At 45.7% G+C, this 115,343-nt stretch carries 100 protein-coding genes, 1 tRNA gene, 9 rRNA genes and 3 riboswitches (1 of these 113 running past the window's edge); of the genes, 13 read left to right on the top strand and 97 right to left on the bottom strand.

Translation table 11 applies throughout. The features are described 5' to 3' along the window. The 5 genes from MKZ09_RS00550 to MKZ09_RS00530 all read left to right on the top strand — a co-directional run. Positions 1 to 321, top strand: the 3' portion of a protein-coding gene (locus MKZ09_RS00550; protein ID WP_076208432.1) for a hypothetical protein. Its footprint begins 510 nt before the window's first position; 321 of the gene's 831 nt are visible here — the last part of the coding sequence; its start codon lies off the left edge, out of view; its stop codon occupies positions 319 to 321. Positions 322 to 538: 217 nt separating this feature from the next. Beyond that, positions 539 to 677, top strand: a riboswitch (cyclic di-AMP (ydaO/yuaA leader). A 57-nt stretch (positions 678 to 734) separates the two neighbouring features. After that, a complete protein-coding gene (locus MKZ09_RS00545; RefSeq protein WP_052097401.1) occupies positions 735 to 1,163 on the top strand; it encodes a C40 family peptidase in 429 nt (142 codons plus the stop codon). A 362-nt stretch (positions 1,164 to 1,525) separates the two neighbouring features. Next, a riboswitch (cyclic di-AMP (ydaO/yuaA leader) is annotated at positions 1,526 to 1,668 on the top strand. A 5-nt stretch (positions 1,669 to 1,673) separates the two neighbouring features. Continuing rightward, a complete protein-coding gene (locus MKZ09_RS00540) occupies positions 1,674 to 2,165 on the top strand; it encodes a C40 family peptidase (RefSeq protein ID WP_036679958.1) in 492 nt (163 codons plus the stop codon). 189 nt (positions 2,166 to 2,354) lie between these two features. Further along, entirely contained in the window at positions 2,355 to 2,840 is a 486-nt protein-coding gene (locus tag MKZ09_RS00535) for a GNAT family N-acetyltransferase (protein WP_076138618.1), read from the top strand. A 127-nt stretch (positions 2,841 to 2,967) separates the two neighbouring features. Further along, positions 2,968 to 3,324, top strand: coding sequence for a c-type cytochrome (locus tag MKZ09_RS00530; protein ID WP_036679962.1), 357 nt, complete (start codon positions 2,968 to 2,970; stop codon positions 3,322 to 3,324). An 81-nt stretch (positions 3,325 to 3,405) separates the two neighbouring features. Here the strand turns inward: MKZ09_RS00530 and MKZ09_RS00525 are convergent, their stop codons facing one another. Both MKZ09_RS00525 and MKZ09_RS00520 read right to left on the bottom strand, forming a co-directional pair. Beyond that, on the bottom strand, positions 3,406 to 3,693 hold the full coding sequence (locus MKZ09_RS00525) for a 4a-hydroxytetrahydrobiopterin dehydratase (RefSeq protein WP_076130383.1): 288 nt from the start codon (positions 3,691 to 3,693) through the stop codon (positions 3,406 to 3,408). Positions 3,694 to 3,921: 228 nt separating this feature from the next. After that, positions 3,922 to 4,215: a hypothetical protein gene (locus tag MKZ09_RS00520; RefSeq protein WP_036679966.1), complete on the bottom strand. Its 294-nt coding sequence runs from the start codon at positions 4,213 to 4,215 to the stop codon at positions 3,922 to 3,924. Positions 4,216 to 4,421: 206 nt separating this feature from the next. Between MKZ09_RS00520 and motA the strand changes: the two genes are divergently transcribed. Both motA and motB read left to right on the top strand, forming a co-directional pair. Beyond that, positions 4,422 to 5,222: a flagellar motor stator protein MotA gene (gene motA / locus MKZ09_RS00515; protein WP_036679967.1), complete on the top strand. Its 801-nt coding sequence runs from the start codon at positions 4,422 to 4,424 to the stop codon at positions 5,220 to 5,222. Continuing rightward, entirely contained in the window at positions 5,206 to 6,021 is an 816-nt protein-coding gene (gene motB, locus MKZ09_RS00510; protein WP_076130384.1) for a flagellar motor protein MotB, read from the top strand. The genes motA and motB overlap by 17 nt, the downstream gene beginning before the upstream one ends. Before the next feature lie 112 nt (positions 6,022 to 6,133). On the opposite strand, the gene rluF is transcribed toward motB, so the two are convergent. Further along, complete coding sequence (gene rluF / locus MKZ09_RS00505) at positions 6,134 to 6,835, bottom strand: 23S rRNA pseudouridine(2604) synthase RluF (protein WP_036679985.1); 702 nt, start codon at positions 6,833 to 6,835, stop codon at positions 6,134 to 6,136. Further along, positions 6,825 to 9,152 carry a sensor histidine kinase gene (locus MKZ09_RS00500; protein ID WP_036679971.1) on the bottom strand — a complete coding sequence of 776 codons (2,328 nt, stop codon included), beginning with the start codon at positions 9,150 to 9,152 and terminating at the stop codon, positions 6,825 to 6,827. Before MKZ09_RS00500 ends, rluF begins: the two co-directional genes overlap by 11 nt. A 304-nt stretch (positions 9,153 to 9,456) precedes the next feature. Between MKZ09_RS00500 and tadA the strand changes: the two genes are divergently transcribed. Both tadA and MKZ09_RS00490 read left to right on the top strand, forming a co-directional pair. Continuing rightward, positions 9,457 to 9,978, top strand: coding sequence for a tRNA adenosine(34) deaminase TadA (gene tadA / locus MKZ09_RS00495; protein ID WP_076142536.1), 522 nt, complete (start codon positions 9,457 to 9,459; stop codon positions 9,976 to 9,978). Then, a complete protein-coding gene (locus MKZ09_RS00490) occupies positions 9,979 to 10,548 on the top strand; it encodes a GNAT family N-acetyltransferase (protein WP_036679973.1) in 570 nt (189 codons plus the stop codon). 105 nt (positions 10,549 to 10,653) lie between these two features. On the opposite strand, the gene MKZ09_RS00485 is transcribed toward MKZ09_RS00490, so the two are convergent. The 48 genes from MKZ09_RS00485 to pth all read right to left on the bottom strand — a co-directional run bounded on the left by MKZ09_RS00485 (position 10,654) and on the right by pth (position 62,571). After that, a complete protein-coding gene (locus tag MKZ09_RS00485) occupies positions 10,654 to 11,745 on the bottom strand; it encodes a hypothetical protein (RefSeq protein ID WP_076138622.1) in 1,092 nt (363 codons plus the stop codon). A gap of 105 nt (positions 11,746 to 11,850) precedes the next feature. Then, positions 11,851 to 12,003, bottom strand: a complete 153-nt coding sequence (locus tag MKZ09_RS00480) for a small acid-soluble spore protein P (RefSeq protein WP_076138623.1) — start codon at positions 12,001 to 12,003, stop codon at positions 11,851 to 11,853. 11 nt (positions 12,004 to 12,014) lie between these two features. After that, positions 12,015 to 12,356 (bottom strand): hypothetical protein, encoded by a 342-nt coding sequence (locus tag MKZ09_RS00475; protein WP_036679977.1) that lies wholly within the window; start codon positions 12,354 to 12,356, stop codon positions 12,015 to 12,017. 145 nt (positions 12,357 to 12,501) lie between these two features. Beyond that, a tRNA-Ser gene (locus MKZ09_RS00470) sits at positions 12,502 to 12,590 on the bottom strand. A 67-nt stretch (positions 12,591 to 12,657) separates the two neighbouring features. Beyond that, positions 12,658 to 13,944 (bottom strand): serine--tRNA ligase, encoded by a 1,287-nt coding sequence (gene serS, locus MKZ09_RS00465; RefSeq protein WP_038568043.1) that lies wholly within the window; start codon positions 13,942 to 13,944, stop codon positions 12,658 to 12,660. 74 nt (positions 13,945 to 14,018) lie between these two features. Beyond that, entirely contained in the window at positions 14,019 to 14,615 is a 597-nt protein-coding gene (gene pdxT / locus MKZ09_RS00460; RefSeq protein ID WP_076130391.1) for a pyridoxal 5'-phosphate synthase glutaminase subunit PdxT, read from the bottom strand. An 18-nt stretch (positions 14,616 to 14,633) separates the two neighbouring features. Next, positions 14,634 to 15,515 carry a pyridoxal 5'-phosphate synthase lyase subunit PdxS gene (pdxS, locus tag MKZ09_RS00455; protein ID WP_036679980.1) on the bottom strand — a complete coding sequence of 294 codons (882 nt, stop codon included), beginning with the start codon at positions 15,513 to 15,515 and terminating at the stop codon, positions 14,634 to 14,636. Between the two features lie 112 nt (positions 15,516 to 15,627). Continuing rightward, entirely contained in the window at positions 15,628 to 17,022 is a 1,395-nt protein-coding gene (locus tag MKZ09_RS00450; protein ID WP_036679981.1) for a D-alanyl-D-alanine carboxypeptidase family protein, read from the bottom strand. A gap of 125 nt (positions 17,023 to 17,147) precedes the next feature. After that, positions 17,148 to 18,605: an IMP dehydrogenase gene (guaB, locus tag MKZ09_RS00445; protein WP_036679982.1), complete on the bottom strand. Its 1,458-nt coding sequence runs from the start codon at positions 18,603 to 18,605 to the stop codon at positions 17,148 to 17,150. A 432-nt stretch (positions 18,606 to 19,037) separates the two neighbouring features. Further along, positions 19,038 to 19,154, bottom strand: a 5S ribosomal RNA gene (gene rrf / locus MKZ09_RS00440). A 129-nt stretch (positions 19,155 to 19,283) separates the two neighbouring features. Further along, positions 19,284 to 22,209, bottom strand: a 23S ribosomal RNA gene (locus MKZ09_RS00435). Between the two features lie 232 nt (positions 22,210 to 22,441). After that, positions 22,442 to 23,999: ribosomal RNA gene (locus tag MKZ09_RS00430) — 16S ribosomal RNA — on the bottom strand. The 16S, 23S and 5S rRNA genes sit together here, the layout of an rRNA operon. Positions 24,000 to 24,404: 405 nt before the next feature. Continuing rightward, positions 24,405 to 25,922 (bottom strand): lysine--tRNA ligase, encoded by a 1,518-nt coding sequence (gene lysS / locus MKZ09_RS00425; protein ID WP_038573979.1) that lies wholly within the window; start codon positions 25,920 to 25,922, stop codon positions 24,405 to 24,407. Between the two features lie 248 nt (positions 25,923 to 26,170). Further along, a complete protein-coding gene (gene greA, locus MKZ09_RS00420) occupies positions 26,171 to 26,650 on the bottom strand; it encodes a transcription elongation factor GreA (RefSeq protein WP_036678719.1) in 480 nt (159 codons plus the stop codon). 201 nt (positions 26,651 to 26,851) lie between these two features. Beyond that, positions 26,852 to 27,868, bottom strand: coding sequence for a tRNA dihydrouridine synthase DusB (gene dusB, locus MKZ09_RS00415; protein ID WP_076130084.1), 1,017 nt, complete (start codon positions 27,866 to 27,868; stop codon positions 26,852 to 26,854). A 33-nt stretch (positions 27,869 to 27,901) separates the two neighbouring features. Then, a complete protein-coding gene (locus tag MKZ09_RS00410) occupies positions 27,902 to 28,111 on the bottom strand; it encodes a helix-turn-helix domain-containing protein (protein WP_076099929.1) in 210 nt (69 codons plus the stop codon). Next, positions 28,063 to 28,614, bottom strand: coding sequence for a 2-amino-4-hydroxy-6-hydroxymethyldihydropteridine diphosphokinase (gene folK, locus MKZ09_RS00405; RefSeq protein WP_036678725.1), 552 nt, complete (start codon positions 28,612 to 28,614; stop codon positions 28,063 to 28,065). The genes MKZ09_RS00410 and folK overlap by 49 nt, the downstream gene beginning before the upstream one ends. An 11-nt stretch (positions 28,615 to 28,625) precedes the next feature. After that, positions 28,626 to 28,988 (bottom strand): dihydroneopterin aldolase, encoded by a 363-nt coding sequence (folB, locus tag MKZ09_RS00400; RefSeq protein ID WP_076138480.1) that lies wholly within the window; start codon positions 28,986 to 28,988, stop codon positions 28,626 to 28,628. A gap of 30 nt (positions 28,989 to 29,018) precedes the next feature. Further along, on the bottom strand, positions 29,019 to 29,876 hold the full coding sequence (folP, locus tag MKZ09_RS00395) for a dihydropteroate synthase (RefSeq protein ID WP_076138481.1): 858 nt from the start codon (positions 29,874 to 29,876) through the stop codon (positions 29,019 to 29,021). Next, a complete protein-coding gene (gene pabC, locus MKZ09_RS00390) occupies positions 29,873 to 30,754 on the bottom strand; it encodes an aminodeoxychorismate lyase (RefSeq protein ID WP_076208083.1) in 882 nt (293 codons plus the stop codon). Before pabC ends, folP begins: the two co-directional genes overlap by 4 nt. Beyond that, the gene (pabA, locus tag MKZ09_RS00385) at positions 30,751 to 31,332 is read right to left on the bottom strand and encodes an aminodeoxychorismate/anthranilate synthase component II (protein WP_076208081.1); all 582 of its coding nucleotides are present in this window, start codon (positions 31,330 to 31,332) and stop codon (positions 30,751 to 30,753) included. The genes pabC and pabA overlap by 4 nt, the downstream gene beginning before the upstream one ends. Next, positions 31,329 to 32,942 carry an anthranilate synthase component I family protein gene (locus MKZ09_RS00380; RefSeq protein ID WP_076208079.1) on the bottom strand — a complete coding sequence of 538 codons (1,614 nt, stop codon included), beginning with the start codon at positions 32,940 to 32,942 and terminating at the stop codon, positions 31,329 to 31,331. The genes pabA and MKZ09_RS00380 overlap by 4 nt, the downstream gene beginning before the upstream one ends. A 337-nt stretch (positions 32,943 to 33,279) precedes the next feature. Beyond that, the gene (cysK, locus tag MKZ09_RS00375; RefSeq protein ID WP_036678737.1) at positions 33,280 to 34,218 is read right to left on the bottom strand and encodes a cysteine synthase A; all 939 of its coding nucleotides are present in this window, start codon (positions 34,216 to 34,218) and stop codon (positions 33,280 to 33,282) included. 141 nt (positions 34,219 to 34,359) lie between these two features. Further along, positions 34,360 to 35,304 (bottom strand): peptidylprolyl isomerase, encoded by a 945-nt coding sequence (locus MKZ09_RS00370; protein WP_081394403.1) that lies wholly within the window; start codon positions 35,302 to 35,304, stop codon positions 34,360 to 34,362. Positions 35,305 to 35,313: 9 nt separating this feature from the next. Further along, on the bottom strand, positions 35,314 to 36,198 hold the full coding sequence (hslO, locus tag MKZ09_RS00365; RefSeq protein ID WP_036678742.1) for an Hsp33 family molecular chaperone HslO: 885 nt from the start codon (positions 36,196 to 36,198) through the stop codon (positions 35,314 to 35,316). Positions 36,199 to 36,245: 47 nt separating this feature from the next. After that, positions 36,246 to 37,013, bottom strand: coding sequence for a type III pantothenate kinase (locus MKZ09_RS00360; RefSeq protein WP_036678745.1), 768 nt, complete (start codon positions 37,011 to 37,013; stop codon positions 36,246 to 36,248). Further along, positions 37,010 to 37,885, bottom strand: a complete 876-nt coding sequence (gene nadC, locus MKZ09_RS00355) for a carboxylating nicotinate-nucleotide diphosphorylase (RefSeq protein WP_076138485.1) — start codon at positions 37,883 to 37,885, stop codon at positions 37,010 to 37,012. The genes MKZ09_RS00360 and nadC overlap by 4 nt, the downstream gene beginning before the upstream one ends. After that, positions 37,875 to 39,491, bottom strand: a complete 1,617-nt coding sequence (gene nadB, locus MKZ09_RS00350) for an L-aspartate oxidase (protein WP_076130078.1) — start codon at positions 39,489 to 39,491, stop codon at positions 37,875 to 37,877. The genes nadC and nadB overlap by 11 nt, the downstream gene beginning before the upstream one ends. A 39-nt stretch (positions 39,492 to 39,530) precedes the next feature. Beyond that, the gene (nadA, locus tag MKZ09_RS00345) at positions 39,531 to 40,469 is read right to left on the bottom strand and encodes a quinolinate synthase NadA (RefSeq protein ID WP_036678753.1); all 939 of its coding nucleotides are present in this window, start codon (positions 40,467 to 40,469) and stop codon (positions 39,531 to 39,533) included. A 259-nt stretch (positions 40,470 to 40,728) separates the two neighbouring features. Then, positions 40,729 to 42,783: an ATP-dependent zinc metalloprotease FtsH gene (gene ftsH / locus MKZ09_RS00340; RefSeq protein WP_076208075.1), complete on the bottom strand. Its 2,055-nt coding sequence runs from the start codon at positions 42,781 to 42,783 to the stop codon at positions 40,729 to 40,731. Positions 42,784 to 42,892: 109 nt separating this feature from the next. Beyond that, positions 42,893 to 43,432: a hypoxanthine phosphoribosyltransferase gene (gene hpt / locus MKZ09_RS00335; RefSeq protein ID WP_036678757.1), complete on the bottom strand. Its 540-nt coding sequence runs from the start codon at positions 43,430 to 43,432 to the stop codon at positions 42,893 to 42,895. A gap of 46 nt (positions 43,433 to 43,478) precedes the next feature. Beyond that, on the bottom strand, positions 43,479 to 44,921 hold the full coding sequence (gene tilS / locus MKZ09_RS00330) for a tRNA lysidine(34) synthetase TilS (RefSeq protein ID WP_076138487.1): 1,443 nt from the start codon (positions 44,919 to 44,921) through the stop codon (positions 43,479 to 43,481). A gap of 34 nt (positions 44,922 to 44,955) precedes the next feature. Then, positions 44,956 to 45,894 carry a serine/threonine protein kinase gene (locus MKZ09_RS00325; RefSeq protein ID WP_036678862.1) on the bottom strand — a complete coding sequence of 313 codons (939 nt, stop codon included), beginning with the start codon at positions 45,892 to 45,894 and terminating at the stop codon, positions 44,956 to 44,958. Then, positions 45,884 to 46,630: a VWA domain-containing protein gene (locus MKZ09_RS00320; RefSeq protein ID WP_038568031.1), complete on the bottom strand. Its 747-nt coding sequence runs from the start codon at positions 46,628 to 46,630 to the stop codon at positions 45,884 to 45,886. Before MKZ09_RS00320 ends, MKZ09_RS00325 begins: the two co-directional genes overlap by 11 nt. Positions 46,631 to 47,165: 535 nt before the next feature. Beyond that, on the bottom strand, positions 47,166 to 49,673 hold the full coding sequence (gene spoIIE / locus MKZ09_RS00315) for a stage II sporulation protein E (protein ID WP_076208073.1): 2,508 nt from the start codon (positions 49,671 to 49,673) through the stop codon (positions 47,166 to 47,168). Positions 49,674 to 50,016: 343 nt separating this feature from the next. Beyond that, entirely contained in the window at positions 50,017 to 50,517 is a 501-nt protein-coding gene (locus tag MKZ09_RS00310; RefSeq protein WP_036678766.1) for a S1 domain-containing RNA-binding protein, read from the bottom strand. Positions 50,518 to 50,641: 124 nt separating this feature from the next. Next, positions 50,642 to 50,977: an FtsB family cell division protein gene (locus tag MKZ09_RS00305; RefSeq protein WP_076130075.1), complete on the bottom strand. Its 336-nt coding sequence runs from the start codon at positions 50,975 to 50,977 to the stop codon at positions 50,642 to 50,644. Between the two features lie 24 nt (positions 50,978 to 51,001). Further along, positions 51,002 to 51,565 (bottom strand): spore cortex biosynthesis protein YabQ, encoded by a 564-nt coding sequence (yabQ, locus tag MKZ09_RS00300; protein ID WP_076138489.1) that lies wholly within the window; start codon positions 51,563 to 51,565, stop codon positions 51,002 to 51,004. Then, a complete protein-coding gene (gene yabP, locus MKZ09_RS00295; RefSeq protein ID WP_036678773.1) occupies positions 51,562 to 51,846 on the bottom strand; it encodes a sporulation protein YabP in 285 nt (94 codons plus the stop codon). Before yabP ends, yabQ begins: the two co-directional genes overlap by 4 nt. A gap of 158 nt (positions 51,847 to 52,004) precedes the next feature. Next, a complete protein-coding gene (locus tag MKZ09_RS00290) occupies positions 52,005 to 52,283 on the bottom strand; it encodes an RNA-binding S4 domain-containing protein (protein WP_076130073.1) in 279 nt (92 codons plus the stop codon). Beyond that, positions 52,283 to 52,555 (bottom strand): HU family DNA-binding protein, encoded by a 273-nt coding sequence (locus MKZ09_RS00285; RefSeq protein ID WP_036678778.1) that lies wholly within the window; start codon positions 52,553 to 52,555, stop codon positions 52,283 to 52,285. The genes MKZ09_RS00290 and MKZ09_RS00285 overlap by 1 nt, the downstream gene beginning before the upstream one ends. 286 nt (positions 52,556 to 52,841) lie before the next feature. Further along, complete coding sequence (gene mazG / locus MKZ09_RS00280; RefSeq protein ID WP_076208071.1) at positions 52,842 to 54,344, bottom strand: nucleoside triphosphate pyrophosphohydrolase; 1,503 nt, start codon at positions 54,342 to 54,344, stop codon at positions 52,842 to 52,844. 27 nt (positions 54,345 to 54,371) lie between these two features. Continuing rightward, a complete protein-coding gene (locus MKZ09_RS00275) occupies positions 54,372 to 56,054 on the bottom strand; it encodes a putative polysaccharide biosynthesis protein (RefSeq protein WP_076208069.1) in 1,683 nt (560 codons plus the stop codon). 148 nt (positions 56,055 to 56,202) lie between these two features. Next, on the bottom strand, positions 56,203 to 56,745 hold the full coding sequence (gene spoVT, locus MKZ09_RS00270) for a stage V sporulation protein T (RefSeq protein ID WP_036678783.1): 543 nt from the start codon (positions 56,743 to 56,745) through the stop codon (positions 56,203 to 56,205). 255 nt (positions 56,746 to 57,000) lie between these two features. Further along, positions 57,001 to 58,053: a peptidylprolyl isomerase gene (locus MKZ09_RS00265; RefSeq protein WP_076138492.1), complete on the bottom strand. Its 1,053-nt coding sequence runs from the start codon at positions 58,051 to 58,053 to the stop codon at positions 57,001 to 57,003. Next, entirely contained in the window at positions 58,040 to 61,564 is a 3,525-nt protein-coding gene (gene mfd, locus MKZ09_RS00260) for a transcription-repair coupling factor (protein ID WP_076208085.1), read from the bottom strand. Before mfd ends, MKZ09_RS00265 begins: the two co-directional genes overlap by 14 nt. Positions 61,565 to 61,695: 131 nt before the next feature. Continuing rightward, positions 61,696 to 61,926, bottom strand: a complete 231-nt coding sequence (locus tag MKZ09_RS00255) for an anti-sigma-F factor Fin family protein (RefSeq protein WP_076138494.1) — start codon at positions 61,924 to 61,926, stop codon at positions 61,696 to 61,698. A gap of 84 nt (positions 61,927 to 62,010) precedes the next feature. Then, on the bottom strand, positions 62,011 to 62,571 hold the full coding sequence (gene pth, locus MKZ09_RS00250) for an aminoacyl-tRNA hydrolase (RefSeq protein ID WP_076138504.1): 561 nt from the start codon (positions 62,569 to 62,571) through the stop codon (positions 62,011 to 62,013). Positions 62,572 to 62,696: 125 nt separating this feature from the next. On the opposite strand from pth, the gene MKZ09_RS00245 reads away from it, so the two are divergent. Beyond that, positions 62,697 to 62,897 (top strand): hypothetical protein, encoded by a 201-nt coding sequence (locus tag MKZ09_RS00245; RefSeq protein WP_036678792.1) that lies wholly within the window; start codon positions 62,697 to 62,699, stop codon positions 62,895 to 62,897. An 88-nt stretch (positions 62,898 to 62,985) separates the two neighbouring features. On the opposite strand, the gene MKZ09_RS00240 is transcribed toward MKZ09_RS00245, so the two are convergent. The 13 genes from MKZ09_RS00240 to MKZ09_RS00180 form a co-directional block, all read right to left on the bottom strand. Further along, a complete protein-coding gene (locus MKZ09_RS00240; protein WP_036678796.1) occupies positions 62,986 to 63,939 on the bottom strand; it encodes a ribose-phosphate diphosphokinase in 954 nt (317 codons plus the stop codon). 87 nt (positions 63,940 to 64,026) lie between these two features. Continuing rightward, positions 64,027 to 65,427: a bifunctional UDP-N-acetylglucosamine diphosphorylase/glucosamine-1-phosphate N-acetyltransferase GlmU gene (glmU, locus tag MKZ09_RS00235; protein WP_076208067.1), complete on the bottom strand. Its 1,401-nt coding sequence runs from the start codon at positions 65,425 to 65,427 to the stop codon at positions 64,027 to 64,029. 272 nt (positions 65,428 to 65,699) lie between these two features. Beyond that, the gene (gene spoVG / locus MKZ09_RS00230; RefSeq protein ID WP_020425826.1) at positions 65,700 to 65,987 is read right to left on the bottom strand and encodes a septation regulator SpoVG; all 288 of its coding nucleotides are present in this window, start codon (positions 65,985 to 65,987) and stop codon (positions 65,700 to 65,702) included. A gap of 209 nt (positions 65,988 to 66,196) precedes the next feature. Then, positions 66,197 to 67,024 (bottom strand): pur operon repressor, encoded by an 828-nt coding sequence (gene purR / locus MKZ09_RS00225; RefSeq protein ID WP_036678807.1) that lies wholly within the window; start codon positions 67,022 to 67,024, stop codon positions 66,197 to 66,199. 75 nt (positions 67,025 to 67,099) lie between these two features. Then, positions 67,100 to 67,954 carry a 4-(cytidine 5'-diphospho)-2-C-methyl-D-erythritol kinase gene (gene ispE, locus MKZ09_RS00220; RefSeq protein ID WP_076138497.1) on the bottom strand — a complete coding sequence of 285 codons (855 nt, stop codon included), beginning with the start codon at positions 67,952 to 67,954 and terminating at the stop codon, positions 67,100 to 67,102. Between the two features lie 140 nt (positions 67,955 to 68,094). Beyond that, positions 68,095 to 68,271, bottom strand: a complete 177-nt coding sequence (locus MKZ09_RS00215; RefSeq protein WP_036678812.1) for a small, acid-soluble spore protein, alpha/beta type — start codon at positions 68,269 to 68,271, stop codon at positions 68,095 to 68,097. Positions 68,272 to 68,414: 143 nt separating this feature from the next. Further along, positions 68,415 to 68,690 carry a biofilm formation stimulator Veg gene (veg, locus tag MKZ09_RS00210; protein ID WP_019914493.1) on the bottom strand — a complete coding sequence of 92 codons (276 nt, stop codon included), beginning with the start codon at positions 68,688 to 68,690 and terminating at the stop codon, positions 68,415 to 68,417. A 276-nt stretch (positions 68,691 to 68,966) separates the two neighbouring features. Beyond that, positions 68,967 to 69,869 (bottom strand): sporulation peptidase YabG, encoded by a 903-nt coding sequence (yabG, locus tag MKZ09_RS00205; protein WP_036678813.1) that lies wholly within the window; start codon positions 69,867 to 69,869, stop codon positions 68,967 to 68,969. Positions 69,870 to 70,034: 165 nt separating this feature from the next. Next, a complete protein-coding gene (gene rsmA / locus MKZ09_RS00200) occupies positions 70,035 to 70,919 on the bottom strand; it encodes a 16S rRNA (adenine(1518)-N(6)/adenine(1519)-N(6))-dimethyltransferase RsmA (protein WP_076138498.1) in 885 nt (294 codons plus the stop codon). Then, positions 70,916 to 71,467: a ribonuclease M5 gene (gene rnmV / locus MKZ09_RS00195; protein ID WP_036678817.1), complete on the bottom strand. Its 552-nt coding sequence runs from the start codon at positions 71,465 to 71,467 to the stop codon at positions 70,916 to 70,918. The genes rsmA and rnmV overlap by 4 nt, the downstream gene beginning before the upstream one ends. Positions 71,468 to 71,643: 176 nt before the next feature. Further along, a complete protein-coding gene (locus MKZ09_RS00190) occupies positions 71,644 to 72,810 on the bottom strand; it encodes a 3D domain-containing protein (protein WP_076105834.1) in 1,167 nt (388 codons plus the stop codon). Positions 72,811 to 73,095: 285 nt separating this feature from the next. After that, a riboswitch (cyclic di-AMP (ydaO/yuaA leader) is annotated at positions 73,096 to 73,325 on the bottom strand. 198 nt (positions 73,326 to 73,523) lie between these two features. Continuing rightward, positions 73,524 to 74,294 (bottom strand): TatD family hydrolase, encoded by a 771-nt coding sequence (locus MKZ09_RS00185; protein ID WP_036678823.1) that lies wholly within the window; start codon positions 74,292 to 74,294, stop codon positions 73,524 to 73,526. Positions 74,295 to 74,345: 51 nt separating this feature from the next. Then, a complete protein-coding gene (locus tag MKZ09_RS00180) occupies positions 74,346 to 75,629 on the bottom strand; it encodes an HD domain-containing protein (protein WP_076138499.1) in 1,284 nt (427 codons plus the stop codon). Positions 75,630 to 75,924: 295 nt separating this feature from the next. On the opposite strand from MKZ09_RS00180, the gene MKZ09_RS00175 reads away from it, so the two are divergent. Continuing rightward, positions 75,925 to 76,179, top strand: coding sequence for an AbrB/MazE/SpoVT family DNA-binding domain-containing protein (locus tag MKZ09_RS00175; RefSeq protein WP_036678829.1), 255 nt, complete (start codon positions 75,925 to 75,927; stop codon positions 76,177 to 76,179). A 419-nt stretch (positions 76,180 to 76,598) separates the two neighbouring features. Here MKZ09_RS00175 and rsmI read toward each other — a convergent pair whose 3' ends face one another. The 10 genes from rsmI to MKZ09_RS00125 form a co-directional block, all read right to left on the bottom strand. Next, entirely contained in the window at positions 76,599 to 77,510 is a 912-nt protein-coding gene (gene rsmI, locus MKZ09_RS00170) for a 16S rRNA (cytidine(1402)-2'-O)-methyltransferase (protein WP_036678832.1), read from the bottom strand. Continuing rightward, positions 77,507 to 78,280, bottom strand: a complete 774-nt coding sequence (locus MKZ09_RS00165) for a tRNA1(Val) (adenine(37)-N6)-methyltransferase (RefSeq protein ID WP_076208065.1) — start codon at positions 78,278 to 78,280, stop codon at positions 77,507 to 77,509. Before MKZ09_RS00165 ends, rsmI begins: the two co-directional genes overlap by 4 nt. A 109-nt stretch (positions 78,281 to 78,389) precedes the next feature. Then, positions 78,390 to 78,755 carry a DNA replication initiation control protein YabA gene (gene yabA, locus MKZ09_RS00160; RefSeq protein WP_036678835.1) on the bottom strand — a complete coding sequence of 122 codons (366 nt, stop codon included), beginning with the start codon at positions 78,753 to 78,755 and terminating at the stop codon, positions 78,390 to 78,392. Positions 78,756 to 78,785: 30 nt separating this feature from the next. Next, on the bottom strand, positions 78,786 to 79,586 hold the full coding sequence (locus MKZ09_RS00155) for a PSP1 domain-containing protein (protein ID WP_036678838.1): 801 nt from the start codon (positions 79,584 to 79,586) through the stop codon (positions 78,786 to 78,788). Between the two features lie 139 nt (positions 79,587 to 79,725). Beyond that, a complete protein-coding gene (gene holB / locus MKZ09_RS00150; RefSeq protein ID WP_076099912.1) occupies positions 79,726 to 80,700 on the bottom strand; it encodes a DNA polymerase III subunit delta' in 975 nt (324 codons plus the stop codon). Positions 80,701 to 80,717: 17 nt separating this feature from the next. Then, positions 80,718 to 81,161: a YaaR family protein gene (locus tag MKZ09_RS00145; RefSeq protein ID WP_036678842.1), complete on the bottom strand. Its 444-nt coding sequence runs from the start codon at positions 81,159 to 81,161 to the stop codon at positions 80,718 to 80,720. Positions 81,162 to 81,213: 52 nt separating this feature from the next. Next, positions 81,214 to 81,543 (bottom strand): cyclic-di-AMP receptor, encoded by a 330-nt coding sequence (locus MKZ09_RS00140; protein WP_036678844.1) that lies wholly within the window; start codon positions 81,541 to 81,543, stop codon positions 81,214 to 81,216. Between the two features lie 126 nt (positions 81,544 to 81,669). Beyond that, positions 81,670 to 82,311, bottom strand: a complete 642-nt coding sequence (gene tmk / locus MKZ09_RS00135) for a dTMP kinase (protein ID WP_036678846.1) — start codon at positions 82,309 to 82,311, stop codon at positions 81,670 to 81,672. After that, positions 82,312 to 83,832 (bottom strand): aminotransferase class I/II-fold pyridoxal phosphate-dependent enzyme, encoded by a 1,521-nt coding sequence (locus tag MKZ09_RS00130; protein WP_076208063.1) that lies wholly within the window; start codon positions 83,830 to 83,832, stop codon positions 82,312 to 82,314. 208 nt (positions 83,833 to 84,040) lie between these two features. After that, entirely contained in the window at positions 84,041 to 84,226 is a 186-nt protein-coding gene (locus MKZ09_RS00125; RefSeq protein ID WP_036678851.1) for a sigma factor G inhibitor Gin, read from the bottom strand. 209 nt (positions 84,227 to 84,435) lie between these two features. Between MKZ09_RS00125 and MKZ09_RS00120 the strand changes: the two genes are divergently transcribed. After that, complete coding sequence (locus MKZ09_RS00120) at positions 84,436 to 84,960, top strand: hypothetical protein (protein ID WP_076130063.1); 525 nt, start codon at positions 84,436 to 84,438, stop codon at positions 84,958 to 84,960. 64 nt (positions 84,961 to 85,024) lie between these two features. On the opposite strand, the gene MKZ09_RS00115 is transcribed toward MKZ09_RS00120, so the two are convergent. The 16 genes from MKZ09_RS00115 to gyrA form a co-directional block, all read right to left on the bottom strand. Continuing rightward, entirely contained in the window at positions 85,025 to 85,438 is a 414-nt protein-coding gene (locus MKZ09_RS00115; protein WP_036678856.1) for a hypothetical protein, read from the bottom strand. Between the two features lie 257 nt (positions 85,439 to 85,695). Beyond that, a 5S ribosomal RNA gene (gene rrf / locus MKZ09_RS00110) occupies positions 85,696 to 85,812 on the bottom strand. A 129-nt stretch (positions 85,813 to 85,941) separates the two neighbouring features. Next, positions 85,942 to 88,867, bottom strand: a 23S ribosomal RNA gene (locus tag MKZ09_RS00105). A 232-nt stretch (positions 88,868 to 89,099) separates the two neighbouring features. After that, positions 89,100 to 90,657 (bottom strand): 16S ribosomal RNA (locus MKZ09_RS00100). Positions 90,658 to 91,083: 426 nt separating this feature from the next. Then, positions 91,084 to 92,235, bottom strand: a complete 1,152-nt coding sequence (locus MKZ09_RS00095) for an amidohydrolase family protein (protein ID WP_076139071.1) — start codon at positions 92,233 to 92,235, stop codon at positions 91,084 to 91,086. Between the two features lie 2 nt (positions 92,236 to 92,237). Continuing rightward, a complete protein-coding gene (locus MKZ09_RS00090) occupies positions 92,238 to 93,296 on the bottom strand; it encodes a pyridoxal-phosphate-dependent aminotransferase family protein (RefSeq protein ID WP_076139070.1) in 1,059 nt (352 codons plus the stop codon). A 21-nt stretch (positions 93,297 to 93,317) separates the two neighbouring features. Continuing rightward, the gene (locus MKZ09_RS00085) at positions 93,318 to 94,067 is read right to left on the bottom strand and encodes an ABC transporter ATP-binding protein (protein WP_076139069.1); all 750 of its coding nucleotides are present in this window, start codon (positions 94,065 to 94,067) and stop codon (positions 93,318 to 93,320) included. Then, positions 94,058 to 94,822 (bottom strand): ABC transporter ATP-binding protein, encoded by a 765-nt coding sequence (locus tag MKZ09_RS00080; protein WP_076139068.1) that lies wholly within the window; start codon positions 94,820 to 94,822, stop codon positions 94,058 to 94,060. Before MKZ09_RS00080 ends, MKZ09_RS00085 begins: the two co-directional genes overlap by 10 nt. Continuing rightward, the gene (locus tag MKZ09_RS00075; protein ID WP_111502126.1) at positions 94,822 to 95,688 is read right to left on the bottom strand and encodes an ABC transporter permease; all 867 of its coding nucleotides are present in this window, start codon (positions 95,686 to 95,688) and stop codon (positions 94,822 to 94,824) included. The genes MKZ09_RS00080 and MKZ09_RS00075 overlap by 1 nt, the downstream gene beginning before the upstream one ends. Continuing rightward, entirely contained in the window at positions 95,685 to 96,674 is a 990-nt protein-coding gene (locus tag MKZ09_RS00070) for an ABC transporter permease (protein ID WP_076139066.1), read from the bottom strand. Before MKZ09_RS00070 ends, MKZ09_RS00075 begins: the two co-directional genes overlap by 4 nt. Further along, positions 96,671 to 98,287 (bottom strand): ABC transporter substrate-binding protein, encoded by a 1,617-nt coding sequence (locus MKZ09_RS00065; protein ID WP_076139065.1) that lies wholly within the window; start codon positions 98,285 to 98,287, stop codon positions 96,671 to 96,673. Before MKZ09_RS00065 ends, MKZ09_RS00070 begins: the two co-directional genes overlap by 4 nt. 154 nt (positions 98,288 to 98,441) lie before the next feature. Next, positions 98,442 to 98,558: ribosomal RNA gene (rrf, locus tag MKZ09_RS00060) — 5S ribosomal RNA — on the bottom strand. Between the two features lie 129 nt (positions 98,559 to 98,687). Then, positions 98,688 to 101,613 (bottom strand): 23S ribosomal RNA (locus MKZ09_RS00055). 232 nt (positions 101,614 to 101,845) lie between these two features. After that, positions 101,846 to 103,403 (bottom strand): 16S ribosomal RNA (locus MKZ09_RS00050). A gap of 380 nt (positions 103,404 to 103,783) precedes the next feature. Next, positions 103,784 to 104,881, bottom strand: coding sequence for an HD-GYP domain-containing protein (locus MKZ09_RS00045; protein WP_076202279.1), 1,098 nt, complete (start codon positions 104,879 to 104,881; stop codon positions 103,784 to 103,786). Positions 104,882 to 105,137: 256 nt separating this feature from the next. Beyond that, positions 105,138 to 107,702, bottom strand: coding sequence for a DNA gyrase subunit A (gyrA, locus tag MKZ09_RS00040; RefSeq protein ID WP_036677722.1), 2,565 nt, complete (start codon positions 107,700 to 107,702; stop codon positions 105,138 to 105,140). A 356-nt stretch (positions 107,703 to 108,058) separates the two neighbouring features. Here gyrA and MKZ09_RS00035 point away from each other — a divergent pair, with 356 nt between their 5' ends. Next, positions 108,059 to 108,934, top strand: coding sequence for a YheC/YheD family protein (locus MKZ09_RS00035; protein WP_076202276.1), 876 nt, complete (start codon positions 108,059 to 108,061; stop codon positions 108,932 to 108,934). Between the two features lie 80 nt (positions 108,935 to 109,014). On the opposite strand, the gene gyrB is transcribed toward MKZ09_RS00035, so the two are convergent. From gyrB to dnaA, 6 genes are all read right to left on the bottom strand, one after another. Next, complete coding sequence (gyrB, locus tag MKZ09_RS00030; protein ID WP_036677726.1) at positions 109,015 to 110,925, bottom strand: DNA topoisomerase (ATP-hydrolyzing) subunit B; 1,911 nt, start codon at positions 110,923 to 110,925, stop codon at positions 109,015 to 109,017. Between the two features lie 47 nt (positions 110,926 to 110,972). Next, positions 110,973 to 111,221 carry an extracellular matrix regulator RemB gene (gene remB / locus MKZ09_RS00025; RefSeq protein ID WP_036677731.1) on the bottom strand — a complete coding sequence of 83 codons (249 nt, stop codon included), beginning with the start codon at positions 111,219 to 111,221 and terminating at the stop codon, positions 110,973 to 110,975. Between the two features lie 17 nt (positions 111,222 to 111,238). Continuing rightward, complete coding sequence (recF, locus tag MKZ09_RS00020; RefSeq protein WP_036677733.1) at positions 111,239 to 112,357, bottom strand: DNA replication/repair protein RecF; 1,119 nt, start codon at positions 112,355 to 112,357, stop codon at positions 111,239 to 111,241. A 23-nt stretch (positions 112,358 to 112,380) separates the two neighbouring features. Then, a complete protein-coding gene (yaaA, locus tag MKZ09_RS00015; protein ID WP_036677736.1) occupies positions 112,381 to 112,608 on the bottom strand; it encodes a S4 domain-containing protein YaaA in 228 nt (75 codons plus the stop codon). 48 nt (positions 112,609 to 112,656) lie between these two features. Continuing rightward, complete coding sequence (gene dnaN / locus MKZ09_RS00010) at positions 112,657 to 113,799, bottom strand: DNA polymerase III subunit beta (protein WP_076202273.1); 1,143 nt, start codon at positions 113,797 to 113,799, stop codon at positions 112,657 to 112,659. Between the two features lie 197 nt (positions 113,800 to 113,996). Next, positions 113,997 to 115,343, bottom strand: a complete 1,347-nt coding sequence (gene dnaA, locus MKZ09_RS00005) for a chromosomal replication initiator protein DnaA (RefSeq protein ID WP_036677741.1) — start codon at positions 115,341 to 115,343, stop codon at positions 113,997 to 113,999.

Here is a 115,343-nt window from a genome sequence, read left to right as displayed (position 1 = left end):
TACGTATTGGCATGGCTTATATATATTTTTATCGTGCGCCTGTTTCTTCTATATATGCAGTTTGGTTACACCGGCGGTACAGGAATGTTCTCCTCACTGTTCATCTGCTTGCGGTCACTGATTCCTGCTATAGGTGTTTCCATTGTACTTGGTGCGGGAGGCTTGCTCTTACTGCTAGTGTGCGGACTGACGGGTCTGTTCTGTCCCGGCCTACCGGCACTTATAATACGGCAAATCTCACCACTACCTTCTACGCTCTTAAAAATGTGGGGAATCTCTGCACAATATCATCTATGGCGTAGCAAAGCATTTCCACAATAAATCAACCTTATTTGACATAATAAAAAGGTCCCAATTCCTGTATTCAGGAGCTGGGACTTTTTCTCATTACGGATAACTTAAGAGTATTTGCAAAATCGTAAAAGCTCTGTTACAATAAGTCCTGTGCTATTAGTAACAATTTTGTAATCAATTGAAACGATTCCTACATAACTAAATGTATTTATCGTAAGTGTAACTGTCGAAACGTCATTCTCTGGTGCTTAACACGCCTAATTCCTTTGCACCGGGAAGTGGGGGAACCATATTTTGGGTGAATTGATCTCGCTTTACAGGGATCATAGGGAATCTTCTACCGAACCCTTAAGCTAACCTCGCAGGCCTTGGAAGGAGTACATCTTTTGAAAAGACATAATTTAAGAAAAAAATGCGTCGCTGCGGCGCTAGGACTTGTAATGGCGTTATCTATTGGTGGAGGAAGCGCCTTTGCCGACTCTAAAATGGACTCTGTAATCTCAAAGACTATTGGAGTTGCCTATAAAACCGGAGGTACAAGCACTGCCGGATTTGATTGCTCTGGATTTACAAAGTATGTATTCAAGAATGTGGGTCTTACTTTACCTCGTACATCAAAAGCTCAATATAGCGTTGGAACTGCTGTATCCAAAAGCAATCTGCGTTCTGGTGATCTAGTGTTCTTTAACACACTTGGCAATGGAGTATCCCATGTCGGCATTTATGTTGGAAACGGAAAATTCGCACAATCGTCCTCTTCGCGTGGAGTGACCATCACTTCACTCAGTCAGGCCTACTGGGCCAATCGTTATGTTGGCGCTAAAAGAGTAATGAGTACTTCAGCTTATCAAGCTGTAGCCTTCGATTGAAACCTTCCTCACAACTATAACCTCATAATTACAACTATATGAACCTGAATCTGATTATGCCCGTAATCAAATTCGGGTTTTTCTTTTTTCCATAATATATTTTTACACTATTAGAGCCCAATTGAAACACGTTTATTTGATAAAAATTGCAATTATATTAAAAATTAGGTCATTATTAACGCTTACATATGCCTTTCTACCGTAAAAATTCCAATTTTTCTGCATTAATATGTTAAAAACGATTGCCAAGCGGCTTTCTGTTTGTTACAATTAGCGCAGTGAGATTTTAGTAACATTTTTGTAATCATTAAGTTGTTATTTACAAAGGTTTTGTCATGTATTGATTACAAGCTAATCCTAATCAACAGTATGAGCCGAGTTTCCTAACTATTAGGAAAACGGGGGAACCAACTTTGGGTGAATTGACCTCCATTATATAGAGGGGTCATAGGGGACCTTCAACCGAACCCTTAAGCTAACCTCGTAGGCATTTGGAAGGGGTATACACTTTTGAAGAAGAAGTTAGCAGCAGCAGTACTAAGCTTTTCCATCATCCTCACCATCGGAGCAGGAAGCGCTTTCGCAGATTCCAAAATGGATAAAGTGATTGACAAGGCCATCGGTACTAAATACGTATCCGGCGGTATATCCACTAACGGATTTGATTGCTCCGGATTTACAATGTATGTGTTTGATAAGATTGGCATTAACCTTCCACACCAATCAGGTTCCCAATATCAAATGGGCACAGCAATCTCCCGTGATGATATAAGAGCCGGAGATCTTGTATTCTTCAATACAAGTGGCAAAGGTGTCTCCCATGTCGGCATTTATGTCGGTGAAGGTAAGTTCGCACACGCTTCTACCTCACGCGGTGTTACGATTAGCTCTCTGAGTGATAGCTACTACGTGAAACGCTACGTTGGTGCCAAGCGCATTATGAGCACAGACGCTTACCAATCGGTTGCTGCTGAATCGGAAGACAATGATGATGTGCAATAAGTAACGTACATAGGCTCTTTTCCAAGGTAACTCTTGGAGGAGAGCTTGTTTTTTTGTCTTATTACTTATTTACCCCTCTCATAATTTGTAAAACATTTCTCTCATATAAAGTTTCTGAGTCGAACCTCCCCCATTTTGTATATAATTAGTAATATAGCAATGTCCTCGTGAAAGGAGATCGATGACTTTATGATAAATCCCTCGGTAACTTTTCATGTAGTTCCTATGGAGGCAATTCACGGAGAAGCTATTTGTAAGTGGAGCTATACGCCTCCATATAATATTTATGGCTGGATGCCGTGGGAGCAGATGCAGGCTCTTGGCATCGAGTTTGGTGATCCGCAGCTCCGGGAGGAACAATATATCTCCATATTAAATGAACAAGAGGTATTGTGCGGATTCGCACAGTTGTTCCCGATGGAAGGAGTCGTTCGTTTAGGAGTTGGGATGCGCCCCGATCTATGCGGCCATGGTTTAGGCAAACTATTCGTGGATGCCATCGTCCAGACAGCCTTGAATCGTTATCCTGATCGTGAGATAGATCTAGAAGTCCTGACCTGGAACCAACGCGCCATACGAACTTATCAAAAATGTGGATTTACGATTACAGATACGTATGAACGCCGCACACCTACAGGAGATAAACCTTTTTATTGCATGGTCTATGACAAATGATATTAAATACCATATATTTCATAAGAATGATTGTATTCTCGTTCATTTTTTTGTCACAAACCCTATGATAACGCTTCACCATAAGCTATAATGTAGGGAGCAGCTTACATAGAAGGGACGAATTGGGATGCAGAAATGGATCATGAGCGGTTTGTTTTTTGCCGCCTGTGCCTTTGCGGTAGTACTCATGTTTACACTTCCGGGTAAAGAAGAGGTAGCGGAAGAAAATAAGCCCACGATGCCGGTAGTTCAACTGGACGCAGCAAAGGCAGAAGCAACCGTGAAAGCCAGCTGTATCACCTGTCACGGCGATCAGCTTCAAGGTGGAGTTGGACCAAGTCTTCAGAATGAAGGCGGCCAGCATGACGCTGAGGAAATCTACAGCATCGTCACTAAAGGACGTGGTCAAATGCCTTCCTTTAAGGAGAAGCTAGCGCCTGAAGAGATCGCCAACGTCGCACTCTGGCTCTCAGAGAAAAAGTAACCCATCAAGCAACTAAAAACGCCCGTGTATGAGATAGCTGACTATCTATGCACGGGCGTTTATTTTATGATTTTGGCTAAACTAGTGATTTTTTTCAAAGGCTTCATTAAATTCATGCGCCGCTCGAAGATCTAGAGCCGTAATCCCATCTTCTTCATTAGATTCAAGTCGCAGGGTAACTGTTTTATAATCAATCGTAATATGTGGATGATGATCGAAGGCTTCTGAAATCGTGGCTACTTCATCAACGAAAGCAATGCCCTTCATATATTGGCTGAACATATATTTTCGCACCATAACATTATTATCCAGCTTCCAGCCCTCCAGCTTAGTGATCTCCTCACGCAGTTCCTCTTCCGTAAATAACAATTCGTTTCCTCCCTTACAAAAAGTTGCAGTAAAGTGCGCAGTTCCCTTTACTTGACTTAGGCGTTAAACAAAACATCCCTTAGCTTCTGAGGTCCAAGGGATGTGCCAGGATAAAGGCGATATTTTCGATTTAATGTATTCACAAATCCCAGCGATTATAACTCGGCTTTATCAATTTTAACACGGGCTACTAACTACGGGCAAATTACGTCCCGACGTCTCCTCAACCTAAATCAAAACCACTGAAGCCAAATCCTCTTCGCCAACTAAAATATTAATGCGGTGCGTGTCCTTATCGTAAATAATTACGCCGCTCCCCACTTCAATCATAGGTTCATTACCCAACGCGAAGAAAAGATCCTCAGCCAATGCTTCCCATACCTCCAGCTTTGATTCTTGGGGTAGTTCCTGCCACTCGTCCGGATCCATCTCGAAAAATAAATATCCATCGGAAATTCGTCCGACGGCTTCGGTCAAATCCGTTAGAATTTCACCGTAATCTCTACCATGCTTTACACCCACGTATATCACTCCGTTTTCTTCACAGATGAATAATTACTTACCTTATCCATTATAGCCGAAAAAATGACTTCACAAAAAACCGAATGATGTCGATAAATAAGAATATACGTTAATTCGGTTTCGCACAGAGTGCCCTGCCGCTGTTTCAAGGATGATATACGCGGCATTGTCGGAACACATCTTAAATCTCACGGACGAGGTGCAAAATGGAAATTTCAACAATAATTGGTTTAATTTTTGGTTTGGTTGCTGTAATCTGGGGCATGATCCTCAAGCACGCTCCACTTCATGCTTTGGCCACACCTGCTGCTTACGTTATTATCTTGGTGGGTACGGCAGCTTCTATTTTCATGGCTTTTCCTTTCAACGAGGTCAAAAAGATTCCAAGTCTGTTCAAAATGATTTTTATCAAAAAGAAATTAATCAGTAAACCCGAATTAATCACTATGTTCATGGAATGGGCTTCTATCACACGGCGTGAAGGTCTGTTGGCTCTAGAATCAAAGGTCGATGAAATAGAAGATAACTTCCTCAGGAATGGCATGCGGATGATCATTGATGGAAATGATCAGGATTTTGTCCGCGATGTCCTCATGGAGGATATCCACGCCACAGAGGATAGACATAAAGCAGGAGCGCTCATTTTCTCACAGGCAGGTATGTATGCTCCTACCCTTGGGGTGCTCGGGGCGGTTATCGGCCTCATCGCCGCTCTGGCTGATATGAGTGATATGAACAAATTGGCTGCGGCAATCGGGGCTGCCTTCATCGCCACTTTGCTAGGTATCTTTACAGGTTACGTATTATGGCATCCTATTGCCAATAAGCTGAAACGTCTCTCCAAACAAGAAATCGAAGTTCGAATGATGATGGTCGAAGGTCTTTTGTCCATACAGTCCGGTGTATCTACTATTGCCATCAATCAGAAGCTTGCTGTATTCCTAACACCTTCGCAACGCGTTAAGTTAAATGAGAAGGACGGTGGATCAGGTGAGCAAAAAGACTAGACACGAAGAGCATGAAGAACATGCCGATGAATCGTGGCTGTTACCTTATTCCGACCTCATGACTCTTCTGGTGGCTCTGTTCATCGTTATGTATTCTATGAGCGCAACGGATGCCAAGAAATTTGAAGAGATGAGTCAGGCCTTCAGTTCCGCACTTAATGGCGGTACAGGTATTCTTGAAGAGCGGGCAGCAATGCCTAGTAAGACTCAAGAAGATCTGGGGAAAAATGATAAGATGGGTAGCTCTACTTCCAAGAAAGCTGAAGAAGCAGAAATGGCAAAGCTACGACAAAAGGAACAAGAGGATTTAGAGAAGCTTAAGAAACAATTCGATCAATATATTAAGAGCAACGGTCTAACGGATCTGCTCAGTACGAAGCTTAATCAATCTCAGCTAATGATTACGATCAGTGATAACGCATTGTTCGCCTCTGGCCAAGCCATTGTTAAGGATGATTCGCGGCAATTAGCTAAATCCATCTCAACGATGCTGCAACAATTCCCGGATTATGATGTAGTAGTGCAAGGGCACACCGACGATATTCCGATTTCTAATAGCAACTATTCATCCAACTGGGATCTGAGTGCGGATCGGGCACTTCAGTTCATGAAGATTTTGCTGCAGAACACGAATCTAAATCCGCGCAAATTTAGTGCGATTGGATACGGCGAGTATCATCCTATTTCGGATAATGACACAGCTACCGGCCGAAGCAAGAATCGCCGGGTAGAGGTTTCCATTATTCGCAAATATCAAGAATCCAAAGAGTTTACAGGGATTGTTCCCTCTGCTGAATAAGTGATTTCATAAGGTAATAAAAAGAGCTGTCCAAAGGTCTTAGACCCTGGACAGCTCTTTTTTGTTGCGAGTACTACATTCTATATGGACCTGTAACATTGTAATAACATTCCTACAGTAACTCGTAGTTCAGCGTAGCTCCAAGCTCTTTCTTCTCATCAGCAGACAGCTCCCGCCATTCTCCCGTTTGCAATGCCCCCAGGCGAATATTCATAATCCGAATGCGTTGCAGCTTTCGAACCTCATAGCCAAAAGCGCTGCACATACGACGAATCTGACGATTTTTGCCCTCTGTCAAAATAATACGGAAGACACGCTCCGTAATACGCGTGACCTCACAGGGCAGTGTCTTCTCACCTAATATTTTCACACCGCTGGACATGCCGGTAATAAACGAAGGCGTAATGGGTCTGTCCACGGTAACCACATATTCTTTTTCATGCCGGCCTTCCGCCCGTAAAATTTTATTAACGATGTCGCCATCATTAGTAAGCAAGATTAATCCTTCCGAATCCTTATCGAGACGACCAATCGGGAATATACGTTCATGATGACCTACAAAATCGACAATATTCCCCTTGATATGCTGTTCTGTGGTTGATGTAATCCCTACCGGCTTGTTTAGAGCAATGTAGACCGTCTGGCTTGAGGTTTCAAGCGCTATACCATCTATTCGCACATCATCGCCCGGAACAGCCTGACTGCCCAGCACAGCAGGCTCTCCGTTGATCGTAACTCTGCCGGCATCCACAAGCTTGTCTGCTTCTCGGCGTGAACAGTACCCTGTCTCACTGATGAATTTATTAATTCTCACGTTGTTCTTCACTCCGTTCATCCTTAATGTTAAGCCAAGGTGTACCCCCTCCAGCTGCAGGCAGCTTAATCATAACGGTTGTCCCCCGGCCAACTTCACTTTGTATTTCCAAATGACCCTTATGAGCCTGAATAATACGCTGGCTAATCATTAACCCAAGACCAGTCCCCGATTCCTTATTCGTGAAGAACGGTTCACCCAGCTTAGGCAGCACGTCCTCTGGAATCCCTTCACCCTGATCTTTGATTACTATAAAGACGCAATCCACAGAGTTCCACAGTTCCATTGAAATGACGCCACCCTCAGGCATAGCCTCAATTGCATTTTTAACAATATTAATGAATACCTGCTTCAGCTGGTTCTCTTCACAATGTACAGTAGCAGGTTGTTCAGAGAATTTCGTACTAAATTGAATATCATGTAGATGAGCCAGACTATCCAATAGAGAAACTACATCACCTAATATGTAGCGAAGATCTTTTTCCTGAAAATGAACGGCTTGCGGCTTAGCCAGGATTAAGAATTCACTGACGATAAGATTAATCCGCTCCAGCTCGGATAACATCAGCTCTACATGAAGCGGAACCAAGAGCTCCTTCTCCTGTTGAAGCTGTAAAAATCCTTTTAATGTGGTAAGAGGGTTACGAATCTCATGAGCTACTCCTGCGGCCAATTGGCCGACCGTAGTTAGTTTCTCAGAGCGTCTAAGCAGCTCCTCCATTCGATTGCGTTCCGTCATATCACGAGAAACGTGAATAAAGGAATGGGGATAACCCTCTTCATCTCGAATTATCGAGGTACTAACGCTAACCTCAACTAATGATCCGTCCCGTTTAAGTCTCACTGTCTCAATCGGCGGCAGAACTGCACCATTTCTTAACGCGTCCAGCCGCTCTTCCTCTTGCTTAAGCGCTGTCGCGGGTACAAGATATGGCATATTACCGATCACTTCTGTTGCACTCCATCCATACAGCTCCTCAAAGGCCCTGTTAGTGCTAGTGATTCGTCCCTCCATATCCAACGTATGAATCGCATCAGACGTCCCGTTAATTACGGATTCCAAATGCTCCTTAACCGCCCGGTTCTCTTCCAGCGTCTGCTTAAGACGATTGGTGCGTTGCATAAGATGAGAAGTCATAGCGTTAATCCGCAAGGCTAATTGACCTAACTCATCACGAGAGGTTACCTTTAATGGAGGTTCGAACTTACCTCGCGCTACATCATTGACTTTGGCAAGTATAGCCTGAATTGGACGAGTAACAAAACCTGAAAGTATGTAACTACATAGCAAAAATAATGCCAGCAACAACAGAGACGTAGTCAAATAATTGGCTAATTGTTCATGAACTACGGATGAAATCACAGAATAATCCAAAACTACACCGATTACGTAGGGCTCCATTTTAGGATTCTGAATAGGGATGAAGCTTTTAAGCACTCTTTTCCCATGTACCCTCGTCTCCAGTGTAACTGGCTTCTGCTTCTGCTGAGCTAATAGAATGGCCGCTTTATCTTGCTCCACATTACCATAAGTATAGGTACCGAACTTAATTGGGCGGTTGCCAAGTTTCTTTTTAAATGCATCGCTTCCATCGCCCGCCATACTCGCTAAACCAAATGTTGTTGGATTAAATCCTGTAAGCTCTAAAATCCCTGGATTAACTTCTTTGGTTCGCTCTACAATTTGATCGGGATTGGTGATTTTGACATATTCACTAGCCGCAGTATTGAGAATAACAGGATTAATGATGTAATTGCTTGCTTCATCATGATAATAACCCCACTTCTCAATGAAATCGGGATTGTAGGTTGAATATTCAAATGGGCCTGACCAAAAATGATCCAATGCCTGACCTTGTCCCACAGTGACTTCCTGATTATCAAATAACTCCAAAAGGGCAAGGTACCAGTACCCCCAACCTTGAGTGGACATTCCAATATCAATAGGATTTGATGCCTTTGTCACCACGATATCATTATCAGTCTTTACCAGAATTGAAATATTAGACACGCCCAACTTGGAAGTTAGGGCCTTAAGTTGAGCATTGGTTATATTCTTATAATCCGGACCCAATTCCTTAGAGGCAAAGATGGCAGCCATTCTTAAGTTATGCGCAATTTGATATTCTACATAGTTAGAGCTATAGTTACTTTGTTCTACAGAAACAGCCATTTGCATAGCGGTGATCTGCATATTATTTACGTTTTCATTTCTTAGATTATTCTGAGCGGCATAAAGGTTAAATGTCAGGTTTAATGCTAAAATTAGCAGTACCGCTCCAAAAATAATAGCAGATAGTTTTGTCTTTATGGACAAACTGTTATTCACCTCTTATCCACTGGTAAATCCTTGCGGAGCCTATAATAAACATCATACCTTTTGCCCCCTCATTTGAAAAGGACATTTAAAACAAGCCTATTAATTCACGAAATATTGAAATTCAAAAGGTGTTTCTCTACAATATATAAGAAACCATCCACATCTTATGCACATATAAACAAATTATTAAAGCCCGATGTGTACAAAAATGTGTATAAGTAGGCTGTTATCCACAGAGTTATACACATTTTGTTAAGAACGAATATTTGTTCGTTGTACAATGGTTACAGAAGAAGGGAAGATGATCTTGAATATTAAAGCCAATGAATCGCCAGAAGATATACAAGCGGTTCATGAATATTGGATGAGGCAGGCGATCGCAGAAGCACGTAAAGCTGAGGCATTAGGTGAGGTTCCTATTGGCGCTGTCATTGTTCGACATGGTGAAATTATAGGACGTGGATACAATTTACGAGAAACGACAATGGATTCGACAGCCCATGCAGAGATGGTAGCCATTCGTGAGGCCAGCAATGTCATGAATTCTTGGCGTCTGCTGGATTGCCAGCTGTACGTCACCCTAGAACCTTGTCCGATGTGTGCAGGAGCAATAGTGCAGTCCAGAGTGCCTCTCACGGTATATGGAACGCCTGACCCTAAAGCTGGATGTGCCGGGACCCTCATGAACTTGCTTGAAGAACCGCGATTTAATCATAGAACTGAGGTAATACAGGGTGTTTTACAAGAAGAATGTGCAGATCTACTCACCTCCTTCTTTCGCCGTTTACGTAAAAAGCCAATAAAACAAAAGGAGGACTCCTAAATGACCCTTACTCTATATCATACCTCTCAAGGCATCTATATTTCTCCACTTGAGCTTAAGGATGCACAGAGCCTGCTGGAGCTTCGTTTAAATAACCGGGTAACCCATGAACCGTTTGAGCCAAAACGTGATGAGCACTTCTTTACCCTGGAGAGTCAACAACAGATCATCAATCAGCGTATTGAGGACGCCCTACAGGACAGAGCTTATATGTTCGGCATTTATCTGCTGGATGGACAGCTAATCGGTCAGATCACATTGTCCAACGTCTCACGAGGTATAGCACAATATGCTGATTTAGGATATTTAATGGATCATCGGATGCAAGGACAAGGTTATATGACAGCAGCAGTCGGATTAGTCCTTGGCTATGCGTTCCGGGCCTTAGGTCTACATAGAGTTCAAGCAGCTATTTTATTGCATAATGAAGCTTCCCGAAGAGTCCTGGAGAAGAGTGGGTTCAAACCTGAAGGGATCGCCCGTCAGTATCTTAAAATAAATGGACAGTGGCAGGATCACCAAACCTACGCAATCTTAACCGAAGATGTGCTGACTGAGGAACGGAAATAAGATTCTGCATTGTCGCAGGAATGAGTGCTACTTTTTTTCCTAAAAAAAGACCCGCATGGGCGTATAATATACGCATCATGCGGGTCTTAATCCTGCGAACTGGGATTAATAAGTTCCCATACCACCGAATTCTTCTCCAAGTTGATCCATTGTAATTACATCATCACCTTGAGGGATACCAATCTTGAATACCGGCTTCTCGTTGATCTTACTGTATTGGCCCGTTCCATTTACTGAGAAGGCTACTTTTGTGCCATCTTCCGGATCATTTACTTTAACATCCATCAATAAATCCTGATACACAGCGTATCCATCTTTATTGATCGCAGTATTATAGTGGAACTGGTTGATGGTAAGGTACTTATCAAGATCAGCTAAGCCCTTATCCAATTCAGTTCTAGCTTCACCTGATGTCAGTTCTTCTTTAGCCTTAGCTAGATCTGCATCTTTAATCTGCAGCATATCCTTGTATTCTTCCTTGCTTACGATATCAATGATTTTAGGCAGGGCATTATTCACCAAGATAGTGATTGCTTCTTTAACATTATCGTTAGTCACTTGGAACTGAACGACTTGTTTAGCTTCCACGCCTTCTGGTAAATTAGCATCTTTGGGATCAATCTCGTTAAAATATTTTTCTTCGTCATATTCAGCTAGGACAGCGTCCACCACTTCATTAGACAGCTTCTGCATTTTCTGAGTATCCATCGTACTTGGGTTAAATTCTGCACCCTCCTGCTCTGCCAACGCCTTCAGATCAACCTCTACAAACTTATTGAGGATCGTCTCAGGAATCGGTACGAAAGGAATAGATGGAATCTTAACATACAACTTCTCGGCAGTCATTACCATAGGAACATTAAAGCTCATGCTCATATCGCCCTTCAGATTCAGAACCATAGTTAGTTCTGTCTGCATTGGCTCTGCTTGATATACCCCATCAACGGTAATATCAGCATTCTTAAGCATACTAAGTACCTGTGTAGTCATTGCAGCAGATTCAGCGTCAGAAGTCTCGATCGTAAGATCGTTGATCGTGAATTTACTCTTCATCTCATAAGATGACATTGTAGTCGCTTTAGTAGCGGCTGATTTTAAGGCCTCTTTTGGCGCCTCCTGTTTACTTGCACATCCCGGCAGAATTACTGCTGCTGTAAGCAGCAATGCAGCGGCCGACAAACCCCACTTTTTGTTCATTATTGTTCTCCTCTCCCATTGTAAAAGAAATCTCTCCCCCTCCTATGATAAACCATTTGTAAAAATCAAGAAACACTTCTTTAAAATTCTTAACGTTTTTATTTGTTAACCTTGTGGATTATGGTGGTCAACATGGTTCGCTTGTTTCACCTTTTTAGAACCTGAAAGCGGTTCTGGACCTGAAGGTGTATGGTCTTTTCTCCGCTCACCACTTGTTGGCTCTGCCCCAGGAACAGGGATACTTTTTGGTTTCGACATTTTCATTCCTCCTAAGGATTGGTCAAGTTCTGAAGAGCCTGAGCACATTCATGAATTTGCCGTGAGTATTGCTGTGCCAGCTGCTGTACGGCATCACTACGCTCATCAATATGGAGACCGCTCTGTTCCACATCCAGCAGATCCACTGCCACTTCTCTGCTATCTACATACTTGCAGCGAAAATCCAATGAATAGCCTTGATGACCTGCCGCATTAAAATGAATCAGCAAGCTATTCGGATCCCCATTATCCGCCAGCACACTGAAACTATCCCCATCATCCATCAACGCCGGCAAACGCTCCTGCCAGGCTGAGACAAGCTTATGCTGATCAACTTCTAATGATCTATCCATGATTATGATCAACCTCCTTCTCTAATACATTGCGGAGAAATGAAGCTTTTTATTCTCAATAGAACTTGGTCTACCAAACAAAACAAAAAACCGTCCCCCAGAGGGAACGGTTTCTATCTAATTATTCTTTAAGTTCATAAAGGAATGGCGGAGAGGATGGGATTCGAACCCATGTGGGCTTGCACCCTAACGGTTTTCAAGACCGCCCCGTTATGACCGCTTCGGTACCTCTCCAAATGCATTTAAATTTCACATGCATTAGGATTGTACCATACTATGCAAAGAAAAAGCAACTATATCTTTAAATAGTTTTTGGTTGTATCGATTTTACATTGCGCATATAAGGTTGTAGGCATTCTGGAATCAGAACACTGCCATCCTCTTGCTGATAATTCTCAAGAATTGCAGCAACTGTACGTCCAACCGCCAAAGCAGAGCCGTTCAGCGTATGAACAAATTCAGGCTTCGATTTTGGATCCTTACGGAAACGAATATTTGCCCGGCGTGCTTGAAAATCTTCTGTATTTGAGCAAGAGGAGATCTCACGGTACATCCCACTCTCAGGCAACCACACTTCCAAATCGTACGTTTTAGCGGATGTGAAGCCCATATCAGCCGTACATAACCCAAGTACACGATAAGGCAGTCCTAACAGCTGCAGCACACTTTCAGCATCTGCTGTCATTTTTTCTAATTCCTCATAAGAGGATTCAGGGGTGGTGAGCTTCACCAACTCTACCTTGTTGAATTGATGCTGGCGAATCAAACCGCGAGTATCACGGCCCGCCGAGCCCGCCTCAGAACGGAAACAAGAGCTGTAAGCTACATGGTATTTAGGCAGGTCAGCTGCCGTCAAAATCTCTTCGCGATAGTAGTTCGTTACCGGTACTTCAGCTGTAGGAATCAAATAGTATTCGGTATCCCGCAGCTTGAACAGATCCTCTTCGAATTTAGGCAGTTGTCCTGTACCATACAAGCTGTCTTTGTTCACAATGTAAGGCGGCAGCATTTCCTCATAGTTATGCTCACCACTGTGAAGATCCATCATAAAGTTAATCAGCGCCCGTTCTAGACGTGCTCCAAGTCCTTTATAGAAAACAAACCGGGATCCTGTAACCTTTGCTGCAGCTTCAAAATCAATAATATCAAGCTGCTGCGCAAGCTCCCAATGTGATTTCGGAGTGAATCCGAATTCTTTGGGCTCCGACCAGCGGCGTAATTCAACGTTATCATCCTCAGATTTCCCTACTGGAACTGAATCATGAGGAATATTAGGGATATTCATAGTAAGATCAGCAATCTGAGCTTCCAGTTCACGTACTTCATCATCAAGCTCTTTAATTCGGTCAGATACTGTACGCATTTCTGTAATTAGATCATCTGCTGGCTCACCGTTCTTTTTCTTTTTCGCTACTTCACCTGAAACTGTATTACGACGGTTCTTAAGACCTTCGGTTTCTTGCAGTAATTCACGTCGACGCAAATCAAGTTGTGGAAAATCAGCAATTAAATCCAGTGATTTGCCCCGTTTTTCTAAAGCCTCTTCCACTCTTGCGTAATCACTACGTAGTATTTTTACATCTAACACAAAGTTTCCCTCCTGAAAACAGCCTAAACTCTTTCAAAATGCTGATTACAGCTTTGAAAGAGTCAGAATGTTCTTTATATGCGATTTTGTTGTTGGACTTCCCTATTCGCCTCTACCATATCGGCAAAATATTGGTGCAGTCTGAAATCATCGGTCAGTTCTGGATGAAAAGAAGACACCAGCAAGTTCCCTTCGCGCGCGGTTACAATCTCATCATTATAGACTGTAAGCACATCAACTCCCGGTCCTACCTCGTTGATAAGCGGTGCACGTATAAATACAGCACGAACCGGCTCATCAATGCCTTTAACCTCCAGATCACATTCAAAGCTTTCCCGTTGGCGGCCGAATGCATTCCGGGCTACGGTAATATCCATCAGCTCCAAATGCCCCGGTTCACCACCGGCAATTTTTTTGGCCAGCACGATCATACCCGCACATGTGCCAAAAATAGGCTTACCCTGATCAGAAAAATCACGGATGGCTTCTATGAAACCATATTTCCGCATTAGCTTTCCAATCGTTGTACTTTCTCCGCCGGGGATAATCAGGCCTTCAACTTCTTCTAGCTGCTCCACACGCTTGATAGGCACGCCTTCTGCACCGGTCTTCTCTATACTAACAATATGCTCCGTAACAGCGCCTTGAAGCGCCAATACTCCTATCTTCATCCTACAACCTTCTCTCTATTAACGGCCACGCTCCGACATACGTTCAGCCGGGGTGAGAGTTGCAATATCAATCCCCTTCATTGGTGCACCAAGGTTCTTGGATACTTCAGCAATCAGTTTGTAATCAGTATAGTGTGTAGTGGCTTCAACAATCGCACGCGCAAATTTCTCAGGATTGTCCGATTTAAAAATACCCGAGCCTACGAATACACCATCAGCACCCAAATGCATCATAAGAGCAGCATCGGCAGGAGTAGCTACACCCCCAGCCGCAAAGTTAACAACCGGCAGTTTGCCAAGCTCATGCACTTCGAGCAACAGCTCGTAGGAAACTCCCAGGTTCTTTGCTTCATTATATAGCTCGTCCTTGGACAAATTCGTTACTTTACGGATTTGACTGTTGATAAAGCGCATGTGACGCACAGCCTCAACAATGTTGCCTGTTCCTGGTTCACCTTTTGTACGGATCATGGAGGCACCTTCGTTAATACGTCTCAATGCTTCTCCCAGATCCTTCGCTCCACATACAAAAGGAACGGTGAACTCATGTTTATCAATATGGAATACTTCATCAGCAGGAGTAAGAACTTCACTCTCATCCAAGTAATCAACACCCAAAGATTCTAGAACTTTCGCTTCTACATAATGGCCGATACGAGCCTTAGCCATAACAGGGATACTTACCACTTTGAGAACCTCTTCTACAATTGTAGGATCGGCCATCCGTGCTACACCGCCAGCTGCGCGAATGTCAGAAGGTACGCGTTCCAGAGCCATAACAGCAACTGCACCAGCAGCCTCAGCAATTTTTGCTTGCTCTGCATTCATGACGTCCATAATGACGCCGCCTTTTTGCATTTCTGCCATGCCTCTTTTAACTCGCGATGTACCTGTTTCCATGTCCTAACCCCCCGAATGATCTATCTTAATCTAACTTGTAATTTTACCCCAATGAAGGGAAATCTACAACCCATTTACTCGGATTTACTGCTGATTTCGGCACCAAACTGCATTAGAACAAGTTCTTGATCCCTGAAAATAAATCACCGAAGAAATCGCCAATCGCTCTAAGGAACAACTTGAACCAGCCAGCTTTCTCAGCTTCCTCTACAGTGATCAGATTAACTGTTTTCTCCTGTGCTGCTTGCATGCCTTCAGCCTTGTAGGAATAAGTAACTTTACCTACTTTAGAGGATTGGGCTATAGGAGCAACCAAAGTTGCAGGGTCATTTGTTACAACAGTTGTAGTAACTTCAGGAGAAACCGTTCCCTTAGGAACAATGAAAGAAACTCCTTCATCAGTAACTATAGAAACATCTTTATTCTTGCCTTTCAGTACCGGAACTGTTTCCGTGCCAGCAATAACAGCCTTCGGAGCTACAACCTGTTTGATTTCAAAGTTGTTAAACCCGTAGTCGAGCACTTTTTTAGTTTCTGTGAATCGATGTGCCTCTGAATTAGCACCCATAACAACACTGATTAGACGCATTCCATCACGCACAGCAGTACCTGTAAAGCAGTTACCTGCATTTGTGGTATGGCCAGTCTTCAGTCCATCTAGACCTGGATAAGCATATGCCTTAAAGTTGGGGATACTTTTGTTAGCTTCCAGCATCCAGTTGTAGTTAATGATCGGCGCTGTATCCCGATCACGGAATTTATAAGACTGAATCGTTGTAAATTCAGTGAAGTCCGGGTGGTCAGTAACTATAAATTTGGCAAGAGTAGCTGCATCTCTAGCTGACATTACAGTCTCTTTATCAAGATCAGGACGGAATTTCTTCGGCATGTCTGCCCGATCAAGTCCAGTTGAGTTAATAAAATAGGTATTTTTCATGCCCATCTTCTGTGCAGTCTGATTCATTAGTTCTACGAATTGTTCTTCTGAACCCGATACCAATTCTGCCAAAGCAACTGTGGCATCATTCGCTGATCCTACGGCCATCGCTATGTATAGCTCTTTAACCGTATGTTCATCTCCAGCTGCCAGAAAAATTCGTGATCCGACCTGTTTGGAAGCATTCTCTTGAATGATAACTTTCTGATCCCAAGAGATGTCTCCTTTTTTCACGGCATCAGATACAAGATATTCAGTCATCATCTTGGTCATACTCGCAGGTGGGAGTGGTGTATCTGGATTTAGAGCCATAAGTACTTGGCCTGTAGTTGGTTCTATTAGAATAGCAGAACTCAATTCCAAGTTAAGAGATTCCACAGAAGGGATCTTAACTGCGTTGGTCTTGGGTGCAGTTTCAGTAGTAGTTGCGGCACCTTCGGTTGTAACCGGAGTTTTGCCCGCTTCAGCCAATGCTGGAATTACTGGGTTCATTAACATATTTAAAAGCAGACCTACAGTCGCTGTCTTAATTACAATTTGCTTACCATTAAATTTTCGTTTGTGCTTCAATGATTACGACTCTCCTTTAAATCTCATATCAATAGCTTGTTCTATTCTAACACAGGGGTACCCGCAAAAAAAGACAGACAGGACGAAATAGTCCTGTCTGTCCAAAAAATAATACGGTTAGTCCATTATACGGAATAGTTTGGAGCTTCTTTTGTAATTTGCACATCATGCGGGTGGCTCTCACGAAGTCCAGCACTTGTGATACGAATGAAAGAAGTATCGTTACGCAGTTCTTCCAATGACTTCGTACCGCAATAGCCCATACCTGAGCGCAATCCGCCGATCAATTGATGAACAGTGTCAGAAAGAGGCCCTTTAAAAGCAATACGTCCCTCAATTCCTTCAGGAACGAGCTTTTTATCATCATCTTGGAAATAACGGTCTTTACTGCCTTGTTTCATGGCACTCATGCTGCCCATACCACGATATACTTTAAATTTACGGCCTTGATAAAGCTCGGATTCCCCTGGGCTTTCTTCAGTACCTGCAAACATACTTCCCATCATTACAGCATGAGCACCCGCTGCGATAGCCTTAGTAATCTCCCCAGAATACTTAATACCGCCATCAGCGATAATAGGAATTCCGTACTCACGAGCAACTGTCGCACAATCATAAATGGCTGTAACCTGAGGTACGCCGATACCAGCGATAACACGTGTTGTACAGATCGATCCTGGTCCAATACCTACTTTAACTACAGATGCACCAGCTTCAATAAGTTCACGGGTTGCTTCACCTGTAGCCACGTTACCAGCAACAATCGTAAGATCAGGATACAACTCACGAATTTGGCGAACCGCTTCAATAATATTAATGTGGTGACCATGTGCAGAATCGACGACGATCAGATCCACACCAGCTTTTACTAATGCTGCAGTACGTTCGAAGGTGTCTTTAGAGATACCGACAGCTGCTCCAACAAGTAGACGGCCATGTGCATCTTTGGCTCCGTTAGGGAATTGAATAGCTTTTTCAATATCCTTAATGGTGATGAGACCCTTAAGAATATTATTCTCGTCCACAAGGGGAAGCTTCTCGATCTTATGACGTTGCAGGATACCTTCTGCTTCCTGAAGGGTTGTACCAACAGCAGCTGTTACAAGATTCTCATGTGTCATAACTTCTTTAATCTGAATATTGAAATCATGAATAAAGCGTAAGTCTCTATTAGTCAGAATACCGACAAGTTTATTGTCACTGTCTACAATCGGCACTCCGGAAATGCGATATTTACCCATTAAAAGCTCTGCATCAGATACCATGTGTTCTGCCGTAAGTGAGAATGGATTCGTAATAACTCCGCTCTCGGAACGCTTCACACGATCTACTTCTTCCGCTTGCTGCTCTACAGGCATATTCTTGTGTATAATCCCGATGCCACCCTCACGAGCAATTGCAATGGCCATGGCTGCTTCTGTGACTGTGTCCATACCTGCACTCATAAGTGGAATATTCAACTTCACATTCTTACTTAGAACTGTGGTCAAATCCACTTCTTTAGGCAGTACCTCAGATTTACGCGGAACCAGCAGCACATCATCAAAAGTTAGACCTTCTTTACCAAACTTATCTTTCCACACCTGGGTCATTCCTCCTCGGTTGTTTTAAATTATACCCGCCTACAAACTTTATGAAAGAAGAACCTTTGACTCCAGTCCATTCACGACAGACAATTCTGTACATCTGGGGGCTGAACAAGTGTAGATCTTCAATTAAGGTTTGAGATGCTTATCCAAAAATATATTATTGCCATCTTAGCAAAGGGCATTTGGACTGTCAAGAACATTACATCATCAGAGTAGGTATTCAAAAAACGGCCGCCGAGTAAGCGAATTATTGGACGTTAGTCCGTGCTGAGAGGACAATTTAGTGTGTTAAAAATTTATATTACACCTCTGTTCACCTTTTAAGCCACGCTTATCTCCATCTTAGTATCTCAAAATATAGCCCAATGAATTCTCTATTTACATAACAAAAAGACCACTGTCGATTACTCAACAGTGGTCTTGCGTGCTTGGCAACGTCCTACTCTCCCAGGACCCTTCGGTCCAAGTACCATCGGCGCTGGAGGGCTTAACGGTCGTGTTCGGGATGGGTACGCGTGGAACCCCTCCGCTATCGCCACCAAACATGCGTCTGTGAAACAGACGCTGCCGCGTGAAATTCGGTTCATCACCAGAAGTGACAATGAATTTCTAAGCGTGTTACAGGCTTAATCGCCTGAAAACTGAATCCGAAACAAATCTGCATTCTACGTATAGGATAAGCCCTCGACCGATTAGTATTGGTCAGCTCCATGCATTACTGCACTTCCACCTCCAACCTATCTACCTCGTCGTCTTCAAGGGGTCTTACTAATTGGGAAATCTCATCTTGAGGGGGGCTTCACGCTTAGATGCTTTCAGCGCTTATCCCGTCCGTACGTAGCTACCCAGCCATGCTCCTGGCGGAACAACTGGTGCACCAGCGGTACGTCCATCCCGGTCCTCTCGTACTAAGGACAGCTCCTCTCAAATTTCCTGCGCCCACGACAGATAGGGACCGAACTGTCTCACGACGTTCTGAACCCAGCTCGCGTACCGCTTTAATGGGCGAACAGCCCAACCCTTGGGACCTACTTCAGCCCCAGGATGCGATGAGCCGACATCGAGGTGCCAAACCTCCCCGTCGATGTGGACTCTTGGGGGAGATAAGCCTGTTATCCCCAGGGTAGCTTTTATCCGTTGAGCGATGGCCCTTCCATGCGGTACCACCGGATCACTAAGTCCGACTTTCGTCCCTGCTCGACTTGTAGGTCTCGCAGTCAAGCTCCCTTATGCCTTTGCACTCTGCGAATGATTTCCAACCATTCTGAGGGAACCTTGGAACGCCTCCGTTACTCTTTAGGAGGCGACCGCCCCAGTCAAACTGCCCGCCTGACACGGTCCCCGTACCCGATTAGGGCACTAGGTTAGAACCTAGATACGATCAGGGTGGTATCCCAACGGCGCCTCCACCGAAGCTTGCGCTCCGATTTCTACGGCTCCCACCTATCCTGTACAGATCGTACCCAAATTCAATATCAAGCTGCAGTAAAGCTCCATGGGGTCTTTCCGTCTTGTCGCGGGTAACCTGCATCTTCACAGGTATTAAAATTTCACCGGATCTCTCGTTGAGACAGCGCCCAAGTCGTTACGCCATTCGTGCGGGTCAGAATTTACCTGACAAGGAATTTCGCTACCTTAGGACCGTTATAGTTACGGCCGCCGTTTACTGGGGCTTCGGTTCATAGCTTCGGGTTACCCCTAACCACTCCCCTTAACCTTCCAGCACCGGGCAGGCGTCAGCCCGTATACTTCGCCTTGCGGCTTCGCACAGACCTGTGTTTTTGCTAAACAGTCGCTTGGGCCTTTTCACTGCGGCCCCCTCGTGCTATTCACACTACCGGGGCACCCCTTCTCCCGAAGTTACGGGGTCATTTTGCCGAGTTCCTTAACGAGAGTTCTTCCGCGCGCCTTAGAATTCTCTTCTCGCCTACCTGTGTCGGTTTGCGGTACGGGCACCTTCTCCTGGCTAGAGGCTTTTCTTGGCAGTGTGAGATCATGACCTTCGCTACTATAATTTTCGCTCCCCATCACAGCCCAGCCTTAACGATGTGCGGATTTGCCTACACACCAGCCTCACTGCTTAGACGGACATCCATCAGTCCGCGTCACTACCCTCCTGCGTCACCCCATCGCTCATAGCGGATTACGGTGGTACAGTAATTTCAAACTGTTGTCCTTCGACTACGCCTTTCGGCCTCGCCTTAGGTCCCGACTTACCCTGAGCGGACGAGCCTTCCTCAGGAAACCTTGGGCTTTCGGCGGATCAGATTCTCACTGATCTTTTCGTTACTCATACCGGCATTCTCACTTGTGTAGTGTCCAGCGCTCTTTTCAGTACACCTTCAACCCCTACACAACGCTCCCCTACCCCAGATGCAAAGCATCTAGCCATAGCTTCGGTGGTGTGTTTAGCCCCGTTACATTTTCGGCGCAGAGTCACTCGACCAGTGAGCTATTACGCACTCTTTCAATGGTGGCTGCTTCTAAGCCAACATCCTGGTTGTCTGTGCAACTCCACATCCTTTCCCACTTAACACACACTTGGGGACCTTAGCTGATGGTCTGGGCTGTTTCCCTTTTGACAATGGATCTTAGCACTCACTGTCTGACTCCCGGCAATAAGTATATGGCATTCGGAGTTTGACTGAGCTTGGTAATCCTTGCGGACCCCGCACCCAATCAGTGCTCTACCTCCACTACTCTTATACCGAGGCTAGCCCTAAAGCTATTTCGGGGAGAACCAGCTATCTCCGAGTTCGATTGGAATTTCTCCGCTACCCCCACCTCATCCCCGCACTTTTCAACGTACGTGGGTTCGGGCCTCCAGTGCGTGTTACCGCACCTTCACCCTGGACAGGGGTAGATCACACGGTTTCGGGTCTACGTCCACATACTAAGTCGCCCTATTCAGACTCGCTTTCGCTGCGGCTCCACCTTCTCGGCTTAACCTTGCATGTTAAACGTAACTCGCCGGTTCATTCTACAAAAGGCACGCCATCACCCATAGATCGGGCTCTGACTTTTTGTAAGCACACGGTTTCAGGTTCTATTTCACTCCCCTTCCGGGGTGCTTTTCACCTTTCCCTCACGGTACTGTTTCACTATCGGTCGCCAGGTAGTATTTAGCCTTAGCAGATGGTCCTGCTGGATTCATACGGGGTTTCACGTGCCCCGCACTACTCGGGATCCGTCTCGGAGAGAACACAGTTTAGGTTACAGGGCTTTTACCTCTATCGCGGGCCTTTCCAGACCTCTTCACCTACCATATTCCTTTGTAACTCCATGTGAGACGTCCCACAACCCCTAAGAGCAAGCTCTTAGGTTTAGGCTGATCCGCGTTCGCTCGCCGCTACTGACGGAATCACTATTGTTTTCTCTTCCTCAGGGTACTTAGATGTTTCAGTTCCCCTGGTCTGCCTCTACATTTCCTATGTATTCAGAAATGAGTAACTGCGAATTACCACAGCTGGGTTTCCCCATTCGGACACCCCCGGATCAAAGCTTGCTTACAGCTCCCCGAGGCAGTTTCGTTGTTCGCCACGTCCTTCGTCGGCTCCTGGCGCCTAGGCATCCTCCGTGTGCTCTTATTAGCTTAACCTTGATTCTTCCGAAGAAAAATCTCACTAATAACATTTACTTGTTTACACAAGTTGCTAAAAGATGTTCTAAAACGCAAATTCGTTTCGGTATCCAGTTTTCAAGGATCAAGTCTTACTTGAGAGCTTAAACTCTCAAAACTGAGCAACGAGTGAGTAACAGGCCTAAACCTGAGTTTTGGAAGCTGAGCTTCCGATTTGAATGTTCTCATTGCAGAGAACGATTCTCCATAGAAAGGAGGTGATCCAGCCGCACCTTCCGATACGGCTACCTTGTTACGACTTCACCCCAATCATCTACCCCACCTTCGGCGGCTGGCTCCCTTGCGGGTTACCCCACCGACTTCGGGTGTTGTAAACTCTCGTGGTGTGACGGGCGGTGTGTACAAGACCCGGGAACGTATTCACCGCGGCATGCTGATCCGCGATTACTAGCAATTCCGACTTCATGCAGGCGAGTTGCAGCCTGCAATCCGAACTGAGACCGGCTTTGATGGGATTGGCTCCACCTCGCGGCTTCGCTTCCCGTTGTACCGGCCATTGTAGTACGTGTGTAGCCCAGGTCATAAGGGGCATGATGATTTGACGTCATCCCCACCTTCCTCCGGTTTGTCACCGGCAGTCACTCTAGAGTGCCCAGCCTTACCTGCTGGCAACTAAAGTTAAGGGTTGCGCTCGTTGCGGGACTTAACCCAACATCTCACGACACGAGCTGACGACAACCATGCACCACCTGTCTCCTCTGTCCCGAAGGCCGCTGCTATCTCTAGCAGATTCAGAGGGATGTCAAGACCTGGTAAGGTTCTTCGCGTTGCTTCGAATTAAACCACATACTCCACTGCTTGTGCGGGTCCCCGTCAATTCCTTTGAGTTTCAGTCTTGCGACCGTACTCCCCAGGCGGAGTGCTTACTGTGTTAACTTCGGCACCAAGGGTATCGAAACCCCTAACACCTAGCACTCATCGTTTACGGCGTGGACTACCAGGGTATCTAATCCTGTTTGCTCCCCACGCTTTCGCGCCTCAGCGTCAGTTACAGCCCAGAAAGTCGCCTTCGCCACTGGTGTTCCTCCACATATCTACGCATTTCACCGCTACACGTGGAATTCCACTTTCCTCTTCTGTACTCAAGCCACCCAGTTTCCAGTGCGACCTCAGGTTGAGCCCAAGGTTTAAACACCAGACTTAAATAGCCGCCTGCGCGCGCTTTACGCCCAATAATTCCGGACAACGCTTGCCCCCTACGTATTACCGCGGCTGCTGGCACGTAGTTAGCCGGGGCTTTCTTCTCAGGTACCGTCACTCCGGTAGCAGTTACTCTACCGGACGTTCTTCCCTGGCAACAGAGCTTTACGATCCGAAAACCTTCATCACTCACGCGGCGTTGCTCCGTCAGGCTTTCGCCCATTGCGGAAGATTCCCTACTGCTGCCTCCCGTAGGAGTCTGGGCCGTGTCTCAGTCCCAGTGTGGCCGTTCACCCTCTCAGGTCGGCTACGCATCGTCGCCTTGGTGGGCCGTTACCCCACCAACTAGCTAATGCGCCGCAGGCCCATCCCTCAGTGACAGATTGCTCCGTCTTTCATTCTTCTCTCAGGAGAAAAAAGAAATTATCCGGTATTAGCTACCGTTTCCGGTAGTTATCCCAGTCTGAAGGGCAGGTTGCCTACGTGTTACTCACCCGTCCGCCGCTAAGTTATTTTGAAAGCAAGCTTTCAAAATAACTCCGCTCGACTTGCATGTATTAGGCACGCCGCCAGCGTTCGTCCTGAGCCAGGATCAAACTCTCCAATTAGTATTGAAAAGAGCGATATGCTCATTTTGAAACATCTGACGAGAAAATTAATTCTCTAATTTTGGATTTCACTTACGTGATTTCCTACTCACTCGTTGTTCAGTTTTCAAAGATCAAGTTCTCGTTGGCGCCGTTTAACGTCTCAGCAGCAACTCTTATACTATATCATGTTCGGCTATTTAATGTCAAGCTCTTTTTTAACTTCTTTTTCGAGCTCGGCATGTGTACTTCTTGGCCGGACTTAGAATATATCATGTATGGAGATGCATTGCAAGAGTTTTTTTGAAACTAATATTAAATCTCTACATTCTATAGGAGCAATGAAGTAAAAGCACTGCTTCTAATCAACAGTAGCTGAGAGAACTGCCCTTAGACAGCTCCCTTAAGCCCTGTGTTGTATAGATACTATTCAGTACGGTTACGCATATGTGGAAACAGCAATACATCGCGAATTGATGCAGAATTGGTAAGCAGCATGATCAAACGGTCTACACCGATTCCCAGTCCGCCAGTAGGCGGCATACCATATTCCAGGGCGCGGATGAAATCATCATCCATCTCATGAGCTTCGTCATTACCCTGCTCTTTCTCCTGGATCTGTGCCTCAAAGCGTTGACGTTGGTCAATCGGATCATTCAATTCACTAAATGCATTAGCGTGCTCACGACCTACAATAAACAGCTCAAAACGATCGGTAAAGCGTGGATCCTCATCGTTTTTCTTCGCAAGTGGTGAAATTTCAACAGGGTGTCCCATTACAAAGGTTGGCTGAATTAGCGTTTCCTCTACAAATTGCTCGAAGAAAGCGTTAAGGATATGACCGAACGTCATATGTTTCTCAACAGGCACACGATGTTCTTTTGCCAAAGCTTGTGCTTCGTCATCTGTCATGTGAACGCTGAAATCAACACCGGTTACTTCTTTAACAGCATCAACCATAGTTACACGACGCCATCCTGGAGACAGATTTACCTCTTTGCCTTGGTAATCCAGCAGTTGTGTACCTAATACCTCTTGGGCAATATGTGCAATCATATTCTCCGTGAGATTCATGATGTCCTTGTAGTCAGCATAAGCTTCGTACAACTCAATCATAGTGAACTCTGGATTATGACGGGTCGACATTCCCTCGTTACGGTAAACACGGCCGATTTCGTACACTTTTTCCAAACCGCCAACAATAAGGCGTTTCAAGTGAAGCTCGATAGCAATCCGCATATACAGCTGCATTTCAAGTGTGTTGTGGTAAGTAATAAACGGACGCGCAGCTGCTCCGCCGGCGATCGTATGAAGTGTAGGTGTTTCAACTTCAAGATAACCAAGTGAATCCAAATAACGACGCATCGATTGAATAATTCTTGAACGGGCAATAAAGGTCTGTTGAACTTCCGGATTAATAATCAAATCAACATAGCGCTGGCGATAACGCAGTTCTACATCTTTAAGACCATGATATTTCTCAGGAAGTGGCAGCAGGGATTTGGACAAGACTTCGAGATTATGCACTTTGATGGAGGTCTCGCCTGTTTTGGTTTTGAATACTGTTCCACGAACGCCGATAATATCTCCCAGATCGAGAACATTAAACGCCGCGTATTGAGTTTCAGGAATGCTGTCTTGACGAACATAAAGCTGAATTCTTCCGCTAAGGTCCTGGATATGCGCAAAGCTGGCTTTTCCCATAACGCGTTTTGCCATAATACGTCCAGCAATGCTCACTTCAACAGAAAGCTCGTCCAATTCCTCTTTGGAAAGTCCATCATACTTAGCTACGATATCGCCAGCGTTAGCTGTGCGCTCGTATTTTTTGCCGAAAGGATCAATACCAAGTCCTCTTAGCTCGTCCAGTTTGGCACGGCGGATCTGCAAAAGCTCACTAAGTTCGTTCTCTGCATTGTCCACATTGTTCATTTCCTCGGTCATGCGATTCATCCCCTTATAACTCAGTAATATCATATACACAAGAAGAAACGGCTCCGTCTCCATAGTTAGAGGACAGTCCCGTTCCAGCTCAAAATATAAGCAGTTTGTTTTACCTATCGTTTCCGGATGATTTGAAAAAAGCTTCCCTAAGGAAGCTTTCCCAAACATGTTCCCTTATCTACCTATGTACAGTGAAATGACTAATACATATGGCAGCACATCTATTTACAGACATTAAGGTCTGTATATTACTTCATTCTGATATCGAGAATTTTATATTGAATAACTCCTGCAGGTGTAGAAACATCAACAACCGTACCTATTTTTTTCCCGATAATAGCTTTGCCTACCGGACTTTCGTTGGAAATCTTGTTATTCAGTGGATCAGACTCTGCTGTACCTACGATCGTATACTCCATAGTGTCCCCATATTCCAAATCCTCGACACTTACAGTAACACCAATACTTACTACGTCAGTAACGATCTCGTCGCTATTGATGATACGCGCGTTGCGAAGCATCTTCTCCAAAGTGAGAACGCGTCCTTCGATAAAAGCTTGCTCATTCTTCGCGTCTTCATACTCCGAGTTCTCACTGATATCTCCGTAGCCAATCGCTACCTTAATCCGTTCAGCAACCTCACGGCGTTTTACGGATTTGAGGGTCTCCAGCTCATCTTCCAGACGTTTTAGCCCGTCCGGCGTAAGGATGACTTCTTTATCGCTCATCTCAACCGATTCTCCTGTCGTATACAATTATTGAAAACACCATACTATATGCTAATCTAGAAGGATAAGAACCCTCCCTGCTGCATTGCTCTTACTGTAACGGCGATTTTATACTGTGAAATTATATTGGAACCGCTACAAAATGTCAATGACACCACATATAAAGTCAGATGTGTTCAAATATCAGCAGAAAAAAGGCGATTATACAGCAGAAGAAGACATCTCAATGCCCTTGCTCTCTTCTTCATGCTTTAATTGAACGACAAAATCATTCAATATCCTCACCATTCCATCGCGTTTTGTTTCTGTCATGAGAACATCCTTCACTCTAGCGGCAGCCTTCAAGCCTTTTAAGTACCAAGCCATATGCTTACGCATCTCACGAACAGCTACAGCTTCTCCCTTAAGAGCTACCAGACGATCCATATGAAGAATAGCAACCTTAATCTTCTCATCCAACCCAGGTTCAGGCATAAGCTCGCCGGTGCTCAAATATTGAATGGTACGATACAACATCCAAGGATTACCGAGTGCTCCACGCCCGATCATTACACCATCGCAGCCAGTCTGATCCAACATAGCCCGAGCATCTTCTGGTGTATTAACATCCCCGTTGCCGATAACGGGAATGGAAACTGCTTCTTTTGCCATCTTGATATAGTTCCAGTCCGCATGGCCTGTGTAAAGCTGCTCCCGGGTACGACCGTGTACGCTGACAGCCTTACCGCCGGCACGTTCAACCGCACGCGCATTATCTTCGACAAAAATATGCTCGCTATCCCAGCCAATCCGCATTTTCACGGTTACCGGTTTATCGACAACATCGACAACCGCAGAGACCATTTCATAGATTTTGTCGGGATTCAAAAGCCAGCGGGCTCCCGCATCACATTTAGTCACTTTTGGCACCGGGCATCCCATATTGATATCGATAATATCAGCATTGGTTTCTTTATCAACGACTTTAGCTGCTTGCACCAGTGATGCTCTATCCCCGCCAAAAATCTGCAAACTAAGCGGTTTCTCCCGTTCATCTACAAACAACATTTCGCGAGTACGTGTATTTCCGTGAATAATGGCCTTATCGCTTACCATTTCCGCACAGACCAGACCTGTACCAAATTCCTTAGCGATCAGACGAAAAGCCGGATTGCACACGCCAGCCATAGGTGCCAGAACAACCTGATTTTTCATCTCAATATCGCCAATCTTCAGCATTCGTATCACTTCCCACCTTCTAATTCTTGGTAATTATGAGTTGGGATCCACAAGCTCTTCTGTTGTAACCCCTAGAACATTCGCAATTTTATCTAAAATTTGATCTTCTAACCGTCTGTTACCCCTCTCGACTGCACCAAGCACAGCCAAGGAAATTCCGGCAAGATCCGCAAGATCCTGTTGAGTATACCCTTTTAGCTTACGGAATGCCCTGACCCTCCGTCCCAAACGCTTGTTGTCCACAACCGAATTCCTTCCTTCCCGTCTATGTCTTGAAGCGCTGCTGTGATCAGCTTGCGAAGTCCGGAAGATTGTTCATTCTGTGGAACGATGTCACTGAGCGGAAACAATACAAAAGCACGCTCTAACATGCGTGGATGCGGTAACGTTAAATGTGGTGTATCAAGCACCTGACCCTCAACCCACAATAAATCCAAATCTACCGTTCTCGGTCCATAGCGGATATCCCGGATACGACCCAACTGCGTTTCAATCCCCAACATCACTTCCAACAAGGACTCGGGCGCAAGTGTGGTTCGCAAAGCTGCTGCCATATTGAGAAACTGCGGCTGATCTAAATAACCTACTGGCTCTGTCTCGTAAACTTTGGAGCAGCGGACCACCGATATTTCATCATGAGCGTCCAGTCTGTTCAAAGCCTCTGACAGTGTGCCCTCGCGGTCACCCAAATTAGCCCCTAAAGCAATATAAGCCTCTGATTCTTCAGAGGTGGAATGTATATTCATGGACCTTGTTCTCACTTTCTAGTTCTGCGCAGCTCTACAGTCACTCCCTGAAAATGAATGTCGAAAGGCGGATGAGGTTTAGTTACCTTAACCGTTACTGCATTGATAACAGTATAAGTGTCCAGTACGGAGGATGCAATATATTCTGCCAAAGCTTCAATCAACTTAAAAGACTTTATTTCGACAATGTTTTTGACTAATTCATGAACTTCAGCATAATTCACAGTTTGATTCAAATCATCATTCAAGCCCGCGCCCTGCAAATCAAGCTCAAGCTCTAAATCAATGTAAAAACGTTGCCCCAGCTTACGTTCTTCCTCAAATACACCGTGGTATCCGTAATATTCCATGCGATGCATTGTCATTTTATCCATGATTAATCCGCCCTTTTTCGTAAAATATAGCTATTCACGCACCACTGGAGGTGCAGCATACAACATCGCATCACACATCTTAACCGTTCGTTTAATCAGAGATACATCATGTACACGTACGATCTGGCAACCCTGAGCAATACCAAAGGCTACTGTAGCTGCAGTGCCTTCCACAACATCATCAGACGGCAAATCAAGTACCGTGCGGATGAATTTTTTGCGGGATGTCGCCAGTAACAACGGATAGCCTAACTCAGTCAACCCGTCTAAAAGCATCATTGCCTGCAGGTTTTCATTATAATCCTTAGCAAAGCCGATACCTGGATCCAATATGATATTGGCCGGCTTAACACCTGCGGCTAACGCAAGATCAATACTTTCTTTAAGATCAGCCGACATATCCGCACTCAGATTCGTATAATTACGGTCCTGCCGGTTATGCATCAAAATAATAGGACAGTCAGCAGCAGCGGCCACTGCCGCCATTTCCGGATCAGCCTTACAACCCCATATGTCATTAATGATATGGGCACCCGCAGCTATAGCTTGGCGGGCTACTTCAGCTTTATAGGTATCGATGGATAACGGAAGATGAGGTGCCGCCTTATGAATACTCTCGATCACAGGCAATACACGGGCTAACTCCTCTTCAAGTCCCACCGGTTGATGACCAGGACGAGTAGATTCACCGCCGATATCAATAATATCAGCACCCTCTGCAGCCATACGCAGCGCATGCTCAACGGCTTTGTCCGGATGATCCCAAAGTCCTCCATCTGAAAAAGAATCAGGGGTAACATTAAGGATGCCCATAATCAATGTTTGATTTCCTAACTCCAAGTCTGTATTTCCACAACGGTATGTCCGCTTAAAGAGGACTGGTCTCATTTCGCAATCGCCGTCCTATCTCTATATGATGAAATCAAGCCAGCAGTAATTGTTCCACACTGGCCAGTACCTATAGTAAATCTTGCATCTCCGTGCCACATCCCGGTAACAGGAACGATTTCTTGTACGGAATTGGTAAGAAACACTTCATCAGCAGCTTTCAACTGCTCCCAGTGATATGTTCCTTCTTCAACACTAAGGCCTGCACTAAGAGCCAGCTCCAGCACCATTTCCCGGGTAATTCCCGGAAGAATGCCTGTTGTGAGATCTGGGGTATAGAGCCTGTTGTTTTTTATAAAAAAGATGTTGCTGACAATGCCCTCCGCAATAAATTCTTCTGCCGTCAGCATTAGTCCTTCAGCACCATTTGCCGCAGAAGCATACCCTCTAAGCTCACGCTTAGCCAGAATGTTATTCATATAATGCAGCGACTTGAATCGCAACGTTCCCTCAGGAGTATTACGCCGCAAGGACAACAGCTGCAGCTCTTTGCCTTCACTGTAGAGTTTATCTGGTACTTTCGGCAGCGCTTTGATGTACAACAAATGATTGGGCTTTTGATAATCATCAGCAGGTAATCCGAGAATATCCTCACCGGCTGTTACGGTATAGCGTATATAAGCTTCTTTTAATTCATTTTTGTCCATAACGCGCTTAATCCAGTCAAGCAGATGTGCCGCTTCTGCCTCAAATGGAATGCCCAGTTCCTTGCACCCCTCTGCCATACGCTTCAAATGACGCTCCAGCAAAAAGGGAACTCCCTCATAGGTCCGAAAGGTTTCGAACAAACCAATACCGTACAAAAAGCCGTGATCCAAGGCAGAAACCACGGCTTCTCGGGCGTCAATGACACCATTGTTAAATCCTATATATTTCATGCCGTTTCTCCGGCTCTCCGTTTCAAGAAATTACGCAGCATCGTATGACCATGATCCGTAATAATAGATTCCGGGTGGAACTGTACACCTTCAATAGGGTATTCTCTATGGCGCAATGCCATAATCTCCCCTTCTTCAGTCTCAGCCGTAATCTCCAAGCAATCTGGGAGACTCTCCCGCTCTACAATCAGTGAATGATATCGGGTAGCTGTAAATGGAGACTCCAGACCTTCAAAAACTGAGGTCCCGTTATGGTAAATAGGCGATGTCTTCCCATGCATCAAACGCTCAGCACGGATGACATTGCCACCAAATGCTTGTCCAATCGCTTGATGTCCAAGGCATACGCCGAAGATCGGTATGATTCCCTTGAAATGATGCAATAATTCCAGACTAATTCCCGCTTCATTTGGCGTACATGGGCCTGGTGAAATTAGAATATGGTCAGGTGCCAGCTTTTCAATCTCTTCGATGGTAATTTCATCATTGCGGTGCACTTTAACCTCTTCCCCAAGCTCACCTAAATACTGTACGAGGTTATACGTAAAGGAATCATAATTATCGATGACCAAGATCACAGTGCTACTCCCCCTTCGGCTCCGCTGGTAGCAGGCAATTCCTGCTGCAGTTCACTACAGAGTACTGCCTTCACTACCGCTTTGGCTTTATTATGGCATTCACGGTATTCACGGTATGGATCAGAATCGATCACTATGCCGGCACCTGTCTGAATATATCCGACCCCGTCTTTTACGGCCAGCGTTCTTATAATAATATTTAATTCCATATTGCCGTTATAGTCAATAAAACCCATCGATCCTGTATAGGGCCCACGTCGAACCGGCTCCAATTCTTCAATAATCTCCATTGTCCTTACCTTGGGAGCCCCTGTAATAGTCCCCCCGGGGAATAAAGCTGCGATAACCGCATACGCGTCTTTATCCGGCGCAATCTGGCCCTCTACCTGCGAAACGAGATGCATCACATGAGAGTAGCGCTCCACCGTCATCAGCTCCGGCACGCTGACGGAACCGTATGCAGCGACTCGTCCGATGTCGTTGCGTTCCAGATCGACAAGCATGATATGCTCGGCGATCTCTTTTTCGCTCCCGCGAAGCTCCGCCTCCATGGCGGCATCCTCCGCGGGAGTGAGTCCCCGGCGCCGAGTACCGGCGATTGGCCGGGCGCTCACTTTGTCCCCGTGCAGCTTGACGAGCAGCTCTGGTGAGGCGCTGGACAGCGCGAAGCCGGGCGATCGCAGGAGCCCCATGTACGGGGACGGGTTGAGCTTGCGCAGCCACTCGTAAACATCCTCCGGCGAGGACTTCAGCTGCGCCTCCTGGCGCAGCGAGAGGTTCACTTGGAAGACATCGCCTTGGCGGATGTATTCCTGAACGTCCAGCACTGCCTGCTGAAACTTCTCAGGCGAGAAAGCCGAAGCCATGCCCGGCCACTCTCCTGATGAAACTGTAAGGGCCTCAATGCTGCCCACAGCCTCATCATCCAATCCTGCAGCTGAAGATATCAGCTGCCACTGCTCTACCATTTGTCCAGCCTGTTCTATACTGCCAAGATAAAGATTTTGCAGATCCTCCATCCCACAGTCTGCTGGAACTGGTACGTGAACAGCACAATACAGCACATGCTCTTCGTGATCATAAATCCATATCTCGTCAAACCTCATAAAAAGATAATCAGGAAAACCAGGATCATCTTGGGCAAGAGACGGCAATCGTTCCAAAGAACGAACCACATCATAACCAAGGAATCCAATACATCCACCAGTGAAAGGAGGAACATCTTCATCCTTTAACTTAGGCGACGTAAAATTCGACGTCCATTGCTGCAGTAGCTCCAGTGGTTGTCCATGCAGTGTTGTTGCCTCAGGTATCCTCTCCTCGTCCACTGATGCTGATTCCAAAGATTCAATAGGAAAGCTAAATACTTCGGCATTATCCTCCTTGCCCTTCAATATCGAAACAGGATTCAAGCCCAAGTACGTATAACGGCCACCCTTACCACTTTCTAAAACTACAGAATACTGGGAAGCTAACTCCCAGGCTTTCTCCCAGGACGCGGGTAATTCGTTGGTGCACCGGGGGGATTTTATAATCAAGGGAAACATGCTCCAGTCTTCAGCAGCCCATTGTTCCCACTCGTTCCAGGTTGTTATGATTTCCAAAGCCATCCTCCTAAAAGTTTTGTCTAGCATCATCTTACAGTTTAATCTTCGGGACAAAACTCGCTTCGTAAGCATATGCTTAGTTTTGTCCAATCATCAGTAGTATATTGCCTGTCAGTATACTTTACTTAAGGCAATATTGAAAAGCCCTCAGCGATAGGAATTATTATGATTTTTGCGTTTTCTGCAAAAACCAGAGCTTTTTCCAACAATAATAAAATCACCACGTCTAGCCTACCATATATCCACAGTACCTAATGCCTATTAAATCAACGAAAAGAGTCTCCATCACCACCAAAAAAGTGGTATGAAGACTCTTATAGATTTACGTTATTGCAAACAATTACGCTTCGAAATTGTAAAGTGGTGTGCTCAGGTAACGTTCGCCGTTACTTGGGATAATGACTACTACTTTTTTGCCAGGGCCTAAATCTTTGGCTACTTTAAGTGCGGCAAATACAGCAGCACCTGAAGAAATACCAGACAAGACGCCTTCTTCTTTAGCTACACGACGTGCAGTTTCGAAAGCTTCATCATTCTCAACGTGGATGATTTCATCATAGATATCTTGGTTCAAAATCTCAGGGATGAAGTTAGCTCCGATACCCTGGATTTTGTGAGGGCCTGGTTTGCCTCCAGCCAAGATTGGGGAAGCAGCAGGCTCCACAGCATAGATCTTAATATCAGGATATTGGCTTTTCAGCACTTCACCCGCACCAGTGATCGTTCCGCCTGTTCCGATACCTGCAATAAAAGCATCCAAAGGACCGCCGATGGATTCAATAGCGTCAATAATTTCAGGTCCAGTAGTCTCACGGTGAATCTTCACGTTCGCTTTATTCTTGAATTGCTCGGATGGGAAATAGCTTGGGTTCTCTTTCAGAATTTCGTCTGCTTTCTTAACCGCACCATTCATACCTTCCGATCCTGGGGTCAGCACCAATTCCGCTCCATATGCGCGAAGGAGATTACGGCGCTCCAAGCTCATTGTTTCCGGCATTACGATAACTGCTTTATAACCTTTAGCAGCAGCTACAAGTGCCAGGCCGATACCAGTGTTACCACTAGTAGCTTCTACAATCGTACCTCCCGGTTTCAGTAGACCTTCACGCTCAGCTTCTTCCACAATGCTGATTGCAATCCGGTCTTTCACGCTTGACCCCGGGTTCTGATATTCCAATTTCAAATAAATATCTGCGGAGCCTTCCTGTGCCAGACGATTCAAACGAACGAGCGGAGTACCTCCGATCAATTCTGTTACGTTGTTAACGACTTTAGCCATGAGCAAAAACCTCCTTAGAATGATAAATGCGATATAAGAACGTAAATTATGACTTTATGCTTCTGTGTATGGAGTTTAAATTGTTGACCACCGTCAGTTATTTCCGACTAAAACGGTAGGGTTTACGTTAATATCATATTATCAATCTTGCAGGCTGTTGTCAATATTTATTGATACCTCATATTTATTGCGTAAATCGCTTTCCACCTGCTGCAAGGGAGGGGCTTGCTCCAAAGCCAGCTCTTGACGTACAATCGCCCGAATTTCTTTCTGTTCCGGCATTTCTGGAGAGTGAATACTCTCCAAGCGGATAATGGCGAAGTCTTCCCCTGTCTCGATCGGACCGGCTATATCACCCACATCCAATCCAGCGGCAGTCTTTAACATTCCCTCTGGCCAAAAAGGGTCGTCTTCCTCTACTTTACCTAAGCTGCCTCCGTGCTGCCGACTCTCATCATCAATAGACACTTCTCTAGCCAAATCAGCAAAATTCTCACCCTGTTCCAAGCGATCCATTACCTGCTGACCTTCCTCATAGGATGAAACCTTGATCATAGAGAGCTGCATTTCCTTTTTTGGAATGAAGCGCTCAGCATTTTGCTCTAAATAAGCATCTATATCAGCATCACTGATTGTAATGCCCTCCGTGGCTATCGCTTGTAAGGACAGACGATAAGCCGTCTCTGCGAACACTTCCTGACGAGATAATCCGAGCTGAGATTGCATTTGAGCATAATATTGCGCTTCTGATTCGTACCCAACTATAGTGCGTGCCAGTTCCTGCTTAACCTCATCGTCTGTCACGGTAATTCCTAAAGCCTTAGCTTCCATGTTCACGACAATATGGTTAAGCATACTGATTAACACTTCTTCTCCATGCTTTTTTTTGAGCTCATCCATCCACTGCTGATCCGTTATCGGTTGTCCGCCTGCAGTCGCTACATCCGGTGATTCATTGTCTGTTGTATCTCCTTTAAGAAGGGCCATGGCGCGCAAACTCCAGAATAATAGACCCCCGAGCATTAAAGTTGCAACAGCTAGAATAATAACCGTATTGCGAAGTGCGCGTTCCTGTCTCGTCATCATCCCAATGCCCTACGAATTCGCTTGTTCTAAAATGACCTGTAAATCGTCCTTATTGAAAACATAAGCCTCATTGCAAAAATGGCATACGACTTCAGCCTGTTCATCCTCTGCAATTAATCTCTCCAGTTCATCCCGCCCTAAGCTAACCAATGTCTGCTCTACCCGCTCACGCGAACACTGACAAGCAAAGTTAATATCCAGTTCATCCATAACCACTGCATCCGGCAACAGGTATCGCAGCATTTCTTCTGGCTCCAGCCCCTGATCGAGAAGTGCTGTTACAGAAGGCATCGCCCCTACAGCTTTTTCAATCTCTGTGATCTCCGCATCAGTCAGACCAGGAAGAAGCTGAACAATAAACCCTCCAGCCACAATTACCGACTCATCGGTATCTACCAACACACCTAGGCCAACCGCAGCTGGAGTTTGCTCGGAAACCGCAAAATAATAAGTAAAATCATCACCAAGCTCCCCGGAAATAATAGGAATACTACCGCGGTATGGCTCTTTCATGCCTAAATCTTTTATAACATCAATGAACCCTTCAGTTCCAACCGCTCCAGCTACATCCAATTTCCCCATGCTATTGCTCGGTAAATGAATGTGCGGATTATGCACATAACCACGCACTTCTCCCAATGCATTGGATTCTGCAACGATTTGTCCGATTGGTCCATTCCCTTTAACCATAATACTCAGCTTCTCACTACCCTTGAGCATAGCGCCCATCATGGCTGCAGCGGTAACTGTACGTCCCATTGCGGCTGTAGCCGTTGGATACGTATCGTGTCTGCGTCTCAGTTCTTCAACCAATTCAGTTGTGCGGACAGCAAACGCTCTCACCTTACCATTAAGAGCCGTGCCGCGGATTAGTCGATCCTTCTTTTTTTCCATTGGGTGCATAGCCCTCCTATCTCTTCGCCTTTTAGGCTTCTTTATCTTTATTGGTTACGATCGTAAATAATTCTTAATCCTTCTAGCGTTAACATAGGATTTACTTCATCGATACAGTCTGTTTCACCCGCAATTAGCGAGGCGAGGCCTCCGGTCGAAATAACCTTCAGTTCGGGAGCGTTCATCTCGACTTTAATTCGTTTAACAATACCCTCGACCTGACCCGCATAGCCAAAAATAATCCCGGCCTGCATCGCGTGCACCGTATTACGTCCGATGACCTTTTTAGGCTTCTCCAATTCAATTCGCGGCAGCTTAGATGCCCGCTGGTATAATGCCTCCGTTGAAATGCCTAGACCGGGCACAATTGCGCCACCAAGATAATTAGCACCTGCATCAATGCAATCAAAAGTCGTAGCCGTACCAAAATCAACAACGACAAGTGGACATTTGTATTGTTCAATCGCAGCAACTGCATTAACAATCCGGTCTGCGCCAATTTCACGCGGATTCTCATAACGTAAGTTAAGCCCCGTCTTAATCCCTGGTCCAACAATTAATGGGTCTTTCCCTATATATTTAATACACATATCCTCAATAGTCTTAACCAGTGGCGGAACAACCGAAGATATAATTACACCTTCAACGTCTTTGACAGATATACCTGACATGTGAAAAAGATTGTGTATCATTACTCCATATTCATCCACGGTCGATTGGCGCGCAGTACTCAGCCGAAAATGATGCAGCAATTCGCGTTTTCTATATACACCGAGAACAATATTGGTATTACCGATATCGACAGCAAGCATCATGACAAAGGCCCTTCCTTCTTGGCATTAAGGTCTAGACTGATATCCAGACTGGAGAAGGAGTACGTAAGGCGCCCGACAGAAATCACATCCACGCCCGTTTCGGCAATCCCGCGTACGGTTTCTAACGATACATTTCCAGAAGCCTCTGTCTTAACATGCGGAGCTTTGGATTTAATCCTAGCCACGGCTTGCTTCATCATATCGTTAGACATGTTATCGAGCATTATAATATCAGCACCTGCTGCCAGCGCCTCTTCGACTTGCTCTAAATTCTCGGTCTCCACTTCGATGCTCATCGTATGCGGGATGTTCTTCCGGGCACGACCTACAGCCTGCCGAATACCACCCGCGCCTTTGATATGATTATCCTTGATCATAACTGCATCATATAAACCAAAACGGTGATTAAAGCCTCCACCAATACGAACAGCATATTTCTCCAGCATCCGGTGACCTGGTGTTGTCTTACGTGTGTCCACTAGACGAGTTGGTAATCCCTCCAACACCTGCACGAAAGAAGCTGTTCGTGATGCCACACCTGAAAGACGCTGCATCAAGTTAAGCGCAAGCCGCTCACCTGTTAGAATCGCATGGGTGCTGCCCTCAACCTCAATAATTACAGTTCCCTTGGTTACAGCTTGGCCTTCTTCGACAAGGGCTGTAAAACTAAGCGCCGGATCCACAATTTCAAAAACCAGCTCTGCAATTGGAATGCCACAAATTATCCCGTCTTCCTTGGCATGAATAATCCCTTTGGACTCATGGCCCACTGGAATCGTCATCTGCGTGGTTACATCTCCGGAACCAACATCTTCCCGCAACCAGGCCTTGATAGATTGTACTAGTTCTTCATTGTAACCATTAAACATCATCGCTTAATTCCTCCACTATTCCCAGTTCGCGAATTTGAAGCAGGTGCTTACGCCACTGATCATCATCCCGCTGCGGATAATCCTCACGGTAATGCGCCCCACGGCTCTCCTCCCGTGCCAGAGCAGACTCTGTCACAAGCAAACAGCAGGTCAGCATATTAGCAAATTCATATTCCTCACGTTTGGACAAAGCTGATCCAAAGATGGGCAGCTGTCGTTTTAATTCATCTAGTCCTTTAAGTAACATCTCTTCGTTACGACGCAGTCCGGCATATCGAACCATTACCTTCTGTAGCTTCAAACGACGTTCCACAATAGCTTGAGTTGGCGAATCTACACGGCCCTCGTTACTGTTAACCGATAAAACATCACGGTCCAGCGGAGAAAGCTCATGAATCCGATCAATAATACGCTGTCCAAATACAATGGCCTCAGATAAAGAATTACTAGCTAAACGGTTAGCGCCATGCAGACCTGTGGAGGAAACCTCTCCGCAAGCAAACAGACGTGGGATGGTGCTCTCTCCATTCAGATCGGTCTTAATCCCCCCCATCATATAATGCGCAGCAGGAGCCACTGGAATCCAATCACTTGTAATATCCAGTCCATAGCCCATACATGTCTCATATATTGTGGGAAACCGATGCTTCACCATCTCTGGAGATTCATGTGTAATATCCAAATAAACGAACGTTGATTTAGTATGTTCCATTTCACTTACAATGGCTCGTGCTACAATATCCCGCGGGGCTAGCTCAAGCAGGTCATGATAACGTTCCATGAACCGCTCTCCATTAATATTGCGCAGGACTGCTCCTTCCCCACGCACAGCTTCGGAGATTAAAAATCTAGGAGCTCCTGGGTAACTAAGTGCTGTAGGATGAAATTGAATAAATTCCATATCTCGTATATGAGCCCCAGCACGATAGGCGATCGCTACACCATCTCCTGTAGCTACCTCTGGGTTGGTAGTGTATCGATATAATTGTCCGGCTCCACCAGAGCACAAAATGGTCGCATCCCCTTGCAGGAACAACCGTCCACCACCGGGCCGCTGCAATAATGCGCCTACACATTCTCCACCTTCAGTGATGAGATCGATAACATAATGATCATCCCAGACCTCGATATTCTCATGCTCCGCTACCTGTTCAGCCAATGCACGAACAATCTCATAACCGGTAGCATCCCCATTAGCATGCAAGATACGGCGGTGGCTGTGCGCTCCTTCCTGAGTTAAAGCCAGTACCCCATCTTCCTTATCAAACAAAGTTCCTAAGCGAATTAACTCATGAACGCCTTCCGGCCCTTCATTAACAAGTGCATCGACAGCTGTTGAAGAGCAAAGACCTGCTCCGGCCATTAAGGTATCCTGCCGGTGGTATGCAGGGGAATCATCCTCAGCTATAACAGCTGCGATCCCTCCCTGTGCATAGCGAGTATTACTTTCCATCACTGATTTCTTTGTGATCATTATGACACGCCGATCTTCACTGGCTTTAATAGCCGTGAATAGTCCGGCAATCCCTGAACCAATAACAATACAATCTGTCTTTACCGTAGGAATATCCCGAAGATCAAAATCAACCAAATATTGTGGAATCATGACCGCTTTTCACCTGTTTCAACGAAAGAGTAGCGCATGCTACCGGACTTGTAGCATGCGCTCTAGGGATGTTCTGGCTTTGTCGGCGACAGCAGGCGGTACATAGATTTGTGGCTTCATCGTCTCCAGGCATTTCACCAGTTTTTTTAGATTATTAACTTTCATATTAGGACAAACAAGAAATTTGGTAGCAAAATGGAATTCTTTATCTGGACTATCCTTACGAAGCTGATATCCGGTACCATCTTCCGTTCCAACGATAAATTGCTTACGATCCGATTTCCGGCAATACTCCAGAATTGATGTAGTGCTGCCTACATAGTCACCCATGGCCACTACTTCAGGACGGCACTCTGGATGAACTACAAATTCCGCATCTGGATATTTTGCTCTCATTTCTACTACATCTTTGACGGTCAACATGTCGTGAGTGTTGCAATAGCCTTCCCAAATAATCAGCTTCTTGCCCGTCTGATCTTGTACATATTGACCAAGATTCTTATCTGGGACCCAAATAATCTCTTCGGCGTCAAGGGATTCGATTACTTTCACAGCATTAGCAGAGGTACAACAAATATCGGTTTCTGCTTTAATCTCGGCGGACGAGTTAATATAAGTGACTACTTTAGCATTTGGATGTTGAGCTTTTAGCTTACGCAAACCGTCTACATTGACCATATCTGCCATTGGACAGCCTGCACGTTCATCAGGAATAAGGACGGTTTTGTTCGGGGCTAGAATTTTTGCACTTTCCCCCATGAAATGAACACCGCAGAATACAATAACTTCCGCATCTGTCTCTGCAGCCTTCTGAGCGAGTAAAAAAGAGTCGCCCCGGAAATCGGCAACCTCCTGAATTTCATCACGTTGATAATAATGAGCTAAAATGATTGCGTTTCGTTCCTTTTTAAGCTGTTCAAGACGTATACGAAGTTCTCGATTCTGTTCCTGCTTGCGCTCAAGCGCCAGAGCTTCCACCGATTGTTCTCCCCCTTAAATCCTCGCGGCTTTTCGCCGACATGATGTTATCAAATGGCATGCGCCATCATGGTGAAAAAATGAACATGCTGATATAAATAGTAAGTAATATTAATCACTAATGTACACAACGTTCCAGCCCCTGTCAATGTAACTGGACAGGCTTTAAGGCATAGAATCCCTTAAAAATTAAAATAAAAAATCCGGAGAACAGTTACGTTCTCCGGATAAATTTACATCATATGAATGGTGAACCCAATTAGGTAAGGCTAGTGCCCCCACCTTTATTGTCATCGTCAGAACCGTCATTACCCTCAGTATCAGGGTTATTCGGGATATCCTTTGACAGGTCAGGAAGTGTGGACTGTTCATCCTCAGGCTTGCCTTGAATACGAACTCGCACATCACCGATATTGTCGATGACAGGCTCGCCAACTTCATGGGCAACACCTTCGCCACCTTCTGGTTTACCATCCTCGGAAAGGAATCCTTGTTCAATCAGTTGTGTAATCTGATCAAGCTCAAGTGTTTCTTTCTCAAGTAATGTATTGGCAATCAAGTGCATTTCTTTGGAGTGTTTGATCAACAGATCTTTACAACGTTCGTAACTCGAAGTAATAAAGTTCTGCATTTCCTGATCAATCTCATAAGCAATGGAGTCACTGTAATTCTGTTCATGCCCAATATCACGACCCAAGAATACTTGACCTTGAGAAGATCCGAACTGCATAGGTCCAAGCTTATCGCTCATACCGTACTCCATAATCATGGCACGCACGATGCGCGTAGCCTGTTGGAAGTCACTGTATGCACCCGTACCGATCTCACCAATAAACAATTCTTCGGCAACACGTCCACCAAGTAATCCAGTAACCTTATCCAAAAGCTCCTGCTTGGTAACGATCATCCGATCTTCCTTCGGAAGCATAATAACATATCCGCCTGCACGTCCGCGTGGGATAATAGTAACTTTATGCACCATATCGGCGTGCTCAAGGAAGTAACCAGCAATAGTATGGCCTGCTTCATGATAAGCTACAATACGTTTCTCGCGGTCACTGATCACACGACTGCGTTTCTCAGTACCTACGATAACACGGTCAATAGCTTCATCCACTTCAATCATGGAAATATCTTTACGGTTACGACGTGCAGCTAGCAAAGCTGCCTCATTCAGCAGATTCTCCAGATCAGCACCTGTGAATCCGGTTGTGCGTTTAGCAACAACATCCAGTCTTACATCTTTCGTAAGCGGTTTGTTACGAGCGTGAACCTTAAGTACAGCTTCACGGCCTTTGACATCAGGACGGTCAACCGTAATTTGACGGTCAAAACGTCCTGGACGAAGCAATGCCGGATCAAGTATATCAGCGCGGTTAGTCGCCGCTACAATAATAATGCCTTCGTTACCACCGAATCCATCCATCTCAACCAGCAATTGGTTAAGCGTCTGTTCACGCTCGTCATGTCCGCCACCAAGACCGGCGCCACGCTGACGACCCACAGCATCAATTTCATCAATGAAGATAATACATGGAGCATTCTTCTTAGCATTCTCGAACAAATCACGTACCCGAGAAGCACCGACACCCACGAACATTTCCACAAAGTCAGAACCGGAAATACTAAAGAAAGGAACGCCAGCTTCACCTGCTACCGCACGGGCAAGCAATGTTTTACCTGTTCCCGGAGGACCTACAAGCAATACGCCCTTAGGAATACGTGCGCCAACAGCTGCAAATTTGCGTGGATCTTTTAGGAACTCAACGACTTCGACAAGCTCTTGCTTCTCTTCGTCCGCCCCTGCAACATCCTCAAAGCTGATTTTCTTCTTCTCTTCATTATATAACCGAGCCTTGCTCTTGCCGAAATTCATGACTTTACCGCCGCCACCTTGCGCCTGGTTAAACAGGAAGAAGAACAAGATGAACATAATTACCAGTGGGATAATTGAAGAAAGGAATGTCAGCCAAATGCTGGTACCTTCCATTTTCTTCTGAGTTAATTCAATCCCATTAACATCACTGGCTTGAATCAGTTCATTGATAGCGGCATCTGTAGGAGGAATATATGTGGAGAAGCTTTTCGATTTAGTATCGGCAGGCAGCTCTCTATACTCGCCTGTGACCAGAAAGGCATTACCCTCAAACTGAACCGTCAAATCCTTCACATTGTTGTTCTTGATCTCCTGCCGTAACTCGTCGTATCTAGGGAAATCGGCGGCTTCATTTCCATTGCTCACAAACTGGACAATACCCACCACGACTAAAAATAAAATCAAATAAAAACCAGAATTCCGGATGAACCGATTCATCCCCTACCTCCTCTCACAACACTCAAGTTATTGTACCATAGCCTCTTGGGACACCTCAAATAAAGGAAGTTGTGGGTATCCGATCCGTATGATCGAGGCAGTCCTTAGTTCAATTGGAATAAATCTCAGGTTTCAGTACTCCAACATATGGGAGGTTCCGATACCGCTCGGCATAATCCAATCCGTAGCCTACTACAAATTCGTCAGGTAACACGAAGCCTGTGTAGCTGGCTTCAAGATTAACAGTGCGGCCTGATGGTTTATCAAACAAGGTAACCACAGAGATAGTAGCAGCATTCCGGTTGCGGAGCAACTCAATTAAATAGCTGAGTGTAAGACCACTGTCAATAATATCTTCAACGATCAAGATATCGCGGCCTTCTACCGATACATCCAAATCCTTAATAATTTTGACTACTCCAGAGGACTTGGTGGATGCTCCATAGCTGGACACTGCCATGAAATCCATCTCAACAGGTACTGTAATGGCTTTAACCAAATCTGCCATAAATATAAACGCACCTTTTAGTACACAAATTACTAAAGGGGTACGACCTGCGTATTCTTCGCTCAGTGTTCGACCGAGCTCCTTAATTTTCTGCTGAAGTTCCTCTTCGGTGATCAATACTTCTTGAATATCGTTTTGCAACTTGCGAAACCTCCTAAGTTATACTATGAAAGACTTACTTCGACCATTACGTTTCTTCGCGGTCATCCAGCTCTGCCAGAGACAATAGAAGTACGGAGGTCGTGTGCCGCCCTACTGCGGCATGCATCGAGCGTCTTACGCCCGGAATCCAGACGATATTGCCCAAACCATCACAAACGAGGGGAATCAATGACCGTTCGGAAGCAGGTATTTTATCATCAATATAAATATCTTTTACCTTTTTGCTTCCGTTTAATCCCATGATCCTTATGGTATCTCCAGGCAATCGGGATCGTATCGTCAGTGGAAAGACCAGTTCATCACGGTCAAACCAAGCCGACATCTTCCCATAATCCTCCCCCTGTACAAAAAAGTTTTCTCTCTCCAGTACCGCCATCGACATCACCTTACCTATTTCCTCCAATTTAAGCTCAGAGTCCGGTAAAAACAGACGATATGTATAGCTTGCCTGTGGCGTCGTGGGCTTGGACGAGAACAAGATACTATCATATTGCCGCACACAAGTCAGGCCTCCACCCAAATCCAAGCTCCAGGTGGTGGGATAGCTCTGCAGCGTTCCCCGACGTACAGTTTCGATCTTGGGGAAATCAAGGGCAGATAAATCCGCCGACAGATAATTTAATATTAGTTTAATCAAACGCCGTTGTAAAGCGGAGGGTATGGCAGCAAATGAAGCTCTGTTAAAGGTGTATTTCCCATCCCCTTCCGAAACTAGCTCTTCAAAGCATTTTGCCGCAGACGTCTCCATATACTCATCTTCAGCTCCCGCAATTTCCGCAAGCTGTACGAGCGATTGCCTCACTCTGCCATTATACTTTTCCAGAAAAGGAAGAACTTCCAAACGAATGGCATTCCGCTTGTATTTCGTCAGCAGATTGGTGGCATCCTCAGCATAAGTGAAACCTTCATTTTGGCATAACCCTAAAAGTGCTGTTTTGTTAATACGTAGGAATGGGCGAATGAGTTCCACCTTTTTTTCTGTTCTTTTCCACTTGATACCCGACAGTCCAGATAAGCCACTTCCGCGTAATAGACGCATGATTACAGTTTCTGCCTGATCATCAGCATGATGAGCCAGAGCAACAGAACGCGCCCCATATCGGTGTGCCGTATCAATCAGAAATTCGTACCGCTTCTCACGTGCAGTACCCTCAGGACCAAGTCCACTCTCTTTAGCCAAGGAGGGAATATCGAATTCCGCAAACTCAAAGGGCAGTCCCAGTTCTTCAGCCATACCACGTACGAGCTCTGCCTCTTCCTTCGACTCCGGCCTAAATCCATGATTCACATGAGCACATATTAAGGTAAGCGGTATAAATTTTAAAGATATTTCATGTAAAACATGCAAAAGAGCCACAGAATCCGGGCCGCCGGAAACTGCGACTACAATGGTGTCATGGGGCGCCCACAGCTCATGCTCGGCTGCTGACTCCAATACAGACTCCACCAGTCCATTCATTTGCTCCATATGCGCCCCCCTCTCTCCAACTATATGTATGAGTTCAAAAACGGAATACCCAATAAATCGTAAAGGCGAGCAAAAACAAGGACAATGCGAATGCATTTTTTAACCACCGGGGGGTGTCCATACTATCCGGGCGCTTTCTGCGCGAGTTATATATATGGTTTCGCCAGACCTCAGTAGCATCCGCAGAGCCTGAGAACCCCCCTTTTAACGCCATACAAATCCAGGAGGATAGTTTCTTATTGGGTAAATTTCTAGCCAGCTTAAATAATTCGTCCACACTTCTCGTCTGCGGCAGCTGTAAAGCTGCCTTTTTGAGCCCTTCTTCATTGAGCAAACGAAGACACAGCACAGCAAATGCGAAAAGATCGTAACCCTCATCGCTGATTCGACTGCCCGCATTCCAGAAACCACGATCATGCCATTCGGTAAACTGCTTCACACTACGACCAATAGGGCTTGTGCCCCCAAAGTCGATCAGTTCCACTTCACCGTATTTCGATACCATGACGTTCTCGGGCTTCAAATCACCGAACACAAATCCACATTCATGCAGTGTGCGCAGCTTTTCAAGCAGACCAAGACCTACCAGGCCTAACCAATCGGGACCGTTTTTCGATAAAAAATGATGCAGCGGTTTGCCTTCAACATACCTCATCACATAGAAGGGGATATTATCCCCATTCGCAAAATCATCCGCTTCCAAAAAATAAGAAGACAATGGATTCTCACGACGAGCCCGATGTTCATTCCGCTTTCGTCGCGATTGCAGCGAGGTCAGTACATTGATCTCCGATTGAAGTTCAAGTGTATCGTATCCGATTTTTAGCGCGTACCTTTCCCGTCTGCCTTCTCTTTGCACAAGATATACGGTTCCGTTCGCGCCCCTTCCCAGCATCCGCTCAACGACATAACGGTTACCCCGCCATTTTCCGTTAATTAAGGTACCAGTAGGATAGGACGGATTAGACGACATACCCACCAATCATCCCTTCTCTTTCGTCGTGGTCATCGCTTAGTCGGCGTCCACGATGTTCATCCAGTGTATCATAACGATAATGTTCAAGCACCTTGAAAATAGCTGGGCCAGTCGGTGTTGCGCCTCTCATGTGTAATTTAGAGAATAGCGTACGAATACCTGACATGTCATGCGTCCAATCTAGATCAAGCTTGGCATCTTCACTGCTGTTATTTCCGGGAAAATGAAACACAGCGATCTCACTCTTGCCTTCCCGTGCTTCTAAACTGAGTGCCAAATCGCGGATTGCATCTTCCACAGCACCCAGTTTAGGCTTCATACTGGCACTGGCATCGATAAGAAGTGCAATGCGCAGCGGCGTTGTTTCTGTCAGTTCATCTACAACTGTAACAACCTGTGAACGTTGAACAGGAGGCAGCTGATCCAGTGAGCCGTCGCCTAGTATCTTTTTTACCTCTTTATTAACCGCCTGCTGGATCGTCTGAACCACGGTCTTGCGTGTCATCATCTGAATCGTCTGCGCCAGTTGTGGTGTTCCGACTATTCGGCTAAGGCCTCCCCCGGCCTTGGCAATGTCAGCAATCTCCCGGCTGCCGATTTCACCGATCGTACCATAATCAACTACACCGACCACATTTACGGTGATTCCCTCCTGCAGGGCATGCGCCGCTGCCAACACCGGACTTTCTCCTACATTCGAACAACCGTCAGTAATGAGCATAATTTGCTTCATAACCCTCAACTCCCCCTTTGTTTGAACCTCTGTTTCTAGCATATCCAGAAATGAGAGATTTCAAACAGTCGATGTTAAGTGGGGAGTCTAGATCAAAACAGAGGGGGTTAGTGAATAGGGGAACTGCGAGAAATGTTTGGGCTTTCGATCGCTGATGTCCTCAGATTCCTTGATTAGAACCGCCTCTCGCAGTTGGAATCCGAGGACAAAGGCGAACGCTCCGCTTCTACAGCTCCAAACTTTCTCTCCGTTCCATACCTTCACTAGTAAACAGTTTAGATCTACAGATTCCGTCCCAAGTCAGCCGACCATTGAAACGAAAATAGTAGAGGCTGGCGAGTTACACGTCACGGACTCGCCTCGACTGCCTCCAGTAGCACGACGCCTTACGCGTGCTACAAACTCACAAGCAACACAACACTTCACGCGTACCCTCAAGCAGTACGATATCTTGCACGTGCCTTAAACTATACAAGCAGTACGACGCTTCGCGCGTACCCAACATTAAAACCTACTAAACCTAAACCTAAAATAACTAACTTACCGTACGGGGACGCTCCATACGGCCGATGCCCGGCATATGCAGGCTGGACCATTCCGGATGGAAGTGATCAAGACGGCTGACGACAATAGTCATGTCATCAAGGATCTCATTGCCCTGATAACGGATCACTTTCTCCAACAGGCTGTCCGCTAAATCCTGAGGATCATCACCCTCAAGCTCTTGGATCATCCGTTTCATCCATATCTCCTTATTAACGGCATATCCAGGCGCATCATAAATACCATCGGTCATCATAATTAAAATATCGCCGGGGCGAAGCTGCATACTGATTAAGTCCACATCAATATCTTTAATGATTCCTATCGGCAGATTGCTAGAGGTTATTGGAATGACCTCACTCCCCCTCCGGATGAAGCTTGGTGCAGAAGCAATCTTCATAAATGTTGTCTGCGCAGAATATTGATCGATTAAAGCCATGTCGACAGTAGCATAGAATTCATCAGGGGAGCGTAATAAAAGAATTGAGTTGACCGACTTTACAGCCAGCTTCTCATCCATTCCGGATTGCAGCAGCTTTTCTAACATACCGAGTGCGGCACTGCTCTCCATCCTTGCCCGTTCACCATTTCCCATACCATCACTAATGGATACTGCAAAGGTGCCATTTCCAAGCTCTACGGTGCTGAAGCTATCGCCAGACAGCATATCTCCACCTTTAGAAACAACTGCCACACCCGTGTTTACCTCAAAGGCTTTGGCTGAACCAAAGGTAACCATCGAGAGTCCTTCCCGGGGATGAACCGCCGTCTCACTCATGACAGCAATATTCTCATCCAGAATGTCGGAGAGGAGTGGGGCAATCATTTTACGGCATTCATCAAAACCGCGATTATAAGCATGCACTACTTCTATTTCTACGCGTCCTGGGTCCAGACTTAAAATTTCAATGCCATGAATAGACAGTCCCAATTTCTCAAGAGCCTCGCGAATTTGCGCTTCCTGCCGATACATGGCCTGTCCCTCACGCTTAATTTCCTTGGCCAAGTCTTCCATAACCTGTGACACGCCTGACAACTGCTCAGCAACAAATTGGCGACTATCGTATATTTGTCTTTTCCACCGCATATCATGTTGGTAGAGATCATATTGTCCCTTCATGACCTCAAGCACTTCACCGGTTTTGCCACAAATACGGCTCCATTCTGGTGGCAGCTGAGCAGCCGTAATCTCAGGGCATTCCTCAACAGTTGTCATCATATCTGTCATGTATCTATATGTCTGATAGAATTTTGCATCCCAGCAGTGGGTACGGCGAATGCAGCCAGCGCAGGCTCCTTCTGTTACCGTATTCATAAAATCTTCCATTTCACGATCCGATTTACCCACTTCTCCGGCACGTGGAATCTGTCCAAAGCTACTGGAGAGCTGTTGGAATACCTGTGAGAATTGAGTGACCCGTTCTGCAGTCAGATCCCTGACCCTGCGGGCATATTCATGTTGAGATCGGCTATGATCTGACGTGCCCGGTACATATTTTGCAATCGCTGATATCATCGTCTTAGGCGTTATTAGAAACAGCACTACTGCTGCGCAGGTCTCCCATGTTGAGGCCATCATATCACCCGGACCCGTAAAATAGACGGAAAGGATCGTTGATCCCAGCAGCATGCCGATAGATACCGCACCCTTTCGTCCGCCCTGCATCATTCCCGCTAGCATTCCCGAAAAAGCAAGCAGGCTCATCTGATAGATAGCACTGATATCGGCCAGACTGAGGATCAACCCCGTCACCACCCCAACAGCTGCACCGAGCGGAGCACCTCCTGCCATAGCAAACAGCAGAATTAAATAACGAGACAATATATGCTCTAATGACAAACCATTAAGAGTCCAGCCCACAAGGCCTGTCATTACGGAGGCTAACAGAATAATAAGACATAAAACCTCCTCGTTCCTCAGCGATCTGCTCTTTTGCTTGTAAGTTAGTAGAGGAAGTGCCTGAATGAACACAAGCGTAAGTACAAACCCGAGCAAAGCATCTAAAGTAGTCATCATAAAGGGGTACCAGGAAAGAGACGGTCCGAGAACAATCTTGAACAGGCCAACCATAAACGAGGATACGAATACCATAAGAGGTGCATAGGACAAATCTATTCGTTCGAAACTCTCAAGCCCTCTGTAAACAAGAAAAAAGATAATCAGTTCAGCCGTAGTAACCAAGGCACCCGGAAACGGAGTGAAGAGACTTCCAGCTATAATAGCACCTGCTACAGGTAACATAGAGTCTCGACGCATAAACACAATGACGGCAAAATATGCGACAGCAAAAGGGGACAGCTCGTCCAAAATCATAGCTCTACCTAGCAGAAACCCCATAAAGCTTAACAGAAGCATCCACTTCTTCGCTGTAATAAGCTGAATATAACGCTGCTTCTGACCCCAAGCTATAATACGCGTGCCTAAGGCTTGTCTCTGCTTCTTATCTTCGCTTCCCACTCTTGTCCACTCTGGCAAATTCACCACATTGCTTTTACTCATTTCCCTACACCACCCGTTTAAGAATTTATGGTTCTCATTATATAGCGGGTCATTTGAGAAAGTTTGTCAGAAATGGAGGGTTAGTCATAAGAAATTTCCGACAAAAAAGCCTTTGTTCATTATTCCTAAAAAAATAGTTCGATCCCTTGCGGCGCAGTAGGTTGCTTCTCCTTAAGCTTGTTTCCAATGCAGTTTTAGGCGCAAGCCTGGCGGTCATTCGCCAGCGATTGCCCTAGAGTTATGTGAGAATGACATGGATGCTGTCGGCAAGTTTATATGACACGACAAAAAAACCGCAAGGGCGAGATGCCCTTGCGGTTATTTATGATGTACAGGTATTGGATTATACGCGTTTGGCTCCACGGCCTCCGCGCTTTCCTTCTGTGTTCTTCTTAATCGAAGATATCCGTTCTTCGCTGTCTTTCAGGAATCGCGACATTTTATCCTCGAATGAAGGTTTACCGGCTGCAGGCTTAAATGGACGCCCACCCCGTTCACGATTGAATCCACCGCCGCCTCCACCACTGCCGCCACCGCCGCCGAAACGGTCTCCGCCGCTAGGACGTTCTGGTCTTGGAGCTCTAGGCGGACGTACTTCCGATGCTGGCTTGTCAACAGCCTGCTTAATGGAAAGTCCGATCTTGCCGTCCTTATCGACGTTGATCACCTTGACGGTTACTACATCACTAATCTTCAGATGATCGTTAACATCCTTGACGTAATTATCGGCGATTTCCGAGATGTGAACGAGACCTGTGACACCTCCTGACAGATCCACAAATGCTCCGAAATGCGTGATGCCTGTCACTTTGCCTTCTAACTTGGTGCCCACTTCAATTGCCATAGAATAAAATGATCCTCCCTTAAAAATATACAGACGAATATTAAGGTCATCCTGTCTGCGGTGATTTGATTATACAGTAAAGAGCAAAGCAAGGCAACAGAGTAAAAGCCTCTTTTAGCCGGTATTATTGCTCTGATTGCTCTGTTCGAATAGGAGTTTCCCCTTGAGGATAGATATTGTACCATTTACGCGCTAATTGGCCAATATACTCATCATCATTAAGTCTGGACACTTCATATTTCAGTTGATTCAAAGATGCCGTGACGCTCTCACTAGTCTTTTGTTTCTTGGCGAGTTGCTCGCCCTTGTCCGTAATTGCCGCACTTTGATTGAAGTAAGTATAACCCGCCCAGCCAAAAAATACTGCCACAAAGAGAATCCACATGACTCTTCTTCTCTTCGCGCCTGCGGCCGAATTTTTGCTAGGATTACTTTTCTCTTCCGCAGTGAATCTGTTCATGCAGCGTACCCCCTAATTCAAAGGTCAGCGTTTCCGCCATTTGGTAATCCATCCAGAAATCTTCACGATCCAGGCGCTATGCTTAAGCCGAGATAACCATGGAGAAATCCACCTTACTGGTAATACCCAAATTGGCTTCGTTAGACGCAGCAGAAGCTTAAGGATGAATAATAGAATACGACCTAGCAGCACTAGCACCCCTATAATAAGGCGCCAAAGCCAGCGAAGAGGTTTACCTATTAGAATCTCCACAAGTCTCCATAGCAATCTGCACATATACTGAACCGATTGAATTAACATTAACACAAAACGCCGCACCGTAACACTGAAGATCAAAAAATAGATCCATATTCCTAGAAATAAACCTAAAAAGACATAAAATCGCAATTGCCCCTGATTTCCGGCATAGAGCATTCTAAAAACAAACAAGGCAGCACAAAGCCAATACAGCAGGTCAAGCATGGCATTCAGCCATTTGGGAAAATTGAACTTGAGCGACAGCACCCGGTAGCTGTCATAGGCCAGTCCCATTGTCACCCCGGCCAATATCATGTAGAACAGCGTCAGCCACTGAACTGCAGGATTCATTTAAATAGCTTACCGAGTAGACCTTTATTTTTGCCCTGCGATCCGGGATCTAGATAAATCAGGGAATGTACATTGCCCTCCAAGGACAACAGTCCATTCTCCAGACTTAAATTTTTGATATGTAAATGATTCCCGCGAATGGTGAGATGGCCGAGTTCTGTACGAAGCAAAAATTCCTCGCTATCAAAGCTCTCCACATTTTGCACGCCCGTCAACTCTAGCTGTTTACGACTGCGCATGTGCAGATCATGCTGTTTATTTACCTTTCCTGGCTCGATCATAGCATGTACCCCTCCTTCTTACCTCTAATCTATGGCAGTAGAAGAAGTTATAGAACATTCCAATCCACTAAAATAAGAGAGATAAAAAAGAAAAAAGAAGGCACAACTCTACAATATGTAAAGTTGTGCCTTCTTTTTTACTATTAACTATGTTACTCCTACCAGTCCAACCCGGTGCTTTTGGCCACAGGCTCTTCCCGAAGTAGAGTATACATACCAGCGGCTTCGTCCTTGCGTGTCGTTTCGACTAGCTTTTCGACTTTGACCGTTACAAGCTTTTGTCCAAATTGCACAGTAATCTCGTCGCCGATCTTAACTGCACTACTTGGTTTAGATTCCCGCCCGTTAATCAGCACCCGGCCTTGTTCGGACACATCCTTGGCCACTGTACGGCGCTTGATTAATCGGGACACTTTCAGGAATTTGTCAAGACGCATTAGTTAACGGCTTCTTTAAGCTTGTTACCAGCTTTGAATGCCGGTACAGTTGATTCTGGAATTTCAATCGTTGTGCCCGTTTGCGGGTTGCGACCAGTACGTCCTGCACGTTTACGAGTTTCGAATGTACCGAAACCGATCAGTTGAACTTTATCGCCTTTTGCCAAAGCTTCTGTGATCTCACCCAAGAATCCGTTCAATACTGCTTCTACATCTTTTTTTGCCAATCCGTTTTTCTCGGAAATGTTGTTTACCAAATCTGTCTTGTTCATAATTTAAAGTTCCTCCTAGGATACGAAAAAATAAATGAAACGAGATTCACCGCCATATTATGGGGCAAGCCGTCATTTCGTCTTTATGATATTCTTGATGTCATCTTAAAATCCTGCCACGAATCGTCGTTTTTTAAAAAAAGAAACAGTTATTTCTCAGAAATCGTCGCAGAATCTATTCTATAGCACTATTAAACTACTCGCCATAATCTAAATCAGAGATGAATGCTACTTTCACAGCATTGCCTCATCTTAAGGTCCGTATACCGTACATAGTCTGAGAAAATTACTTTACTTTTCGTTCCTCAGTCTTTGCCTCCTGCCACAACTCTTCCATCTCTTCCAAGCTGCTATCTTCTACACTCATACCCTTGGCTCGCAGACTTTGCTCGATATACTGAAACCGACGCACAAATTTGCGGTTGGTCCGGGTTAAAGCTTCTTCCGGATCTGCGCCAATAAATCGGGCAACATTGGTAACAGCAAATAATAGATCGCCCAGCTCCAGGATTTGATCCTCGGCGGCTGCATCAGTATCGATGGCTTCTTGCAGCTCTTCTATTTCTTCACGAACCTTAGCTAAGCAATCCGTAGCGTTGTCCCAATCAAAGCCTACCTTGGATGCTTTTTTCTGAAGCTTGTACGCCTTCATAAGAGCAGGCAAATCACGCGGAACCCCACTGAGGACGGATAATTCCTCTGGCTTCACGCCTTTACGCCGCTTCTCCTCTGCCTTCATGCCCTCCCAATTGATCAGAGCTTCTTCAGCGTCATTCGCATTCTTGTCACCAAATACATGGGGATGGCGGAAGATAAGCTTATCATTCAGTCCTTCTATGACGTCAAATACGTTAAACGTGCCCAGTTCCTCTTCCATTTGGGAGTGCAGCATGATCTGCAGCAAAAGATCGCCCAGCTCCTCTTTCATATGGTCTGGGTCATCCTCATCAATCGTCTCAAGCACTTCGTAGGTTTCTTCGATTAGATTTTTACGCAAAGATTCATGAGTCTGCTCCCGATCCCACGGACAGCCGTCCGGACTGCGCAAAATATCGACAATCTCATGCAAACGAGCGAAAGTACGATTTCTTAGCTTCTCCTCACGATTGGCAGGTACATAGACCAGAGACAAATTTCCATAACCCTCAAGCCGGTCCAATTCGTACAGAGGAACAGTCACAATGCTTTCTTCGTTCTCCACGCCAAGGGCATGACCCACCACCACTTCATATTCGGGTGGATACAGCTCCATCAGACATAACTTTGTCTCCGAAGCTGTAAAGCTGTCATAAACCTGGCCAATCAGAGTATGCAATTCAGGCTGAAGCTGAGCGCTGCGAATGCCTGAAGCATCTAATAACTGGAAGCCTTCAATAGGGTCGAACCCCAGTCGCACAAACGCCTCATCCAGAAAACTCTCCCCGCCTAATATTTGCAGTTCTATTCCTTCTTCCGGGCAACGCTGACGCAGCTGTGAAACAGCTGACTCTGCAACCATGGGGTGCCCCGGAACCGCATAGACAATATCTGTGCCGTCTGCGGAGGAGCGAGCCTCTTCAATCAATTTTGAAGTAATTGCAGCATAGACCTCAGGAAACGAAGCTAATGTTTCATACAGTCCATCAAAGGATTGCGTAGCGATTTCAAGCTCGGTGAGAGCAGCCATAACTGGATGCTCTTGGGTACGAACGTAGACAACGGATGCTGCCTTCAGTTTTTTTATAATTCCTAGTGTCAGCCGATCGGGATTACCTGACCCGAGACCAACAACTGTTAATGTTGCACTCATATCTGTTCCTCCTTTTAAGCGAGTTAATTATGGAAATAAACGCAGCTTCTTGAACTTGTCCGCCAGAGACGGGCCGATGCCCGGAAGCTGGCGAAGCTCGCTTTCGCTGAGCAGCCGCAGCACCACCGCGCCTACGGCAAACACAACGCAGCCTGCGAGTACCCCGAGCAGGCTCTGCGCCAAGCTGGCGGTGCGTCCGCCGCCGATGCCAGCGGCCGTAGCCGCGGCGCCAGTGCCCCAGCTGGCAGCTGCGGCGGCAAGAGCCAGGCCCGCTGTGAGCAGCGCGGGCCGTGCCAGGGCATCTGCGAGGCGAAGCCGCAGATGGCCCTGGCGGTACAGCAGCAGCACGTTAAGCGCTGCTGCGAACGAATGCGCGGCCACGCCAGCAACGGCCGCGCCGGTAATGCCCTGCTGCGGAACCAGCAGCAGGTTCAGGGCCGCCTTGAGCAGCGCGGCGGCCAAAAGGTGCAGGGCCGGGGCGCGCACGTAGCCGAGGCCCTGCAGGAGCGCAGCAGAGATGATGCTGACTGTACCGCCAACAGCGGTAAAAGCCAGCCAAGTCATTGTGCTGCTGCCAGCGGTATCGCCGTAAAGAGCCATATTAATCGGCTCAGCAAGCACTGCAAGGCCCGCTGAGGCCGCTAGACCTAACAGCCAGAACCAACGCAGCGACAAGCTGCAGCGGGTCTCAATCAGCTTCATATCTCCCTTGTACTTCGCTTCCGCCAAAGCTGGAATGAACACAACAGATAGTGAGGTGGCAATCATCGTTATAATCTGCACAAGTGGCAAACCCCGATTGTACACACCAAACTGGGCCATCGCAGCTACTTCACTTCCGTCAGACGACAGCAGTCGAGGCACAGTGAATACATCTACAAGACCGATAAGAGGCATAGCCAGTGCACCTAACATTACGGGAATTCCATAAGCCAGCAGTGTACCTGCTTTAATGCCCATAAACCCTTGCTTGGAACCTAGTCCATGTCCTGCATCCAGCGCTCTTACACGCTGACTTTCGACAGCAGCAGCTACTTCAGCAGCAGCTTCCTGTTTTACCCTCCGGCGGTGACATCTCAAGTACAGCAGCATAATTACAAGCCCTGCGGCTCCCCCTCCGGCAGAACCAAGCAGCGCGCCTGCAGCGATGCTCTCAGCTCCTGCTCCCTGCGAAGTGAGATATAAAAGAAGAACAATCATCACTGTAACCCGTACAGACTGCTCTACAATCTGTGACACGGCAGTAGGAACCATATTATGCAGCCCCTGAAAATACCCGCGTATGGCCGACATGACAGGGACAACAGCCAACCCCCAGGCGCTTGTCCGCAAGGCAGGCATTACATGTGAGTTACCTACCCATTCGGCAATGAGGGGTGCACCTACATAGGTGATGGCGCCGATAATCAAGCCGCTGATGCCTGTAATTAACGCGGATAATAGTAGAATCCGGCGGCCTTCTTCATCGCGTCTCCCAGCCGAAGCTTCGGCGACAAATTTGGAGATCGCCGCAGGCAGACCTAGCATAGCTACTGTTAACAGCATCGTATACAAGGGATACACTGTGTTGTATATACCAAATACAGCATCTCCGCCTAGATTTTGCAGCGGAATTTTTTGAAGTGTACCAATAAGCTTTGAGATAATGGCCGCGGCACTAAGGATAAATGCGCCTTGCAGCAATCGTGATGTTTGTGTATTAGATTTCATATAATACCTGCTTCTACAACTTTGATGGGATGAATTTCTATATTATAACGTATGTACGCCCACAAGTAGAAACGGTTTTGTGTAAACGACAAAACCCCGTTTGCCCTTTGTATATCTTACCAAAAGGAAAGCGGGGTCTAAATTAAGATTACTGCTCCATTTGTTTGCCCAGGAAAGCGGCAGCCGTTTCGGCCATTTTTATTTCCATTTGCGCCATCTTCGCCGAATCATCCTTGCTCACCATCACTACACAACCAATAGGATCTCCACCGGAAATGATCGGTGAGGCTACATATGAGGACACCAAATCCGGATGATCTTTAGCGATTTCATAACTGCCTTCATTGGTTTCTAACACAGTCTTACGGCTGTCCATGACTTTCTCCAGCAGCACTCCCACCTGTTTCTCCAAATAATCTTTTTTGGAGCCGCCTGCAAGGGCAATGAAGGTGTCACGATCAGCAATCATCGTGATGTGCCCAGTACCTTCGAACAATGACTCTGCGTACTCTTTTGCAAAGTCACCCAACTCACCAATCGGAGAATATTTCTTGAGGATGACTTCACCGTCCCGATCGACGAATATTTCCAATGGGTCTCCTTCTCTAATACGAAGAGTACGTCTAATTTCTTTGGGAATAACCACGCGTCCGAGGTCATCAATACGGCGAACAATTCCAGTAGCTTTCATTTCACATGTGCCCCGCTTTCTTAAGAAGTATGGTCTTACTACTGTCCATTATGGGAAAGGATAATCCCAGTGATTTATCGTAATATCTGACCATAGTATTCATCTCTTCCCAGATCCTTATACATAAGCTGACATGTATTAATATCTGCATCAAGATAAAGGTAGTTCTACAACCGTTTCTGCGAAATAAAAAGCCATCTTCACATTAAGTGAAGATGGCTTTTCTAAGGTAAGCTTGTCCATATTTACCGATGTTTATTCAGCTGCATCTGTAGCACTTGGAGAAGCACTTGGGGATGCGCTTGGAGCTGTAGTGGCTTCTGTTCCGCTATTTGTTCCGGTTTCATCTGCGGCAGCAGAGCTTTTTGGCAGATTGATGTTCTCAATAATGCCTTCCAGATCCTTTTCCATGAACGTTTCGAGGTTCTTGGATACGATTGAGCTCTTAATGCCTTCTTTTTGCTCATCCGTTAACTGGTCAAAAGTCTTGTCTGTACGGGACTCCACCTTGATGATGTGGTAACCGTAAGAAGTTTCTACAGGATCACTGACGGTATTTAGAGGCAAGGTCTGAGCAGCCTTCTTAAACTCCTCCACATATGTGCCTACAGCTTTATCTTTATATTCTCCGCCTGCCTCTTTAGAGCCAGTATCGTCAGAATATTCCTTAGCGATGGCTGCGAAATCAGCCCCGCCATCCAGCTTCGCCTTAACTTCTTTCGCTATTTTAAGCGCTTCTTCGCTGGTACGCTCTTTGTTGTCTGCATCTGTCAGACCAATTAGCACATGACGCAGTGTGGCAACCGTAAAGTCGCCTTTGGTCGCTTCGAATTCTTTGACAACTTGATCATCAGTCACTTTAAGCAGCATATCCTGATAAACTGTCAGCACACGCTCCATATAAGTACGGATATCTTTCTCAGTGACGTCAGCGTCTTTCAGTGTCTTCTTATAGGTATCGCCCAATTGTTCCTTAATGCTTGCAATTTGAGTATCGGCTTCTTTCTCCGCTTGCTTTTTCGCTTCATCCGTTGCTTGGGAAGCCAAATATTCAAAGCCCACTTCTTGCTTCAGAATGGACTCCTTAAACGCATCAATCTCTAAATATTGCGCTTGTTGCGGAGATAGAAATTTCATGATTTTTTGATCCATTGCGAATTCCTTTTGTGTAATCGTTCCACCTTTATAAGTGGCTACGGCTTGATTATCATCAGCACTATTTCCACATGCTGCTAGCATAGAAAAGGAAACTGCCGCTGCCAATGAAACGAGCAGCACTTTCCATGATTTTGTTTTATTTAACGACATTGTGTAGTTCTCCCTTCGATTTAAAAGACTGTTTAGCTTCCTTAAGAAACTGTTCAAGCAAGTCAAGCAGCTGTTTATCACTTAAATCTTTCGATTTGACCCGGATACTGGCTTTCGCATCCCTATCAAATTGTACACGTCTTTCGAAGCTATTTCCAACTTTGGCGAGTTTCGCTGTGTCTAAAGCGCCGAGACTTCCCTCATAGAAATTCAAGGTAACATCATCTCCGCGTCTAATCATGGAATCAATGCCATACATTTTTCCATACACTTTCAGACGAGCGACCGATAGTAGATTTACCACGGCTTCAGGTAACTCACCGAACCGATCCAAGAGCTCATCTTCAAGCTCGGAAGCATCATCGAAGGAGGTTACTGCCGCCACTTTTTTATAAATTTCAATTTTCTGGATACTGTCGTAAATATACTCTGACGGCAGATACGCGTCAATCGACAAATCAATGACTGTATTGCCTTCTTTAAGGGACGTATCTTCCTCCCCGAGCACAGTAACCTTACGCTTACGTATTTCCTCCGCTAACATTTGTGAGTACAGATCAAATCCCACGGATGCGATAAAGCCATGCTGCTCTGCACCCAGCAAGTTACCAGCCCCGCGAATAGACAGATCTCGCATCGCTATTTTGAAACCAGAGCCCAGCTCCGTAAATTCCTTAATAGACTGCAGACGTTTCTCTGCAACCTCTGTCAGAACCTTGTCCCGTTGATACGTGAAATAAGCGTAAGCGATCCGATTGGACCGGCCTACACGTCCACGCAGCTGATAGAGCTGAGACAAGCCCATTTTATCCGCATCATGCACAATAAGTGTATTAACGTTCGGAATATCTACGCCCGTCTCAATAATACTTGTGCTGACGAGCACATCGTATTCTCCGTCAAGGAAATCGAGAATGGTCTTCTCCAGCTCAGATTCCGACATTTGACCATGTCCGATGCCAACTCTAGCCTCAGGAACAAGCATAGAGATTTGAGCGGCCATTTCTTGAATGCCCTGCACACGATTATAGAGATAATAGACTTGACCTCCGCGAGCTAATTCCCGCTCTACAGCTTCCCGTGTAAGAGTCTGGCTATGCTCTACCACATACGTCTGCACAGGGAATCTGTTCTCTGGTGGGGTCTCAATGACAGACAGATCCCGCACTCCGAGCATCGACATATGTAGCGTACGAGGTATTGGAGTTGCAGTCAGTGTAAGAACGTCTACATTTGTTTTCAGCTTTTTCAGCTTTTCTTTATGAGTCACGCCGAAACGCTGTTCTTCATCCACAATTAATAACCCCAGATCCTTGAATACAAGGTCCTGAGATAACAGACGATGTGTACCGATAACTACGTCGACAGTTCCTGCCCTAACGCCTTTAATTGTCTCGTTCTGCTCTTTACGGCTGCGAAAACGACTTAAGACCTGAATATTAAGCGGGTAATTAGCGAAACGTTCCCGGAAGGTCTCATAATGCTGCTGAGCCAAAATTGTTGTCGGGACTAGCACCGCCACCTGTTTACCTTCAATCGCTGATTTAAAAGCCGCCCGAATAGCCACTTCAGTCTTACCATACCCAACATCACCGCAAAGCAATCGGTCCATTGGCCGGTTTTGTTCCATATCCTTCTTAATCTCTTCGATAGCCCGAAGCTGATCTCGGGTCTCCTCGTAAGGGAACATTTCTTCAAATTCATGCTGTTCCTGTGTGTCCTTTTCAAAGCCATACCCTGCGGCACTTTGGCGCTCAGCATATAGTTTTATCAAATCATCAGCAATATTCTGAACGGAGGAACGAACCTTATTGGTCACTCGTGTCCATTCATTGCCGCCTAGCTTATATACTTTCGGCTCTTTATCTTCGGAACCGACATATTTCTGAATTAGATCAATCTGCTCAATCGGAACTGAGAGCTTATCGCCGCCAGCATACAAAATATGCATGTAGTCACGATGAATACCGCTGACCTCAAGCGTGCCAATTCCCATATATTTGCCGATACCATGGTTCTGATGGACGACATAATCACCGATTTTCAGCTCTGTGTAACTCTTGATCCGTTCTGCATTATCTATTCCTTTGGAGATCTTCCGTGCCTTCCGCTGCTTCTGAGAGAACATTTCTCCCTCCGTTATAACAGCTAGATGAATTGAGGGCAGCTCAAAACCAGAACCCAGATTTCCTTGTATAATCATCGGCTCGTTAATGCCGTAATCATAAAGAACTCTGCGCACTCGTTCAATCCGTTCCTCACTGCTCGCAAGCATCATTACCTTAACACCGGACTTCTGCCAACGCTCCATTTCCGATTTCAGCACATTCATCTGTCCATGGAAATCCTGCATTCCACGACTGATAAATCCAAGAATGTTCTGAGGCTGAATATGCGGAACCTGACGTAAAAAGATTGACATAAACAGACTTTGGAACGGGCGCTGATACATAACAACATCCGTATCCACAGAGAGATCTAGATTCGGCAATGATTTGCCGTTTTGCAGCAAATGCAGGTTCCATTCCGATTCATCCCGTTCAAGCTGTCTCGCCGTTTCGAGCAGTCTTGTAGGCTCATCTAGAATAAGAATGGTATCCTGGGCCATGTAATCAAATAAATGAGAGCGTTCAGGATATAAAAGACTGATATATTTATAGATCTCCGGGAAATAAGTACCTTCCCGCAGCATTTCCAGCTCACGGCCAATTTCTTCCCGCAGCCTGAGCTTCGCCTGGCGATCCGCCATCTTCTCCAACTGTCGCTCCATCATAGCTGAGGCTTCAGCAGAAGCAGATTCCTGGCGCAATCTACTAGCTATAATCTCTTTAGCCGGTGTAATCTTCACACTACGTACCTTATCAATAGAACGCTGATCCACTGGATCAAAAGTTCTTATGGAATCAACCTCATCGTCAAATAACTCAACCCGATAAGCCAAAGGAGATGTCATTGGATAAAAATCAATTATTCCACCCCGTACGCTTAGTTCACCACGATTTTCAACCCGCTCTACTCTTTCATAGCCCATTTCAATCATGGACATCAAAAATTCATCCAGAGCAAGCGTTCCATCTTGGGAAACGGTGACTTGAGCCTCTGCCATAACCTCTGGGGCTGGCAGCAATCTACGTACTCCTGAGTAAGGAACTACAACAATACCACGGAAGCCCTGAGCACATTTGGTCAGCACATCTATACGCTGAGCCAGTGTCTCTGGGCTTGATACAGCCGCTTCTGCAGCCACTAGTTCATTGGCAGGATAGAGCAGAACCCGGTCAGGAGAAAGCGCTTCCTGCAAATCATCGGCCATCTTCTGGGCCGAAAACATATTATGAGTCACTACAAGTAAGGGACGAGTTGTCTCTTCATGTAATGCTGCAAGCATAATCTGTCTAGCAGAACCTGTAAGCCCCGAAATGAGCTGCTCTTTCATACCTGCAGCAACACCATGGGTGATAGACTGGAAATCGGGATCCTTGGAAAAAGCTTCTATAAGACCTTGTAACAACAGGCGCACCTCTCTTACTAAACAGGCTAACGGTGGCATAGCCACCGTCACCTATTATGATTGGAATCGAAAAGAAGCCTCAGCTGTAACGCCAAGGCTTGCGGATGACGATAGAGACAGGCGCTTCCACCTTACTGAAGCGGACTTGTCAGCAGGCTAAGCTCCGGATTGTTCTCTAAAGCCTCCTTGCAATAGTCGCAAGTAACCTTTACCGTGATTTCACCTTCTGAATTATACGCTATTATATCTCTGCGCTCCGCAGGGGTCAAGGAATGAAGGCCCAACTGCATTTCTGTAACATCAGTTCTATTAATACTGCCTAGAGATGTCTTACAGTGCCTACAAACATAGTTTATTGCCATCTATATGCCTCCTGAAGGTACTATATACCTTCAGTATGTCCGGGCAGCTTCATCTTTAGCCTTAAAAACGACAGGGTTTACAGATTAACCATTGAACTTAGCCATCGTCTGCTCGAATGAATGCTGTAAGCTGTATTCCAGTGCATCACAAGTATTAAGGATCATTTGCTTAAGTGGATCGCTTTCCTTCTTAGGAAAAGTAGAAAGTACATAATCGACAATAGCAAAACCTGGCTCAGGACGAGAAATACCCATTCGTACCCGATTGAAATTCTGTGTTCCTACATGCTGTATGATGGATTTAATTCCATTATGTCCACCAGCACTTCCTTGATAGCGCAAGCGGATTTTTCCGATTTCTGTATCCAAATCATCATAAACGACGATCATATCTTCAAGTTGAACTTTGTAATAATCCATATAAGCGCGAACGGCTTCACCGGACAAGTTCATAAAGGTCATGGGCTTAATCAATACGGTTTTGACGCCACCAATGATCCCTTCACCGATGACGGATTTACATTTGCTCTGGTTGAAGGCAATTCCGTTCTGGGCAGCAAGCTCATCCAAAGCCATAAAACCAACATTATGCCTTGTTTTCGCATACTGTGTTCCGGGATTTCCCAATCCGACAATCCATTTCATTATCGAACCTTTCCTTTCCATCCGGGCTCTCCGGCAAGAGGACTCCGTTTTTGGTACAATAGATCTAATCTACATATCTCTGTGCAACCAGAGCGAAATTATACTCCGAAGACAGGTGATAACCTATGCCGCACAAAGGCGAATTATTGACACATCAACGCCATTTTCAGTACCACATCCAATATGCTGTGCCCGTGGAAATATACAAGGGCGACGTGCATATTGATATCGGTGTATTAACAGCGGTAGACGAAGCTTTCGTGGAGCTACAAGGGACACTCTATAACCGCAGTTTATTCACCTTTGTCTCCCGCCCCGGATACTAAATCGAGTAGTTCTACCTGTAGCACGCCGATAAGGGTTACATCTCCGAGAACGGAGGTGTAACCCTTTTGTACTATTCATTCGTTATATTTATTCAATCTCGAACAATTTACTAATCGACAACTCTTCATGAACGCGGATAATTGCCTCACCCATAAGTGGAGCCACGGACAACACCTTGAGCTTAGAGGTTGGATTCGCGCTGCGAATTGGAATGGTATCCGTCACGATAATTTCTTTGATTGGAGAGTTCTCCAGACGCTCGTGTGCAGGACCAGACAATACTGGATGTGTACAGCATGCGTATACTTCCTTCACGCCGCCTTCCATCAAAGCATTAGCACCAAGTACGATAGTTCCAGCGGTATCGATGATATCATCGATCAGGATGGCTGTTTTGCCTTCGATATTACCGATGATGTTCATAACTTCGCTGACATTAGGTTCTGGACGACGCTTGTCTATAATAGCCAGTGGAGCGTTCAGGAAATCAGCGAGCTTTCTTGCACGTACTACACCGCCATGGTCCGGCGATACGACAACTGGGTTCTCAATTTGCTTGGAACGGAAATACTGAGCCAGAATCGGTACACCAAGCAAGTGATCCACTGGAATATCGAAGAATCCTTGAATCTGCATGGCATGAAGATCCATCGTGATTACACGGTGAGCGCCAGCCTTTTCAATTAGATTCGCTACCAGCTTAGCGGTAATGGGGTCACGGGAACGGGCTTTACGATCTTGACGGGCATATCCGTAGTAAGGGATAACCACGTTGATGCTTTTTGCGGAGGCACGTTTAAGCGCATCTACCATAACCAAAAGCTCCATCAGGTTATCATTTACAGGGCCACAAGTGGATTGAACAATATAAACATGGCATCCCCGAACGCTTTCTGACAGCTTGACCTGAATTTCTCCATCGCTGAAACTTGTGGTGTGTGATTCACCCATCGGAATTCCGATGTAATCAGCAATTTGACTAGCTAGCTTAGGATTGGAGTTACAGGTGAAAATCTTTAACTTGGAATCACAATAAGTCATAAAATATAAACCCTCCGTGACGGAATTTAGCTTTCCAAAGGCGCCGGCGCGGAAATATAAGTCCGTCCGGCGCTTCTTAGCAACGCTTTACGATGGACTCGAGTGGTCTTTCTTCGCTTTTGCACGGGAACGGATCTTCTCTGCATATCCCGGTTTGTTCTCTTGTCTTACTCTAGCTACAGCCAGATCGTTCTCGGAAACGGAACGTGTAATTGTCGAACCTGCTACAACAAAAGCCCCTTTGCCCACAGTAACTGGAGCAATAAGGTTAACATTACTGCCAATAAAGGCATCGTCTGCGATTGTTGTCTTGAATTTATTATACCCGTCGTAGTTAACGGTAATCGCACCGCACCCGACGTTTACATTCTTACCTACAGATGCGTCGCCGACATAACTAAGATGTGACACTTTTGAACCGTCACCAATCGTAGCATTCTTGATCTCGACGAAATCTCCAACCTTAACTTCTTCTCCAAGCACAGAGCCTGGACGCAAATAGGCAAAAGGCCCAACGGTTGTCCGTGCGCCGACTTGAGCTTGATTCAATACGGACTGCTTAATCGTTGCATCATCCATAATCTGACAGTCTTCGATTTCACTAGCCGGTCCGATCACACAATTGTCCCCGATTACAGTCTTCCCTTTCAGGATGGTTCCTGGATAAAGCGTAGTATCTGATCCGATAACTACATCTGCCCCGATATAAGTGGAGGCTGGATCAATGATGGTCACACCGCCTAGCATGTGTTTACGATTAATACGTTGACGCATAAAGGCTTCCGCTTCGGACAAAGCTAAACGATCATTAACGCCGATAGACTCAGCTGCGTCATGGGTCTGATATCCTAGTACGGTATCCCCTTGTGAACGAAGAATCCCAATCACATCAGTCAAATAATACTCCTGCTGGTTATTACTGTTCGTTACCTTCTCGAGTGCAGCAAATAATTTAGCATTATCAAAACAATAAGTGCCTGTATTGATTTCTTGAACCGCATCTTCTTCAGTAGTGCAATCCTTCTGCTCTACAATCTTCAGAACGCCGCCATCTTCACCACGAATAATTCTTCCGTAGCCTGTAGGCATTTCCATAACAGCTGTCAATACGGTTGCAGCCGCATTACGCTGTTCATGAAGCGCCATGAGTCCTTCTAGAGTTTCTGTGGTTACAAGTGGTGTGTCTCCACAAATAACTATAGTTGTTCCTTCTTCACCAGCAAGTAAATCCTTTGCTTGTTTGACAGCATGGCCAGTGCCGAGCTGAGTTTCCTGCAGCACGTATTCTGCGCCCTCACCTACATAGGCCTTAACTTTCTCTGCGCCATGCCCAACAACAACAACGGTGCGCTGGCATCCGGTCGCTTTTACTGTATCAAGCACGTGCCCTACCATCGGCTTACCGCAAACGGGGTGCAGCACCTTATATAATTTAGATTTCATTCGCTTGCCTTGACCTGCGGCAAGTACTACAGCCATTCTTTTCAAGAATGCCAACCTCCTACTCTTGAACTCACTACTGAATATATCTCATTCCGGGCAAAAAGAAAAGAGAACCATGAAGTCATGGTTCTCTTTTCTATAAACCCCAAGTTAGAAAAGCATTTATCGCTGCCTTTCGAAGATGTCGTCAAATCCTTCACCAGCAATAGCTTTTCTTGCAAGATCAGGCTGCTAATTCATGAAGTGTATGTCGGTGTGATCTTATCAAAAACGGCGGATCCTACGCCACCCAAAAGGTAGCAGTCTTCCGAGGAAGCCTAAGCTCCCTCTTCAATAACTTCTTCTTCTTCCGTAGCGGCGCGATCGTACTCGGCCAGAACCGCGGATTGAATCTTTTCGCGTGTTCCCGAAGAGATCGGGTGCGCGATATCGCGGAATTCGCCGTCCGGTGTACGCTTGCTGGGCATTGCAACAAACATCCCATTATTGCCATCGATGACGCGAATGTCATGAACAACAAACTCGTTATCGATGGTAATGGATGCGATTGCTTTCATTCTCCCCTCAGAGTTAACGCGGCGGAGTCTGACATCCGTAATTTGCATGTGTGTGTTCACCACCTTTTTCCATCAGAGACTTGGTGTATAATTCCACACAGCAAAGCGAATTCCTTCTTTTTCATTCCATAAAATACCTAAAAAAGAAATATATTTTTTGAGATATGTTGTTTTCGACATACATCGAGTAGTTTTCTTAATATTCCTTACGTTTTCGACAATTTCCACGCTTTTTGAAAATGTAAGAGAATGGCTAATCAAGAGGAAAAGTAGTTGCCCGGATGCGCCGAAATTCTCCGCTCTTTTGAGTCTACTTCACTTAGTTTTACCAAGGACACGTAATCGTGCAACAGACGCTCTTCCGTCTCTACAGCGCCTGATTCCACTAAAACGCCTACCCCAGCAACCTCGGCATTAAATTCACCGAGCAGATCGACCATACCACGTACAGTCCCTCCCGCCTTCATGAAGTCATCTACGATAAGTACTCGCGATTTCTCCTTGAGTGCCCGTCTGGAGAGAGACATTGTGTGTATGCTTTTATGAGATCCTGATACGTAGTTAATACTTACTGCTGATCCCTCTGTAACCTGATGGTCACGTCGCACAAGCACTACCGGCAAGCCTAGCTGTGCTGCTGTTGCGTAGGCTAGTGGAATGCCTTTCGTTTCAACGGTCATCACCACATCGATTTCCGATCCGTAAAACGCCGTTGCGATGATCTTACCCGCCTGTTCCATCAAAGACGGCAACCCAAGTAGATCCGACATATACAAATAACCGCCAGGCAATATCCGGTCAGTCTGCTCTAGCTGCACACATAAGCGCTGCACAAAGGTAAGCGCCATATCTTTAGGCATAACTGGGATATAACGTACTCCACCCGCTGCACCAGCTAAAGTCTGCAGCTCTCCGATGCCTTCACCTTCAAATACTTCTTTTATGATTGCCAAATCTTCACTGATGGAGGACTTAGCCGCTCCATAGCGATCGGCAAATATAGACAGCGGCAGTAGTTCATGCGGCCGCTCAAGTAAAAACTGAGTCATGTCTACCAAACGTTGGCTTCTTTTTAATTTCTTCACGGAATGCTCCTCGCCAAAACCGAATATTTTAGAAAAATATATCACTTTTGTACGGGTTTACACAAGAGAAGCAGACTAATTCAGTGATCTCACTGCGTAGACTTCCTTGCAGAACCCTCGCAGTCCGTTGTAAATCCTTGCTACTTTAGACTGCTTGGACACTAATCCGAATACGGTAGGTCCGCTGCCTGACATCAGTACGCCATCTGCTCCAAGCTTTATCATCGCTTCCTTGAGCTGCTGAACCTCTGGATGCAGCTTTAGGGTAACATCTTCAAGCACGTTGCCTAGATGATTGCACACGCCCCCAAAGTCTCCAGCTTCTATTGCTTGCTGCATCTTTCGAGCAGAAGGATGAACCGCTATATTATTGCTCCGAACGCGTCCATAAACTTCTGCAGTCGATACATTGATCGGTGGTTTGGCCAACACAACCCAGCATTGTGGCGGGTTATTGATTGGCGTCAGCTTTTCGCCTCGTCCTGTAGCCAAGGCTGTGCCCCCTGTGACGCAGAAAGGTACATCTGAACCTAGCTCAGCGCCAAGCTCCTGTAGCTCCTGCGCAGGAATACCCAGACGCCACAGACGGTTTAGACCGCGTAGCGTAGCTGCGGCATCACTGCTGCCGCCAGCCAGGCCAGCCGCAACCGGAATTCTTTTATCCAGATGGATATGTACCCCACTCTTCACGTTATAACGGTCTTTAATAAGCCTTGCCGCCTGGAAAGCTAAATTTTTCTCGTCCAAGGGAATATAACCAGCCTGACTTGATATTATAATAGTATCCCTTGGCAGCTCAGACAGCTCTAAGCGATCTGCTAAATCTACCATGGTCATAATCATTTCCACCTCATGAAAACCGTCAGCACGTTTGTGCAGCACATCCAGCATCAAATTAATTTTAGCTGGTGCCTTTTCATACATTTTCAAGGCGTTCACCCACCTTCAGCTTTTCCCGTAAAAACAACTTAACATATTATATGAGAAACTTCTAATGAAGTCCAATAATAAAAGGGTGTCGCCATTTAGACGCACCCTTTTTCAGTAATATTCACTTTATAGCCTAAAGTTTAAGATTTCCGCGCGGCCTGTTCAGCAAGCTGTATCGCTTTTTTCACCATGTTGCCAGCGTCTTGAGTTGTAATACCACCCCAGCCCTCACGTTCTACGGTTTCATAAAAACCCAGCTCCTTGGCTAACTCTGTCTTCAGTTCCTCCGACATCATGCCTCGTTTTCTGCGGCTCATTACGGAATTCCTCCCTTATGAAAATAAATGATTAACCCGTTGCCCAATTAGTATGCTTGCTTAGAACACGGATCATGCACCAAATATTTGTCCCAAAAAACGCAAACAAAAAACAGCCTCCAAGGGAGACTGTTCGTGAAACATTAAGCTTTAATATACATAATCCGCATCTGCCCATCGTCTTCACAAACTGTGATTTCCACAGATTCAGTAAGTATATCGGCATAGCTATAGGAGACTCGCTTAAAAGTTTGCTGCTCCTGATCCAGTTTGACAATAAATACAGAAGGGTACGTTTCTTCCAGGACACCTGTGCGTTCAACGGTTTTACGACGACCTCCGTTTGCACGCAATGTGATCTTATGACCGACGTGAGCTTCAAGACTGCGTTTGATTTCCAACAGCGCGTTATTAGCCATTACCTGACGACCACCTCTTTTCTTGTCCATTATACAACTTTTTCAGGACAATGTCAAAGCAAATAAATAATTAATTATAGTTGATGCATATTTCGTTGTCAACGGAATTTTTTTGCGAGAAATCAGCGCCGGACTAATATCCTTGTTATCTGTAATATAGGCATTACAAAGAAAAAAAGAAAGGGTTAAGCTCAGCGCTCACCCTTTCTTTCGGATATTCTATTCAGCCCATTCAAATTACCTATATTCCTGACACCATAGACCTATCTCTACCGCTTAAATGGCTGATGGTGTCACTTTTAGCGCCGACAGATTCTGCAGTCGCGGCATTCCGATGCGGAAGCTGCCACGGGTCTCAACACCACCAATACCCTGATTGCCGCTGATGGTATTATTCAGAACATCGCTAAGATTTACAGTATCCCTGATGGAAGTAAAGGATGATTTTGCGGCTACATACACGGGATCCAGAGCATGGATCAAAATTCGGCCAGGTGAACTGGCAAAATTAGCCCCAGCTCCAAGTAATGCCTCGAAATGAGATTGGCAAGCACCGGCAACAATAGTCAACGCATCAAAATTCCGCTCATACTCCCTAGCTACCCTAATAGCAGCTATAAAGTTTTGTGAATTTTTATAGCTATTCAGACTATACAGATCGTAAGTATGCTGTTGCTTCAGTACCCCATCATGACCAGTGATCACTACAATGTCTGGGCGTACACGGGGCAACAGCCGGTATAACGTATCAGCCATTGCAGATTCATGAACATGATGCCCTTCAGCGGGAATCCGCAGCTGCTCGTATAAGCTAAGGCTCTTATTCAAATATGCCGGATCGCCATCCAGATGCAGTACTTTACCCGGCACTTCAAAATAAGGAGCTTCCTTGGACGGTGGAGCCCATGTCCCCTCTGTTAGGGTTCCCCCGCTCCGCTGACTTTGCTCCTGACGATCCTTCCGCAGCTGTGTCAGTGATTCCTTCGCTTTGATCTGTGCTTGCTGTCCCCGTTCCGTTATTCGGGTAGGAGGCACTTGAACCAGGTCATCCAGAGGAGAATCCGCCAACAGGCGGAAATCTGTGCCTTTAATGACGGCTCTATCCTGCACAATATTATCTACACGAAATGTTAAATCACCGCCATAAGATTTGCGAACGACCAAGTCTCCTAAATTCATTACAACCACCACCTCTACCCCATCGTATGGGCAAAGGCCTCAGTTGGTTCATAACTCGCCATATTTTTAAAATATAAGAATGTATAATGCTCCACCACAATAACATCCTTATATTTCTACGAGAAACGGTTGTCGTCCTTTAAGACAACAACCGTTTCTTATTGCTTATTCAATTCCAGCGGCTAGCAAAACACTGCTTAAGCGGGCGTATTCTTCAAGACTGAGTGTTTCTCCGCGACGGGTCGGTTCAATACCCGCTTCTGCGAGTAAAGCCTCCAGCTGCTCACGTCCCTGTTCAGGGAAGTAACGAGCCTTCAGATTGTTAGCAATCGTCTTGCGGCGCTGTGTGAAAGAAGCGTGAACCACTTCAAAGAAATGCTTCTCACTCTCCACCTTTACCGGAGGATGCTCTCTAACCTTCAGACGGATAACAGCAGACTCCACATTAGGTTGAGGGATGAATACGGTACGTGGCACGATACAGACGAGCTCAGGCTCGCTGTAGTACTGCACGGCAATGCTAAGACTTCCGTATTCCTTTCCACCTGGAGATGCAGCCATACGCTCCGCAACCTCCTTCTGAATCATTACAACGATGTTATCAAGGGGAAGCTTCTCTTCGAGCAGCTTCATCAGAATCGGAGTAGTCACATAATAAGGCAGGTTAGCAACCACACTGACCTTGTTCACAGTGGTGAAATCTTCCTTGAACATTTCCTGCAAGTTCACATTGAGGACATCATCGTTACGAACCTTAACATGGGGATAGGGGGAAAGTACGTCTTTTAATATTGGAATCAGTCTACGGTCAATCTCTACGGCAGTTACAGCACCCGCTGTTAGTGCCAGACGCTCCGTCAGCGCTCCAATTCCCGGCCCGATCTCCAGCGCCCCAGAATCGCTATCTAGTCCAGCAGCGTCTACAATCTTGTCCAAAATATTTTGATCAATCAAAAAATTCTGTCCCAGGCTTTTCTTGAACTTGAATCCATAACGTTGAATAATCTCTTTGGTCCGTTTTGGAGTCGAAATTTCCTCTCTACCACTCATGAAGTAATGCCTCCCTGATCAATTTGGGCGAGAGCCCCGGCAAATTCCTCCCGCGTAATCCCAAACATCGCCAGCCGCTTGTACAGCTGTTTGCCGTTACAATATCCGATTCCAAGCAAATTACCAAGCGCCATACGTCTTTCAGCAGCCCGAGGGTGTACAAGCATTCCAGCGGCCATAAGATCATCAATACCAATCAAAGCAGGTGCTCCTTCAAAAGAGGTATGTACATTACGCAGCGCATGACGAATCGCCTCTGGCGATGCATTCTCTACACCGATATCCCCTTTTCGAGTTGCGTCCTTCTCTGGAATAAAAGCATGCTTACAGCCCGGCACCTTCGCTGAAACGATTTTACGAATTCGCTCCCCAGCATGGTCCGGGTCCGTAAGAATAATAACCCCTCTACGTTCCATAGCAAGCGCGATCTTAGCAATTACAGTCCGGTTTACAGCAGAGCCGCCTGTCTCAATGGTATCCGCTTCTACAGCACGCTTAATGGCTACGGTATCGCTTTTGCCTTCAACGACGATTAATTCCTTAATCATATTTCTTGACTCCTTCCAAAAAAAGCAAAAAGAAGAGGATTCGCTCCTCTTCTTTTGGTTAAAGAATGTATAAGTGATGAGCGGTTGCTCTGCGATCAACGAAATGATCATCCAGCGTTCCTTAACGGTTATCATCACTATAGCTTATCAAAGGATTTTTTGCAAAAGCTTCAGTTCTAGTTAAGCTCTGGTTTCACAGGTCCAATCACATAAACGGTACGTGATTTACGGCCGAAATTACGAGCATGGCTCAGGGAATCATAATAGACATCCACTTTATTGCCTTTAATGGCACCGCCAGTATCCTCTGCACGGCGGAATCCAAGCCCATCGATATAAACCCACCAGCCAATAGGAATTACATTCGGATCTACTGCAATTGTACGACCTTCCGTTACGCGTGTTCCGGAGGCAGTTTTAGTACCTATCCCTGGCTCTTCTGACGAATAAGCTGTCATGGAGACGTTCTTAATCATCTTCTTGTACTCAAAATCTACGCCAGCCTTGCTTGTGACGTTCTTAGTCTTAGCGCTAACTTTAGTCGTTTTGGAGGTAGTGCTTGATTTGGAAGTTGTTGTAGCTTTAGCAACTACAGTAGGCTTAGGAAGTGCTTTAGTACCAACGGCAATGATCTTATCTTTTGTTACCGTTTGTACTTCCTTGCCGATCATGCGCATAGAGGCCAGTTCTCCGTCTTGATAGATCTTTTCAATATGCTGAACCATGACGCCTGGTTTGCCTGCCTGTGCCACTCTAACTGTTCCCACAGTAAGGGAGGGATCTGCTGTCTTAATAACACGGAAAGGTAAGTTAGTTGTTCGCTGTACCGTTTGCTTGTTGATACGAACGATCTTAATCTCCATGTCAGCAGAGATGGTGGTGTCTAACGAAGGAAAAATCTTATCATAGCCTTCTAGGTTGATACCCAGTTTGTCAATCGCTTGACCGATAGTGTCTTCGGTCGTATATAACGTTTTTGTTGCTCCGTCCGCAGTAAGGCTAAATTTCTGCGCACGATTGATAACGACACGGTCACCGTCTTTTATTTCATCACTCAGACCTAAAGATAATTCATCATGCGGCTGCAGCGAAATTTGCTCTTTCTCCAACACATCACCTAGAAGTGCTTCTCGCGTTTCAAGTGTCTGTGTTTGCCCGTCTATTACTAAAACTAATTGTTTGTTACTTTGACCGTGTACGTACAGCAGAATTAACAGCGCGATTGCGATTGAAATCACACCTGCAAGTAAAAGTACGCGAGTATTTACTTGCTCCCACCGTAATGCGAAAGACCTGCTGGATGACTGCGAATCATGGGATACCTCTGGTTGGAATAAGCCCATTCTCTCCATCCTCCTTACATAGCCTCGTCGTCAATTTGTATATCATGAGGACTGAATTTCTTTGACGAAACTATTTGAGATTGTCACAGGATACGCACGTATTAACTTAGCGTCTCCTGCTCATGGATCGCCTGCTCGGCACAGCTACTCCCACACCTGTTATATAACAGTATGCGGGCAACATTCAGTTTATTCAAAAATAAAGAAGCCTAAAAAGAGTTCTCTTGAGGACTCTTTCGTGGCTTCTCCGATGTCAGAATACGCGGGAATGTTTGTGCACGAGGTTGCCTCTCTTACTTGCGCTTACGGGGTTAGCTGTCGGGTTCGGACGAAAGAGAGACGCCCTATTTCAGGTCACCCGCTCACGGCGGTTGCCCTTAAATTCACCCCAAAGACCACGTGAAGAAATCAAATATTGTTCTGCGGCAATTCCTAGTCGTATTCAAGATACAGGCATGCGGCAGTCCAATATTGGTTCCCCCGTTCTCCATACGGAGACTCAGCGAGACGATCCATGAATCAATGGCTGTCACAATAACAACAGCTCACATCACTGAAAAGATGATATCCTGTTTTGATGCATGTTGTAAAGGACGATTCAACCACGTTTACGCAAATATATGGTTAAAATATTGTAATAATCAGCCGTTTTTATATTAAAAAAGTTTAATATATCGGCTATTCTCTATTTTTCACCCATTTTACTCCTGTTTTCAGACAATCCCAAATCGTTCCAGTGCGTTCGCATACGTAATTTTAGCCAATTCTTCCCATGTTAACCCTTTAATTTCAGCCGCAGCCTCTGCTACTAACTTCACATGAGCACTCTCATTTCGCTTGCCTCGGAAGGGGTGTGGAGTCAAATATGGAGCGTCTGTTTCGATCAATAATCGGTCCAATGGCGTCTGTGCAAGCACCTCTTTAGGCACTCTGGCATTTTTGAACGTGATCGGTCCTCCAAATGACAAATGAAATCCAAGGTCTAGGCACATTTTTGCTGTTTCCCAGCTGCCTGAGAACGAATGCATTACGCCACCAATTTCATTTGCTTTTTCCTCCCGTAAAATCCGTACGACATCTTCATGAGCATCACGGTCATGTATACAGATTGGCATTTTTAGTTCACGGGCTAGTCCAATTTGTTTGCGGAAGACCTCCTGCTGTACATCCTTGGGAGAGGTATCCCAATAATAATCCAACCCAATCTCTCCGATGGCCACCACTTTCTCATGGCTGCAAAGAGAGGCGATCCAATCGAGGTCGCCCTCTTTCATATCAATCGCATCCTGTGGATGCCAGCCCACCGCTGCATAAATATAATCATAAGATTCAGCCAGCTTCATCGTTGAAGGGATCGTTTCCCGGTTAAATCCAATATTGATCATCTTGCTGACTCCGGCCTCTACTGCACGAGCTATAACTTCCTCGCGATCCTCGTCGAATTGAGGCGCATCTAGATGTGTATGTGTGTCGAACAGATACATTTTAAAGCTCACTCCTTGTTGTTTTTATCAATAGTTCCATAAATATTTGTATTATTTTGCAAAAATCTCTGCTACAGAAGAGGGCAAGCGTGTAAGGGCTTTTTTCAGCTTATCCTGCGGAAAATATAGGTGATATCTGCCACGATGAATTCCGCTTATTGAGCGCACAATATCCGATACCTCTGAAATTTCCCGCAATTGCTCATTCCGATCAAGCAGTAAAATTTGATTATTGTCGAAGGCTGCTCCTGGACGGAACACATCATAAGGCAAATCTGTCGGATAATCAATCTCTAAGTCATATTCTGGGTTAAGTCCCGCTCCCGCAAAACTGCTGCGGATTTCCGCAATCATATCTGTATCCAAATTCTCGATCTCTACATATTTATACAGTTTACGATGAATAAAACGGGTACACAAGTCGCTTAATAACTCATCTTCTTCAAGTGTCCATTGCATAAAAGCAGTCTGTACCAGTGCCTCATCAAGCATTAAATATTGCTTCACTGTTACTTCTCCTCGAAAGAGATCTTCCAGCGGAGCGATCATAAAGCGAAATTTGTACCCCTCTTGGAACAATTCTTTAGCTCTACGGAAGATTTGACGCAAAATAATTTCAGAGCTGCGCGTCACCGGATGAAAATATACCTGCCAGTACATTTGATAACGCGACATTAAATAATCTTCAATGGCATGCATACCTGATTCTTTTACTACAATCCGCCCATTATAAGGACGAAGCATTCTCAAAATCCGATCAATGTCGATGGTTCCATAGTTTACACCTGTATAGTACGCATCACGCAGTAAATAATCCATACGATCAGCATCCAGTGGACTGGAAACCAAATTGACAACAATTTCATGCTCATAAGTCTTAGAGATAACTGAAGCTACTTTACGAGGAAAATCTTCCTCCACATCACGCAATATTTCGGTAATCTCCGTGTCCTCCAAAATAATCCGGCAGGTCCAATCCTCATGGTTCATTTCAAAAGCTTCTTCTATAGAATGTGAAAATGGGCCATGCCCTAAATCATGCAGCAAAGCCGCACACAAAGTAAGCAAACTTTCTTCCGGAATCCAATCCTTATACCCGCTGCGCTCAAATTGCGAAATGATTCTGCGTGTAATTTCATATACTCCTAAAGAATGAGAAAAACGACTATGCTCTGCACCATGAAAAGTGAGATATGAGGTACCTAACTGGCGAATCCGGCGTAAACGCTGAAATTCTTTTGTATTAATTAGTCGCCAAATAATCGTATCCTGTACGTGAATATAATTATGAACGGGATCCTTGAAAACTTTTTCTTCCGTGAGCGGCTGCTTCATGAGATCAACTCCTTCTAATAATTTAATATGATTTTAACTAATATCAGTATATAATAAGTAATTATGTCGTACTTTGTCGAAAAGTATCATTTTTGGTCTTGGTAAATCGACAAAATGCTTTCAGGGTAATTCTTAATTTTTATAGGGACATTCAAAGTTCTTATGGAAATTTTCTTATTCAGCCTATGAAAAAAGGTTGACTGATTTGGGAATCGTTGGTATTATAAGTATCATAAAACAGTGAACAATGTCGAATAATGACGTTTTTGGAACATTGAGAGGAGTAACGATTGTTATGATGAAATCAACAGGAATTGTAAGAAAAGTAGACGAACTTGGACGGGTTGTTATTCCTATTGAATTACGCCGTACACTTGGCATTGGCGAAAAGGACGCACTGGAAATTTACGTTGATGGCGAACGGATTATGCTTAAAAAGTATGAGCCTGCCTGCATTTTCTGTGGCAACGCTGAGAACGTAACTTACTTTAAAGGAAAAATAGTTTGTCATGAATGCATATCTTCCATCCCTACCCCTGTGACAAACTAAATTAAATAGTATATAATAGAACTAATCAAATTGTTAATTCTAACCTTTTCATATCTCCTTGACCTCCCGTGACCGCGGGAGGTATTTTTTATGTCTGGGTTTGCCCTCCTGGTTATCCCCTCCCTAAGGGCAATGTGCTTCAAGACGGAACTAGTAATACTTAGTTGTATTTCTTACAGTTATTTTAAATGCTTTTTACCATTAAACGAATTAATTGTATTTTGTACACTTATATTTCCTATATCTCCGTGAAATCAATCCTTTCCACCTTTATAACTGTATGAAGTACAACTAAACGAACAAATACATAAAAAAATTCAAAAATAACTGTACAAAGTACATTTAACCCACAGATAAATCACTCAAGCTCAAATCGGCTCCGAGAATCCTTAGTTATTCTAGGAATTCGTCTATAACACTTACTCTTCTGCTCTATCAAGCAACGCATTATAAATATCACGTTTGGCTACACCCCGGTCTGATGCCGCTTTTTTCATAGCCTCTTTCCGTGGTACATCCTGTGCTTCATAATGAGCTACATGATCTTCAATGCTTAACTGACGCCACCACGCCGATTCTGCGATTTCTGCATCTTCCTTGCTCTCCCCTTCTACGACAATAACATATTCGCCTAGCGGAGGATGTTCAGCAAGCCAAAGTGTACATTCCTCAATCGAACCGCGTAGAAACTCCTCATATCTTTTCGTTAATTCACGTGCCAACACAATCTGGCGATTACCGAATGCTTCTTGAAGATGAGCAAGTGTCTTAACTACGCGATGGGGAGATTCGTAGAACAACAAAGTGCCTTGAGCCGAACGAAGTGGACTTAATACTGCTCGGATGTCCTTACGCTCTCGGGGAAGAAAACCGATAAAGGTGAACGTATTCGTAGATAGACCAGAAGCAATCAAAGCTGACAACGCTGCGTTAGCTCCAGGGATAGGAATCACCGGAATTCCATGACTTATAGCAAGGGCTACAAGATCCGCTCCAGGGTCAGAAATAGCTGGTAAACCGGCATCGCTGACGAGTGCCAAATTTTTTCCTTCTATTATATAGCGTACAAGCTCAGGTCCACTGGCAGCCTTATTATGCTCATGATAACTAAACAACATCGAAGGTGAAATCTCAAAGTGGCTGAGTAATTTTCGGGTCTGTCTCGTATCTTCCGCGGCAATAATATCACATTCCTGTAATGTGCGGACTGCACGATAGGTCATATCCTCCAGATTACCGATAGGTGTAGCCACCAGAAAAAGCGACCCTGTTGTCTCCTGAGTACTGGTATTAGTCTTGTTTTGAAAACTGCTTTGGCATGATATCGTCATGATTTACCCTCTTTAGCACCATAGTAGATGTCCATAATCTCTGGACAGTATTGATTGTCCTCATTATATACGATGAGCGGTGGTTGTAAACGAACCTCAGGCTTTCCATCACGTGCGGCTTCGATTAATACCATATTTGCCTCCAGATGGGCACGTGGATGTACAAACCGAATAATCTTTGGCTCGAGTCTATATTGTCTCATAAGACTGATAATATCAACCAACCGTTGTGGTTTATGAACCATACTTACCTTTCCGCCCGTCCGAACTAATCGCACACAAGCCTGAATGACCTCCTCCAGTGTACAGCCTATCTCATGACGAGCCATAGCTTGATGGTTGTTCAGCTTCAGATCACTGCCATTAAGCGGCATATAAGGGGGGTTCACCGTTATTGCATCATACACCCCATGTCCTGCGGTAGTATATAACTCGCGCAAATCACCTTCATGAATTACAACCTGATCCTGAAGGCCATTGAGAGCCACGCTACGACGAGCCATATCAGCTAAACGAGGTTGTATTTCAATACCTTCAATAGAAGCTTTTGTCCGAGTAGTCATTAAAATCGGTATTACACCATTTCCCGTACAAAGATCTAGAACTCTTCCGCGTGGCGGAACACTGGCGAAACGAGCAAGCAATACAGCATCCATAGAAAAGCTAAATACTTCATCACTTTGAATAATGCGCAGGTCATGTGTTAGTAAATCATCCATCCGCTCCGTCGGTAACAAGGGGACAGGTATATCATTAAAAGAATTCGTCATGTAATAATCTCCTAAAGGTTTTGTTGAGAAAAACTTACTTCAAATGCATATATCTATTGGCTAAAATTCAAAAAAAACCGTAGGATTAATCTCCTACGGCTGGATATCCTCATTTATTAAGAAAAGAAAGACAGAACAGACAGTCACCTTCCGTGCGTAAATGTCCAAAATAAACATTACAGATGTGAAAGCCTTCGTGGTAAAGTCGAGCCAAGTTGTCATAACCTTCCCCGACAACCTCTTCTGTTCCCTCTCCGGTAGCTAAAAGAGCTTCCGCCTCCGCAGAATCTACGGTAGGATCCAAAGGTGCATCCCGCTTTAAAATTTTGCGAAGCTGTTCATTCTCCAGAGTTAACCTCTGGTTAGCTTCCATCAGTTCTTTTACCGTCTGTTTCCATTCTCCAAGATTGGCACGCATCGTTTCCATCTGCGCTTCCATATCCTGCATGTGTGCAAATATATTTTTCTTCTCCAAGTTTCCACCCCGAAAGTAACCTTATATGGTTTACTTGACGACAACATCATCCATTGGAAGTTCCTTAACTTTGCCCACTTCAAACAACTGTACATGAACCGTACGGTTTCCGGCATTGATTCCTACTACTTTGCCATCCCCCAATGAGGTCACGACAATCTTGCCGACCGCTGGCATTTCTTCCTTTACACTCTCATAATTGTCATGCTCAAATTTTAAACAACACATCAGACGTCCACAAAGTCCGGAAATCTTGGTCGGATTAAGTGAAAGGTTCTGATCCTTGGCCATTTTTATGGATACGGGTTCAAAATCTCCTAACCAAGAGGAGCAGCAAAGCACTCGTCCACAAGGTCCAAGTCCACCTAGCATCTTAGCTTCATCACGTACCCCAATTTGCCGAAGCTCAATGCGGGTCCGAAAAATACTTGCCAGATCCTTAACCAATTCTCTAAAGTCAACGCGTCCTTCGGCCGTAAAGTAAAATATAATCTTATTACGGTCAAAAGTAAACTCTACATCTACGAGCTTCATTTTGAGACCGTGGTCGCGTATTTTATTTAAACAGGTGGTAAAAGCCTCCTTAGCGGCACTTTTGTTCTCCTCAACAACGCGTGCGTCGGTTTCTCCGGCAATACGCATCACTTTTTTGAGGGGTAGTACAACATCGGACTCCTCCACCTCTTTTTTGCCTACGACAACCTTACCGTATTCCACCCCACGTGCTGTCTCAACAATAACACATTGATCTCGTTCAATCGGAAAATCAAGTGGATCAAAATAATATATTTTACCCGCTTTTTTAAAACGGACACCTACTACGCTGTACAAAAATTAACCCCCTTGTTTGCCGGTAAAAGGAACCTATGGGCATGTCCGCTCCCTGATGATCCATGCTTGTCCTTCCTCGTCTGTTAAAACGATACTTCCAGGTAAAGCGACATCCGGAGGATATATCATTGCTAATCCTTTAACTTTCCAGTCGGATTAAGAACTGCTCCAGACACAACTGGGCATTGGCATTGGAACGCAGCTTCTTAGTACTCTCCGCAGCATATCCCATATAAGCCACCCATTGTTCCGCACTGCGACCACGGGCATGCCTGGAAATAAAGTCTAACTGATCTATAAAAACGATACTTTCGTGCTTGCGGTACAGGAAGTAGAGCATATCTTTAAACCATAGATGGAACATGCTGAAAAGGATATCCAAATGTTCAGCGAGCCCAGTCTTGAACAGCTTCTGCCCGGCAGTTGCTACCGTGGAGCTGCCCTTGCTTAAGGACTCCTTAGCTAATTGTAACACTAGATTTCTCATTTCTGCAAACCAATTCTGTTCCAAAAGTTCCCTGCAACCATCAAGTCCTGAACTAAGTGATACTGCACATCGAGCTAAGGGGATTGGCACACCCTCACTTGCTAGCGCTTGAAGCATAATATCCGGATTTAACGGACTAAATGGGATCCGCTGAGTCCGTGACTGAATCGTCGGCAATAAAGAACGACTATTATCAGATATTAGGATTCCTACTGCCGGAGCTGGCGGTTCTTCCAGAAACTTCAACAAACTATTGGCAGCTTGTACCGTCATTTTGTCTGCCCCATCTATAATATAAACCTTTGGATTCACACCCTCAGATCGATAGGAAAAGACACGCTGCAGCTCACGGATCTGATCTATTTTTATGCTTGCACCGTCGGGCTGCAGCAATGACAAATCAGGATGGTTTCCATGCTCAACCTTTCGGCACTCTAGACATTCCCCACAGGCGTCATCCTTGCTTTCAGTGCAAAAAATTGCTTGCGCAAACATCAGCGCCGTCTTCATTTGTCCACTGCCTGCTGGTCCTGTAAATAAATAAGCATGGCTCACAGCGTCCTTGCGCAAGGCATTTTGGAGTAGCCGTTTAGCATGCTCCTGGCCTACTATATCATGAAAAGGCATAATTTCCTCCCAAAACTTTAAAAAGAAAGGTTGATTAACAACCCGCGAATTTCTCCAACACGTCCCAACAGATCTATTCGGCCCTGCTCACTATTCAGCAGATCGTCTGCCATAGATAGCAAAGCCGCATCAATTTCCTCAAGCAGCTTGTAACGCTTGCCCCGCCCACGTCTATCCCATCCACGTGTCTCTTTCAGTATAACGCCTCTACGAGCGGTTTCTTCCAGAAACCTTTTGATCATCATCCGGTAAATGGTGAGTTCACGAATGGTCATAGACTTAGATAAACGGTCGCCTTGTGACTGTATTTCTTTGATCTGGCGGTTTAGTTCATCTTTGGTTTTCTGTTCACCTTGCTGCTGAAAAACGTCAGAGAACGATTTCTGCTGAACAGGCTTATTAGCCCCTTCTGCATTTGGAAGCTCACTCTTTAAGGGCCTATATCCCGGATTGATCTTCAAAGGTTATCTACCGCCCCTTTTTTTGTAAATGACTTGCTCATTTATATTATACTTAATAATGTTCGAAACGATCTACAGGAAGCACGAATACAGTAGCGCCACCGACCTGTACTTCAACAGGGAGCGGTAAATAGGAATCCGTCGTGCCACTCATCGGAGTTACTGGAGTGACTAGTTGTTCACGCACTTTACAGCTGTTACGGATAACGTTCAATACAGCTTCGATCTGACTGTCTTCTACCCCAATCATAAATGTCGTATTTCCCGCCCGAAGAAATCCACCTGTACTTGCGAGTTTGGTAGCACGGAAATTGGCTTTTACTAGCTCACTGGATAACCGGTTACTGTCTTTATCCTGGATAATTGCAATGATCAACTTCATCTTCGCATTCCCTCCCAAAAAAGTTTTATGGAGTATTACTACTTAATGTGTTCTTAGTAGTAACCTCACTTCATAAGCAAACGCTTAGTTATATGCCACTTCTCTTATTATATTAGACAAAACACCCTAAAAACCCTTTAATACTCTCTCTTCAAGAGTTCTCACGATATCTTGTTCTACCAGATGAATAGGGCGGTTTGCATCAAGAACTACTATTCTCTCCGGATTCGCCTTAATTAATAAATGATAACCTTCACGAACCTTCTGATGAAAGGCAAGACTCTCCATATCCAGACGATTGACTTCGCGATCTTGATTGGCCGCAATCCGTGATAATCCAATCTCAGGGTCTACATCCAGATAAAAGGTTAGATCCGGCATGCGATTTCCAATAGCAAAGCGGTTAATACTCCACACCTCTTCCATACCTAATCCTCTTGCATGTCCTTGATAAACGAGACTACTGTCTACAAAGCGGTCACAGAGGACTGTAAGCCCTTCTCTAAGAGCTGGCTCTACTACTTCAGCGAGATGTTGGCTTCTTGATGCAGCGTACAGCAATGCCTCTGTACGTGCATCCATTGCAGTATGGGCAGGATCCAGAATAATAGAGCGAATTTTTTCGGCGATTTCAATGCCTCCAGGTTCACGTGTAATTCGATAGGGCATGGACCTATTCTGCAAGTATGCTGCTACTCTGCCCAGTACCGTTGTTTTTCCGGAGCCTTCGCCCCCTTCTAATGTTATGAAGAAACCTTCTTTGCCCACTTATACTTCTCCGCCCTTCTGAATGTTGTATACCTTAATACGCTGCAAGACCGGATCAGCACAAGCCTGGAACTTCGCGCCTCCATAAGCTAAACCAGTCAGTCTTTGCTGTATCTGATCTGTGATGACCTCACCCGGATATAATAATGGAATGCCTGGTGGATAGGGAATTACCATCTCTGCAGCTACTCTCCCCACGCTGTGTTCAAGATTAATACTTTCTACCTCATTGGCTGTCACCGGCTTCAAAGAGAAGGGAACGGGTGCTGAGATTTGTAAAACATTCAAATTGTTCCACGTGGAAATATTTCGAGATTCTGAAATGCCCGCGGTGTGCAGTGATTCGGATGTATCCTCCGAATCTATTTCCCGCAGCGCCTGCAATAACCTTGCTGCATCTTCAGCCTTCGAACCGAGGCTGAACAGCAGCACTACGTGCCGGTCGTCACTCATCTCCGGCACACAGCCCTTAGCTTCGAGCCTGCGCTGCAGCTCGAAACCGCCTAGGACCCCGGTGGCGTCATAAATGACGACTTTGAAGGGGTCCTGCGTCTGGTACGCCGCCTTATGCAGCGGCTCTACCGGCTGCACCAATCCATAGCGCGGCAGCTCGGCAAGGCCGCGCCACAGGACATCCACGGCGGCCAGCCCCGCCGTGAAAGCCTCGCTGCCCCGGCTGTGCAGCAGCCGCCGGGCAAGATCAAGCGACGCCATCATAAGATATGATGGGCTGGAGCTCTGCACCATGGCGAGCCGCTGCGAGAGCAGGGCACGGTCGAGCCGCTGCCCTTGAACATGCAGCATAGCGCCCATGGTCATCGCAGTGAGCATCTTGTGCGTGGACTGCACTACGCCGTCCGCGCCACAAGCAAGCGCCCCGGCAGGCAGTGCCGGATGCTGCCCGTAATGCGCCCCATGCGCTTCATCGACAAGCAGCGGTACACCGCTGTCGTGGCAAATACGCGCGAGGGGCGCAAGGTCACTGCCCATGCCGTAGTAATTGGGCATGGTGACAAATACAGCGGCGGCTTCAGGATAGGCTGCAAGTGCAGCCTCAACAGCTTCTGCCGCCGGCGCTACTGCCAAGCCGCTGAGTGGATCAATTAGCGGCTCGACGAAAACAGCCCGCACTCCAGCTAACATAAGACCATGAATCACTGATTTATGCACATTTCGTTGAAGAATCAGAATCATTCCTGGCTCGGGGCAAGCCGTTAGAATCAGCGCCAGGTTGCCCGCCGTGCTCCCTCCAACTAGAAAAAAACTCTCCTCTGCGCCAAAACAATCAGCAGCCAACTCCTGTGCTTCCTTAATGACTCCCTCAGGATGATGAAGATCATCCGTGCCGGTAATCTCCGTAACATCGTACTTCATAACCTCATCTAGAAACCCAGCGCCTTCTACGCCGTCATATGCCGCTCCATTTTTATGTCCCGGCACATGATAAGATATATTACCCACAATTCTATATTGCTCCAGCATTTCGTATACAGGCGCCCTACATCGTTGTAATTTATTCATATTAAATTCCTTCCCATAGGGTTCCTTCTATTTTAACGTAAATATTCAGAAACTCCTATGTTTCCACATAAAAGCATCTGATTGAACAGCAAAACGGCTCCCCCCGCTTAAACAACGAGGAAGCCGTATATGAATATCTCTAATGCAGCCCTTATATCTTCCATCCAGACTGCTCTCTTATCCGCATCAATTAACAGAGTTACTCTACTTAAGCGTTCTTTTGCAATCCGATCTTCTTCATCTGGCCAATAAAAAAACGGTACTTAGCATCTTCTGCCTCGGTACGGATCATTTCTGCCTCACAATCCTCACAAATAAAATGCGAGACAATCACAATACCTTCTTCTTTTTCCTGTCCACAAATGATACAAGCTTGCCCGGTTTGCTGTTCCATAACCATCCCACCTTGACTCTTTTAAGAACAGTATGATACACCTTCTATCATTTTAAACCTTTTCATAGTTTTTTCATATCCTTCGTTTCGTGTATTATATATATTCCGCTGCCCCTATATCGGTGAATATTCGCCCATAGTTTAATAAAATGCTTTCATTCGCCGATATTAAGAACATATGAATCTGTGAGGAGGTTAGTCTATTTTATATGGAACCCAACACCAAAGGCGCTGCTACATTCTATCAATATAAATTAATCAAAAAAATTAATCTAACGGCACCTCTGCTGCGTGTTTATATTTTGCTCCCTCTTTTGGTCCTTGTGCTCGAGACAGTCTTTCTTTCTTGGTGGAGTATTCTCTACTTAATTATAGCTGCTCCGGTTATGTTCTGGGTTCAATATGTTATTTCACGCTCAGTACTTCTAATCTCCGGTCATCCTATTTCAAAAAGATGGTCCATCTCATTTAAAATCCCGTGGCTTGGCTTCATGCCAGATCAACACATTAGTTACCGCATTTTCCGTAAAGTACAGTTACATAATTTTTATATTGGACTTTGTATCGCAGCTCTCTTTATTTTTTGGTCACCACCGGCATTTACAGTATCCCTGATTATTTGCCACTTGTGGCTTTTACTGCCCCGTCTCTATACACTGTTCAAAATAAATCAACGCAACAAGGAAGGCATGCTGAAGTTTAATCCAACCGATGCCTCCTATTACTCTCAATAGAGTACAGTTAACCTGTATTCGCATATAAATAAATAATCGCCATCCATAAAGGACGGCGATTATTTTATTTTGTCTTAAGACCTTTAATTAAGGCCTTCTTTTCTTTAGGGATCATAACTATAAAATAATCATCATGCACTGTTAAATGAACCGTTACTCCATCCTTCTGAAAAACACCAGATGAATCGGTATTCTCCTCTTCCTGTTCAACCCATCCCCAGGCCTTAATAGTATCCATATACTCCTCTGGGATACCGTTCTTCTCCTTTAATCCAGGTAAAGAATAACGCACATAATCCATAGCAACGTTTGTCGTAGTCTGGTCTGGTGAGTACGCCTCTTGGGGTACAGGGAAATTTTTCTCGTTTAGCGCACCCTCAAAAGCATCCCAGCTGGGCGCTTTCGTACCGCAGCCTGCCAGTATTAAAGCTACTATACACGAAAAAATTAATATCTTAATAATTCTTGTTTGTTTCATGCCTTAAATCCTCCTTACCTCCACAATGCATCTAAAGACACAAGAAAATTCAAAGTTAGAATTTATGAGTAGTTCCTTCGTATTAGAGATGTTGCTTATTATTTGCACTTATCTATTATACTTGTATCGACCTCAGCGTCGGTAACAAAAATGTCACTCAATTACAGCCCTTCAGATGTTGTACTCCCCTTCAAATATCACTCTTGTCCAAAAAAAACAAAAAAGCCACTGCTGATAAATCAACAATGGCTTAATGTGCTTGGCAACGTCCTACTCTCCCAGGACCCTTCGGTCCAAGTACCATCGGCGCTGGAGGGCTTAACGGTCGTGTTCGGGATGGGTACGCGTGGAACCCCTCCGCTATCGCCACCAAACATGCGTCTGTGAAACAGACGCTGCCGCGTGAAATTCGGTTCATCACCAGAAGTGACAATGAATTTCTAAGCGTGTTACAGGCTTAATCGCCTGAAAACTGAATCCGAAACAAATCTGCATTCTACGTATAGGATAAGCCCTCGACCGATTAGTATTGGTCAGCTCCATGCATTACTGCACTTCCACCTCCAACCTATCTACCTCGTCGTCTTCAAGGGGTCTTACTAATTGGGAAATCTCATCTTGAGGGGGGCTTCACGCTTAGATGCTTTCAGCGCTTATCCCGTCCGTACGTAGCTACCCAGCCATGCTCCTGGCGGAACAACTGGTGCACCAGCGGTACGTCCATCCCGGTCCTCTCGTACTAAGGACAGCTCCTCTCAAATTTCCTGCGCCCACGACAGATAGGGACCGAACTGTCTCACGACGTTCTGAACCCAGCTCGCGTACCGCTTTAATGGGCGAACAGCCCAACCCTTGGGACCTACTTCAGCCCCAGGATGCGATGAGCCGACATCGAGGTGCCAAACCTCCCCGTCGATGTGGACTCTTGGGGGAGATAAGCCTGTTATCCCCAGGGTAGCTTTTATCCGTTGAGCGATGGCCCTTCCATGCGGTACCACCGGATCACTAAGTCCGACTTTCGTCCCTGCTCGACTTGTAGGTCTCGCAGTCAAGCTCCCTTATGCCTTTGCACTCTGCGAATGATTTCCAACCATTCTGAGGGAACCTTGGAACGCCTCCGTTACTCTTTAGGAGGCGACCGCCCCAGTCAAACTGCCCGCCTGACACGGTCCCCGTACCCGGTAAGGGTACTAGGTTAGAACCTAGATACGATCAGGGTGGTATCCCAACGGCGCCTCCACCGAAGCTTGCGCTCCGATTTCTACGGCTCCCACCTATCCTGTACAGATCGTACCCAAATTCAATATCAAGCTGCAGTAAAGCTCCATGGGGTCTTTCCGTCTTGTCGCGGGTAACCTGCATCTTCACAGGTATTAAAATTTCACCGGATCTCTCGTTGAGACAGCGCCCAAGTCGTTACGCCATTCGTGCGGGTCAGAATTTACCTGACAAGGAATTTCGCTACCTTAGGACCGTTATAGTTACGGCCGCCGTTTACTGGGGCTTCGGTTCATAGCTTCGGGTTACCCCTAACCACTCCCCTTAACCTTCCAGCACCGGGCAGGCGTCAGCCCGTATACTTCGCCTTGCGGCTTCGCACAGACCTGTGTTTTTGCTAAACAGTCGCTTGGGCCTTTTCACTGCGGCCCCCTCGTGCTATTCACACTACCGGGGCACCCCTTCTCCCGAAGTTACGGGGTCATTTTGCCGAGTTCCTTAACGAGAGTTCTTCCGCGCGCCTTAGAATTCTCTTCTCGCCTACCTGTGTCGGTTTGCGGTACGGGCACCTTCTCCTGGCTAGAGGCTTTTCTTGGCAGTGTGAGATCATGACCTTCGCTACTATAATTTTCGCTCCCCATCACAGCCCAGCCTTAACGATGTGCGGATTTGCCTACACACCAGCCTCACTGCTTAGACGGACATCCATCAGTCCGCGTCACTACCCTCCTGCGTCACCCCATCGCTCATAGCGGATTACGGTGGTACAGTAATTTCAAACTGTTGTCCTTCGACTACGCCTTTCGGCCTCGCCTTAGGTCCCGACTTACCCTGAGCGGACGAGCCTTCCTCAGGAAACCTTGGGCTTTCGGCGGATCAGATTCTCACTGATCTTTTCGTTACTCATACCGGCATTCTCACTTGTGTAGTGTCCAGCGCTCTTTTCAGTACACCTTCAACCCCTACACAACGCTCCCCTACCCCAGATGCAAAGCATCTAGCCATAGCTTCGGTGGTGTGTTTAGCCCCGTTACATTTTCGGCGCAGAGTCACTCGACCAGTGAGCTATTACGCACTCTTTCAATGGTGGCTGCTTCTAAGCCAACATCCTGGTTGTCTGTGCAACTCCACATCCTTTCCCACTTAACACACACTTGGGGACCTTAGCTGATGGTCTGGGCTGTTTCCCTTTTGACAATGGATCTTAGCACTCACTGTCTGACTCCCGGCAATAAGTATATGGCATTCGGAGTTTGACTGAGCTTGGTAATCCTTGCGGACCCCGCACCCAATCAGTGCTCTACCTCCACTACTCTTATACCGAGGCTAGCCCTAAAGCTATTTCGGGGAGAACCAGCTATCTCCGAGTTCGATTGGAATTTCTCCGCTACCCCCACCTCATCCCCGCACTTTTCAACGTACGTGGGTTCGGGCCTCCAGTGCGTGTTACCGCACCTTCACCCTGGACAGGGGTAGATCACACGGTTTCGGGTCTACGTCCACATACTAAGTCGCCCTATTCAGACTCGCTTTCGCTGCGGCTCCACCTTCTCGGCTTAACCTTGCATGTTAAACGTAACTCGCCGGTTCATTCTACAAAAGGCACGCCATCACCCATAGATCGGGCTCTGACTTTTTGTAAGCACACGGTTTCAGGTTCTATTTCACTCCCCTTCCGGGGTGCTTTTCACCTTTCCCTCACGGTACTGTTTCACTATCGGTCGCCAGGTAGTATTTAGCCTTAGCAGATGGTCCTGCTGGATTCATACGGGGTTTCACGTGCCCCGCACTACTCGGGATCCGTCTCGGAGAGAATACAGTTTAGGTTACAGGGCTTTTACCTCTATCGCGGGCCTTTCCAGACCTCTTCACCTACCATATTCCTTTGTAACTCCATGTGAGACGTCCCACAACCCCTAAGAGCAAGCTCTTAGGTTTAGGCTGATCCGCGTTCGCTCGCCGCTACTGACGGAATCACTATTGTTTTCTCTTCCTCAGGGTACTTAGATGTTTCAGTTCCCCTGGTCTGCCTCTACATTTCCTATGTATTCAGAAATGAGTAACTGCGAATTACCACAGCTGGGTTTCCCCATTCGGACACCCCCGGATCAAAGCTTGCTTACAGCTCCCCGAGGCAGTTTCGTTGTTCGCCACGTCCTTCGTCGGCTCCTGGCGCCTAGGCATCCTCCGTGTGCTCTTATTAGCTTAACCTTGATTCTTCCGAAGAAAAATCTCACTAATAACATTTACTTGTTTGCACAAGTTGCTAAAAGATGTTCTAAAACGCAAATTCGTTTCGGTATCCAGTTTTCAAGGATCAAGTCTTACTTGAGAGCTTAAACTCTCAAAACTGAGCAACGAGTGAGTAACAGGCCTAAACCTGAGTTTTGGAAGCTGAGCTTCCGATTTGAATGTTCTCATTGCAGAGAACGATTCTCCATAGAAAGGAGGTGATCCAGCCGCACCTTCCGATACGGCTACCTTGTTACGACTTCACCCCAATCATCTACCCCACCTTCGGCGGCTGGCTCCCTTGCGGGTTACCCCACCGACTTCGGGTGTTGTAAACTCTCGTGGTGTGACGGGCGGTGTGTACAAGACCCGGGAACGTATTCACCGCGGCATGCTGATCCGCGATTACTAGCAATTCCGACTTCATGCAGGCGAGTTGCAGCCTGCAATCCGAACTGAGACCGGCTTTGATGGGATTGGCTCCACCTCGCGGCTTCGCTTCCCGTTGTACCGGCCATTGTAGTACGTGTGTAGCCCAGGTCATAAGGGGCATGATGATTTGACGTCATCCCCACCTTCCTCCGGTTTGTCACCGGCAGTCACTCTAGAGTGCCCAGCCTTACCTGCTGGCAACTAAAGTTAAGGGTTGCGCTCGTTGCGGGACTTAACCCAACATCTCACGACACGAGCTGACGACAACCATGCACCACCTGTCTCCTCTGTCCCGAAGGCCGCCGCTATCTCTAGCGGATTCAGAGGGATGTCAAGACCTGGTAAGGTTCTTCGCGTTGCTTCGAATTAAACCACATACTCCACTGCTTGTGCGGGTCCCCGTCAATTCCTTTGAGTTTCAGTCTTGCGACCGTACTCCCCAGGCGGAGTGCTTACTGTGTTAACTTCGGCACCAAGGGTATCGAAACCCCTAACACCTAGCACTCATCGTTTACGGCGTGGACTACCAGGGTATCTAATCCTGTTTGCTCCCCACGCTTTCGCGCCTCAGCGTCAGTTACAGCCCAGAAAGTCGCCTTCGCCACTGGTGTTCCTCCACATATCTACGCATTTCACCGCTACACGTGGAATTCCACTTTCCTCTTCTGTACTCAAGCCACCCAGTTTCCAGTGCGACCTCAGGTTGAGCCCAAGGTTTAAACACCAGACTTAAATAGCCGCCTGCGCGCGCTTTACGCCCAATAATTCCGGACAACGCTTGCCCCCTACGTATTACCGCGGCTGCTGGCACGTAGTTAGCCGGGGCTTTCTTCTCAGGTACCGTCACTCCGGTAGCAGTTACTCTACCGGACGTTCTTCCCTGGCAACAGAGCTTTACGATCCGAAAACCTTCATCACTCACGCGGCGTTGCTCCGTCAGGCTTTCGCCCATTGCGGAAGATTCCCTACTGCTGCCTCCCGTAGGAGTCTGGGCCGTGTCTCAGTCCCAGTGTGGCCGTTCACCCTCTCAGGTCGGCTACGCATCGTCGCCTTGGTGGGCCGTTACCCCACCAACTAGCTAATGCGCCGCAGGCCCATCCCTCAGTGACAGATTGCTCCGTCTTTCATTCTTCTCTCAGGAGAAAAAAGAAATTATCCGGTATTAGCTACCGTTTCCGGTAGTTATCCCAGTCTGAAGGGCAGGTTGCCTACGTGTTACTCACCCGTCCGCCGCTAAGTTACTTTGAAAGCAAGCTTTCAAAGTAACTCCGCTCGACTTGCATGTATTAGGCACGCCGCCAGCGTTCGTCCTGAGCCAGGATCAAACTCTCCAATTAGTATTGAAAAGAGCGATATGCTCATTTTGAAACATCTGACGAGAAAATTAATTCTCTAATTTTGGATTTCACTTACGTGATTTCCTACTCACTCGTTGTTCAGTTTTCAAAGATCAAGTTCTCGTTGGCGCCGTTTAATGTCTCAGCAGCAACTCTTATACTATATCATGTTCGGCTATTTAATGTCAAGCTCTTTTTTTAACTTCTTTTTCGAGCTCGGCATGTGTATTTCTTGGCCGGACTTAGAATATATCATGTATAGAGATCCATTGCAAGAGTTTTTTTATATAAAATCAAAAGCATAAAACATCATCTATGTATTATCGTATTATACTAACTACCTCCACTTATCATCTAATTATCTAGAAAGTAAAAAAAACAACTGCAGAAGATGACAGTTGTTTTTTAGAAGAAGCTTAGACGATTCTAGATTAATTCCGCTTCCTTCGCTCCAGTAATTACGGCAACGATATTGCTACGAAGTGCCTCCGCATTGTGCGCTTCGTATGGATCCACTTTGAAAACAACAGCATCTGCAATGAAACCTTCTGCAATTTGTCCCAGCTCGTTACCGCTCCCCAGAATATCAGCAGCACTTTTAGTCGCAGCCTGCCACGCTTCTCTCCGAGTTAAGCCATAATCAATCAATGTATCCAGTTCTTGAAGGTTATAGCCATGTAGTGCAGGTGTGGCATAATCTGTACCGAATCCAATACGAACGCCTTCTCTTTTTGCATAATGAATGGCCTTGGAATGACATTCGGCAGCGCGGGCAGCTCGGTCGCAAATGATCGGGTTCAACGCTAGAACGCCTTTTGGGTCTGCAGCAATACGATAAATTGATGTGGTGGGCACAAACGCTACCCTCGAGTTAGCAAGTCTACCTGCCTGATCCTCAGTTAGAAACATCCCGTGCTCTATTGATGCCACGCCGGCCTGGATGGACCAGTCTATCGTCACACCACCCCAGGTATGAACCAGTACCTTCTTATCATGGGCATGTGCATTACGAACAATGAACGCGAACTCTTCTTCGGAAAAGATCGGGTCAACGACTTTCTCGGTAGGTGCTCCAAGCCCGCCTGTGGCCATGATTTTTATCCAACCCGCTCCTGTAGCAAAGATTTCCTCCATGCGTTGTTCTAAATGCTTGAGACCACAGGCATCTGCAGCTCCAATCATATCGCTGCTGGTCTGCACTCTTAATGGATGCTGATATTGCTGAACAAGATGCTGCACTGTGCTCGGCAGAATCCCACCTGCATCACGGGCAGTCGTTACACCCGTCCTAAGAGTAGCTTCAAAAGCTTGTGCCTGCATAATTTCGATCTGGTTGGCATCGCGCTTCAATTGATCAGAGTGGTCAAAATCTGTCCAAGCTAAATGCGTATGAAGATCAATAATACCCGGACTTAGCCACAGATCTGTTCCTGCAAGATTTGACTCCACTTGATGCGGCTCCGCTTCAGTAATGGATGAAAAACGACCATCCTTTATCACGACATCAAAACGTCTGCCTTCGATACCTGCTATAAAAATATCATTGAACGTTTGCAGCTCTGGATGCTTATGGATCATCTTCATTCCCCCCATGCCAGCCGAACAGCTGCTAATGCCTGAACAGGGTCTTGTTTCAGCAGTTCGGCAAGCGTGGATATAGCCTTCTCCACACTTTGCCGCTCAGCATTCGTTCCAAAATGGTTGATCCGTAGAAGATGACCAAATAATTCTCCGTCTCCGGGAGCCACAATGCCTATAGGCTGCTCAATCCGCAACTCTTGCTTTCCAGAAATCCGCACCGTTGTAGTCAGCGTAGAATAATGTCTGCTGTCCTTTTGCCAAGGCTCAAGCCCCAAGGATTTAATACCAGCTACAGCAGCTGCTGCGGCTCGCTCATGGCGTTTGATTACTTGATCCAATCCTTCTTCTTCAATTCGTGTCAAAGCTTGAACCAAGGCTCTAGCCTCCAGCGTAGGAATGTTTGGGGCAACCCGCAATGGTTCGGCGTCTCCCAGTGATGCTTTCAGATCCAGCAAGGATAAAATAGAATTGCGTGGAGCATTTTCATTCGACTCAAGAAATTCCCAGCCACGTGGAGAAATACTTACGGCACTAACTCCGTTGGGTCCAGCTAAGGCTTTTTGCGCACCTATAACTGCAAAATCAACGGACCATTCATCCACCAGCAGGGCCTCTCCCCCAACCGCAGATACGGAGTCCGACACAGTAATAAGATTGAATTCTTTTGCAATTTCAAATATTTCTTTAGCAGGATTAGAGCCTCCAGTAACCACTTCAGCTTGAACAAAAGAAAGGGCACAAGGTTTAAACTCCTCAATCGCGGAAGCAACCTGGTCGCTAGTGACCACTTCATCAAAAGGAACCTTTACTTCAACAACCGTTGCTCCACCCCGCTCAAGCCATTTTCCAAATAAACTTCCATAGGGACCTGTTACTATATTTACAATGGTTCGACCAGGTGCAGCTATTCCGGCGGCTACCGCCTCGATTCCCAGAATTGCCTCGGCCGGGATGATAACCGGAGGGTGCTCAGTAAACAAGACTTTGGAAATCAAATGTGTTAGCTTATTGTACTCAGCCAGTGAAAGTGGCACATATCCTTTATGTTCTCGGTTCATAAGAAAACCTCCTGATGTACTTTATTTTGGCATTTTCGGAACCGCCGACAACAGCTCATAACTGTATTTATGTTTAGGACGGATAAAGAATTGGTCCCGCGGACTCTGCTCCACGAGCTTTCCTTGCCGCATAACTGCTACCGTATCACTAATTGCATTGATTACTCCTAGATCATGAGAAATAAAAAGCATGGTGAGATTAAGCTCAGCCTTCAGCGTATTGAATAGTTCGAGCACGCTAAGCTGCACAGATACATCCAACGCACTTGTAGGTTCATCCGCGATCAGGATGCTTGGCTCAACACTTAATGCACGAGCGATCGCTATCCGTTGACGCTGGCCGCCGGAAAATTCATGTGGGAATTTGTCTAACGCCTTTTCTTCTAAATGAACTTGATTCAAAAGCTCTTTGCATCTTTGTTCAACACCTGCACGCCCCACTATTTTATGAAACAATAAGGGCTCGGAAAGAATTTGCCTAATCGAATGTTTAGGATTTAGCGAAGCGTCTGGATTTTGGAAAATCATCTGGATTGTTTTGTGCTGCTCACGGCTTCTTTTCTTTTTTAATTCTTGGGTACCCAACAGAATCTGCCCCTCATTTGGGGCAATCAGTCCAGCAATTACTCGCGCCAGCGTTGATTTCCCTGATCCGGATTCTCCAACCAGCCCAAGGGTGGTGTGCTGCTCAAGATTCAGATTGATACGATCCAGTGCAGTAAAGCCGCCATAATGAACAGTTAAATCTTTTATTTGCAAGGCTAATTCCATGAGTCTCTACTCCCTTCAAGCTCTGGCAAAGGAAGCACCGAATCAATCAGCATCTGTGTGTAAGGGTCTTTCGGATTTTGCAAAATATCAAGGGTATTGCCCTGCTCAACAATCTGTCCCTGTTTCATTACACATAGCCGTGAACACAAGTTTGCTGCAATCGCTAGGTTATGCGTAACAAATACCATGGCAAAACTGAGCTCATGCTGGAGGCTCGTGATCGTCTCAATAATTTGCCGTTGAACCGTGACGTCCAATGCTGTTGTCGGCTCATCACAGAGAAGTATGCCTGGCTTACACGCCAGTGCCAGAGCGATGACTACCCGTTGACACTGACCGCCTGACAGCTGACTCGGATACCGGTCCTTTTTCTTCAATGAATCGGGGAGACCAAGCCTTTCGAGCAGTTCCAGTGCAATTACCCGCGAAGTCTTACGGCTTACTCTCTGTCTGTAATACACAACTTCAGCCAGTTGTTTGACAACCGTACAGAGGGGATCAAGCGCACCTCTTGGATCTTGAAATACCATCGCACTGCTTACGCCACTTTTAATGGTGCCGCCAGTCTGTTCAACACCATTTGGAAGCAAGCCTAAAATTGCACGCAGCGTAAGCGATTTTCCTGATCCCGATTCACCTACTAATCCCAGACTCTCCCCTTTACCCAGCGAAAAACTAACATTATTGACTAATCTCTCATTTGACTTAGCTGCCAGCGATAGCGCCTCTATTTCTAAAATGGGTTGTATAGACATTATTTTTTCCTCCATATGTCTGCCAAACCATCACCTAGGAGCGACAAAGCTATCCCCGTATACACCACTGCAAATCCCGGAACGGCCGAGAGCCACCAAGCTGTAGTGATGAAGGGCTGTCCATCTGAAATCATTGTCCCCCAGTCAGGAGTTGGCGGTGTAATGCCGATACCAAGATACCCGAGCGTAACAATGGCAACAAGCAATCCAATCATATCTGTCATAAGGACGACCACGGCTTGCGGAAGTACATTCGGCAGGAGATGACGCAAAATAATTTTCACTCCTGGTAGCCCTAAGGTTTGAGCGGACGCCACCCATTCCTGATTGCGAAAAGAAGCACTAAGACCTCTCACGACACGTGCAAAGACTATCCATCCTACAAAGATAAAAGTAATATAAATGCCTCGTTCTCCTGCTCCACTTGCAAAAGCCACGATAATAACGATCAGATAAAAAGGAAAGGCGATGAATGTATCTGACAACAGCGTAATAACTGTATCGATCCATTTGCCGTAATATCCTGCCAGCATTCCTAGAAATATACCTGTGCAAAAGGGAATGATTTCTGCCAAGACCATGATTTTCAAATCAGTCCTCGCTGCATAGATCAGTCTAGTAAACAAATCACGCCCTAATTGATCAGTTCCCAACCAATGTTCGGCTGACGGAGGCTGTAAAAAGGCACTCAAATTTTGCTTAGAAGGGTCATAAGGACTTATATAAGGTATAAACACAGTCAAGAGAATAAGAGCTGCAAACATAATAATTCCCACTAAAAGTGAAGGGGTATTCCATATTCGCTTTAAGCCGCTTGTTATCTTACCGCCTTCATACAATCGCGAGTCTAGTCTTATAGTTTTCATTGTTTTCCTTTCGTTCTGGGATCAAGCCACCAGGAAATGATTTCAATCAAGAGACTGATGATCACAACAGATAGCGCACAGTAAAGTGCTATTCCTTGAATAACCGGAAAGTCCCGTTTCGAAATTGAAGTGAACAATAAGCTGCCAATTCCCTTAATTCCAAATACCTGCTCAACGACCAAGGTGCCTCCGATTAAATAAGAAATATTCACACCCAGCAGCATTAGCGTAGGAAGAGCAGAGTTGCGCAGCACATGTTTAAATAAAATAACCCTGTTTGGTATGCCCGCAGCCTTAAGGGTGACTACAAAATCCGATTCTAACACTTCAAGCATCTGTGCTCTTAATGAACGAACAAGCGTAGGAACCTGTGAAAAAGCAACAGTGATTGCTGGAAGTGCAAGACTATGCAAGGTTCCGACCCAGCCTTCACTTACACCCCCAACAGGGAACCAGCCAAGCCGGACACTAAAGAGCAAAATTAAAAGTAAGCCAACCCAGAAGATTGGCATACCTAGAGTAATTGTAGGAAAAATTCGTATCAAATGGTCCAGCAGTTTATCCTTATGCGTAGCGGCTACCGTAGCGAGCAGAAGGGATACAAAAATCGCCAACACACAAGCCATCACGATGAGCAGCAAAGTAACAGGGGCCCGTTGTGTAATCAACTCTTTTGTTGATGTCCCCATAATAATGGAGTTTCCAGTATCTCCTTGAGTAAACAGCGTCTTCACAAATCGGATGAATTGCTCCCATAAAGGGAGGTCCAGCCCAAGAGTATGATGCATACTCTTGAGCGCCTCAGGGGTACTGTATTCTCCCAAAATCATTTTTGCCGGATCTCCCGGCACGATTCGAATGATGAAAAAGACTGCTATCATTACGCAGAAGATCACTGCCAACGCTTTTATAAGAGATATCACAAGCCAGTTGTAAGAGCCCTTGCTTCCTTTCGGTTGATTTAACGCCTGCTTAAGATTCGTCATTGGCTGATGCGGACATCTTCGAAACGGGCACTGCCGTTTGGTAGAACAACGAGACCGTCAACTGAAGAACCAATACCTTTTAAAACATCTGGATAGTAAAGCGGAATATAAGGAACTTCATCAGCAAGGGTCTGCAGCAGCTTAGTATAGATTTGTGCACGTTCATCGCCATCCGCAGTTTTTTGTCCCTCATATAGAAGCTTCGTTACTTCATCATTTGTATAATGCGTCCAATATGATTTGCTGAAGCCTTCCGGATCGGTTTGGAAAGCAATAATTGAGTTTGCTTCAGGGGAATCCGCTTGACCGCTATTCAGCATTGCCGCAAAATCATATGCGAAGAAACGTTCACGGAAAGTGGCAAGTTCAATCGATTCAATCTCAATCTTAATCCCGATCGTTTGACCCGCTGCCTGAATAATTTGTGCCTCTTGAGCTCTTGTGCTATTACCGGATGCTACAAGTAATTTGGTAGTGAAGCCATTAGGGAAGGCAGATTTTGCAAGCTCCTCCTTGGCTGCTTCGATATTAAAGTTCAGTGCTTTGATTGTATCATTTGCGTTATAAGGAATCGTTGTTGGCAGCAATGAGTTTGCTGTTTGTGCATAACCAAAGGTTAGCGCCTTCGTCAAGCCCTCACGATCAAGTGCCAGAGCAAGAGCGCGACGGACATGCACATCAGAAAAATGTTCATCCAACGTATTAAAGAACAATTGCTCTGTCACCCAACTACCGTTAGTAATTACTTTAGTGTCAGCCCCATCTTTAATCTCATTGGCATTTTGCAGAGCCAAAGATTCAATAGCATTAACTTCTCCAGCCTTCAGCTGGTTAATCGCTTGGCTGTCATCTTCAATTAGCTTATAAACGAGCTTATCAATATAGGGTTTACCTTCTTGCCAGTAGAATGTATTCTTAGTGAAGGTCAGATCACCTGCAGTGTCCCATGTTTCAACAACAAAAGGTCCCGTACCGATTGGTTTCTTGAAGAATTCTTCTTCGGATACTCCGCCGAAATTGTTAGGAAGGATACCATTTGAGAAATTAGATAGCTCCGAGATAAATGGTGTATAAGGCTCTTTAAGTGTAATAACAAGCGTTTTGTTATCTTGCGCTTTGATTGTGTCGACCTTTGCGGATATTGCCAGCGGTCCGCCTACCTTCAAGTGCCGCTCAAGAGAGAATACAGCATCTTCTGCGGTCACATCCGTACCATTGGAAAACTTCAAACCATCACGAAGCTCGAATGTATACGTCAGTCCATCTTCACTGATATTATGTGACTTAGCAAGCCAATCTACAATTTCACCTTTGCTGTCAAAAGCGACTAACGATTCAAAGACTTTGTCGATTGCAAAAGCATTGTTGGACGTAATCTGATTATGCAAATCCAGCGAAGTTACAGAAGCAGGTCGTCCATAGACGAAAGTTCCTCCCGTTGCAGGTTCTGCAGTTTGAGGACTTTGAGTTGCCGGACTGGCACTTTCCTGTGCCTCTTTATTTGAATCAGCCTTATTATTAGACCCCGAGCACCCTGCAATTAACATCAATAGCAAAACTGCTATTGCCCCCAACAGAATCGGTTTCTTAATAGATACACTAAAGTACGACATAATTCGCTCCCCCTATAATTCTTATATGTTTAGTATGAATTGTATTATGGGTTAAACACTCTAGTCTGTCAAACATAATTTAATTTGCAACAATCCTAAAGTAAATATACATAACAAAAAGACCACTGTCGATTACTCAACAGTGGTCTTGCGTGCTTGGCAACGTCCTACTCTCCCAGGACCCTTCGGTCCAAGTACCATCGGCGCTGGAGGGCTTAACGGTCGTGTTCGGGATGGGTACGCGTGGAACCCCTCCGCTATCGCCACCAAACATGCGTCTGTGAAACAGACGCTGCCGCGTGAAATTCGGTTCATCACCAGAAGTGACAATGAATTTCTAAGCGTGTTACAGGCTTAATCGCCTGAAAACTGAATCCGAAACAAATCTGCATTCTACGTATAGGATAAGCCCTCGACCGATTAGTATTGGTCAGCTCCATGCATTACTGCACTTCCACCTCCAACCTATCTACCTCGTCGTCTTCAAGGGGTCTTACTAATTGGGAAATCTCATCTTGAGGGGGGCTTCACGCTTAGATGCTTTCAGCGCTTATCCCGTCCGTACGTAGCTACCCAGCCATGCTCCTGGCGGAACAACTGGTGCACCAGCGGTACGTCCATCCCGGTCCTCTCGTACTAAGGACAGCTCCTCTCAAATTTCCTGCGCCCACGACAGATAGGGACCGAACTGTCTCACGACGTTCTGAACCCAGCTCGCGTACCGCTTTAATGGGCGAACAGCCCAACCCTTGGGACCTACTTCAGCCCCAGGATGCGATGAGCCGACATCGAGGTGCCAAACCTCCCCGTCGATGTGGACTCTTGGGGGAGATAAGCCTGTTATCCCCAGGGTAGCTTTTATCCGTTGAGCGATGGCCCTTCCATGCGGTACCACCGGATCACTAAGTCCGACTTTCGTCCCTGCTCGACTTGTAGGTCTCGCAGTCAAGCTCCCTTATGCCTTTGCACTCTGCGAATGATTTCCAACCATTCTGAGGGAACCTTGGAACGCCTCCGTTACTCTTTAGGAGGCGACCGCCCCAGTCAAACTGCCCGCCTGACACGGTCCCCGTACCCGGTAAGGGTACTAGGTTAGAACCTAGATACGATCAGGGTGGTATCCCAACGGCGCCTCCACCGAAGCTTGCGCTCCGATTTCTACGGCTCCCACCTATCCTGTACAGATCGTACCCAAATTCAATATCAAGCTGCAGTAAAGCTCCATGGGGTCTTTCCGTCTTGTCGCGGGTAACCTGCATCTTCACAGGTATTAAAATTTCACCGGATCTCTCGTTGAGACAGCGCCCAAGTCGTTACGCCATTCGTGCGGGTCAGAATTTACCTGACAAGGAATTTCGCTACCTTAGGACCGTTATAGTTACGGCCGCCGTTTACTGGGGCTTCGGTTCATAGCTTCGGGTTACCCCTAACCACTCCCCTTAACCTTCCAGCACCGGGCAGGCGTCAGCCCGTATACTTCGCCTTGCGGCTTCGCACAGACCTGTGTTTTTGCTAAACAGTCGCTTGGGCCTTTTCACTGCGGCCCCCTCGTGCTATTCACACTACCGGGGCACCCCTTCTCCCGAAGTTACGGGGTCATTTTGCCGAGTTCCTTAACGAGAGTTCTTCCGCGCGCCTTAGAATTCTCTTCTCGCCTACCTGTGTCGGTTTGCGGTACGGGCACCTTCTCCTGGCTAGAGGCTTTTCTTGGCAGTGTGAGATCATGACCTTCGCTACTATAATTTTCGCTCCCCATCACAGCCCAGCCTTAACGATGTGCGGATTTGCCTACACACCAGCCTCACTGCTTAGACGGACATCCATCAGTCCGCGTCACTACCCTCCTGCGTCACCCCATCGCTCATAGCGGATTACGGTGGTACAGTAATTTCAAACTGTTGTCCTTCGACTACGCCTTTCGGCCTCGCCTTAGGTCCCGACTTACCCTGAGCGGACGAGCCTTCCTCAGGAAACCTTGGGCTTTCGGCGGATCAGATTCTCACTGATCTTTTCGTTACTCATACCGGCATTCTCACTTGTGTAGTGTCCAGCGCTCTTTTCAGTACACCTTCAACCCCTACACAACGCTCCCCTACCCCAGATGCAAAGCATCTAGCCATAGCTTCGGTGGTGTGTTTAGCCCCGTTACATTTTCGGCGCAGAGTCACTCGACCAGTGAGCTATTACGCACTCTTTCAATGGTGGCTGCTTCTAAGCCAACATCCTGGTTGTCTGTGCAACTCCACATCCTTTCCCACTTAACACACACTTGGGGACCTTAGCTGATGGTCTGGGCTGTTTCCCTTTTGACAATGGATCTTAGCACTCACTGTCTGACTCCCGGCAATAAGTATATGGCATTCGGAGTTTGACTGAGCTTGGTAATCCTTGCGGACCCCGCACCCAATCAGTGCTCTACCTCCACTACTCTTATACCGAGGCTAGCCCTAAAGCTATTTCGGGGAGAACCAGCTATCTCCGAGTTCGATTGGAATTTCTCCGCTACCCCCACCTCATCCCCGCACTTTTCAACGTACGTGGGTTCGGGCCTCCAGTGCGTGTTACCGCACCTTCACCCTGGACAGGGGTAGATCACACGGTTTCGGGTCTACGTCCACATACTAAGTCGCCCTATTCAGACTCGCTTTCGCTGCGGCTCCACCTTCTCGGCTTAACCTTGCATGTTAAACGTAACTCGCCGGTTCATTCTACAAAAGGCACGCCATCACCCATAGATCGGGCTCTGACTTTTTGTAAGCACACGGTTTCAGGTTCTATTTCACTCCCCTTCCGGGGTGCTTTTCACCTTTCCCTCACGGTACTGTTTCACTATCGGTCGCCAGGTAGTATTTAGCCTTAGCAGATGGTCCTGCTGGATTCATACGGGGTTTCACGTGCCCCGCACTACTCGGGATCCGTCTCGGAGAGAATACAGTTTAGGTTACAGGGCTTTTACCTCTATCGCGGGCCTTTCCAGACCTCTTCACCTACCATATTCCTTTGTAACTCCATGTGAGACGTCCCACAACCCCTAAGAGCAAGCTCTTAGGTTTAGGCTGTTCCGCGTTCGCTCGCCGCTACTGACGGAATCACTATTGTTTTCTCTTCCTCAGGGTACTTAGATGTTTCAGTTCCCCTGGTCTGCCTCTACATTTCCTATGTATTCAGAAATGAGTAACTGCGAATTACCACAGCTGGGTTTCCCCATTCGGACACCCCCGGATCAAAGCTTGCTTACAGCTCCCCGAGGCAGTTTCGTTGTTCGCCACGTCCTTCGTCGGCTCCTGGCGCCTAGGCATCCTCCGTGTGCTCTTATTAGCTTAACCTTGATTCTTCCGAAGAAAAATCTCACTAATAACATTTACTTGTTTGCACAAGTTGCTAAAAGATGTTCTAAAACGCAAATTCGTTTCGGTATCCAGTTTTCAAGGATCAAGTCTTACTTGAGAGCTTAAACTCTCAAAACTGAGCAACGAGTGAGTAACAGGCCTAAACCTGAGTTTTGGAAGCTGAGCTTCCGATTTGAATGTTCTCATTGCAGAGAACGATTCTCCATAGAAAGGAGGTGATCCAGCCGCACCTTCCGATACGGCTACCTTGTTACGACTTCACCCCAATCATCTACCCCACCTTCGGCGGCTGGCTCCCTTGCGGGTTACCCCACCGACTTCGGGTGTTGTAAACTCTCGTGGTGTGACGGGCGGTGTGTACAAGACCCGGGAACGTATTCACCGCGGCATGCTGATCCGCGATTACTAGCAATTCCGACTTCATGCAGGCGAGTTGCAGCCTGCAATCCGAACTGAGACCGGCTTTGATGGGATTGGCTCCACCTCGCGGCTTCGCTTCCCGTTGTACCGGCCATTGTAGTACGTGTGTAGCCCAGGTCATAAGGGGCATGATGATTTGACGTCATCCCCACCTTCCTCCGGTTTGTCACCGGCAGTCACTCTAGAGTGCCCAGCCTTACCTGCTGGCAACTAAAGTTAAGGGTTGCGCTCGTTGCGGGACTTAACCCAACATCTCACGACACGAGCTGACGACAACCATGCACCACCTGTCTCCTCTGTCCCGAAGGCCGCCGCTATCTCTAGCGGATTCAGAGGGATGTCAAGACCTGGTAAGGTTCTTCGCGTTGCTTCGAATTAAACCACATACTCCACTGCTTGTGCGGGTCCCCGTCAATTCCTTTGAGTTTCAGTCTTGCGACCGTACTCCCCAGGCGGAGTGCTTACTGTGTTAACTTCGGCACCAAGGGTATCGAAACCCCTAACACCTAGCACTCATCGTTTACGGCGTGGACTACCAGGGTATCTAATCCTGTTTGCTCCCCACGCTTTCGCGCCTCAGCGTCAGTTACAGCCCAGAAAGTCGCCTTCGCCACTGGTGTTCCTCCACATATCTACGCATTTCACCGCTACACGTGGAATTCCACTTTCCTCTTCTGTACTCAAGCCACCCAGTTTCCAGTGCGACCTCAGGTTGAGCCCAAGGTTTAAACACCAGACTTAAATAGCCGCCTGCGCGCGCTTTACGCCCAATAATTCCGGACAACGCTTGCCCCCTACGTATTACCGCGGCTGCTGGCACGTAGTTAGCCGGGGCTTTCTTCTCAGGTACCGTCACTCCGGTAGCAGTTACTCTACCGGACGTTCTTCCCTGGCAACAGAGCTTTACGATCCGAAAACCTTCATCACTCACGCGGCGTTGCTCCGTCAGGCTTTCGCCCATTGCGGAAGATTCCCTACTGCTGCCTCCCGTAGGAGTCTGGGCCGTGTCTCAGTCCCAGTGTGGCCGTTCACCCTCTCAGGTCGGCTACGCATCGTCGCCTTGGTGGGCCGTTACCCCACCAACTAGCTAATGCGCCGCAGGCCCATCCCTCAGTGACAGATTGCTCCGTCTTTCATTCTTCTCTCAGGAGAAAAAAGAAATTATCCGGTATTAGCTACCGTTTCCGGTAGTTATCCCAGTCTGAAGGGCAGGTTGCCTACGTGTTACTCACCCGTCCGCCGCTAAGTTACTTTGAAAGCAAGCTTTCAAAGTAACTCCGCTCGACTTGCATGTATTAGGCACGCCGCCAGCGTTCGTCCTGAGCCAGGATCAAACTCTCCAATTAGTATTGAAAAGAGCGATATGCTCATTTTGAAACATCTGACGAGAAAATTAATTCTCTAATTTTGGATTTCACTTGCGTGATTTCCTACTCACTCGTTGTTCAGTTTTCAAAGATCAAGTTCTCGTTGGCGCCGTTTAATGTCTCAGCAGCAACTCTTATACTATATCATGTTCGGCTATTTAATGTCAAGCTCTTTTTTTAACTTCTTTTTCGAGCTCGGCATGTGTACTTCTTGGCCGGACTTAGAATATATCATGTATGGAGATGCATTGCAAGAGTTTTTTTGAAATATAATAGATTAATGTGAGACTGTGCTACCAAAAGCCTCAATACTGCGATATAGAGTGGCTAGCACAGCCTTATTCCCTTGTAACTACACCCTATGCAATGATCTCTTGAATATACAATTCACGTTCCAGCATCAAGTTAACTATTGTTTCCTCAATCTTAACCATCGGACGTGTAGGGTTTGCGCGATCAGTGAAGATAATCTCCCCATGACGCCCATCGCTTAATTTGATTCTAGTGCCATTAAAGAGATCAGTACTCTTCTGTATAAACGTCTGCACAATCACTGGGTCAAGCTTACCGAAGCTTTCTGTCAGAATCTGCTCTAGTACCAAATAAGGAGACTGTGCTCTTCTGTAGGCTCTTTCTAAGGTCATAGCATGAAATATATCTGCTACTGCGACTACTTTAGCGTAGAAATGAATCTGACTGCCGTCCAGCTTCAATGGATAACCAGAGCCATCAATTTTCTCATGATGCTGCAAGGCGGCAAGTCTTACCCCTTCATTAATCGCTGTAACATTGCGTAATAATTGATAACCATATGTAGTGTGTCGGCGTACCTCTTCTATTTCACTATTGTTAAGTGACTCCGGTTTCTGTAAAAGTGAGCTGTCTACTTTTGCATTACCGATATCATGTAATAATCCTGCAAAACCAATCTGCATCCAATCCTTTTGTGGGTACCCACACCACTGAGCGATTTTATAGGAGGTCAACGCGGACAACACAGCATTGTGATAGTTGTAATCCTCATATTTTAAAGTGCGCGGTGTAAACTTCAAAACATGATAATCCTTCAAATAACCTATTAATGTCTCTAACTGACTGCGAAGCTCAAAAATAGGAAGTGAAGCTGCCGTTACCGATCGATAGCTGTTCTTAATAAGAGTGAGCATTTTATCGTATTCATCATGTAGAGGAGAATTAGTCTTGGCCAACATCGATTCGTTGATAATGGCTCCAGCTTTAGGGGAAGCATGCTTAGCTGTTGTTTTGGCTCCATCCGAACTCGCCTCACCTTGGTCACCTTCGATTTCCACTTGCCCAATCAAAAAAGCCTGTAAAATATCTAGATCACGAGGGAGCAATATTTTTCCCTTAGTGAATAAAGTCCCCCCTAAAGGTGTAATTACATCCTTTATTATCTTTGAGCCTGCTTTAACTTCTCCAACCAATATATTTGGCATATACTCAGCCCCTTAATTTCTATAAGCCGTACACCCAGCATTACCTCACATTGATAAGACAGATAATTTCTGAGAAATTAGTACTTTATAGGATTCTATTGGCTAATTATAGTACGGATATATGGAAGACACTAGTGCAGTGAAAACTATTCTTTCAAAATATTTATTTTATTTTTTGAAGCATCGGTCATTCAAAAGGCAACAAAAAGAGCAAGAACTTCTGGAATAGAAGCCCTTGCTCTTTTTTGAATTCAACCTATTCTAGGTCAGTGTCTTCGTCCTCAGTCAGGATCTCAGGCTGATCAATATCGCCAGATTCCTCGACTGTATCTTGCCCATCCAGGCCTTCTTGCCCTTCCAAGCCTTCCAGACCTTCCACTTCCTCAGATTCATCCTCTTCGTTCTTGTCAGCTCTACACAGGGTAGCTACTGCGTCATCCTCGCGGATGTTAATCAGCTTAACCCCTTGAGCGTAACGGCCCATAGTAGAGATTCCATCCATGCTGGTACGAATCAGGGTACCGCTAGTCGTAATGATCATTAAGTCTTCATCCTTCTTAACGACCTTAAGACCCACTACAGGACCATTCTTATCGGTGAGATTAATGGTCTTGATCCCTTTACCGCCACGAGTCTGGGAACGATAATCACCGGCTGGTGTCCGTTTACCATAACCCTTGGTAGTAACAATCAGAACCTCAAGCTCCTTATCGACACAGTCCATACCAATGACATGGTCATTACCGTCAAGCGTAATACCCTTAACGCCAGTCGCGCTACGTCCCATAGAACGCACATCATTCTCTGAGAACGTAATCGACATTCCGCGAGCTGTACCGATAATGAGATTTTGCTGTCCATCAGTCAGCTTAACCTCGATCAGGGAATCTTCTTCACGAAGATTAATGGCAATAAGACCGCCTTTACGGATGTTGTTATAATCCCCAAGAGGCGTCTTCTTCACGATACCCTCGCGGGTAGCAAAGAATAAATATTTGTCGCTATCGCCATCTTCTACTTGGATTACCGCACTAATCTTCTCACCTTGTTCGATTTGAATCAGGTTGATGATTGGCGTCCCCCGGGCTGTACGGCCCAATTCTGGGATCTCGTAAGCTTTAATCCGGTATACTTTACCCTTATCGGTAAAGAACATCAGATAGTTATGAGAGTTACTCACGAAGAGATGCTCCACAAAATCCTGGTCCTTGGTGTCCATCCCCATGACTCCGCGACCTCCGCGCTTCTGACTGCGGTAGGTGCTGACAGGTAGACGTTTGATATATCCTGTATGTGTAATAGTGATAACAACCTCTTCACGTGGAATAAGGTCTTCATCCAGGATACTTTCTTCACCAACCGTAATCTCTGTCCGGCGTTCATCAGAATATCTATCACGGATATCCTGCAGCTCATTGCTGATGATTTCCAGTACAAGATGCTCGTTAGCCAGAATTTCACGGTACTCTGCAATTTTAACGATCAATTCGTTATATTCATTCTCGATCTTTTCCCGTTCCAGACCGGTCAGACGTTGCATCCGCATATCGAGGATAGCCTGAGCCTGCTCTAAACTGAGGCTAAAGGTGCTCATTAATCCTTCGCGGGCTATATCAGTTGTCCGCGAAGCACGGATTAACGCAATCACTTCATCCAGATGATCAAGCGCAATGCGCAGACCTTCTAAGATATGAGCGCGTGCTTCAGCTTTTTTAAGATCAAATATAGTACGACGACGAATAACTTCAATCTGGTGCTGCAAATAATGATAAAGAACATCACGCAGATTAAGAATTTTCGGCTCGTTATTTACGATGGCAAGCATATTAATCCCAAATGTGGATTGCATAGAAGTATGTTTATATAGATTGTTTAATACTACATTTGGATTAACATCGCGTCTCATCTCAACAACTACACGCATACCGTTACGGTCAGACTCATCTCGAAGATCCGTTATACCTTCGATACGTTTCTCACGTACTAATTCTGCGATTTTTTCAACCAATCTTGCTTTGTTAACCTGGTATGGAAGCTCATGCACAATGATGCGAGCCTTGCCGTTGTTCTCTTCGATCGTTGCCTTCGCACGCATGGTTACTGAACCACGCCCCGTACGATAAGCCTGACGAATGCCCTCACGACCCAAAATATATCCAGCCGTAGGGAAATCCGGACCTTGGATAAACTCCATCAATTCCATTGGCGTGATATCAGGATTCTTAATCATCGCCTGCACACCATCGATAACTTCACCAAGGTTATGCGGTGGAATATTAGTAGCCATACCTACAGCAATACCAGATACCCCATTCACGAGCAGATTCGGATAACGGGCTGGTAATACAACCGGCTCATTCTCTTCACCATCATAGTTGGGTGCGAAGTCAACTGTCTCTTTGTTCAAATCACGAAGCATTTCGCCTGCAATCTTGGAAAGACGGGCTTCTGTGTACCGCATCGCCGCGGCCATATCACCATCAATCGAACCAAAGTTCCCGTGACCGTCTACAAGCATATAGCGCATCGAGAAATCCTGAGCCATCCGTACCATTGTTTCATAGACAGCTGAGTCACCGTGAGGGTGGTACTTACCGATAACCTCACCGACGATTCTTGCAGATTTCTTATGAGGCTTATCCGCAGACATTCCAAGCTCCGACATCGCAAACAAAATGCGTCGGTGAACCGGCTTGAGTCCGTCCCGCACATCTGGCAAAGCCCGGCTAACAATGATGCTCATTGCGTAATCCATAAAGGATTCACGCATTTCCACGCCAATGTCCCGATCTTTGACTTGTGGGTTATTTTGTTCAGCCATGAGTTGCTGGACCTCCTTCAGTTAAAAAACCGCTACCCTTAATTATATTACTTTCACAAAAGTAGCACAATTAAACATGATAGCCTTTTATCTTCTAATATTGATTTCTTTTTGCGCTTATCAGGGTATTTGCCCTTTCCGCAAATATCTTTACTACATAGACTGTAAAGACAAGAAACACGGTTTTATTATCCTAATATCGTTCGATAAGGCATAACCCCATATCCTTATATTATACCATTGTTTAGGTAGCTTGTCCTGATTTTCAGCTGTCAAAGATTATGCTGCCACTGCATTTTTTACAACAAGGAACCCAAAGGACCTATTCCTGCACAAAACTCATAAGGAGGAAGATAATGAAGATTCAACGCGTCCCAAGCAAATGGGCTAAAACGAAAGTCATCCTTCAAAATCACTCTCTATTACAATATGTGCCTGATACCCGTAAATTCGATGTCAATGCTCTTAAGGAGATGCTTGCGTTATATACAATGGTCTATATTAAGCCTGATCGAGGAAGTTATGGTATCGGTGTAATGAGAGCTGAGCAGCGTACTGTAACTCTTAGCACTAGCAAACAGAAAGCTGAACACGGTACCGACCTCGATAATGTTAATAAAGAAGAGCCAGAAGAACAGATCTTATATATTTTAAGATATGGGAAGACTGCGGAAGTGTTTTTCTCACCAGAAGAGCTGTATGAGAACTTACAGAAACGAATTCAGAATCGGACCTATTTGATCCAAAAAGGAATTGACCTTCTGCGTCATCAAGACCGCCCTTTTGATCTTCGGGTTCTTACCCAAAAAACTCCGTCAGGAGTATGGCAAACAACAGGAATGCTTGGAAGAGTAGCTGCCCCTCAAAAAATCGTCACCAATTATCACAGTGGAGGCAGTATCCTTTCCGTAAGTACTCTGCTTAAAAATTATATGCCACCCTCTGAAGTCCTAGTTACGATCAATCACTTAAAAGTTTTGGGTATACAAATCGCGACACAGCTTCAATCTGCCTATCCAGGAATCAAAGAGATTGGTCTGGATATTGCCATGGATCAACATCTGGATATGTGGCTGCTGGAAGTCAACACTCTTCCGTCCATTGCTGTATTCAAATTATTTCCTGATAAATCAATCTATCGTAAAATACATCGCTATGCCGTAGCCTATGGACGTGTAAAAGCAAGAAAATCCCCTTATTCGACCCGCAATAAACAATCTACAAGAGCCTAAAAAGAAGCTTGAAATCAAAGAACCTCCAGCGTTCTCATTCCGTTAGGAATAGAAGCCGGAGGTTGTATTAAATATTGTTCTTACACATCAAGGTATCTAACGTTCTTGGCATGCTCATGGATAAAGTCACGTCTTGGTTCAACATTGTCACCCATAAGTGTATCAAAAATACTATCTGCCAGCATTGCATCTTCAATCGTAACCTGGAGCATCATACGGGTCTCTGGGTCCATCGTTGTGTCCCAAAGTTGGGTTGCATTCATCTCTCCCAAACCTTTGTAACGTTGGACGTTAACCTTAGCATTTTCTCCAAAAGAAGCGATAATATCATCGCGTTCCTTCTCGCTGCCTGCGTAGCGGATAACCTTATTGCGCTCAATCTTAAAAAGAGGAGGCTGTGCAATATAGATATAACCCGCGTCTACTAGCTTCCGCATGTAACGATAGAAGAACGTTAATAATAGCGTTCTAATATGGGCTCCATCGACGTCGGCATCGGTCATAATAACCACTTTATGGTAGCGAGCCTTCGATAAGTCAAAGTCATCGCTGATCCCTGTGCCCAAAGCCGTAATGATGGCGCGGATCTCAGCGTTAGATAAAATACGGTCAAGGCGAGCTTTTTCAACGTTTAGGATCTTACCACGCAACGGTAGAATCGCTTGGAAATGGCGATCCCGGCCTTGCTTAGCCGATCCACCCGCTGAGTCACCTTCGACGATGTATAGTTCACTGATCGATGCATCCTTGGATGAACAGTCGGCGAGTTTACCAGGCAGAGCACTGACTTCAAGCGCGCTCTTCCGACGGGTTAACTCACGTGCCTTACGGGCAGCTTCTCGTGCGCGCGACGCGGAAAGTGACTTCTCAAGAACGCGACGTGATACTGCTGGGTTTTCTTCCAGGAACTCTTGTAATTTCTCTCCGAACAGTGATTCTACGATACCCCGCACTTCACTATTTCCGAGCTTAGTTTTCGTTTGACCTTCGAATTGTGGATCTGGAATTTTGACAGAAATAATGGCTGTCAATCCTTCACGCACGTCATCACCAGTCAGATTCGAATTGCTATCCTTCAGTACTCCCGCTTTACGAGCATAATCGTTGATGATACGGGTCAGCGCACTTTTAAAGCCGGATTCATGCGTTCCGCCCTCATGCGTATTAATATTATTCGCAAAAGAGTAGATGTTCTCAGTATACGAATCGTTATATTGGAGAGCCACTTCAACTTGGATCATATCGCGTGAGCCTTCCACGTAGATCGGATCCTCATGTAGTGCTTCTTTTTTCTCATTCAAATATTTCACATATTCAACGATACCACCCTCGTATTTGAACACGTTGGTGACATCCGTCCGCTCATCATGAAGCGAAAGCTCGATTCCTTTGTTAAGAAAAGCCAGCTCCCGAATACGAGTAAGCAGTGTCGAATATTCAAAAACTGTGGTTTCCGTAAATATTTCAGGATCCGGATGAAAGGTTGTAGTCGTTCCTGTCTCATCTGAATCGCCAACAATTTTGATATCATACTGCGGTGCACCGCGTCTATATTCCTGTTGGTAGATATGACCGTCACGTTTGACCTTAACAAGGACCTTTTCAGACAAGGCATTTACTACAGAGATACCCACACCATGCAAACCACCGGAAACTTTATATCCGCCACCGCCGAATTTACCGCCTGCATGCAGCACGGTCATTACGACTTCAAGCGTCGACTTCTTAAGCTTTACATTCTCACCTACAGGTATGCCACGTCCATTATCGATAACAGTGATCGCGTTATCTTCATGTATAATCACTTGAATCCGGTCACAATAACCTGCGAGTGCCTCATCGATACTATTATCGACGACCTCCCATACCAAGTGATGGAGACCTTTAGAACTAGTCGAACCAATATACATGCCCGGACGTTTCCGAACCGCTTCCAGCCCTTCCAGTACCTGAATCTGGCTCTCATCATATGTCGGTTGATTCATTGACATGCCTTCACCTACTTCTTTCTGATTATCTCTTTGTTACCAAATGCAAGTTATATTTCGAGCAAAATTTTGGCTCTTTTTTTAAGAGTGGAGGAGGAAATGGGGGAGTAATACACGATATTTTTAGTTACGACAATAGATTTTGCTTCCTCTTCGCCAATCCGCTCAAGCTTCTTATCCTGCTCAGAGTGAATAACGAATTGCTTAGATACCTTGGAAGATTTCTCAATCGAAATATCAAATATAGCAATTAACTCCGAAGACCTAATGATCTTCTCCCCGCCCAAATGAATATACATGATCGTCCTCCGCTCTTTTATAACTCAACTTTTCCATCATGAACATGAAATAGGCTGGCGCCCTTTAATTTATCGGCATTCAGACCCTCAATTCCGGTAGCGGTAATGAATGTCTGTACCTTGCTTTGAAAGGTTTCAATAAGCTGGGTCTGGCGGTAAGGATCAAGCTCGGATAAAACATCATCAAGAAGCAGCACAGGATATTCTCCGATTTCCTCATGGATCAGCTCGATTTCCGCCAGCTTAAGCGATAAAGCCGTGGTACGCTGCTGTCCTTGAGAACCGTAGACCTGAGCTTCCCTTCCGTTGATAAAAAAGGACAGGTCATCCCGATGGGGACCCGTCAGCGTCATGCCGCGCCTGATTTCTTGTTCTCTCGTTTGTGATAACTTTAACATAAAATTGTCTAATAAGACAGCTTCATCTTCCTCATCCCGATCGCCGAAAGAGGGGACATAGAGCAATTTCAGTTCTTCTCCGCCGTTCGTAATCCCCCGGTGAATGCTTTCAGCCCATATTTGCAGCTTCTTTATGAATTGTTTCCTTTTTTTGACGATTTTAACACCATGCTCTACAAGTTGAGCATCCCAGATTTCCAGAAGCTCTTTCCCTGCAGCCTCTTTTCCCCATAATTGCTTTAAGAGATTACCTCTTTGCAAGAGTATTTTTTGATACTGCTGTAGGTGAAATAGATAACTAGGCTGGACTTGGCCGATCTCCATATCAAGAAAACGCCGTCTGATACCAGGGGTCCCTTTTACAATCTCTAAATCTTCCGGTGCAAACATGACCACATTCAGAGATCCAACAAACTCACTAAGGCGCCGCTGCTCTAAGCCATTGATCTTGGCTTTTTTACCTTTGGCAGATAGGGTGAGCTCCAGCTTGAGATCGCCATACTTTCGTTCTACCTCGGCAACGATCTGAGCTGCATCTCCGGGGGCATCGAAGGAGATAAGTTCGCGGTCCTTAGAGGTGCGGTGGCTTTTGGTCATCGCCAGGACGAACAATGCCTCCATGAGGTTTGTTTTGCCTTGGGCGTTCTGACCCAGAATCAGATTCACATCGCCCAGGCTCTCCAGACGCAGCAGCCCGTAATTCCGATAATGCTGCAGACCGATATTTTTAACAAACACGAAATGGTTCCTCCCCTAGCGTACTACTCTTTTACTCCTCCGCCTTCAACCTCAAAGGTCCCGTTATCCTGCACTTCAATTTTGTCACCCGGATAAAGTTTTCTGCCGCGCCGTTCCTCTACCTCTCCGTTGACCAGAACGTGACCTTCCTGCAATAACGCTTTGGCCATTCCACCTGTGGATACACAATCTGCGAGTTTCAGAAATTGGTCCAGCTTAATGTATCCACTGTGGATAAGTATTTTTTTCATGGTTTTTATCCTTTCAGCCACTTATCCACATGTTCATGAATGTTGGCATTAATTTGTTGTACGGTAAGGCAAAATAATATACAAGCTATTGGTTTGGTCAAGTGGTTTCAAAATGATCGGACTCATCATCCCTGTAAATGCAATAACGAGCTGCTCACTCTCTATGACCTTTAATACGTCAAGCATATATTTCGAGTTGAAAGATATTTTGAGAGGTTCACCTTTGAAATCAATGACTTCAAGTTCCTCGCGAACTTTACCCAGCTCTGATGAGCTTGAAGAAATTTCAATACCGCCTTGATCAAGCGTCTGCATACGAACAATATTTGTTTTCTCTTCCCGGGACAGCAAATAAGCACGATCAATCGATTCGCTTAATTTTTTTGTATCTAAAGTTAGTTCTGTTTTGTAGGTTGTTGGAATAATTCTAGAAGTATCAGGATAAATCCCATCTAGGATCCGTGAATAAAACAGTACTTTGTCGATTTTGAAGAGAACTTGATTATCCGCAACGACAATATCAACCAGCATATTTTGGTCAGGGATAATTTTGCTGAGCTCATTAAGGGTTTTACCGGCAATAACAATATTTGCGAAATTGACATTTTCCGTGCCTTCAAGTTTAGCAGCTCTTGTTGCCAAGCGGTGACGGTCAGTCGCTGTAAACTTAAACTCATTGTCGCTCAGATTCCATAGTATACCCGTTAATATCGGAGTTGTCTCTTGGGTAGAAATAGAAAAGGCTGTTTGTTTAATCATATTTTTCAGCAAATCACCTGGTAGAGAGATCGTGTCATTCTCTTCGATGCTCGGTAACACAGGAAATTCTTCAGGGTCTAAACCAACCATCTGAATCTCAGTGGATCCGGAAGAAATGTACGTTTGGAATCCTTCTTTTACTTCCATGTGGATTTCTTTGGAGGGCAGCTTCTTAATAATCTCGACGAAAAATTTAGCGGGAAGAACAACACTTCCTGGCTGATCTATCTTCACGATGGTGTGGCTGTCATTCTCTGCTGGAATAAACGATTGAATAGAAATATCGGTATCACTTGCAGTTAATGTGACGCCTTGATGGCTAACTTCCAGTTTAATACCGGTCAAAATAGGGATTGTTGTTCTGCTGGATATAGCTTTGGATACGTGTTGAATGGATTCGTTGAGCTCATTTTTAAGAATGCTTATTTTCATGATTTCACTCCTAGCTGAAAAATTGGGAATTTCGATGGATTTGAGTCTGTTAATTACGCGTCTTTACATGATGAATTATTATAGTTATTTAATAGTATTAGTAGTAGGGGCGACGAATATGTGGATAACCCCACCAAACAGCATAAAATTAAGCCTACCCACATGTGTATAGATTGTGTATAGGCTCTTTGTTCCTCTTAGGAAGGATTTTTAATTTTCTCCGCAAGATTATTTACCACTTTGTACAACTCCTGATCGACCTTTAATGCCTGTGTAATTTTATCGTGCGCATGAATTACGGTCGTATGGTCACGTCCTCCGAAAGCCTCACCAATCTTAGGCAGTGAATAATCCGTTAGTTCACGGGATAGATACATTGCGATTTGACGTGGAAACGCTACGGCTTTGGTTCTTTTTCGTGCTTTGAAGTCTTCAAGGCGCAAATTGTAGTATTCTCCGACTTTTTGCTGAATATCAGCGATGGTGATCATCTTGGGACGACTGGAAGGAATAATATCCTTGAGCGCTTCAGCTGCCAAATGAGTGGTTACATCCTGGTTGGTAAGCGAAGAATAAGCAACTACCCGGATTAATGCACCCTCAAGCTCACGAATATTGGTGTCAATCTGGTTGGCAATATACATCATGGCCTCATTAGGGATATCAAGGTTCTCTGCCTTAGCCTTTTTGCGTAAAATCGCAATCCGGGTCTCCAGATCTGGTGGTTGAATATCCGTAATCAAGCCCCATTCGAACCGGGAACGCAGCCGTTCTTCCAGTGTGGGAATTTCCTTTGGTGGTCGGTCGCTGGAGATGATAATTTGCTTGCGTTCTTCGTGGAGCGCATTGAAAGTATGGAAAAACTCCTCCTGTGTAGACTCTTTTCCAGCGAGGAATTGAATGTCGTCGATAAGCAAAATGTCAACATTACGATACTTGTTACGGAAGCTTTCACCGCGGTTATCACGGATCGAATTGATAAATTCATTCGTGAATTTCTCAGACGAGATGTAAATTACCTTGTTATTTGGGTTATGTTCCAGGACATAGTGCCCAATTGCGTGCATCAAATGGGTTTTGCCCAGACCTACACCACCGTATAAAAACAAGGGATTGTATGCTTTGGCTGGTGCTTCGGCCACTGCCAGTGAGGCTGCATGCGCAAAGCGGTTCCCAGAGCCGATTACAAAGGTGTCAAAAGTGTACTTTGGATTGAGCAGATGGGTTTGTGCTTCTTCTCTTGATACTACGGGAGTCGGAGCGGATTGTTGAACCACAAGCTCAGGCGGCTTGCTTTCTTCAATCACGAATTTTACATCTACTTGTTTCCCTGTGACTTCGTAGACGGTTGCTCCTACCAGTTTGGTGTAACGACTTTCCAGCCATTCTACTGCAAACGTTGTAGGTGCCGAGATAATGAGAACCTGGGAGTTGAAGGTTATCGCTTTAGTAGCCTTAAACCAGGTATCAAAGCTCGGCTTGCTTAATTTGGTTTGAATAATCGATAAAATTTGCTGCCATAATTCGGAAGTATGGCTGTCCAC

The sequence above is a fragment of the Paenibacillus sp. FSL R5-0908 genome, from assembly GCF_038006245.1.
In the GTDB taxonomy this organism is placed as follows: domain Bacteria; phylum Bacillota; class Bacilli; order Paenibacillales; family Paenibacillaceae; genus Paenibacillus_AQ; species Paenibacillus_AQ odorifer.
The sequence above is the reverse complement of the archived record's forward strand: the minus strand, read 5'-3'. Positions and strand labels throughout refer to the sequence as shown.

Coding starts and splice junctions, on each gene's coding strand:
- MKZ09_RS00545 (WP_052097401.1), top strand. CDS start 735: ATGGCGTTATCTATTGGTGGAGGAAGCGCCTTTGCCGACTCTAAAATG.
- MKZ09_RS00535 (WP_076138618.1), top strand. CDS start 2,355: ATGATAAATCCCTCGGTAACTTTTCATGTAGTTCCTATGGAGGCAATT.
- MKZ09_RS00530 (WP_036679962.1), top strand. CDS start 2,968: ATGCAGAAATGGATCATGAGCGGTTTGTTTTTTGCCGCCTGTGCCTTT.
- motA (WP_036679967.1), top strand. CDS start 4,422: ATGGAAATTTCAACAATAATTGGTTTAATTTTTGGTTTGGTTGCTGTA.
- tadA (WP_076142536.1), top strand. CDS start 9,457: ATGATCTTGAATATTAAAGCCAATGAATCGCCAGAAGATATACAAGCG.
- MKZ09_RS00490 (WP_036679973.1), top strand. CDS start 9,979: ATGACCCTTACTCTATATCATACCTCTCAAGGCATCTATATTTCTCCA.
- MKZ09_RS00485 (WP_076138622.1), bottom strand. CDS start 11,745: ATGAACAAAAAGTGGGGTTTGTCGGCCGCTGCATTGCTGCTTACAGCA.
- MKZ09_RS00480 (WP_076138623.1), bottom strand. CDS start 12,003: ATGTCGAAACCAAAAAGTATCCCTGTTCCTGGGGCAGAGCCAACAAGT.
- MKZ09_RS00475 (WP_036679977.1), bottom strand. CDS start 12,356: ATGGATAGATCATTAGAAGTTGATCAGCATAAGCTTGTCTCAGCCTGG.
- pdxT (WP_076130391.1), bottom strand. CDS start 14,615: ATGAAGATAGGAGTATTGGCGCTTCAAGGCGCTGTTACGGAGCATATT.
- pdxS (WP_036679980.1), bottom strand. CDS start 15,515: ATGGAAACAGGTACATCGCGAGTTAAAAGAGGCATGGCAGAAATGCAA.
- lysS (WP_038573979.1), bottom strand. CDS start 25,922: ATGACCGAGGAAATGAACAATGTGGACAATGCAGAGAACGAACTTAGT.
- greA (WP_036678719.1), bottom strand. CDS start 26,650: ATGAGCGATAAAGAAGTCATCCTTACGCCGGACGGGCTAAAACGTCTG.
- dusB (WP_076130084.1), bottom strand. CDS start 27,868: ATGCTGAAGATTGGCGATATTGAGATGAAAAATCAGGTTGTTCTGGCA.
- folK (WP_036678725.1), bottom strand. CDS start 28,614: ATGAATATACATTCCACCTCTGAAGAATCAGAGGCTTATATTGCTTTA.
- folB (WP_076138480.1), bottom strand. CDS start 28,988: ATGGATAAAATGACAATGCATCGCATGGAATATTACGGATACCACGGT.
- folP (WP_076138481.1), bottom strand. CDS start 29,876: ATGAGACCAGTCCTCTTTAAGCGGACATACCGTTGTGGAAATACAGAC.
- pabC (WP_076208083.1), bottom strand. CDS start 30,754: ATGAAATATATAGGATTTAACAATGGTGTCATTGACGCCCGAGAAGCC.
- MKZ09_RS00380 (WP_076208079.1), bottom strand. CDS start 32,942: ATGGCTTTGGAAATCATAACAACCTGGAACGAGTGGGAACAATGGGCT.
- cysK (WP_036678737.1), bottom strand. CDS start 34,218: ATGGCTAAAGTCGTTAACAACGTAACAGAATTGATCGGAGGTACTCCG.
- MKZ09_RS00370 (WP_081394403.1), bottom strand. CDS start 35,304: ATGATGACGAGACAGGAACGCGCACTTCGCAATACGGTTATTATTCTA.
- hslO (WP_036678742.1), bottom strand. CDS start 36,198: ATGGAAAAAAAGAAGGATCGACTAATCCGCGGCACGGCTCTTAATGGT.
- MKZ09_RS00360 (WP_036678745.1), bottom strand. CDS start 37,013: ATGATGCTTGCTGTCGATATCGGTAATACCAATATTGTTCTCGGTGTA.
- nadC (WP_076138485.1), bottom strand. CDS start 37,885: ATGATGTTTAATGGTTACAATGAAGAACTAGTACAATCTATCAAGGCC.
- nadB (WP_076130078.1), bottom strand. CDS start 39,491: ATGATTCCACAATATTTGGTTGATTTTGATCTTCGGGATATTCCTACG.
- ftsH (WP_076208075.1), bottom strand. CDS start 42,783: ATGAATCGGTTCATCCGGAATTCTGGTTTTTATTTGATTTTATTTTTA.
- tilS (WP_076138487.1), bottom strand. CDS start 44,921: ATGGAGCAAATGAATGGACTGGTGGAGTCTGTATTGGAGTCAGCAGCC.
- MKZ09_RS00325 (WP_036678862.1), bottom strand. CDS start 45,894: ATGTCGTCTAATCCGTCCTATCCTACTGGTACCTTAATTAACGGAAAA.
- MKZ09_RS00320 (WP_038568031.1), bottom strand. CDS start 46,630: ATGAAGCAAATTATGCTCATTACTGACGGTTGTTCGAATGTAGGAGAA.
- spoIIE (WP_076208073.1), bottom strand. CDS start 49,673: ATGAGTAAAAGCAATGTGGTGAATTTGCCAGAGTGGACAAGAGTGGGA.
- MKZ09_RS00310 (WP_036678766.1), bottom strand. CDS start 50,517: ATGGCAATTGAAGTGGGCACCAAGTTAGAAGGCAAAGTGACAGGCATC.
- MKZ09_RS00305 (WP_076130075.1), bottom strand. CDS start 50,977: ATGAACAGATTCACTGCGGAAGAGAAAAGTAATCCTAGCAAAAATTCG.
- yabQ (WP_076138489.1), bottom strand. CDS start 51,565: ATGAATCCTGCAGTTCAGTGGCTGACGCTGTTCTACATGATATTGGCC.
- yabP (WP_036678773.1), bottom strand. CDS start 51,846: ATGATCGAGCCAGGAAAGGTAAATAAACAGCATGATCTGCACATGCGC.
- MKZ09_RS00290 (WP_076130073.1), bottom strand. CDS start 52,283: ATGCGTCTTGACAAATTCCTGAAAGTGTCCCGATTAATCAAGCGCCGT.
- MKZ09_RS00285 (WP_036678778.1), bottom strand. CDS start 52,555: ATGAACAAGACAGATTTGGTAAACAACATTTCCGAGAAAAACGGATTG.
- mazG (WP_076208071.1), bottom strand. CDS start 54,344: ATGAGTGCAACATTAACAGTTGTTGGTCTCGGGTCAGGTAATCCCGAT.
- MKZ09_RS00275 (WP_076208069.1), bottom strand. CDS start 56,054: ATGAAATCTAATACACAAACATCACGATTGCTGCAAGGCGCATTTATC.
- spoVT (WP_036678783.1), bottom strand. CDS start 56,745: ATGAAAGCTACTGGAATTGTTCGCCGTATTGATGACCTCGGACGCGTG.
- MKZ09_RS00265 (WP_076138492.1), bottom strand. CDS start 58,053: ATGTCGTTAAATAAAACAAAATCATGGAAAGTGCTGCTCGTTTCATTG.
- MKZ09_RS00255 (WP_076138494.1), bottom strand. CDS start 61,926: ATGGCAATAAACTATGTTTGTAGGCACTGTAAGACATCTCTAGGCAGT.
- pth (WP_076138504.1), bottom strand. CDS start 62,571: ATGAAATGGATTGTCGGATTGGGAAATCCCGGAACACAGTATGCGAAA.
- MKZ09_RS00245 (WP_036678792.1), top strand. CDS start 62,697: ATGCCGCACAAAGGCGAATTATTGACACATCAACGCCATTTTCAGTAC.
- MKZ09_RS00240 (WP_036678796.1), bottom strand. CDS start 63,939: ATGACTTATTGTGATTCCAAGTTAAAGATTTTCACCTGTAACTCCAAT.
- spoVG (WP_020425826.1), bottom strand. CDS start 65,987: ATGCAAATTACGGATGTCAGACTCCGCCGCGTTAACTCTGAGGGGAGA.
- MKZ09_RS00215 (WP_036678812.1), bottom strand. CDS start 68,271: ATGAGCCGCAGAAAACGAGGCATGATGTCGGAGGAACTGAAGACAGAG.
- veg (WP_019914493.1), bottom strand. CDS start 68,690: ATGGCTAATAACGCGCTGTTGGAAATCAAACGCAGTCTTGAAGCTCAC.
- yabG (WP_036678813.1), bottom strand. CDS start 69,869: ATGAATTTAGGAGACTTGGTCGTTCGCAAATCTTATGGCGGTGATTTA.
- rsmA (WP_076138498.1), bottom strand. CDS start 70,919: ATGAGTGGTAGAGAGGAAATTTCGACTCCAAAACGGACCAAAGAGATT.
- rnmV (WP_036678817.1), bottom strand. CDS start 71,467: ATGATTAAGGAATTAATCGTCGTTGAAGGCAAAAGCGATACCGTAGCC.
- MKZ09_RS00190 (WP_076105834.1), bottom strand. CDS start 72,810: ATGGGCTTATTCCAACCAGAGGTATCCCATGATTCGCAGTCATCCAGC.
- MKZ09_RS00185 (WP_036678823.1), bottom strand. CDS start 74,294: ATGTATCTGTTCGACACACATACACATCTAGATGCGCCTCAATTCGAC.
- MKZ09_RS00180 (WP_076138499.1), bottom strand. CDS start 75,629: ATGAAGCAGCCGCTCACGGAAGAAAAAGTTTTCAAGGATCCCGTTCAT.
- MKZ09_RS00175 (WP_036678829.1), top strand. CDS start 75,925: ATGATGAAATCAACAGGAATTGTAAGAAAAGTAGACGAACTTGGACGG.
- rsmI (WP_036678832.1), bottom strand. CDS start 77,510: ATGACGATATCATGCCAAAGCAGTTTTCAAAACAAGACTAATACCAGT.
- MKZ09_RS00165 (WP_076208065.1), bottom strand. CDS start 78,280: ATGACGAATTCTTTTAATGATATACCTGTCCCCTTGTTACCGACGGAG.
- holB (WP_076099912.1), bottom strand. CDS start 80,700: ATGCCTTTTCATGATATAGTAGGCCAGGAGCATGCTAAACGGCTACTC.
- MKZ09_RS00140 (WP_036678844.1), bottom strand. CDS start 81,543: ATGAAGTTGATCATTGCAATTATCCAGGATAAAGACAGTAACCGGTTA.
- MKZ09_RS00130 (WP_076208063.1), bottom strand. CDS start 83,832: ATGAATAAATTACAACGATGTAGGGCGCCTGTATACGAAATGCTGGAG.
- MKZ09_RS00125 (WP_036678851.1), bottom strand. CDS start 84,226: ATGGAACAGCAAACCGGGCAAGCTTGTATCATTTGTGGACAGGAAAAA.
- MKZ09_RS00120 (WP_076130063.1), top strand. CDS start 84,436: ATGGAACCCAACACCAAAGGCGCTGCTACATTCTATCAATATAAATTA.
- MKZ09_RS00115 (WP_036678856.1), bottom strand. CDS start 85,438: ATGAAACAAACAAGAATTATTAAGATATTAATTTTTTCGTGTATAGTA.
- MKZ09_RS00095 (WP_076139071.1), bottom strand. CDS start 92,235: ATGATCCATAAGCATCCAGAGCTGCAAACGTTCAATGATATTTTTATA.
- MKZ09_RS00090 (WP_076139070.1), bottom strand. CDS start 93,296: ATGAACCGAGAACATAAAGGATATGTGCCACTTTCACTGGCTGAGTAC.
- MKZ09_RS00085 (WP_076139069.1), bottom strand. CDS start 94,067: ATGGAATTAGCCTTGCAAATAAAAGATTTAACTGTTCATTATGGCGGC.
- MKZ09_RS00080 (WP_076139068.1), bottom strand. CDS start 94,822: ATGTCTATACAACCCATTTTAGAAATAGAGGCGCTATCGCTGGCAGCT.
- MKZ09_RS00075 (WP_111502126.1), bottom strand. CDS start 95,688: ATGAAAACTATAAGACTAGACTCGCGATTGTATGAAGGCGGTAAGATA.
- MKZ09_RS00070 (WP_076139066.1), bottom strand. CDS start 96,674: ATGACGAATCTTAAGCAGGCGTTAAATCAACCGAAAGGAAGCAAGGGC.
- MKZ09_RS00065 (WP_076139065.1), bottom strand. CDS start 98,287: ATGTCGTACTTTAGTGTATCTATTAAGAAACCGATTCTGTTGGGGGCA.
- MKZ09_RS00045 (WP_076202279.1), bottom strand. CDS start 104,881: ATGCCAAATATATTGGTTGGAGAAGTTAAAGCAGGCTCAAAGATAATA.
- gyrA (WP_036677722.1), bottom strand. CDS start 107,702: ATGGCTGAACAAAATAACCCACAAGTCAAAGATCGGGACATTGGCGTG.
- MKZ09_RS00035 (WP_076202276.1), top strand. CDS start 108,059: ATGAAGATTCAACGCGTCCCAAGCAAATGGGCTAAAACGAAAGTCATC.
- gyrB (WP_036677726.1), bottom strand. CDS start 110,925: ATGTCAATGAATCAACCGACATATGATGAGAGCCAGATTCAGGTACTG.
- remB (WP_036677731.1), bottom strand. CDS start 111,221: ATGTATATTCATTTGGGCGGGGAGAAGATCATTAGGTCTTCGGAGTTA.
- yaaA (WP_036677736.1), bottom strand. CDS start 112,608: ATGAAAAAAATACTTATCCACAGTGGATACATTAAGCTGGACCAATTT.
- dnaN (WP_076202273.1), bottom strand. CDS start 113,799: ATGAAAATAAGCATTCTTAAAAATGAGCTCAACGAATCCATTCAACAC.